Genomic DNA, 115343 nt, shown 5'->3' with positions numbered 1-115343 from the left:
CCATTTCGATGTCTTCTTCTGCTAATAAGAATATCGGATTTTCTTCATAGTCAGGAAAACGCCAGGTATCTTCAAAGACATTGTATATTTTTTCGTTGTTAAAATTGGTCAGATTTCCAATAATAGCGTGAGCTTCATGTCGGTTAATAACCTGGAATGTGACACCTGCAAACACTATGTTTTCAAAAGGTTTTTTTTCTTCTTTCATGATCATATAGGCTTATAACTTTTTTAACAAATGTAATAATTATCTCTAATTATTAAAATAATATAGCATTCAGTGTGAATAAATTAGAAAACTAACTTAATACTTTAGATACTAAAAATCTGATCATTCTTTTTAGCCGAATATTTTAATTCATATTCTGTAATAGGTAAATTTTGTCTTGAAGCAATTTTTATTTGTGTATAATCCAATCTATATTCTCTTAAACAACGTTTAATAGCATTAATAGCTATTTCCTCATTCACTACAATACAAAATATATTAAGGACAAATTTCTTAGAATCTGCAATTGTCTTTCCCATGTCAAATCCATCAACATGTCCCAAGCCTTTCCAGCCAAGTTCATCGTTCAAATACTCCATCACCTTGTCCTTTAACCAGTAATCACGAGTATTACCTTTTAAACTTTTCATTTTATATTGTACAACTAACCAATATAAATTATCGTTTGTGAATTCTTTAAATTCCTGCTTTCTAAATCGCTGTTCAAAAAAGTTATCCAGTTTTTTTTCGTCTTCAGAGAAATCAGAAAAATTTAACTCTTCTGTAGTTCCCTTAGTTCCCACTTTTCCTGTATGTATTACTACTTTTTTTAAATCTGAAATAATCCAATATTCAGCATACCATAATTCACCTTTATCAATTTTATAAAGTTTTTTCATTATTTGCTATTTTTTTTTAAAACATTTTATTTCTATTTTGAAAACAACTACAAATATAAGTTTTTTATTACATTTCAATATATTAAAAAAGAAACTCAATAAAGTTTTAAGCAACCTTAAAAAGAATCTATTTTCAAATTTCCCAATTAAAATCTATCTTCGCTAATAGAAAATAAAGCAAAGAATATAAATCGAAATCTTTTTTCTTTACTCTTTATTCTTAAATCAGCAATCTAAAATAAATTAATGTCTAATAATCTTCTTGAAACCCCGATAGAATACCTAAAAGGCGTTGGTCCCAGTCGTGGCCAGTTGCTTCGCAAGGAATTGGGAATCCATAAATATGGAGATTTAGTTAATTTTTTTCCGAATAGATATATTGACAGGACGCGTTATTATAAAATTAACGAATTACAAAACACAGGCGCAGAAGTTCAGATTATTGGAAAAATAATCAACATAAAAACAGTTGAATTTGCTAAAAACAAAAAACGTTTGGTTGCCACTTTCGTGGATGATACGGGGCAAATTGATCTGAATTGGTTTCAGGGACATAAATGGGTACGGGAAAGCTTAAAGCTAAATGAAGTTTGTGTAATTTTTGGAAAATGTTCTGTTTACGGAAGTCAGTTTAGTATGGCACATCCGGAGATTGAGTTATTAAAAGAACATGAAAAAAGTCTTCGCTCAGCCATGCAGCCTGTTTATCCTTCGACAGAAACCCTTACAAACAGAGGGATTTCAAACCGAACCATTAATAAAATGATGGAACAGTTGTTTCTTGAAACTCAGGCTTTATTTACAGAAACTTTTCCTGCTTATCTCATTGAAGAATTAAAACTGATTTCGAAAAGAGCTGCTTTATTCAACATTCATTTTCCTAAAAGTACCGATGCATTGGCGAAAGCTCAATTTAGGTTGAAATTTGAAGAATTGTTCTTTATTCAATTGCAATTGATTACCAAAAACCTGATTCGGAAACATAAGATAAAAGGACATCCTTTTGCAAAAGTTGGTGAGTTTTTTAATGAATTCTACCAAAATCACCTTCCTTTCCAGCTCACTAACGCTCAAAAAAGAGTAGTAAAAGAAATACGTTCAGATATGGGAAGTAATGCCCAAATGAACCGTTTACTGCAAGGAGATGTAGGCTCCGGAAAAACCATTGTCGCTTTTTTAAGCATGCTTTTAGCTATTGATAACGGATTTCAGGCTTGTTTGATGGCACCAACAGAAATTCTCGCGAATCAGCATTTTATTGGTTTATCAGAATTGGCTGAAACACTCAATATCAACATAAAAATATTAACAGGCTCCACTAAAACATCAGCCCGAAAGATTATCCACGAAGAACTGGAGAACGGAAGTTTACACATCCTCATTGGCACACATGCTTTATTGGAAGATAAAGTAAAATTTCAAAATTTAGGTTTGGCCGTAATAGACGAACAACATCGTTTTGGTGTAGAACAAAGGTCTAAATTGTGGAAAAAAAATGAAATTCCGCCACATGTTTTGGTTATGACCGCCACTCCTATTCCAAGAACGTTAGCCATGAGCCTTTACGGAGACCTGGATATTTCTGTAATCGATGAACTGCCTCCGGGCAGAAAACCCATTCAGACGGTCCATCGTTTTGACAGCAATCGTTTAAAAGTATGGAAATTCCTCAGAGACGAAATTGCTCTTGGCAGGCAAATCTACATTGTTTATCCATTAATTCAGGAATCCGAAAAAATGGATTTCAAAGATTTAATGGACGGTTACGAGAGTATTTCGCGTGATTTTCCGTTACCGCAATATTCGATTTCTATTTTGCACGGAAAAATGAAACCGGCTGATAAAGATGCTGAAATGAAACGTTTTTCTGAAGGCAAAACCAACATCATGGTGGCGACAACTGTAATTGAAGTTGGTGTAAACGTACCCAATGCCAGTGTGATGATTATTGAAAGTGCAGAACGTTTTGGATTGTCCCAGCTCCATCAATTGCGCGGCCGTGTGGGACGTGGTGCCGAACAAAGTTATTGTATTTTAATGACGAGCCATAAATTAAGCTCAGACAGTAAAACGAGAATGGAAACTATGGTTCAGACCAATGATGGTTTCGAAATTGCCGAAGTCGATCTTAAACTTCGGGGCCCCGGAGATTTAATGGGAACCCAGCAAAGCGGTGTTTTAAATCTGCAAATCGCTGACATTGTACGTGACAGGGATATTTTAGGTTTAGCCCGAAATTATGCCCTGAAAATCCTAAAAGAAGACGGACCGCTGCAAAAACCGGAACATGCTGTCTTGAAAGCTGTTTTTATCGAATTGACGAAAAGAAAAAATATCTGGAATTATATTAGTTAGAGTTACTAAGATTCTGAGTTGTTGAGTTTTTTAAGGTCAAAGTCACTATGATTTCATGCATTGCTATATCATCCGGAGTAAAATCGAAAGTTTATCAAATTTAATTTGGAAAAACTTAGAATCTTAACACCTTAGTGACTCAAAATCTTAAAAAAATATACTTCACTGTATTCAGCCTAAACATCCATTAACTTTCTTTCAGGTGATTTAGAGTTGTTGGGGGACAATCTTTAAGTTTGAATCTTAAGTTTATACAATGAAGCATATTGTTTTAAAATACTTTATTTTTTAGGCGGCGTTTTCTTTTCGAACAAACCGCTAAAAAGCCCTTTGCTTATTTTATTTTTATCATCCTTTCCTGTAGCGATCAGATGGTCGATGTATTCCATATACGTCTTTTTACGTTCTTCCAGAAAACCTATTAAATAATCTTCAGAAGCGCCAAGACCGCTTACTTCTTCAATATGAAGGAGTTTTTTATATAAAGGCTCAATAAATTTGACTATAATTTCTTCGGGAACTGATTTTCTGGTACCAAAAAAGCCGGCAATTTCACCATCGCCATCGGCTATTATTTTAAAATCGGTAACGACCCAGTAATACCTTCCGGTTTTAGACATATTTTTGATCACAACATGAATATTCTGACTCGATTTAATACTGTCCCACAAGAATTTAAAAATTACTTTTGGCATATCAGGATGACGCACCACATTATGGGGCTGGCCAATTAATTCATGTTCGTCATATCCTGAAACATCAATAAAAGCTTCGTTTGCGTATAAAATAGTTCCTTTTGTGTCTGTTTTACTTAATAATACTTTAGTTTTATTCCAATCAACTTCTCTATCAGATGGAGTCGGGCGATTAATTCTGTTATCCATAAATTCTGTATTTTAAATTACTATACAATTGTCTTTTGCGTATAAAGTGAAGTCCTGTAAAGTATTATTCTGATTCTAATGTCTGTTTCAATCAACTTTGACTTCTGCTATTAGTCGACTTAACATGAATATCATTTACTAAATCATCAATCTTCTTGGCGCTTTCTCTCATCATTTCCAGATATGTTAGCAGCTTGTCATTATCCGTATGGCCTTTTGAAACATCAATAAGCTTAAGAACTGAATTTACGGGCAGCTTTAAATCAAGAGTCGTTCGATGAATAAAATCATTGTAATCTTTAGTAGCGCTCATCGAACTGTATTTTGCAGAAGCCAGTTTGATGTTTTCCAATTCATATTCATCAGAAATTTTAGAAATATGGTTCTCACTGTGTTCTTTAAAATAATACGCCCAATATCCATTCATAAAGAAAACAACTGCTGCCAGGACAACGTGAATGATAAGCGTTTCAAAATCAAAGTTTACCTGTGAGAAATACAACTGCAGTCCTTTTGGATCGGTATAAATAAAGTTTTGCATATAAGCTAAAGCAGCATGATGCAAAACTACCAATATGGTAAGCGGAATCTGAAGTTTCCAGTTTTGGTAAATAATTAAAATCGTACTCGCAATGAATACCGTAAAATGCATTTCAAATAATCCGTGCATCTGATAAATATACTGTGCCATAAATATTGCCAAAACAACTGAAAGCACATACTGGTAAAAATTAGAGTTTTTAAAGAAGAACTTTGCAGAATAATACAGCAGTAAATTCAAAGTCCCTACTCCAACACCAATTTCAAAAGTGTCGTACTTAAAAGCTAAGGCAATTCCGAGAAGAAAATAAACGGCAAGAACGTAATTAATAATACTATCTGATTTTTGTGTCATTGTAGACATAAAGCTGTGCAGATAATCTTGTTCATTCAAACTGGCTTTTGTTTTCATAAATTAAATAGATTAGGTTAAGAAATAGATTTATTTAGTGCATTTTGGTAGCGAACATCCATAAGCTCTCAGAGCTAAAGCATCAAACGAAGGGGTCTTGGTTTGTTTTAATAGTGAATCAATTGCCATTTGCGCATAATTACTGTCGGCGTTAGTACAATATCTTGTTTTGTTATAATTTCCGCGATAATATAAATTTTGAGAATGATCTAAAAGAACCGCCTGAGGTGTTGAGAAAACCCCGCAACTTTTTGCAATACCCTGATCAAAATAAACCGGGATTTTGGCTTTAAACTTTTCCTGAATCTCTTCTATTGTAAAATTCTTTTCTTTGTTAAGGACTACAATTTTAAAATTGATCCGGTCACCATATTTCTTAATCAGTCCGCTGACATGAGGGATATTAAATCGCGAACAAGGACAGTCCGGATTAAAAAAATGAATAAATATAGGCCTGCTGTCCGTGATACAGCATTTTAAGTCAATTTTACTTCCCAGGGCTATCCTGTGATAATCTTGCGGAATTGGGGTGGGCAAACTGTATTTAAATTCATTTTGCCAGAACAAGGCAGAAATAGCCAGTAGTAATAACGAAAACCATAATGCAGCAAGTAATTTTTTTAGCATAAACAGGTAGTTTTAGGGTTATTATAATCAACAATTTTTAAACAATTGTTAATTATTTTATTTTATCACTATATAATTTTAACTTAAAAGCAAATAAAAAACCTACACATTACAACGCTTAACCACCAAAAACATTACTATTCTCACAAAAAAAAGACCATTCTGTTTAAGCTTATCAATGTTACGAATAAAATCGATAAAGTGCAAAAAAAATCAGACAAATTACTACAAAATAATTATTGCTACTCTTTTTCTTATTTTTCGAACGATTATTTTTACGTTAACTATAAGTAAAAACCTATTCTTAGTTTCTTTTTTTTAACACAAATCAATAAAAATGACTTCACATCTGTATCTGAAAAAACTTTTTTTTGTCACCTCGTTAAACCATTGTAAAGTAAAACCATCTAAGCTAATGCCTAATTTAAAGTTTGTACGTACAAGTGTTAAATAAAAGCTAAGCTCTTTCGATTTCGCAACAAAAAGTTAAATTTGTGAGCTTACTAAAACATATACCAAAAAAATACATTTACCTCAATTTTATGAAAGTAAAAAACCTAGTTTACGCCCTATTAATCATCGGATTAGGAGGATTTATTGCCTACAGAGTCGTGTCTAACAAAAGCAAAAACGACGAGTCTAAAAAATCGGGAGATAAAGACAAACCAACAACGGTTACGGGAATAGTAGTCAAAACGGCTACTTTTGATAATAATTTATCTTTATCCGGCTCTATCGAAGCCAATGAACAAATAGAAATTCATAGTGAAGTTTCAGGGATTGTAGAAGGTATTTATTTTACTGAAGGCACATACGTAAACAAAGGTCAGGTACTTTTTAAAGTAAACGATATTGAATTAAAGGCGCAGTTAAGACAAGCTGTTACCAAAGAAGGTCTTGCGGCGGAAAACGAAAGAAGGGCCAAATTACTACTTCAAAAAGAAGCGATCAGTCAGGAAGAGTTTGATGTTGCCAACGCCGATTATGCGTCTATGAAAGCGCAAAGCCAATTAATTAGAGCACAAATTGCAAAAACGGCTGTAAAGGCCCCTTTTTCAGGAAAAATTGGTTTGCGTTCTATTTCTCCGGGAACCTATATTACCCCTACCGTTTTAGTCGCTAAATTGGTGAATACCGGAAAATTAAAAATAACATTCTCTATTCCTGAAAAATATGCTGCGCAAGTAAAATCAGGTTCAGCTATCGATTTTTCTGTTTCAGGATCCAATAAGGTTTATACGGCTAAGATTTATGCTATTGAACCGGAAATTGAAGTAGCAACCCGTACCTTAAAAATTCGTGCCATTGCCGACAATGTCGACGGAAAACTTTTTCCGGGAACCTTTGCAGATGTAAAATTACCTCTAAACATTATTAAAGATGCTATTGTTGTTCCCACAGAAGCCATTGTTCCTGTGCAGGACGGTAAAAAAGTATATATTGCCAATAATGGCCAAGCCAAAGAAGTTATGGTAGATGCAACAACAAGAACAGATTCTTCTATTTTAATTTTATCAGGATTAAAAGCCGGAGATACCCTCATTACAAGTGGTGTGATGTCATTAAAAAATGAGGCACCTATAAAAGTTAAAATAAAATAAGAGAAATTTTGAGTTATAAGTGAGGAGTCACGAAAGCCTATATTCTAAAACTGAACTCCAAAATCCGAACTCTAAAATCTAAAAATATTACCTCATTATGAGTTTATCTACTACAAGTATCAAAAGACCTGTTTTAACCATTGTACTGAATCTTTTGATTATTTTATTCGGTTTCATTGGTTATACCTTTTTGGGTGTTCGGGAATTCCCTTCGATTGACCCGGCGCAGGTTTCTATCAGAACCAATTATACCGGAGCCAATTCTGACATTATAGAATCACAAATTACAGAACCACTTGAAAAAGCGGTAAATGCAATTGACGGAATCCGAAATATTACTTCCTCAAGCAATCAGGGAAGCAGCAACATTACTATCGAATTTAACTTAGACAAGAATCTTGAAGAAGCGGCGAATGATGTTCGTGATAAAGTTTCGCAGGCAGTTCGAAGTTTACCACAGGATATTGATGCACCACCGGTAGTTTCTAAAGCAGATGCAGATAGTGAATCTATTATTTCGATGACTGTTCAGAGTGACAGCAGAAGCTCTTTAGAATTAAGTGATTATGCCGAAAATGTAATTTCACAGCGTCTGGAAACAATTCCGGGAGTGAGTGGCGTTCAAATTTGGGGACAAAAACGTTACGCCATGCGTTTATGGATTGATCCTGTAAAATTAACAGCGTACGGCTGTACCGTAGCCGAAGTTCGTGACGCTTTAAACGCACAAAATGTCGAACTGCCTTCTGGAAAACTAACCGGAAACAACACCGAATTAACGGTAAAAACAATCGGAAATTTATCTAAACCGGAAGAATTCAATAATATTATTATTCGTACGGATGGTGATAAAATTGTTCGTTTAAGTGATGTTGGAGGTGCTGAATTAGGTCCTGAAAACATCGAAACTTCCCTGACATCTTCAGGACTTCCAATGATTGGACTGGCAATTGTACCAATGCCCGGTGCCAATTACCTGGATATTTCAAAAGAATTTTATAAAAAATATGATGCTTTAAAGAAGGATCTTCCAAAGGATATCAAACTGAATATTGCACTTGACAATACGCTGTTCGTAAAAAAATCAGTACTTGAAGTTGCCGAAACTTTAGGGATTTCGATCATTCTCGTAATCATTATTATCTATTTATTTTTTAGAGACTGGGCAATTGCATTCCGGCCTTTAATTGATATTCCCGTATCGTTAATCGCTACATTTTTTGTTATGTGGCTTTTTGGGTTCTCGATCAACGTACTGACTTTATTGGCAATTGTTCTGGCAACCGGTCTGGTTGTAGATGACGGAATTGTTGTTACCGAGAATATATTCAAAAAAGTCGAAGAAGGCATGTCCCCAATTGAAGCGGCAATAAAAGGCTCGAATGAGATTTTTTATGCCGTAATTTCGATTTCGGTAACACTGGCGGCTGTATTTTTGCCCGTAATTTTCTTAGAAGGTTTCGTAGGCCGACTCTTTCGGGAATTTGGAGTTGTAATTGGTGCCGCAGTATTAATTTCTGCTTTTGTCTCCCTGACCTTAACCCCTATGCTGAATGCTTATTTGATGAAAGGCGGAGAACAGAAAAAATCGAAATTCTACGTTAAAACAGAACCCTTTTTTGAAAAATTAAACAGCGGTTACGCAGATGCCCTGCAACGTTTTATCGCTAAAAAATGGTTAAGTTTCCCTATTCTGATTGTTTGTTTTGGATTGATCTACTTATTTTTTACCATCCTTCCAAAAGAAACCGCTCCTTATGATGACCGCAGTTCCGTAACGATGCGTATGACAACTCCCGAAGGTTCTTCTTATGAATATACCAACCGTTTTATGCAGGAAATGTCAAAATTGGTTGATGATTCTATCCCGGAGAAAAAAGTAAGTTTAGTAATTACTGCAGGAGGTTCCGGAGGTTCTGCGACAAATTCCGGTTTCATCAGGCTTTCACTGAAAGAACCAGATGAAAGAGCAAAGTCTCAAAAAGATATTGCTGATAAATTAACCAAATGGACTAAAAAATATCCAGATGCTAAAACATCTGTAATTCAGCAGCCTACAATTGCTGTAAACCGACGCGGGGGTTTGCCTATTCAATATATTATTCAGGCCCCTACTTTTGAAAAACTAAGAGAAAAAATCCCTGTTTTTATGGATGAAGTTGGGAAAAGTGATGTGTTCTCTACAACCGATGTGAATCTGAAATTTAATAAACCCGAAATCAATGTAAGTATTGACCGTGCAAAAGCAGAAAGTTTAGGGATTTCGATTATGGATATTGCACAAACGTTGCAACTTTCCTTAAGCGGACAGCGTTTTGGATACTTTATTAAAAATGGAAAACAGTATCAGGTTATTGGCCAGTTTGATCAAAAGGACCGTTCAAAACCTTTAGATTTGACTTCTATATTTGTAAAAAGCAAAACCGGCCAGCTTATCCAGATGGATAATGTTGTGAAAGTCGAGGAACAAAGTAATCCACCTCAATTGTACCATAATAACCGATATATGTCAGCAACGGTTTCTGCAGGTTTGGCACCGGGAAAAAGTATCAGCGATGGTATTGAAGAAATGAACAGAATCAAAACAAAAGTTCTGGATCAAAGTTTTACTACTGATTTAAGTGGAGAATCACGCGACTTTGTCGAAAGTAGTTCGAACACTTCTTTTGCCTTTGGATTGGCTTTATTATTAATCTTTTTGATTTTAGCAGCTCAGTTTGAAAGTTTTATAGATCCGTTAATTATCATTTTAACGGTACCAATGGCGGTTGCAGGAGCTTTATTCTCGTTGTGGTTATTCAATCAAACGTGGAATATCTTTAGCCAGATTGGAACAGTAATGCTTATTGGATTAGTAACTAAAAATGGTATTTTGATCGTAGAATTTGCAAATCAGTTACGGGAGCAGGGAAAACCAAAATTAGAAGCTATCCTGGAAGCTTCAGAAGCCCGTTTACGTCCTATTTTAATGACCAGTTTAGCGATTGCTTTAGGGGCTTTGCCTATTGCAATGTCTCTTGGAGCAGCTTCAACCAGTAGAATCGGAATGGGAGTGGTTATCGTTGGAGGAACGATTTTCTCTTTGGCACTGACTCTTTTTGTTATTCCTGCTATTTATTTGATGTGGTCTAAAGCAAGAAAACATTATCCGGAATTCGATCATATTGACGAATACGAAAGAGAAAGTAAGTAATTCATTTATTAACCCTGAATTCACCAATTTAAGAATTGTCAATTCGGGGTAAAAGCAAACCAATATGAACATTAAAATTTTATTTAGCAGTTTACTAATCTTCTTTTTATGCCTTACGAAAGGTACTGCACAGGAAGTCTTAACCATTGAAGATGCTATGAAAATAGCACTGGAAAATAATTTTGAAATTAAAATTGCAAAGAATAATTCAAAAATAAGCGAAACCAATGTAACGGTTGGAAACGCCGGCATGCTGCCCGTTGCGACAGCTTCTATCACAGATAACAACAATGTTACCAATTCCTCCCAAACCAGACAGGATGGAACATCAACATCATTAAATAATGCTAAAAACAATAGTTTAAATTATGGTGTAAGCTTAGGATGGACCGTTTTTGACGGTATGAGAATGTTTGCCAGATTAGATCAGCTGAAGGAGTTGCAAAAATTGGGAGATTCTGAGTTAAAAAGAATTGTTCTGACTAAAATCGGTCAGGTAAATTCAGCGTATTACGATCTGGTTCAGCAACAGCAGCAATTAGCTGCTTTAGACACCACAATCGTCATTTCTAAACAACGCCTAACGTTGGCTCAAAATCGTTTCAGCATTGGAAAAGCTTCCAAATTAGAGGTTTTAAACGCACAAGTTGATTTAAATTCAGATCAGGTTGCTTTATTGAGACAAAAAGAATCTTATGCCAATGCTAAAATTTTACTGAATCAATATTTAGCGCGTGATCCAAAAATAAATTTCACGGTAACCAATACCGTTTCGGTAGATAACAAATTGGTGTTAATTGATTTAATGGACCTGGCACAAAAACAAAATCCGGCTCTGGAATCTCAAATAATCAATAAACGTATTGCCGAATTACAGCTTAAACAAGTTAAAGCCAATCGCTATCCCGTTGTAAATTTAACTTCCGGATATAATTTTTCAGAAAGCCAGTCAAGTTTAGGCTTTACCAGTTCGGCTTCCTCAAAAGGTTTTAATTATGGTTTTAATGCTTCACTTAATATTTTTGACGGCCTTAACCAGCATCGAAATGAAAAAGTAGCAAAACTGGAAATTGAAAATTCTCAAATCGCAATTGAGCAGCAAAATATGATTTTGAATACGCAGTTAAGCACTGCCTTTCAAACCTATCTCACTAACTTAGAATTGATTGGTTTAGAAGAAGATAACGTAACTATTGCAAAGCAAAATTTAGACATTACATTAGATAAATTCAGAATAGGGACTATTACCACTCTTGATTTCAGAACAGCACAATTGAATTATGTGAACGCAAAAGTACGATACAGTAATGCTCAGTATGAAGCTAAATTATCTGAAATTGCTTTGAAAGAATTAGCCGGAAATATTAATTTTTAAAGTAAATTTGTTTCAAAACAAGCCTAAATGATCTCATACAATACTAAAGACTGGTTTACTTTTATTTTTCATTTTCATAAATCAGACACGGTTAGAAAATTGTTTCCAATCATGATTGCCATCGGAATTTACTCTGCAACAATTGGTTATCTTGAAGTAGAATATTTTAAAATTGGAAAAAATGACTATATCCACAATATTCCGATAATGCACGGAATGTTAGGTTTTGTAATTTCATTATTACTTGTTTTTAGGACCAATACCGCATACGATCGCTGGTGGGAAGGAAGGAAATTATGGGGAGGCCTTGTCAATAATAGCCGTAATCTGGCTATTAAACTTTCTGCCATGCTTAAAGATGAAAATGACCGAAAGTTCTTTAGAAAATTCATTCCCACTTATGCCTCAATTTTACACAAACACCTGCATGATACTGAAACCAGTAAGCAACTTTTTGACGATGTAGATCTCGAAATTGATCATCACAAACACAAACCCAATCAGGTAAAGAGAATGATGTTTCATAAAATAAATGATCTTTATGATGCCAAAAAAATTACCGGCGAACAACTCATTATTTTAAATGATGAATTACAGGCTTTTACGGATATTTGCGGAGCGTGTGAAAGAATCAAAAATACGCCTATTCCCTACTCTTACAGTGCTTTTATCAAAAAATTTATTTTCTTTTATACCATGACACTGCCTTTTGGATATTCTGTAAGTTTAGGATATCTTGTCGCACCTGTAGTCGTTTTTATTTTTTACGTCCTGGCGAGTTTAGAACTTATTGCCGAGGAAATTGAAGATCCGTTTGGTGATGATGAAAATGATCTGCCAACCAAAAAAATAGCCGAAAACATTAAAAAACATATAGAAGAGCTGATTTAATAAAACGTTAAATATGAGGTTTCTAAACTTATTTTTATTAAATTTAAACTTTACACTTTAAATTTAATCACAATGCATAATCAACGTGTTTTAATTCATCCGCCTCTTTTATCAAATGAAAAATCTTTAAAGACACTTGTTGAAAACAGAAGCGTTTATACACTAGATCATTGCGAATTAAATATTTTTGAAACCTACGAATCTTCTAAGTTAGTTCCGCTAAAATTCAACGATTTTGTGGTAACAAGTATGTTACGGGGAAAAAAGGTCATGCATCTTTTTGATGAACCCGGATTTGACTACTTGCCCGGAGAAACTGTTGTAATCCCGTCCAATATCGAAATGAAAATTGATTTTCCGGAAGCTTCGAGAGAAAACCCGACGCAATGCCTTGCTTTAGCGATCGACAAAGCTAAAATAACAGATACCTTAAATTTTCTTAATGAACGTTATCCTAAAGAAGGAAATGAGGCGTATTGGCAATTAAACTATCAAAATTATTTCTTTTACAATAATGTTGATCTTGCCGCCACAATCAATAAACTGATCAAAGAATGCATGAGTACTTCGATTACCAAAGATGCTCTTGCCGACCTGACTTTACAGGAATTGTTAATCAGAATTATTCAAACACAAACTATCAAATCTATTGATGAGGGAATTAGCATTCAGGCCAATAACCCCATTTTTGAAGTGACTGAATTTATCAAACTTAATTTAAAGGAAAATATAAACCTTAAAAGCCTAAGCGAAAAAGCCTGTATGAGTACGGCTTCTTTCTATCGTTTCTTTAAAAGAGAATTAGGCATGAGTCCGATTGAGTATGTTTTAAACGAAAAAATAAAACACGCCAAGAAACTTCTAAGAAATCCAGGCATTCAGATTAATGAAGTTTGTTATTTATCCGGTTTTGAAGATGCTAATTATTTTATTCGCCTGTTTAAAAAACACGAAGGAATTACGCCAAAGCAATATCAGTTGTTGCATATTAATTGAGGGGCAGAGTGGCAAAGGTTTTTATAATCTTTGTGTTTAATTTTAAATCAAAGACATAACACTATGCACCTATACGAGAAACCTTTGAACCTTGGCCACTCTGAACCTTTGAACCTTTTCAGTCTATAAAACGAACAGGTTCCAAATCCTTCTCTTCTTCTTGCGTAAAAATTCGATATTCGATCTGAAAAGTTTTCTTAAGTGGTGTTTCTAAGGAGAAACCTCCCACTCCAAACGCATCAATTACATTTAGGGTAAAATGAGCATGTTTCCAGTATTCGAACAGATCTTTATCGACCCAAAACTCAGTATCTTCGATAGTTCCAATGCAAACATCACCCATTCTTTGATAATACCCGCCTTTTTCAAAACATTGTGGCTGTGTTCCTTCACAACATCCTCCGGCCTGATAAAACATTAAATTCCCATGTTTTTCCTTTAGGACTTTAATTAATTCAATCGCTTTTTCTGTGGCATCAATTCTTTTAATCATGACTTTTATTAATTTAAAAAAGCAGTAAACCTACTTTATAAATTTACTGCTTTTTTTGATTGTTATTACGAATTTGCAATGTCAAGAACGACCCGTCCTTCAATTTGCCCTTTCCTCATTCTGTCAAAGACTTCATTTACATCTTCTAAGTAACATTATAAAGATTGATTAGTGAGCATAACAGTCCGTGGTGTTTATTGCGCTCTGGTTTATATTAAAAGGGGAATTATTATTTTTAGAAGAAACCTAATTTCTTTTTATCATAAGAAATCAGCATGTTTTTGGTCTGACGGTATTGTCCCAGCATCATTTTGTGGTTTTCACGACCAATTCCGGATTGTTTATAACCTCCAAATGGTGCTCCGGCAGGATAAGAATGGTATTGATTAATCCAGACACGACCGGACTGAATAGCTCTTGGAACCTGATAGATCTCGTGTGCATCACGTGTCCAGACTCCTGCACCTAAACCGTACATGGTATCATTAGCAATTTCAATAGCTTCTTCAGTAGTTTTAAAAGTGGTAACAGCTAAAACGGGCCCAAAAATTTCTTCCTGAAAAATTCTCATTTTATTGTGCCCTTTAAACAAAGTGGGTTTAATATAGTAACCGCCTTCAAGATCGCCTCCTAAATGGTTTTCATCGCCTCCGGTCAGCAATTCTGCTCCTTCTTCTTTTCCTAATTTGATATAAGACATGATTTTTTCCTTCTGAACTAAGGATGTCTGTGCACCAATCATCGTTGATTTATCCAGCGGATTACCGGCAATAATGGCTTCGGTTCTTTCGATTACTTTAGCAATGAACTTGTCGTAGATATCTTCGTGAATCAATAATCTCGACGGACAGGTACAGATTTCACCCTGGTTTAAGGCAAATAAAACCGCGCCTTCAATTGCTTTATCAAAAAAGTCATCGTCGTGATCTGCTACAGACGGGAAGAAAATATTAGGAGACTTCCCTCCCAGTTCAAGCGTTACCGGAATAATATTTTCGGTTGCATACTGCATTACCAAACGTCCTGTCGTTGTAGAACCTGTAAAAGCAGCTTTCGAAACTTTTTTATTGGTTACCAACGGACGTCCTAATTCTGCACCAAATCCGTTTACAATATTTAAAACTCCGGCAGGGAGAATATCACCTATTAATTCCATTAAAACCAATATAGAAATTGGAGTACTTTCGGCCGGTTTTAAAACAATTGTATTTCCTGCTGCCAATGCGGGAGCAATTTTCCAAACAGCCATTAAAATGGGGAAATTCCACGGAATAATTTGAGCAACCACTCCTAAAGGTTCGCTTAAAGCAATCGAAACCGTTTGAGAATCCAGCTCTGCAATCGAACTTTCTTCGGCACGAATAACTCCTGCAAAATATCTAAAGTGGTCGATAGCAAGCGGAATATCGGCAGCAAGGGTTTCACGAATTGGTTTTCCGTTGTCGATAGTTTCTACAGTTGCAATATATTCGAGGTTGTCTTCTATTTTCTGTGCAATTTTATTCAATAGAATGCTTCGCTCCGTAACCGATGTTTTCCCCCACGTTTTAAATGCCTCATAAGCTGCATCAACAGCAAGTTCTAAATCTTCTTTCCCGGAATGTGCCGCCTTTGTAAATACCTTTCCGTCAATAGGCGAAAGAACATCAAAATATTCGCCTTTTACAGGTGCCGTAAATTTTCCATTTATATAATTATCATATTTTGCCTTAAATTCAGGTCTTTGTGCGGTTGTGCTCATAATACTGTTTTTTTGATTCATTTCAAATTTAGCTTCATAATTTGAATCAGAATAGCACTTTTCATTCATCTAATAGCACAAAAATTACACATTCATTTTTATAACGAACTTTTAATATTTATTTATTAAAAAATTGGCACTAAAAATATAAAATACTCATTTTCAATAGTTTTTATCTAAATAAAAAACAGTCGCAAAAAACCAAATAAATTGTTTCTTACTACAATACGCAATCCTTATATTTGTATCCTCATACTAGAATAAAAAAGTTAACATGAAAATATCTTACAACTGGTTAAAACAATTTATTAAAACGGACTGGACATCTGAGCAAACGTCAGAATTACTAACAGATTTGGGTCTTGAAGTAGAAGTTGTCGAAAAATACCAGTCTATAAAAGGTGGTCTTGAAGGAGTTGTTGTAGGGCACGTGCTTACTTGCGAAAAACATCCTGATGCAGACAGATTAAAAGTGACAACAGTAAATATTGGTTTAGAAGCCCCTATACAAATTGTTTGTGGTGCTGCGAATGTTGCTGCGGGACAAAAAGTACCTGTAGCGACAATAGGAACTGTTTTATATGATAATGAAGGTGTCGAATTTACGATTAAAAAAGGAAAGATACGCGGACAGGAAAGCCATGGAATGATTTGTGCCGAAGATGAATTAGGTTTAGGTACAAGCCACGACGGAATTATGGTTCTGGACGAAAAATTAATACCGGGAACAAAAGCATCAGAAGTATTTCAGATTGTTAATGATGAAGTATTCGAAATTGGATTAACACCAAATCGTGCTGATGCCATGAGCCATTTGGGAACTGCCCGTGATTTAAGAGCAGGAATGTTACAACGCGGTGTAAATATTGAATTAATCACTCCGTCTGTGAGTAATTTCAGAGTAGACATGCGTACTTTAAAAATTGATGTGAATATTGAAGAGCCTCTTTTGGCCCCAAGATATTGCGGGGTAACAATTTCAGGGATTTCTGTTCAGGAATCTCCGGCATGGTTACAACATCGTTTAAAAGCCATTGGATTAACACCTAAAAATAATATTGTTGACGTTACTAATTATGTTTTACACGAATTAGGACAACCGCTTCATGCATTTGATGCGGCAAAAATCAACGGAAAGATAATTGTAAAAACACTTCCGGAAGGAACCAAGTTTGTCACTTTAGACGATGTTGAAAGAACATTACACAAAGAAGACTTAATGATTTGCGACGAGAAAGGTCCGCTTTGTATTGCAGGAGTTTTTGGAGGAAAAAAATCAGGTGTTACTGAAGGTACTACTACTATATTCCTTGAAAGTGCTTATTTTGATGCGGTAAGTGTTCGTAAAACAGCTAAAAGACATCAATTGAATACAGATGCTTCTTTTAGATTTGAAAGGGGGATTGACCCAACAATCACAGAATATGCTTTAAAACGTGCTGCCCTTTTAATTCAGGAAGTAGCAGGTGGAAAAATAACATCTGATGTTGTAGAAGTATATCCTAAAAAAGTAGAAGATTTTTCTGTTTTACTGAATTTCAGCCATGTTTCGAAAATTATCGGACAGGAGATCCCAAAAGACACCATCAAAAAAATCCTGGTTTCTTTAGACATAAAAGTAAACAGTGTTTCTGATTCCGGTCTGGGCTTAACAATTCCGGCTTATCGTGTAGATGTACAACGCGAAATTGATGTTATTGAAGAGATTTTGAGAGTTTACGGATACAATAACATTAACTTCTCTAAAAAGTTTAATGCAACCGTTTCTAACTCACCAAGAACCGAAGATTATAAAGTTCAGAATGTTATCGCATCGCAATTGAATTCACAAGGTTTTCATGAAATGATGGCAAATTCTTTGACGACAGCTGCTTATGCAAAATTATCAACTGTTTTAAAAGAAGAACATAATGTTACCATGCTAAATCCGTTAAGCGGTGATTTGGCTACGATGCGTCAGTCTTTATTATTCTCCGGTTTAGAAGCGATTTCGTATAACATCAACAGAAAAAATTCAGATTTAAAATTATTCGAATTCGGAAAATCATATCATAAATATCTTAACGGATACGAAGAGCACAAACATTTAACGTTGTTGATTTCAGGAAACAGAAATAAAGAAAGCTGGACAAACCCGCAAAAAACAACCGATTTCTTTTTGTTGAAAGGATACGTGAAAGGTATTTTAGCCCGCTTAGGAATTGACAAAATTTCGAATGCTCCCGTTCAGTCTGATATTTTCTCAGAAGGAACAGCAATTTGCTACAACAATGATACTTTAGTAGAGACAGGAGTAATAAAGAAATCGATCCTGAAACATTTCGGAATCAAACAAGATGTCTATTTTGCTGATTTTAACTGGGATCTGATTTTAAGAATCATTACCGGAAAAATTAAGTATAGTGAAATTCCTAAATATCCTGAAGTTCGTAGGGATTTAGCTTTATTAATTGATAAAAACACAACTTACGAAAGCATTTATAACCTTGCCAAACAAACAGAAAAATCGCTTTTGAAAGATGTTAATTTATTTGATGTTTATGAAGGGGAAAAACTTCCGGAAGGCAAAAAATCGTATGCTTTGAGTTTTACGATTCAGGACAATACAAAAACGCTTACAGATGCTCAGATTGATAAAATCATGTCGAAACTGCAACAAACTTTCGAAACTGAACTTGGCGCAAGCTTAAGATAAAAATTATTGCTTTTACCTGTAAAACCCGACCCTGTAAAGTCGGGTTTTTCTGTTTTAAAAATTAACCCGGGTCGATAATCTTCTTGCACCAACCGAATTGGGATGAATCTCATCGCGCCAATAATCAGATGAATTCAAAAGTCCGCGGTAATCTATTATCCTGCTTTGAAAACGGTATCCGGAGTAACTGAAATGATTTTTAATCTGCCACAAAAGCGCATAAAACCGGTCTAACAAGCGAATAATGATAAAACATCTCAGGATTTCATCAGCAATGCCCAATTGGTCGAAAACAGGTTTGATCCACGGACCTAAAGGTAAATTAATACCTGCTATTGAAGGTCTTGTACCAAGTTTGAACAAAGGATAATCGTAAGTATGCATGTAAAAGATCGTATTTGGCGTAGAATGAGCATTTATAATGCTTCCAAAACCAAGATAATTGCGCATAATAGTATTGAAAATCGCATTTAGATTTACCGAATTAAAAAGAGCCCGATCAAAGGTGTTTGTATTTAAATATCTTTTGTACTGAATGCATTTTTGATACAAAGCATCGCCTGATGAAATTCCTTTTAATTCATTCAACCTGGCAGCATCTGTAAAAAAAGAAGCATCAAATACTGTTACTCCTGAATTTAATATTCTGCCCAACTGAGGAAAAACATCATTTCCTCCTCCGCTAAAATAGATACGGTCAATACGATAACCACTGATGTACTGCACAAAATTTGCTTTATCAGCATACATTTGCGAGGTTGTTTCTCCAAATTTAGCCAAATGCAAACAATTCAAATTTAGCCTTTGGTTGCGGTCTGTAATGGTATCATATAAATCTAAAACTCTTGGTACGGGATAATCTAACCAGGAATCACCTTCGAAAATAACATTTAGTGTATTCGCGTTTCCTGCATTTCGTCTAAAAATAAATGAATTGGTGAGAAAGGGCTGATGAATCGATTCATCTTCTCCTTCCGTCAAAGTGACATTGATACTATTTAATTGTTTTAAAGCATTATAAGTCTGATCATTTGGATTGATCATTCCGGTGACCAGAATTCTGTTGTTTGACTGGAAATTTAAAATAGAAATAACAGTAGGGTCCGTTTGACTGTTTGCCAGAGCACCATTCGTTTGTACGGGATAGCCTAAGGCTTTTAGTTCATTTTGAATTTGCAATACATCTGAAGGCTTATTGACTGCATTTAAGCCCACACTATCCTGTAATATTCCTGAGGTATTCTGACGAAGAGTATTTTGATTTATGACCGGGGTATTTGAAACTAGATTTTCCATTGTATTCCTGATTTATGTTATTTTATTAGGATTGACGTAACCGTGTCCCGCTCTGAAAACTTCAAAATTGTTGTCTTTAAAAAAAGCAGTATCACAGGCTTTAAAGAGTTTTTTTCTAAGGGCTATAATATCCAGTTCAGGTTCTTTTTCGAGAATTTTCATAACCAGAGACGCTACATAAGGCGCCGCCATACTACTGCCGCTTTTAGACGTTAATTTATTTGAAGCCCTGTTTTCTCTGCTGGATGACGAACAGGATGATTTTATTTTAAAACCAGGTGCGACAAGTTCCGGCTTCATTCGGCCATCAACTGTGGGTCCTGAACTGCTAAAAGATAAAACAGGTTTTGTTTCATCGCTTTGATTATAGGCGCCCACAACAATACTGTATTTTGAATTGCAAATCGAATTGGTAGTGTGTGTCTTATTAGCAATGGCAGGCAAAAAAATAGACTGACCGCCATCGTCACGCTCGATATAACAATGATAACGGCCGTTTTTTACTGTTTTGCCAACCAGTTCAATTGTCCAGAATTTTGAATTTAACTTACCGTTAATCAAAATATTAATTTGGTTTTTACCCGTATTGGGTTCATTACATCTGTGCAGGCAAATCCCTACTTCATCATCATCTTTTGTAATTATTTCGTCTTTGAAAGGGGTTGAAGAAAGTAATCTATTTTGATTATCATCATAGATATTTACACTAAGGATATCGTCGCCATGATACCAGATTTCCATTTCGTTTGGAGTACGGTCATTTTTTTTAAACATCCACGGAATTTTTACTTTCTGGTTCAGCTTAATATCTCCATACGTATGAACATTGGCCTGATGGTAATTTCCTGTGCTCTGTACTATTGCTGTTCCTTTTCTGGAGGTTAAAATATAATCTATCACTTGTTCCAACAAGGTCTGGCCTGTATGGGCATCGCCATGGCCACCGAGACTCATATTGATTACAAGTGGTCGCTGATAAGCCGTAACGGTACAAAAATGAAGCCCTTCACAGGTTTTTACTGAATCTCCCAACGACAAATTTGATCCGTTAATATTGTTTAATCCCAGATCAACTGCGATAATTGGAACATTTGGCGCAAAACTTTTGGCTGCAACAGCGCCGTTTCCGCAGGCAATTCCCAAAACATGGGTTCCATGGGTTCCGTTTCCGAATAAATCTGATTTACCGGGATGATAGCCTAATTTTTTAAACGGAAATTCGTCTAATAACGCTTCATTAATTTGTGCTTTGCTAATGATTCTTCCGTAGCCATATTCATTCCCGTCGTACCGGTCTGACTGTACCCAGATTTTTTCGAAACGTGTTTTACCGTTAACAATAAAATCCGGATGTGTAAAATCGAAGCCAAAATCAATAATACCAAACATTACATCTGAAACCTCTTCGTTCAATATTTCATTTTTTTTATCTAAGATCTTATGATCACAATCTTCGTCTATCGCATGATTGGCAGGGACTACACTGGGCGCTTTGAGGCTTTTTACTTTTTTACTGTTGTAAATAGCCAATAAAAAACGTCTTTTGGTACGTATGCTTACAATTTTTCCAAATTCAGAAATAATTTTGCAATGGTCAGGATAATCCTTTTCTTTTTCTAAACGCATTAAAAGGGATAATTCTTCGTCCGGGTCACCATATAATATAACTTTGAGTCTTGGGTCCATATCTTTGCTTTTTAAGGATTTGAAGGACTTATAGTATCTAATTTATACTGGATGTTTCTTAATTCTGTACTCAGAAAAGTAAAATAAACAGTTTCTCCAACGAAAAAATGAAAAAAACCGTCGTTAACGTTTTTTTCCTTTTGTGCCAAAATATTCATTTCGGCTACATATTGGCTTTTGCTAAATCCTATTTTCTCTAAATCGAGAATAAAATCCAAATCAGCTTTTTCTAATTTTGATAAATTAGCATGTCCTAAAATCGTATTATAATCGTTCTGAATTTTATTAATTCCCAAAACTTTTTCAGGAAATAACTTTTTATAAATATATAATTTCTCCTTTTCGGCTTTTTTCGAAAACTTCAATTCATTTTTCAGGAAAACAGGCCTGATACTGCTTACTATTTCTAATATACGCGCTAGATAATCTTCAATCACAATGGACTTTTGGGCTTCGTGGTTAATAGCAGTTTTCATTTGGATTGTTTTTTAGTTGTTACTTTAGAAACAGGTTCAGGTAAAGCAATCAGACTGTCTTTAGGAGAACGGTTTAAAATGGCAAGTTCTTCCAGTTTTTTATCTAATATTGCAATTGAATTGTTAATTGTAACATTACTTTCCTCTATTTTGCCAATTCTGAAGTTTAAACTTTGTACCACTTCTTTATTAAAAGAGGTTGTAAAATTTTCCAAAGTAGCAGCAATGTCCTTTTCTAAATTATTATTACCTGCTGCTATTAAACCCTGAACAGTTTCTAATGTTACAACATCAGGAAGCTGATTTCCTCCTGTGGGAGTTCCTTTAGCCGGCTCAGGAGTTGTGTTCTTTGGATCGGTTTCTACCGGAAGGTTTTTAACCGTACCGCCACTGGCAGGTAATCGTTCAGGAGTTACTTTTACAGGTTTCTGATTTTCACTTTCGCTTTTGGCTTTGCTATCAATTATAACATAACTCAGTAAAGGATTATCAGAGATCATTCCTGCTAAAAGTGCCGTGCTGTTTAATTCCTGATTTTCGGGAATATTATAATGGGTGGCTCTGCTTTTAGCCATTATAACACTTATTATTAAGTTTATAGGATTCATCTTTTAAAGTTTTAATGTTAATAGAAACAAAGGGCAATTGTCATTTTCAACTGCCCTTTTTTAATATTACTTGTTCATCATCATTACCATGGCGAGTGGCAATATGTTGTTATTGTCTTTATTGTCTTTGTTTTGTTGAGACATAATTAAGACTAATGGCAACATCATATTGTTATCTGATTTTCCGGAACCTGAATCTCCCATAGTGGTCATCATAGGTAATAATAATGACATAGTCTGATCTACATAAATAGCACTCTTATCGGTTTTTTCAACGATCTTTGTAGTCAGTGCTTTTCCTTCCTTATCAAAAGTATCCCCTACAATCTCTAAATTTTCCGGTTTCAATTTTGGCTGATTCAACAGTGATCCCATCATGCTCATCATTTGCATATTCTTTAAAACCTTAGTTTGGTTATCGCCTTTTCTGGCGTCAATTTTTGCAAATTCGGTATGTTTCTGATCTAATGAAACCAAAGCTTTGTTGGTAGCAAGCGAAGTCTTTTTAAGTTCATTTACCTGGTTAGAAATGGCATCCAAAGATTTTTTCAGCTCACTTTTGGTTGCATAATCATTGGCTCTTCCGCTAAGTGCTTTTCCAAAGTTTGATCTTTGTTTTACCGCAGAACTTACATTTGGTCTAATGCCTCTTGTCGATGGTCTTCTGCGTTTAGCCGCTTCATCGTAACTTTCGTCATAGCTTTCTAATAAATCTTCGCCCAGCAAATCTTCATTGTAATAGTCTTCATTTAATAAATCTTCATCTAAATAACTTTCGAAATAATTCATAATTTTTAAATTTAATGGTTAATTTTTGTTGAAATAATGTTTGTTATACTTCTGGATGGCAGGCTGAATATATTTATTGAAAAGGATAAAATCCGGAATGCTGTTGCCTGGTTTTCCGGTTCCGAAACATTCAGGGCACTCACTATCTTCACCAAAACATTCCGTACAGGCCCCAATAGCTTTTGCTAAATCATCATTTTGATTTAATTCAAATTCCAACTGAAATTTTAATCCTTCGATAATCGTAAAAAGCTTCTGATTGACTTTTTTCAGCTTCCTGAATTTTTCTTCAAGTTCCGCATCAATTTTGGGAGCCTCTTTTTCCTCTTCAGGTTCTTTTTTGTCCATCATAGGCTGCATCATCTCAAAATATTTAGCCATTTCAGGATTGTGTTCTTTCAAATATTCTATATAAGCATCCATTGTTATAACTTTTAGGTTTTATAAACTGGCAATAGAATTTTCTAATCTATTGATTCGGTTTGGAGTGTTGGTACCTACAAACTGGCCGTATTGATCGATATAGTAATCTTCGGTCGGAATTAATCCTCCATTGTAATACTCATACAAAATATTCTCTGTTAAGTAATTGACACTTTCGATCAACTCTGCAAATGAGTGGCTCTCTATGGGTGAATTTGGACTTGCCGTACCTAAGCTTTGCTGGGCCTGCCCTGCCTGAAATTGCGGATTGTTAATAACGCCACCTAATTGATTGTACAAGCCCTGCACTCTTCCAATATCCTGTGCCGCCTGAGGACGTAATTGCACCGGATTATCCTGAACATACTGCTGAATTGCCGGAAGCGCTGCCCTTCCCGCATCTGCCAGATATCGGGTCGCGTTGCCCCATGCCTGTCCAACAGCCGAGGGCGCTTGTCTTGGCCTGTTATTGTAATTGTTAGCAGGTCTTCTTTGCTGTTGCGGAGGAGCTTGTCGTCGCTGCGCCTGGCGATTGTTGTCTAATGCAGTGCCTGCAGCCCCGGCCAAATTACTTACTAAGCCCCCAACGGCACCGCCAATTTGAGGAGCTCCAAAATAAGTACCAATAGCTGTTCCTGCAATTGGGGCAACTGCCGATACTCCTCGTAAAACTCCGGATCCGATACTACTGGCTACATTTCCTAAACTCGACCAAAATCCTTCAGCTTCGCTTTCAGACATCTGATCTACTCTTGAGAGCAACACATCCTCTAATTCACTTTCATTTAAATTTGAATATTCGGGACCTAAAACATATCGTACAGCTTCAAAATAATTGTCTTCGCTGAATGATTCTCCTTGAAAAACTTCATGATATAAACTCATAATTTTTAGTATTACAATTAATTCTTACTCTTTTAACAGGCTTTTCAGATTTCGCCTATCCATTTTGTGCACAAAAATGAACGATGTAAAATTGACTTTTTATAATTTACTACAAAACAGCACTTTAACCCTATTTTTTCAATAAATTTACCCTACAAAAAAAAGGGATATTTCCCCTTGTAAGCTTTGTAAGTTTAAAATAATTTTGTCCGTAAGATTTTATTAAAAATCTATTTATCAATCCATTAAACTATTAACCATTAACCAATTTAATTTTTAACATTATGAAAAAAGAACCAGGCAGACCGAATCAGTTGATTACAAAAAAATTCGCTAAAGATTTACATCTTAACTTTATGAAGTACAGAGCCGGCATCATTGCGAAATACATTAAAAAAGAAGATGCCAACGCTGTTTGGTTTTCTGTGGAGGAACTTGAAAACTACATCCATTATATCAAAACCAAAGGCGAAAAAACCGGATACGATGTAAAAGGAATCCGTTTTTACTTTGGCGTATATCCCGATGAAAGAAAATATGCTGAGAAAGCAGGTTTAATGACTCTTTTTTTAACTGCCACGGGTAAAATAAAACCCAAAACCTTAAATACTACCGGTATCCAAACCTTTGCATCAGTCCGTGAAGATGAAAATGCAGATACCTCTGCTTCCCGTGATGATGATAATGCAGATATCTCGACTATTGAACCTATGAACTATGGCAGCATTGGCAGGCCGCCTTCCTTATTATATTAGAAAATTATGTTTGAATTTTTAAGATTTTATATTGTCTATTTAGCACTGTTCTCCGGAATTATAGGATTGATTTCATTGCATAAGCTTCCGGGTAAGAGAGCTAAATTTTTAGTTGTCTTAATCTGGTTCTCTGCTTTAATCGAAGTCGTAGGATATCATTTTACAGAATGGACAGGTGTATTAAATTATTATATTTTCAACTTTTATATGCTCGTTAGTTTTTCTTCCTATATACTTCTTTTAAGGAGTTTGCTAATCAGAATTAAGTATAAAACGATAGGGACACTGTGTTTGGGGATTTTTATAATTTCCTTTCTTTTAAATATTTTATATTACAGAGAAGATGTAAATCATTCGTTTATATATAGCTTTGCTATTGGTGTTCTGACTGTTATGATCTTATCTTGTTTATATTTGATAGAGATTTTCAATTCAGACAAAATTTTGAATTTTAAAAAATCAGTGTTTTTTTGGTACATATTGGGCATCTTAATTTTTCATGTCCCTTTTTTGCCTTTTATGCTTGCTATCAAATGGTTTCTAATTCCGGAGGATGAATCAGTATTTAGTCTCGTGTTGTTTATATTAAATTTTCTAACACACAGTTGTTTTATTATTGGATTTTTATGGAGCGAAAAGAAATACAACTATTAGTCATTTCACTTGGTATCGTATTTTTTACTTTACTGATCATTTTGCTTGTCCTTTTCTTTTATTTTTTAAAGAAGAAAAACACGTATCTGGTCGAAAAGATGGAGTCTGAACTGTATTTTCAATCAGAATTAATCAAAACCAGGATCGAAATTAAAGATCAGACTTTAAGCGAGATTAGTAAAGAACTGCATGATAATATTGGTCAAATCGTATCTGTAGGCATTATGCAGCTCAATATGTACATCAATAGCGGCAAGCCCATTTACAGCAGCGAACTGACAGACCTTAAACAAATACTGGCTAAATCATTAGACGAAATCAGAATCTTATCACGGATTATAAATAAAGACAACTTACTACAAACCAATTTCATAGAAGCTATAAAACAAGATCTGGAACGTATAAAAAAACTTAAAAACATTCAATATAATTATAACTTTACAGGAGAAATACCCAACATTAACGAAGAACATGATTTGTTTATTTATCGTATTTTTCAGGAAGCATTACACAACAGTCTCAAACATTCTCACAGTGATTTATTTGAGGTAAATATTACAACAACAACTACTGTTTTTTATTTAGAAATGAAAGATTTTGGAATTGGTTATGATTCTTTCAAAACCAATTCAGGATTAGGATTAAATAACATGAAATTAAGGGCCAAATTAATTGGCGCATTATTAATTATGAAATCAGATCCATCAGGAACAACTGTAACTTTAGAATATCCCTTAACCCCATACGATGAAACCTAAAGAAAAAAATCGAATTATTATTGTAGATGATCACCAGCTTTTTTCTCAATCATTAGAGCTTCTTATTACCAGTTTTAAAGATTTTGAAGTAATCAGTCATTTTGAAAATGGCAAAGTCTTTATCTCTTATCTGCAGGACAATATTGATATAGATATAGATCTGATTTTATTAGATGTGAATATGCCTGTTTTAGATGGTGTCAGCACCATGAAATGGATTAAAGAAAACCGACCCTCCTTGAAAGTCATCGCATTATCTGTAAATGATGATGAAGAGATTATTATAAAAATGCTGGCAAACGGTGCAAAAGGGTATTTGCTTAAAGATACTTCTCCCGAAATTTTTAAAGAGGCTATTATATCCGTGATCGAAAAAGGTTTTTATTTTACTGAACTGGTTTCAGGAATGCTGGTTAAAAAAGCCAATGATGATTCCAAAAAAATAAGTTTGAAGGAAAAAGAAATCGTTTTTATAAAACATGCCTGTACTGAGAAAACATATAAGGAAATTGCTTCAGAGATGTGTTTAAGCCCTAAAACAATTGATGGATACCGGGAATGTTTGTTTGATAAACTGGAAATAAAAACGCGAATTGGTTTAGTACTATATGCTATTAAAAATAAAATTGTCCTGGTTTAATAACAAGCAGGACAATTTTATTTAATCTCTTCTACTAAAAAACTAATATGTGATAGCGGCAAAAACAGGATGCTTATTAATTTTCTCCCTTCCGTTCAGGAAAGTCAATTCCATTAAAAAATTACATTGCACAATTTCACCACCTAATTTTTCTACCAGTTCACAAACTGCTTTAGCGGTTCCTCCTGTTGCTAATACATCATCGTGAATTAAAACCTGATCTCCTTTTTGAATGGCATCTGTATGTATTTCCAGACTGTCTGTTCCGTATTCCAGCTCATAAAATGCTGATATTGTTTCATATGGCAGTTTCTTAGGTTTCCTTACCGGAATAAAACCTGCATTTAATTCCTGTGCCAGTAACATTCCAAAGAAAAAACCACGGCTCTCTGCCCCTACTACCTTGTCTATTTTCTGCCCTTTTAAAGATTCTACTAAAATATTAAGGCATTCTTTTCTCGCAACCGGGTCATTTAAGAGTGGAGTAATATCTTTAAACAAAATTCCTTCTTTGGGAAAACCCTGAATATCACGTATATAATTTTCAATCTTCATTTTTTTTTAATTTTATGTTATTTTATGCTTGTATATCTCACATTTATGTCTATCTTTGCACCCGCAATAAGCGCTCAACAAAGCTACGAAAAATTAGCCAAGTTGAAAACAAAAGGCCTCGTGGCGCAACTGAATAGCGCACTTGATTACGGCTCAAGAGGTTACTGGTTTGAATCCAGTCGAGGTCACTCTTAAAAAAAGTTAAAACGCGAGTTTTAACTTTTTTTTTGCACTTTTTCTAAAGAATTAACCCACTTTAACTTATAAATATTAAAAGTTTGTAATCCAGTAAGGTCAACTTGACTGGATTCAAACCAAACATAACAATCTTAAAACCATATTATTAATAAAGAACACTGCCTTCATGTTAACAAAATTTTAGCTAATGTAATGTGAAGAAGAATCTAAAGATAGAATTACACCTCAAACAGCACAAAAAATGCTTAAAGATGAAGGAATGAATGTTAGCATTGATGAAGCAGTTGAAATCTTAAAATTTCTAACCGATATGGCAACTGTAGTTATTCGCAAATTTTTAAGTGGGAAAAAAGAGAGTCAATCAAATAAATATTAAAAAACACTATAAATACCTTTAAATTTTTTATTTACTATACTGGGTGTCACTAACTTGTTCCAGCCAAATCGTTTCTCCTTTTTCTCGTCCTGTAATTGCAACCTGAATAAACTTCTTATATGCGCTCGCACCATGCCAATGCGGAATATCAGCCGGACATTTAATGACATCTCCCTTATTGACAATAATTTTTGGCTTTCCTCTTTCCTGGTAATATCCAACTCCGTCAAGAGCGAGTATAATCTGCCCTGCGGGATGACTGTGCCATTTGGTTCTTGCTCCAGGCTCAAAAGTTACACTTCCAATTGCATTCTGATTAATGCTGTCAGCCTGCGCCAGATTATTCAACCATACTTCTCCTGTAAAATTCTTATTTGTGATTTTATCGCCTTTCGGAAAAATTAAAACAGAATCTGCCTTCTGTTCTTTTCCATCTTTACAAGAAACTACAGCCATTGCAATACAGAATAGAAAAGCTATCGCCGTGCTTTTTGTTAAATTTATTAGCTTCATAATGTTTTATTTTATTTAAAATATCAAATATTGGCCTGAAAAAAACTCAGTAATTTAGTGACAGCCTGCGAAACATATTCTGGTTTATAATAGGTTTGTATGTGAGTAGCGCCCTCAATAACAAAAAGTTCCTTGGTTTTTGCATTAACTGCTTTGGGAAAAGCTTCATCTGTCATATACTTGGTATCGGCTTTACTACCAGCCATCATCAGCAATGGCTGGTTGATTAAATCCATATTCGTTGCAGCATCCCAGGTCATTAAGTCCAGCAGACTGCTCATAGTATAAAGGAAAGTTGAATTTGGATGTGCATAAGTTCTATAGTAGTACTCATATCCTTCACGATATAAATCAGTTGATGTTTTAGCGATTTCTTCGTCGGTGATACTCGCCACACCTGCGTAAATCATTTTGTCGCCTGCAGCTTCCTGGGTGCGGGCTTCCGTTGTTTTCTGTAATCTTTCCTGAATTGTAGCCAATTGAGAATTTTGAAAACCATTACGCCTTACCTCACCAGAATTGAACATACTCAATGTTGCAACTGCCTTAAAACGTTTGTCTGATTGTGCTGCTTTCAATGTATAACCGCCGCCTCCGCAAATTCCAAGAACACCCAGACGATTGGCATCTACTCCCGCATATTGTGTAATAAAATCGGCCATACCGTGAATATCTTCAACACGGCTTGCCGGTTTATCAGTATGACGTGGTTCTCCTCCGCTTGCTCCTTGATAGGCAGCATCAGCGCTAATGGTTATATACCCATTCTCAGCCAGACGCTGCGCATAAAGTCCTGCTGTCTGCTCTTTGATACCGCCATTAGGATGTGCTATTACAACAGCCGGATATTTCTTTGAAGCATCATAATTTGCAGGTGTGTAAACATTGGCAGCAATATCAATTCCGTTGAGTTTATATTTTACGGGATGAATATTTACTTTACCTTTTTCATTTTTAGTTATCGCGCCATCATACACTAAGGTAAATGGATTCTGCTCATACCTTTTTTGAATAGTTTGTGCATGTGCCATATTTATAGTAATTACGGTTAGTATTAGTGCTTTTATAATCGATACATTTTTCATGCTTTAATTTTTTATTTTTTGGCTTGTAATACCTCGTTTAACACTTTTTGTGCAGCCGAAGCTTCCTTTCCGCCAATCGTTGTTTTGATAATTTCAACAAATTCCTGGAGCTGTTTTGGCGTTAAACCCACATTCAGGCAGATATTCAAATGTGATTGGAGCATAGGTTCTGCATCTCCTATAGTGGCTATTACAGAAACCGTTGCCAATTCTCTTTCAGAATACGTTAAAACATCACGTTCAAAAATATCTGCAAAAAGATGTTCTTTCAAAAAAACGTCAATTTCCGGTGCAAAGGCAGAATAGCCTATTTTTGGTCCGTCCTGCGATGTCTTGGTGAGTTCTGCCAGTACTGCTTTACCACGCTCATATTTCGAACGTTCGTCTTTTATAGGTGATGCCTCTGCTCCAATTGTATCGGTTATTCCTTTTGCTTTACGCTCATCCAATAAAGCCATAAAAGTCTGCAGTCCGCGAATGCTTCTTGGAAATCCGCAGTAGGCGTATAAATGCACTAGTGTTTCCTTAATCTGATTAACTGTCAAACCTGCGTCAAGTCCTTTATTTAATTCCTGCTTTAGTTTTACTAAATCACCTTTGGCCGTTATCGCCGATATACGGATAATCGCACGCTGTTTAGAATTTAAATCCTGATCTGTACTTGTTTGTGCTTTCATAGGCGCTGCAAATAATACGGCTAACAATAATGTCAATCTTAAAAGTGCTTTCATTTTTATTTTTATTTTAGTTGACCATTTTTATTTTCCTGAGCCAGTTTTGAACTTCAGTCTGAACTTCTTTTTCCTTGCTGCCTTCCATCACAAATAAAATCCCGTCTCTTTCTATCCCGCCTTTTGTAGAAAAACCTTCTAAAACGGTACTTTTAGGACATAACTCATTTACAGTTTGAAAAGTGCTACCTATTCCATAACCTGCATTGGTATTGAACGGGATAACTGTTTTCCCTTCCAGATTGTACTGCTTCAAAAAACTTTTCATAGGCGGCGGCAGCTGCATTCCCCATGTTGGGAAGCCTACAAATACAATATCAAATTTTTCAATATTGTCTATCTTGGTCTTAAGCGGAGGAAGAAATCCTGTTTCGTTTTCTTTGGCAACCTGGCTGACTATTGTTTTATAATCTTCAGGGTAAGGATTCTGTAATTCCAATGCTGTCAATGTGCCTCCCACACTCTTATGAATCATCTCGGCAACTGCTTTGGTGTTTTTTGTTCGTGACAGATACACAATCAGTATCTTTTTATCGGTTTGTACCGCTGCATTATCCTGAGATGCTTCCTGCGCTTTACTGCAGCCTGAAAACATACAGGCAGCTGTTGTAAGCATAAAGCAGATTGCTGTTAGTTTTTTCATTTTCTTGTCTCTTTCCTGTTACTTATCCAGTCCTTTTCCTTTTAACCAGTCAGACATAAGATCTGCAATCTGAATGTTATTTAAATCTGAAAATGGAAAGTGCGTATTTCCCTTAATTCCAATTTCAGGAAGATGCACCACCGTAACATCACCGCCTTTTTTGTTTACGGCATCTCGCCATAGTCTTGCCATTTCCAAACGTGCACGCCATCCATCGGCACCTGAATTTTTAGATGGTTTATCGGGAATATTATCTCCGTAATAAATTATGATGGGAATTTTAGTCAGCTTCATAAAATCGTTAAGGGGAATGCCGGCGGCTTCAAGTGCTCCCGCAGAACTCGCTATGGGCGATGGAACCTCTCCTTCAGGAAATAAAAATCCGCTTCCCGGTTCATAAGATACAATGGCTTTTACATTCTGGTTTTTAATTGCTGTCATCCAGCCCATTCCGCCTGAATGGGAATGCGTCACAAGAATTGCAGGACCTGTTTTTGTGAAAAGCGCAGCAGCCGCATCTGTAGTAACATTCAAATCAATTGTCCCTAAATTTGGTGTCATCGATCGAAAGTACTGGTTAAGTGTTTCTTTATCTCTGGCAAACTGTACTCCATCAAAATAGTCCGGCCAGATTCCTACGCGGAAAACGCCAAACCACTGCTGCTCATCCGGAACTGGTTTTATAGCTGCTTCCGCAGTACTTCTGCCTGCATTTCCTCTTCTGGGCTGATCGATCAGATAAACAGGATATTTTTTGCGAAGAAAAATATTCTGAAACCCTTCACGCCCGTCCGGTGTGGATTCCCAAGTCTTGGAAAACTGGCCTATGCCGTGCCACATGACCAACGGATATTTGTGCGCATTGGCTGGAATTTGATAAAAAACATAAGCATGATCTCCACGAAAGGTCTGTCCTACCGGCGTAATATTATAAGGATCAAAAGTTCCCGGGTTTTCAATTATGGTTCCGCCAACAGCAAAGCTTCCCTGCTCTTCTATTAGTATTGGATTTTGTTTTATTTTTTTCTGCGCTGTAAGTGAGGTACTGCTTATTATCAATAACAAACAGAAAATACTCCATCTTCTTATTATTATGTTTTTCATCCTGTTCTATTTAGTTTACTGCTATTTATTGTCAACAGAATTTTCTATCGCATCAAGTCTTGTTTTTCTTTCATCACTCCTATTTTCTGCCGATCCATCTTCTTTGAATTCAAAAACTTCATTTTTATTGGTATTATAAGAAGGCCATTGAGGTAATCCCTTACCGTTTGGATTGCCCGTTTTAGCGAAATTTACCCAATAGGCATTCATCATTTTGGCAACTTCATGATCTTTTGCATCTGCTTTAAAACCATATCCGTCAACAAGATTATCAAATACAAAAGGAATTTCTGAGGCGTGGGAAGCACCAAACTTCATTCTTTCTTTCATTGATTCAGGCACATAGGAGAACAGATACAGATAAGCGGCCGTCTTTTGAGACGTAAATTCCCTTGCTGTAAAGCGGGCTGGTTCTGCCCAGACTTTATCTGTATTGACAAGTGTTAAGATTCTGGAGAAATCTCCTTTTCCGTCAGGATCATAGGCTTTTGACACTTCATTTTTAAAACTGCCAAACAAGGAAAATAATTCTTCTTTTGAAGATGCATTAACAAAACCGGCGGGCACCTCAGCATTATTCGATCCTATAATTATGGGAATGTTCTGCTGTCTTCCTGCTTTATAAAAACTCTCGGCTGTTTCTGTTACAAAACGACCGTCAAGAATAGGTCCAGAATAAGTAGAAGGTCCGTTTTGTCCCGCTGTTTCCTTACCGTCATCTACAATTTCCGAAGCGCTGAGTGCTCTTAATTTAGTAAGCGCGTCAGCATCCGTTCCTTGAATATTATATCTTTTGGCAAAATTAATACCTATGGTTTCGGCAGAAACAGGATAATGTTTGTCCGCATTCTCTTTATCAATCGGTCTTCCTGTAAGCACTCCGTCACGTCCTCCGCCTGATTCAATAATCGCCTTTTGGAATAATCCTTTTGCTGAAGGAATAGTCAGCAGAGAATGTACTGAAACCCCTCCTGCAGATTCTCCAAATATGGTTACGTTCTTTGCGTCTCCTCCAAATGAAGCAATATTTTTCTGTACCCACTGCAATGCCGCAATCTGATCCATATAAGCATAACTGCCTTTATATTCACTTGGATTTTCCTGGCTTAATGCCGGAAATGCAAAATGTCCTAAACGTCCCAGACGGTAATTGATTGTTACCAGAATGACACCCTGCCTTGCAAATGCAGTTCCAGAATAACCCGAACCGCTGCCTGCTACAAAAGCACCTCCATGAATCCAGACCATTACTGGTAATTTTGATTTCGCTGCACCATCAGAAGGTTTCCACACGTTTAAAAACAAACAGTCTTCACTTGAGGTTTTCGACATGCCCGAACCTCGCGGCCAGCCTGCCTGCGGGCAGTATGCACAATCCTTACTGGCATCTCTGACTCCTTCCCATGGCTTTACGGGCTGTGGAGGGCGCCAGCGGTTAGAACCAACGGGCGGTGCCGCATAAGGAATACCTTTGAAAACCAAAACATCTCCCTCTTCAATACCACGAACAGTTCCTGAAGCCGTGGTAACTTCTAAACTATTTTTTCTTGTCTGCTGCTGCGCCTGTAAGACTGTGACACTTATTAAAAAGAAAACTCCGATAACTATTTTTTTCATTTCTAAATGTATTTGAAAGTAAGAACAGCCGGGAAATTATTTCCCAACTCTATCCTGTAATTGCTGTGGATAACGTGCACCAACTATTTCTATGTTTTTAAGAGCAAGATTTATATTGTTTAATTCTTCTTTGCTTAAATGTATTACTGCTCCTCCAATATTTTCTTCCAATCGATGCAGTTTTGTTGTTCCTGGAATTGGGACGATCCAAGATCTTTGCGCTAGCAGCCAAGCCAAAGCAATCTGCGATGGTGCAGCATTTTTTTGTGCAGCAATTGATTTAACAAGCTCTACTAAGGTTTGATTCGCTTTTCTGTTTTCTTCTGAAAATCTAGGAACAATATTTCTAAAATCAGACGATTCAAATTTTGTATCTTCATTTATAGCTCCTGTCAAAAAGCCTTTCCCAAGCGGACTGAAAGGCACAAAACCAATTCCTAATTCTTCTAAAACCGGAATAATTTCTTTTTCAGGTTCCCGATAAAATAAGGAATATTCACTCTGGAGTGCAGCAACCGGCTGTATAATATGCGCTCTTCGAATGGTCTCTACACCCGCTTCTGAAAGTCCAAAGTGTTTTACCTTTCCTTGCTGAATTAACTCTTTTACCGTTCCCGCAACTTCTTCAATAGGCACGTTGGGATCAACTCTGTGCTGGTAAAGCAAATCAATCGAATCCGTTCTTAATCTTTTAAGTGAAGCTTCGACCACTCCTCTAATTCTTGCAGGACTGCTGTCCAGACCTTTTGTCGAATCACCTCCCTGAAATCCAAATTTGGTTGCAATAACCACTTCTTTACGAAATGGTTCTAAAGCTTCTCCAACAATTTCTTCATTTATAAAAGGACCGTAGCATTCTGCTGTATCAAAAAAAGTAACACCTTTTTCAAAAGCAGCCCTGATTAAAGCTACGGCTTCATTTTTTTCTGTTGCTTTTCCGTAACCAAAACTCAGTCCCATACAGCCAAGTCCAAGAGCAGATACTTCAAGTCCGTTGTTTCCTAATATTCTCTTTTCCATTATCTTTATCTTTAAATTAGATTATTTCTTTTTTTCGGGAGCTTCTACATCCGAGAAAGCCAATACCCCGGCAGGTAATCGTTCACCCGCAATTTTAATGGCATTTAAGGCCGTATTAAACTCCTGCCATTCGTTTGCCGTAAATTTTATTTGAGATGCTCCTGTGTTCTCCAGCATATGCGCCATCTGGGTTGTTCCCGGAATTGGTACTATCCAAGGTTTCTGTGCCAGCAGCCATGCCAGTGAAATTTGAGCCGGTGCGGCTTTTTTCGCTGCGCTCCATTTTTGAATTAATTCAACCAAAGCCATATTTGCAGGCAGGTTTTCAGGCGAAAATCTGGATTCAATACCACGGATATCACCAGGTGCGAATCGTGTGTTACTGTCAATGGCTCCTGTGAGAAAACCAACACCAAGAGGACTCCAGGGCACAAATCCAATTCCCAGTTCTTCGCATAACGGCAGAATCACTTTTTCAGGCCCTCTCCATAATAATGAATATTCATTTTGAATAGCAGTAACCGGATGAATTGCATGTGCACGTCTTACGGTTTGATGACCCGGCTCGCAAAGTCCATAATGCAGTACTTTACCTTCCTTGATCAGACCTTGTATTACGCCGACAACATCCTCAATTGGAACCTGAGGGTCAACACGGTGCTGATACAATAAATCAATTCTGTCTGTTCGCAGGCGTTTCAGCATTCCTTCCACAACTATTTTAATATGTTCAGGCTGGCTGTTTAAACCCGGTAAACGTTTTCCTGTCTCCTGATCAATGTTCCAGCCGAATTTTGTAGCAATTGTAATCTTATCACGAAAAGACTGCACTCCTTCGCCTAAAATTCTCTCCACTTCCAGAGGCCCGTAAGCTTCTGCAGCATCAAAAAAAGTTACCCCGTTATCATAAGCTGATCGGATAATGCGGTGCATTTCAGGTCTGGAAGGAACTGTAGTCTGGTAATTACGGCTCATATTCTGTACACCAATACCAATGCTGGAAACTTCCAGTTTTCCCAGTTTTCGCTTTCCGGGAGCCGTTAGTGGAATCTGATTGTTTTCTTCTGAAGCGATATCCTCTATATCAGAATTCGCAAAAGAAGCAAAAGGAAGCAGTGCACTTCCTGCCAATGCCAAACCCGCCGTTTTTAATATTGATCTTCTATCCATTTTAAATTTTATCTCTAGTTAGTTATCTGTTTAATGTTCGCTCACTCAGCCATTTTACCATGTTGGGATCTCTGTGATCAAAAAACAGGCTTGCGTTTGTATCTAAAGATTTGATCGAAGCCATATCCTCAGCTGTTAATTCAAAATCAAAAATGTTGAAGTTTTCTGCCATCCTTTCTTTACGAACTGATTTCGGAATTGACACTACTCCTCTTTGAGTGAGCCATCTCAGAATAACCTGCGCGGTCGATTTATTATATTTGGATGCAATTGCTGTGAGAAGTTTATTTGTGAAAATGTCATTCTTCCCTTCTGCAAACGGCCCCCAGGATTCGATCTGAATATTATTGTCCTGAAGAAATTGCTGCGATTCATTCTGCTGATGAAAAGGGTGCGTTTCAATCTGGTTTACTGCAGGCGTAAAGCCAGTATTCGACACTAAGTCCATAACTCTGTCCGGATGAAAATTAGAAACACCAATAGCTTTTACTTTTCCTGCTTGGTATAATTCCTGCATGGCGCGCCACGATCCGTAGATATCGCCATAAGGCTGATGGATAAGATATAGATCGAGATAATCCAATTGCAAAAGGTCTAATGACTTCTGAAAAGCTTTTAAGGTATTTTCATAACCTGCATCGCTTACCCAGAGTTTTGTTGTAATAAAAAGTTCTTCCCTTGCAATGCCGCTTCGTTTAATTCCGTTTCCAACAGCCTGTTCATTCATATACGACGCTGCCGTATCAATTAGTCTGTAACCTGTTTCGATAGCATCAACCACAGCCTGTTCACATTCTGCCTGATCCTGCATTTGAAAAACCCCAAACCCTAAAATGGGCATTTCAACTCCGTTGTTTAATTTTATAGTTTGCATTGTAACACGATTTTATAATTCTATTATTACAAATTTCCGAACTAAAAGCATGGGTTTTGGTATACGGATTACAGAATCTCCTACCAAGATTACTGATTCAGAGTATACTGCTGTTAAAACTGTACTTAAATAGCTAAATTTGTGTAACAAACAACGATGAAGACATGGGACAGGTATTTAACTTCGAGACTATTAAAGAATATAATGATTTTAATAATCATGAAACTTTGCATCCTTTAGTTAGTATAATTGATTTTAATAAAGCAAAACCAAGAACAGGTTCAAGGATGAATTTTGAACTTTACTGCATATTTCTTAAAGATGTAAAATGTGGGGATCTAAAATACGGCCGTAATTATTACGACTATCAGGAAGGAACTTTAGTTTTCGTATCGCCCGGTCAGACCATTGATGTTGAAAATAAGGTAGATTATTACCAGCCCGCAGGACATGGATTGGTTTTCCATCCGGATTTAATTCGAGGCACCGCTCTTGCAAAAATCATTAGTGAATATAATTTTTTCAGCTACAATACAAGTGAAGCATTGCACTTATCAGAGAAAGAAAAACAGCTTGTTTTTGATTGTTTTGCTAAAATAGAAACGGAATTAAAGCAGTCTATTGACAAGCACAGCAAAAAGCTTATTGCCTCAAATATTGAATTATTTTTAAATTACTGCGAAAGATTCTATGACCGTCAGTTTATTACCAGAGATAATGAAAATAAAGGTATTGTTGAAAAATTTGAAGAACTCTTAAACAGCTATTTTTCTTCGGATAAACCTAATATTATAGGACTGCCTTCTGTAGCGTATTATGCGGGCGAACTTAATCTCTCTCCTAATTATTTTGGTGATTTGATTAAAAAAGAAACAGGAAAATCTGCCCAGGAATACATTCAGAATAAAATAATAGATACAGCTAAAAATAAGATATTCGATTCGACAAAAACCATTAATGAAGTTGCTTATGAATTAGGTTTTAAATATCCGCAGCACTTCACCCGCTTTTTCAAACAGCATGTTGGAAGCACTCCTAATGAATATCGCATTATGAATTAAAAAATGGTGGTCTTTACCAAGCAATACTCTTCAGAATCGAAAAATATTAGTGAATAATGCATTTTAACATTTAACCCCTACGATACATACAAACCACTTACAAACAAAAAATCAAAATAATTACCTTACAAATCAACTTGAAAATAAGCCAATTTCTTTAAATCATTCATAAAATGGTTTGTAAATTGTAAAGTAGAGGTCACTCTTAAAAAAAAGTTAAAACGAAAGTTTTAGCTTTTTTTTTGGCCTTTTTGAAACAATTTAACCATCTTTTACACCGAAAAAAACAGCGGTTTGTAAATCTGTAGAGTTGACTTTACAGGATACAAACCACCATGATCCATCGAAAACATTGACTTAAAGAATAATAACCATCTTTGATTTAACAAAATTTTAGTTTTATGGAATTTAAAAACGAAATACATAAGGGAAAAATTACACCTCCGAAGACACAGAAAATGCTTAACAATGAAGGAATGAATCGATTTTATTTTGATTTTTTATTATTTTCTGCTTGACTGATTAATAGCAATAAAAATCATTCAATCAATAAAGCACTTTCGATTTCATTTTCTTTTCTTTCCGCTTTTTTTCAACGTAAATCTTAACTTTTTGCGGTGTTATATTTTCAATTTTATTGTTCTTTTTGCAGCTAAAAAATGTTCTACGGTCAAACTTGATTTCGTCATATTTAAACGGAATTATGATTTGGCTTTCCGAATCGATTACGCCAAATTTCCCTCCTTTGCTCACAATATAAAAATCTCCACCTGCAGTGATATCAATTTCATTGTATTCAAAAGGCAAAATGACTTTCAAGTCTTTTGTATACAAACCACATAAGTCATTTTCATCTTTTATTAGAAAATATTTTAACTCTTCGCCCATGAAATCAATATTTACAACAACTTCTTTAATGCTGCCAATAGAAGTTTTATAAATTATAGTATCATTTTTTACCAAATAATATTTGCCGTCTATCAACTTCGAATTCTTGATTTTGAAATGATCTTCCCAAGGTATATATTCGCTCGGATCCTTAATACTGCCATCAGGATTTAAAATTAGCTTCTTCCCTTTTTTATAAAACTGATAATTATTGTACGAATGGAAACTAACACTATCCACTATACGAGAATAAATTTCTTTGCCTTTAAGATCATAAACACTTACCGTCGAGTCTTTTTTGCCGAGAATATTGCCACTCGAAACATCAATTTTATCAAATACAGCAGGAAGCAACGTTTTTGAATTGGCATCAAGAAGTCCGTATTTATTGTTTTCTATGACACTATAGCCCGAAAACATAATCGTATTTCCAGAATTTGGCAATGTAACTTCTAACCATTTTATTTCCTGATACTTTTTGTCTACAACCGTTTGACCGTCTTCATCAACAATGCCAAATAAATTATGATTTTTTGTGATAAATAATTTTCCTTTTTTTGATTCCAATTCATCATAAACAAAAGGAATTCCGGCTTTTCCTTTTGAGTTCATTGTGCCGTATTTGTTGTTTCTTTTCAGAATATAATTTTCCGCAAAATTTCCAGTGAATCGCTGTCCTTGAGTGATTCGATAATCAAACATGAAGTTGCCCTTATAATCATACTTAACATATTTTATTTCAGTAGCTTTTGGTTCTGAATTTGAAACCGTGTAACCATCATCGTAATCTTCAATAAAGACATTTGCTTTGATTTTGAAATCTATTTTTTTAGTTTTCAAATCATAGAGCTGCACGGAATCTGCGCTTTTAATTACGACAATTTCTTTACGTGGGTGAAAATTCCAAGACCAATTCTGCTTTACTTCAAACGTAGCTAAATTTTCATTTTTACCGTTAAAAAACTGTATGATTTTTGAATCTTTTTTATTTGTTGTGCAGATAAAAAGATCATTTTCATGCTCTTTCAGAAATTCATTTTCACTATAATTTCTGTTGTCGCTTGTGTTTCTAAAATCATAAAAAGTAATTTCATCATAAATTTCTGGCTGAAAAAGTACTCTTCCATCAAAATTTACAATACCGTATTTTATTGAATTCTTGTTAGTATTAAATTTAAAATACGAAGCTGCCTTTATAGTATATTCTTGTGGATATGTCGACAAAAATTGATACTCCTTTTTGTCTATCACTTTTAAAACAGGATACCTAAAATTAGCGGTTTTAAAATCCTTGTTCATTACCCCTATTTTATCGTCTTCTACAAAAAAGAAATAATCATTTATGATATAATTGAACGGATGTTCTAACGTTGTTTCATTGCCAAACTTGTCAATTACGGTATCATAAGAATGTTTTTTTCTGGCAAAAATTCTTTGGTTATTATAGTCATATATATAATCCGCTATAAATTGGTCTGGCATTAATTTTTCTTTTATTATACTGTAAAAACTTGCCCAGCCCGGGCGTTCAATTTTGGCTGCTATAATAATAGAATTTACAATTTGAAATGAAGTTCCATCCATATCAAGTCTTTCCGCTTTGCCATCTTTAACTCGTATTACGCCATTTTTTAAGATTTCCTGTTCTTGATTCTGATTTACTTTTTTGCTTGAAGAAGACAATTCTTCCGTAACAACAAAATAGCCTGCTTTTGTTGTTTCATCAAAATAATCATTAGCGATTTCCTTAATCTTTGGCGGATAAATCATCGCTCCATCAGAAGTAAAAATGCTTTTTAATCCATTATCACCAGTTATAAAATAGAGATCCGGATTTGAGTCCTTAAATTCAATTTTTTTATATTGCACTGGAACAATCTCTTTTCCATTGCGATCCATCAAACCGAATAATGATCCAGAAGAAACAATAAACTTATTTTTTCTGGCGTATTCGATATTATCGTATTTGGGAGCTAAAATTTCCCTACTGTTAAAATCCTCCAAACCGTACTTTCCTCCCGTTTCAAATATGGTTCGGTTAAATTCTTTACTGATGTTTACACTGGACATAGGATTTGCAGGCTGTATGAATTTATAGCTTCTTTTTTTTTGTTTTTCAATTTCTTTTAAGTCTATTTTATCTCCATTTCTTAAAAAATAGACCATTTTTTTATTCTTGTAACCGCCAACATATCCAAAATTCCATGCACGATATTCAATATAATCGAATTCTGGCGCAACCAATTTATCGTCTTTTAAAACACCTTTAAAACCCCATTTTATTCCTTTTCTTAAAATAAAAATACTGTTCGTCAAATATTTTACTTCATCATAATCGGCTTCAACAACAATAGCGCCGCTTACATCCATAAGTCCAAATAAGTTGTTTTTCTTGAAAACAATCCCTTCTGGTTTGTCCGATGTTGGCATGCAAATTTCCTCTCCATAAATAAGATTTATCCATTTCCCATTATAAAAAGTATTACCAATTTTAGTGATTGAATTATAAATTGGTTCTTTGTAAAATTTATCTTTTGAAACATTAAAAATTCCGTACTTATCTCCTTTTTTTACAATTGTATAATCGCTGTAAAATCGAAGCGGTCTAATCGTATCAAATCTGAAAGGTGCATTGTCTTTTAGGTTTATAATTTCTTTAAGCGCGTTATCAAAATGATTATAATTAGAATACATTGAAACATACGTGTCAAATTTATGTGTATCAACAATTGCGTCAGCTGTTATTTTGTAGAGATAATTTTGGTTGTTTTTTCGAAAGGGAAGCCAAATGTTGTCATAAGAAATTCCATTTTCAACAATAGCGTTGATTGGGTTTTCAAAATAGTCACAATCGTCTAAGATGATTTTATTTGATTTTATGTCAATTATTTGATATTTGTTATTCTTGTTTTTAGTGCTGATATAATTTGGTACATACATGAAATTAAAAGTATCCATATCTTTAAGAAGCAAATTTCCATTGGTGTCATATACAGTTATGAGATCATTTAAAGAAAAAGTTCCATATTTACTTTTTGTATCTACATAAACATAAGTTCCGTCAGAAGCACAAATATAATTTCCTAATGGAACAATCACTTTTCCTGTTTCGATGTTTGCAAACCCTTCCATGTTATTTTTGTAAATATTGGCATACTTGTAATATTCCTTAGCAACATTAACCGAATCATAAACAGGCAATAAAGTATACTGTTTTGTCTTTTCATTATAAACACCTTGCGACTTTAGTATACTCGTTTTGATATAAACTTTAGACAAAGAATCGTTCAGTTTTTTTACTTTGAAAAAACGATGATTAATGATGTTTTCTAAATGAGATTTGAAAAGATTTACGCTTGTATTTTCTAAAACCTCTTTGTCCTTAATTGTGTTTAAAGTTTGGTAGGATTTTAAAAAATCTCCATTTTCATAATAGGTCTCGGCTTGCTTGCGCGCAGATTCTACATTTTGTGAAAAGATAAAAAAAGGAAATAAAACGAAAATTAAGAGTAGATTTTTTGGCATGAGTTTATTCGAGAAAATTTTAAAGCATTCCTCTATTTATTATAGAGCATTAAAAAGACGAAAAGGTTGGGAAGAAATTAAATTTTATGTAATTTGCAGCGCAGTTTAAGGTTTCTTTATAAATTTTGTTTTTTAACTTCATTCATTATTTGGTCAATTTGTTGCAGTTCCCAATCAATCGATTGAAGTCTAATTCCCGAATCATTTCTAATTATTTTGTTTGCAACCATACTGCTTTCGCCATTTAAAAAATAAACTCCTTCTTGAGAAATTCTGCTATCTTCGCCCATAAAAGTAGTTTGATTTCCTTTATAGATGCATCTTGAATTTTGAAAATAAAGAGTTCGTGTATAAATAGGATAATGTTCTAAATCCAGGGGATATTCTTCATATATGATCTTATAAATTTCATTTTCCTTTTTTAATACCGTTATTGTTTTTTTTGAATGAACAGTATTTTTTTTTGTGTTAGTTTCTTTAAAAATTTTGCTTTTTAATGTTTTATCACGATCAATTTCACTTATTTTTTTGTCAACTTGTTCAATCTCTTTATCATTATATAAAGAGACTTTTGGTTTGTCTCTCGTATCATAAATCACATAACGATATTCACCATTCATTTTTACTAAAAAAACAGCTTGTGTACTATATTCATTTCCTTTATATGCATACAAAATTTCATAATCTTTGATGTTGTTTTCAGCCATGCAAATCGCAACAACCTGATCTTCGTCGACATTGTTTTTTCCTTTTTCCTTAAAAATCGAAAGCTTTATTCCACTTATAAAATTAGAGTCGAATTGTTTCCAATTAAACATGAAAAGGTTAAGGTTGTTATTATCAAAACTTTCAATTTCTTTACGTTTTGCTATAACTAAATCTCTATAACGTACATTTCTTTTATCTTCCTCAAGATCTCCGTTGCTTTTTAAAAGATAAATTGCTTTTTCTTTCTCATAGTAATAATACAAACCTAAATCTATATTCGGTTTTGAATTTTCAGAACATTCACCGCTACGATTAATTTCTTCCAAATAAAAACAGATGTAATTTTTGTCAATAATCTTGTATTTGCCTTTACTCGAAGTGAAACAACCATTTCCACAATCTGCAGTTTCAAAGCATTCAAAAGTTTGGTCCGGATTTATCTTAATATTATATCCAAAATAGTGGACATTAACATCTCTTGGAAAGAAAAAATAGTCTGTTGTCTTGTTGGCCAATATCAATTCATTAGTACCCCAAGTTCCTTGCAATTTTGTGATTGAAGAATCATGGACCACTTTATCAAAACCATAACTAGATGTATTAGTAAATATGGTTGCGACATTATTTTGTTTTTTTGAACAACCAAAAGTGAAAGCAACAAGAAGTATTAAAAAAAATGTTCTCATAAAAAAGAAGTATGATTTTGAATTTATTATTTAATATAATACGGAAGACCTTGAATACATCGCACTGGTTTTCCGTTTTTCATTGCGGGAATCCAATCTGGGCAAAGTTTCAAAACCCTTTCCAGCTCTTTTCCGGATCCGTAGCCACGATCGTGCTGAATATCAATATTTGAGACACTTCCATCTTTTTCAATTATAAAATTGGCAAAAACACCTCCTCCCAGACTTTTATCTTTGGTAATGGCTTCTGGCACTTTGTAATTTTTGTTCAAAAAAAGATTGAATTTTTGATAACCGCCAACGAATTTTGGTGGCACATCAACTTCAGTTGAATTGTAAACTTTATTGTAATCTTCAGATGAACTTTCTGCTTTAAAAGATCTTTGAGGAAAAGCGGTTCTTTTGTTTTTATACTTTTTAGCAAGATCAATCGCTTCAAAAGCCGGATCCCATTTGCGGTCAAATACTTTCCCTAAAAATCGATAGAATATTTCATCCGATTTTTTAACGAGCCAAAAACCTTCTGCATTTTTAAATAAATAAAAATCTGAAATTGGAGTTGGGTCGTTGCCACAAAAACCGCCTCTATAACCTGGAAAAGCGGCTAAAAGTTCTAAACCAGCGCTTTTAATAATCTTTGAGTTTTTGCAGTACAAATAGTTTTTATCAACCAAAAATGTATTAAAAAACCGCGCCGATTTTACATCGACATCATTGAGTTTATTCATTTTGGAATATTTTTCATCATAAAACAAAACTCTGTTTTTGTCTTTATAATATTGTGTGCTTCCATCAATTGGCCTAAACGTTTCAGCATCAAATCCTGTTCTTTTATCGTTGCAATAAACTTGATCGTATTTTTTGTAAAAATTTAAATCAAAAACAACTTTATCTGAACCATCAAAATCATCAATATCCTTTTTTTGTGCTTTTCCTTTTGCAAGCTGTTTTGGAGTTAAATCTTTATATAATGATTTAGTTTCCTTGGCATACGCTTGATTTTTATAAAATACGATTCGGGAAAATCGGTTATAAGAAGTGTTTGCACTGCTCACTTTTTCGGTATATTTAAAAGGCAGTTTCTCAATTTTGTCTTTTTTTAAATCAATATCGTAGACTATTTCATAAACCCCATTTTTATCATAAATCAAATTCGAGTAAGGCAGAAAACCGAAAGAAGGAATATCAAATTTCCTTTCCAATTTCTTCCCGCCATCAAAAACATTTTCCCCATCAGTAATATAGCGATCTTGGTTTTCGGTAATCCAAACTTTGATTTTGCTGGATTTTTTAAGTTGCATTGGCGTTACTTGATCCTGAAAATAGATACTGTTTTTGTATCGAGAATAACAAAGCGATAAACCGGTTAATGAATCGGCGTGCATTCCGTCAACAATCTCTCCATTGAAGAAAACAAATCTTTTCGTTTTGGAAAAAAAATAATTGACATATTGATACGGCTCTCTTCCGAAATAAGCGATTTCGCCTTTAGAATAAATATGGTTTTTATCATGGCAAAAGTCATATTGGTCGGTGTTAGCCGATGCTCCGTCTGAACCTTCAATTTTTTTATCGAAGTAATAAATTGAATTTTTGTCTTTAAAATATTGATTAACATCGTCAGAGATAAATCTTTTACTTGGATTGGCTTGAAAACTTTCGACATCAATATCTTTTAATTCTGTTATGTTTTTGAAGACTTTGTTTTTGGTTTTCCATAAAAGATCCAATTCATCATTTTTTCCAAGCGCCACAAAACCTGTAGTATCGATTTTTAAAAATTCACCTTTTACGTAAATTCCGTTTTTATCAAATGCAAAACCAGATTCTTCTTTTTTTCTTGTAGAAAAAGAAGCCAAATCCGGATAAATGATGTTATGAGTGTAGCGATCCTCATAAATAACGTAATCTGCATTTACGATATACAATGGAGATTCAAGAAAACTGTATCCCGATCTGTCTACTTTTAAAGTAGCATCTTCTACTGCTGGAATACTACGATTTTGACAGCTAAAAAGTAAAACAAAACTAAGGATCGTAAAAAACTTTTTTATCATAGGAAACTATTCAATAGATTGGTTTTTGGTTTTTGCAGATTTTGTAGGAGTAAAAAAACAAAATTTATTCCATTGCTTAACAAAAATAAAAAATCTTACTCTTAGTTTATAGAGACTCAAAAATGCGAAAAGGTTGGGAAGAACTAAATCAATTTTTACCTTCAGTAGAAGAACAATAAATAACTTGAACACATATTTTTTATTTTCATCTAAATCAGCAAACATAATCAACAAATTTTGAACTGAATAAACTCAAAACTAATATCTAATATTGCAAATAATTGAAATAAATCTTTATCTAAACATTGAGTTAATATCATGCTTTTATGCTTGAAGTTGATTCAATAACAAATTATTGAAATCACATTCTTTAACATTTTTTAACTTTTACCCCCTACGATACATACAAACCGCTTCTGAAATAAAAATTTAAGCTAATTATCTTACAAATCAATCAAAAAGTAAGCCAATTTCTTTAAATCATTCATAAAATGGTTTGTAAATTGTTCAGTAAGGGTCACAAAATTAAAATCCCATTTCTAACGAAATGGGATTTTTTTTATGCCTAATTATTTCCTAATTTAGCTATCTGTAATGATATAAAATTTTCAAAACTTCCCCACAAACTTCCCAATAAATTTTAGTGGGACGTTTTACAAATAATTGTTCACGAGCTAGAAGCTCGCGCCAGCAAGGAGAAACTTACAATAAGAAAGGCATCCATAAATACTAATTTTTATTAAATATTTTTTCCTGTAATAATTATCACTTTTGTAAAGTATAGAGGCTCTTTTCCTAATCATCTAAAATTTACCTAAAATGATAATCCACTTAATCTACAAATTAAAAATAGCCTTTTTACTGGCTATAAAATGAAACCGCTTTTTTTTTAGATGTGACGTTTTTAATAATAAATTTACAATTTAAATATTCCGATTGTAGCTAATTATATTAAAATTCTAGACTTGATAATTTGCGGAAACTTTTATTTTCAAGCGTTATAGGCATTTTGTAACTTGTATTTTCTGCAACATCTACTTTTAATTTATTCTCTGGTATAGCATATATTTTCCCAATCGTGTCAATCAATCCTAATAAATTTAAATTAGGGAAATAAACATTTAATGCGTTTTCATCATCAGTAGTTAAAAGATCAATACCATTTCCTTCTAATTCACTTAATATTATAAATTCATTTTTTCCAAACCAATCATCCTCAGTAATTTTTGTAGAATCGTCAAATTTAGCTTTTATAATTACCATATCTATTTGAAAAGGAAAGTAGAGTAACCCTTTTTTATAGAATTCAAGAGAGTTGGTTATAAATTCTTTGGATGAATTTAGACGATCTAAATCTGAAACTTCAAAAACCTCATTTATAAAATGTGATTTAAGGTTTTCTTGTCGGAATGTATTTGAAGAGTCAAAATATATTTCGTAAACAATCCCTGAATAAATATGATTAATAACATAATCACTTAATTTCACAAAGTTACCTCTTAATTCTGTAATAAAACTCGCAGCTTCATTGGAACCACCACATGCCGACTGGTATATGTTTCGTCCTATGACAAATAGACTATTAGTATTATTAATATTTTCATCAAATCCTTTTTCTGCTGTTTCAATAAAACTTACAAGTGCTGGATTTTGCTTGTACCAATCATAAGTTTTGAGTTGTTTTATTGTTTTAACAAGAAATGCATCTCCATACAAAGGAAAATCGCGATCTGCCAACGAATAATCTAAATAAGTAGTTGAATTAGGAAGTTTAGGAACGGCTTGATTATCTATTTCAATAATTTCTGTTACTTCTTCTGGAATATTTTCTACTGGCTCTACTTGTTCTACTTGTTCTACTGGTTCTACTTGTTCTACTGGTTCTACTGGTTCTATTGGTTCTATTGGCTCTACTTGTTGTTCTTGTTGTTCTTGTTGTTCTAGTTCTAGTTCTTCTTCAATTGCAACATTTGAATTATCTTCAATTTCAGTTTGCTGATTATTAACAATTTGTAAAGCGTTAGCTAAATCAATAAAACTATTACTTAGTTTCCCAATAAGTATTTTTGTTAATTGCTCAAAATTGATAATATGAAACTCTTCAGAATTTGTATTTGTTTTAAATTCGTGAACTAATCTTGAATCTACAATTTTAAATTGAGGATGACTATTTCCTTTTAATCTTCCATTATCAATTATTTTAAAAGGAGCATATACCCAATCTTTTTTTTCATCATTTGTAATTAGTATAGCTTTTTGAATTTTATTAGATTTACAAAAATGAAGTATTTCATACCATAGAATTAAATCACCATGTGCATTCAAATCTTTTTTATCGTCCTCAAAACCAGGAGGTAGTTTATGACTATACCTTACTAATCCCATTTCATTTACTTTCGATAGAATATTATCAATATCAGTATCAATAATACATTTTTCAAAAGCCTGTTCAATTTCCTTATGAATTTTAATCTTATAATCTTGTCCTTTAGAGGACGTGGTAAATGCAATTTTAGCCAATTTTTCTTCAATAATTTTTAAATCATTTTGAAAATCAGCAATGTCCGTCTTTGCATATGGTGATTTTGCTAGACTTGAACTATCGATATGCATCTTTAAGAATGCGCTCGCATTTGTGAATTCTTTTTTTATTGTTTTTATTTTTGATAATGGGCTTAAATAATCTTGTATTTGATCCCTTACAAATCTATTGGTATATTCATTTATAACCCAATTTGGTATTTTAACTCTGTCTTTTACAATATATAATTTGATCCACTCTATAAATTCTTTTCTAGCTGAATCGTGTATACCATACATTAGTGCTATAATGTTCGTATCAATAAAAAAGATACATTCATCATCCTGAATTAAATTAAATATCTTATCGTTGTAGTCATCGACATTAATTTCGGCTATTGGAAATTTCATTATTTATATATTTTTTTTACTGGCTTTTATAACTTCAAGAAATTATGTGTTCATTTTAAATTTGTCTGATCTAAGTTATTATCATTTTTTTTTAATAATTAACCGTCTGCTTACAACTAAATATTTTATATCTGCTAAAAACTCCATATTAGTATAAATAGCTCAAATAGATTTTCAAAATATTTTTAATTAATGATCAACAACAAACCTACAAAACCATTTTCTATTTATTTTACGGTTTTCCATAATCCATGTAATAATAAGTTGTAAAATAATCATTTTGATCATGAAAAAACTACAGTACAAATACCCGTTTTTAGCTTCTAATTTGCAAAAAAGCTTCTGAAGTATCTTTACAATTTTCATGATTATCTTCTATTAGCTTTTCATTCGTGTACAAAATCAGAACTGGACTTGATACCTTTTCCGTCACAAAAAGATAAAAATGGTGACATGGATTATATAGCTCCTACTCTCGAGGAACTTTTGGGACGCAAACCAAAAGACGTTAGGAATTATTTAGAAAAATTATTTATGTAATAAAAAGGAAACTTATCAAAAATGCTTATTCCCAAGCACAATAAAACAAAAAAATGCAAATAAATTACAGCATTTTCAAAAATTATTTTTACCATCATTGAATTCTTTTGCTTCGAACCCCTACGATACATACAAACCGTTCCTGAGTCAAAATACAAAATAATTATCTTACAAATCAACTTGAAAATAAGCCAATTTCTTTAAATCATTCATAAAATGGTTTGTAAATTGTTCAGTAACCGTCACAACAGTCCAAAAGGCGCCAATTGAAGACAATTGGCGCCTTTTTTTTATTTATATTATTGGATAACAATAACTTTTAATCATTTTTGCTATTATTTTCTTTTTTTTAATCACAATCAAAAATATAAGAGAGACAGTATTTATAAGAAATATGAGGATTTTTCAAGTTGATCATTCGATAACTTAACAGGATTCGAACACTTTTAATGATTTAAAATTAAGATTGACATTTTCCTAAATTGTACTAAACTACTTTTCAACGGCTAACTTGAATATAATTTACAAACCGGTTTATATTCTCGTTAATCGTGCTCCTATTTGCACGTATTAATTACTGCTAAACTGCAGCCAAAAATTGATTGTTTCAAAAATTTAGAATTCCTCTACCCGTTAGTTTCCAATTCATAAAGAAGAGGATAATCATTACAATTTTGGGCCATTAGTATAAAATGTATCTCTCTGACATATTAAGTATTACTTTCTGGGGAAATCTTTCCATAAGATCAGGATTTGCTAGGCAATAATTTGAAGAATAACTCCGTAATGAATTTGTATTTTTTTTTGTCAATTTTAACATACTAAAACCTAAACTGACTACAATCGTTTCTAAATCCAGTTTCACATGCACCACTCATATTTTCAGATTCAAAAGTAAAAGGTTGTTCTACTCCAAAGTCTTTCTTTATTTGCTCTAATACATTAGATAAAACATTTCGATTATATGTAGCACATTCTTTGCCTAATAAGAGTTTATTAGGTCGATCTAACTCTTCATCGAATCCTGCCCAAATCTGTTCTGAAAAGATATTTATTTTCATCCATAATGATAAGTCAATCTTGCTTGTTGGATAATCATCAGCTGTGAGTAAGAAAGTTGCAGCATCTTTAATAAAATGCTTTTTTTTTCCTTCAAGACATACATCAAAATAATAATCAGCTAAAGTAGATTCTATGCTATCTTCAATGACCTTAAGATTATCTAACCATGAATAAAAATCTTCTGTATCTGCTACCCATGTTGCATAATCATTTGTATTTATAAGCTTCATGTCGGACATTAGTAATTTTGATGGTCTTCCCGACAGGTTCAACATTTTCTTTAACATATTAATAATTGAATGAGAGGTCAAATCTTCTTTATTATTAATAGCAATACTGCCTGTCCAGTCACCAACAATTCTACCATAAGCATTTATTTTTTCGATGTTGCGTTCTACATCATCAGATATTTTGAATGTAATCATAATTTTTGTACTTTAATTGAAATACTGCCATCTACACAATGTACTACAATTTCTTGAATTTTGTATATGCCTTGAGTAATTTGAATAGATTACATTTTGAGTCATATAAGTTTGGAACTGACTGACCTTTTAATGAAAAAGCTACAATAAGTTATGTGGCAAATTATTAATTGAATATGATAACCATAACTGAAGAATTTTAGATTAGTCTAAAAATCAAAAGCAAGGCAGGTTTTGGTTCTGTCGCATCTGTCAGAATCAAATACAACACTTTAAGTAATTTAAAAGTTAGGCCGCCAATCTACAGAATGATTTAAACATAGTTATCCCTGGTTCAATCATCTGATTCTTTCTCAGCATATGGACAACTTCAATTCCGCTCAATGTTCGTCTTGCCGATTCAAAACTTTTAAAACCTAATCCGTTTTGTATGCGCCACTTGATAAAACGATGATCTTGTTCTACAATATTGTTAAGATATTTACATTGTCGGATTTTAATCTTTGAGAACGAACGCTTGTTATAGACTTTGATAGCGGCAGTATTAGAACCGCTTTTATCAATGTTTATTACTCTTGGCCTGTAGTTATTACTAATTGCTTTAATTAGAAATGACTGCGCGCTCATTCTCTTCCTTTTTCTGGTCAAAAGAAAGTCTACCGTATTGCCTAATTTATCTACTGCTCGATATAAATAACACCAAATACCTTTTACTTTGATATAAGTCTCATCCAATCTCCATCTTGTCCCCACTCTAACCTTTCTCTTCTTCATCTCCGACTCAAGCAAAGGTGTAAACTTATAAACCCAGCGCTGAATGGTAGCATGATCAACATGAACTCCTCGCATTTTCATGATCTCTTCAACATCCCGATAGCTTAATGTAAACCTAAGCTTAAAATATACTGCCTGCAGTATAATAGATTTCGGATAGCAATGACCTTTCGTATTCATGAGTTTAACAATTTAAAAAAGGCAAAGTTAAAACGTAGCTAGATGCGACAGAACCCAATAAACTTTAAATATGAAGAACACTTAAATTCAAAAAGGTTAATTCCTTTTTTTAGAACCAAAGAACAAGAATTTTTAGTCTTCACAGAAAATTCACTTATACTTTGGGCTAAAGAAATGGAAAACAATCAAATTTCATGGATTAATGTTTATCCAAATTTCGAAAGTCTTTTGAATGAATATATTAAAAATGAGGGGGGGGATTTGTATTTAATGGAAAAATCCCGCACCTTTAATCCCTAACTGCTTGTAGCGCCAGAACGTTGCCTACTATTATAAAAACAAGACAATTATGGATCATATTGACACTACATATAGAATTGAAAATGCTAAGAAATCACTATTGGGTGTGTCAATTGGCGATGCCTTTGGTGATAGTTTTTTTGGCGATTTAGATAAAATTTCAGAAAGCATTTATTTAAGACAAATACCTGAAACCAATTGGGAATTTACAGATGACACCGTAATGTCTATTGCCATTTTTGAGGAATTGGAAAGAAATGGCGGTATAGACCAGGAAAACTTACTAAAAGAGTTTTGTATCAATCACGATTTAGATACAAATAGAGGTTATGGTGCCACTTTGAGAAGACTGCTGAGAGAAGTTCAAAACGGTGAGGATTGGCAGGAAGTATCAAAAAGAGCATTTGACGGACAAGGTTCAATGGGAAATGGAGCCGCAATGAGAGTCTGTCCAATTGGTGCTTACCATTTCGATAATTTTCAAAAAGTGAAAGAATTAGCTATAAAATCAGCTGAAATTACTCATTCAAATATTGAAGCGATCACAGGTGCTATTGCCATTGCAATTGGCACTGCATTGACAACTCAAATGAAATTTGATAAGTGTATATTAACACCCGATGATTTTATAGATAAAATTTTAAAAGAATTACCAGATAGTGATACCAAGTCAAAGATCTCAAAATCTAAAAGTGTACCCTACAATTATCATATTGAAACGGTAAGAAGCATTTTGGGCAACGGTATAAATATGACTGCACAGGATACAGTGCCTTTTGTAATTTGGTGTACTGCATATAATTTACAAAATTTTGAAGAAGGACTTTGGAAAGCAGTATCTATTTTAGGTGACAGAGACACTATTTGTGCGATGGTAGGCGGAATGTCCATAATGTCATCAGATGATTTAAATATTCCTTTTTCTTGGACAAAGTCGGTAGAAAGTATTGACAAAAGTGTATTTAGAAGAAATGCATAATTTGATTAACAGTTTATAGTAAAGTAAAACTATGACCTTTAGTATTGGAGTTTAAGAATTTAAAAAAGGTAAAGATAAAACTTAGCTATATATTCGACAGAACCGCTGGTAATCTTCTTATTACTTTTTCAAGGGAGGTTTCCAATCCTGATAAATAAATCGTAATGCTTCATAATAAGCTACTATCGGTTCACTCATATGGCTTTCTTCCGGGTAGCATTTGTATTTATATAAAAGCCCTTTGGGTGTTCTGTTTGCAATCAGACTATCGAATTTCAATACATCAGTGTGAAATGAATCCGGCTCATTAATACCTTCGTTTGCAGTGCTGTAAAAAATAGTTTTGTTGAGATCTGCTAATTTTGTCAATTTGCTTTCTGCAAGTTTTAATATATACTTATTATCCCACCAAAGCGAAGGACTTATGGCTATATAGGCATTAAACATATCTGGGTGAGTAAACATGCAGTTTATAGTTGTAATACCACCAAAAGAATGCCCGGCAAATATTTTGTATGATCCGGCTTTATAATTTGTTTCAATATAAGGTATTAGCTCAGCTTTTATAAACTGGAAAAAATGTTCATTCCCGCCGCTTGTTTTATATATAGAGTCTACTTTTCCAAAGTAATCAATTGTGCTATTGGTAGGTGTAAGGTCTTTTCTGCGGTCTTTACTAATAATACCCACTACCATCATTGGAGGGATTATTTCATAATGGCTTAAGTAGTCAATGTATGCGGAAAGTATATGAAAATGATTTTCCCCATCCAATAAATACAGTACGGGAAAAGTCTTGTTAGGGTTTGCCGAATCCTGTTTTGGAACATAAATATAAATTTGACGTTCCTCATTTAGTACTTTGGAGGGTATTGTGATTACTTCATTAGAAATGTGATTAAATAGCGCTGCATTTTGCGCTTTTGATTGCAATGATAAAAGCAAAAAAAGGATAAGGTATTTTGTATGATTAAAAGAGTTTGACATAGTTGAATATTGATAATTTAAATTTGGTAATATATCAAAAGATTTGCTTTTTTGGACGTCCGCCTAATTGCTGTTAACATTCGTTTTGGCAATGGAATGGATTTATGACTAAATTAAGGGTTCTGTCGCATCTGTCAGAATCAAATATACGAATTTAAGTAATTTAAAAGTCAGCACGCCAATTTACAGAATGATTTAAACATAGAAAATCCTGGTCCAAACATTTGATACTTTCTCAGCATATGTACAACTTCAATTCCGCTTAACGTTCGTTTGGCCGATTCAAAATTTTTAAAACCTAATCCGTTTTGTATGCGCCACCTGACGAAACGATGGTCCTGTTCGACAATATTGTTGAGATATTTACACTGTCGGATTTTAATCTTTGGGAACGAACACTTGTTATAGACTTGGATCGCTGCGGTATTAGAACCGCTTTTATTAATGTTTATTACTCTTGGCCGGTAATTATTAGCAATTGCTTTAATTAGAAATAACTACACGCTCATTCTTTGTCTTTTTCTGGTCAAAAGAAAGTCTACTGTATTGCCTAGTTTATCTACTGCTCTATATAAATAACACCAAATACCTTTTATTTTGATATAAGTTTCATCCAATCTCCAACTTTTACCTACTTTACTTTTTCTCTGCTTCATCTCTGCCTCAATGAAAGGCGTAAACTTATAAACCCACCATTGAATAATAGCATGATCAACAGAAACTCCTCGCATTTTCATGATCTCTTCAATATCCCTATAGCTTAATGTAAATCTAAGCTTAAAATATACTGCCTGCAGTATAATAGACTTCGGATAGCAATGACCTTTCGTATTCATGAGTTGAAGAATTTAAAAAAGCTAAAGATAAAACTTAGCTTTAGATGCGACAGAACCAATCTGTTGTAATCTTATAAAACTCTTAAAACTTCCCAATGAATTTTAGTGGGAAGTTAATAACAATGTTTTAATGGAAGAAATTACTTCTTTTGAAACATAAACTAATTATCATTAGTTTCAATTTTTAAAAGTACAGAACTATACCATATCGATTTTACAAATAAAATTGAAGCGTAGATAAAATTTGAGATTTTTGAACAAGTATTTAAAATGCAAAGAGATTAGAAATACTAAAAATCATCGCTAAAGAAATAGATTTCTGTCAGCATCCCAGTTCTTCTCCAAAGCTTCAAAATATTCTATTTTCACACCATCAATTTTTTGATAAATCTCCCTGCTTACTTTGTTCGGAAAAGTATTTAATTCTGAAAAATTAGCCGTTAAAATCATTCTTCCGCATCCAAACAAAACAGAAGTAATACCAAGCAGTATATCTGTATCTCCCCAATCACTTACCAGCATCAATAAGGCTGATGCCGATAATAAAATTACAATCCAGTTTAGATTAGTAAAACGGCTCCAGTCTATCATTCCGTATTGTACCAGTGAACCTGCCAGGATTAGATTAAAGAAACCGGCTATAAAAAAGTAAGATAAAAAAACTTCATTTACATTTAGAATATTTACAAGATCAAATAAAATTAAAATTCCAGTAATTATTGTAAAAATTCCAGACTGTATGAACAATCCCCATGCCTCTAATTTTGTTTTATTGGCAAGAGAGAAAAAAATCTCGCAGCCACCATTTATAATCAGTAAAAAAGCAGAAAACCCAATGATGTAAAACTCTATAGAATGCGTAATTAATAAAGAGATGCACCATGTAATATTAAACAGTAAACCGCTGATGAAAAATATTGAATTAAAGCGAAGCTTTTCAATCATAAATTTAGGAATGCTTTGAGCCTTACTTTTTTTTGTCATCTTAAGTTTCATTGAATGATTTATTTAAAATTTAACCTATTATTTTACTTGCAAATTTAGCCTTTTGAATGAGAATGCTAAAAATAATATGTCACATAAACAGGTCTTAAAGTCGCTTTTAAAATCAAACATAAAAAAATCTGCTTCTTTCGAAGCAGATTTTGTATAATTTAAAGAAATTAATCTTAGTTATTGGTCACCGAGAGCTTAACTTCAATATTGGATCTTGTCGCATTTGAATAAGGACAAATCTGATGGGCTTTTTCTGTTAATTCCTGAGCCTGTTCAATAGTAATTCCCGGAATATTCACATCGAGTTCTGCTGCAAGACCAAAACCACCGTCTTCATTCTGCCCTATGCTTACTTTTGCAGCTACCGAAGTTTCACCGGTTTGAATTTTAGATTTACTGATAATCAAATTCAGTGCACTGTCAAAGCACGCTGCATATCCTGCTGCGAAAAGCATTTCCGGATTGGTAAAATCATCATTGGCTCCGCCTAAAGCTTTAGGCATTCTTACCTCAAGATTCAAAATTCCGTTTTCGCTTTTTACCTGTCCGTTTCTTCCGCCTTTTGCAGTAACACTTGTTGTATATAATGTTTTCATTTTATTTTTGAATTTTATTTAAAATTTTCTGAACAGTTTCTTTGAGTTCGAATAAATCTTCTGTTGTTAAATTTAGTTTTTCCTGCATTTTTGCCGGAATTTCACACGCTTTTTGCTGCAAATTTCTTCCCTTATCAGCTAAAAAAATTTCAACGACTCTTTCGTCTTCTTTTTTTCTTTTTCTGATGATAAAACCCTTAACTTCAAGTCTTTTCAATAACGGTGTTAACGTACCGCTGTCGAGAAACAGTTTTTCGCCAACCTGATTTACAGTCAATCCATCTTTCTCCCAAAGTACCATCATCGCAAGATATTGCGGGTAGGTAATATCAAGTTCATCAAGAAATGGCCTGTACAAACCGATAACTTCTTTTGAAATAACGTAAAGCGGGAAACAAAGCTGGTTTCCCAATATGAGCGGGTGATGATCTTCCATAATCTAATGAGAAAAAGTAATGTAAAAACTATTTTCTGATGATAAATTCCTCCATAGGAATTCTTACTTTCTTCATTTGAGAAAGCCAGTCATTTTCGGTGTCTCTATAACCGAGATATAAAAGGGTAACGCTTTTTAAACCTAATTCTTTGAGATTCAAAATCTCATCTACTACTTCATTGCTGAAACCTTCAGCCGGAGTGGAATCAATCTTCAGTTCAGCCGCCTGAGCCATTGCCAGACCTAATGCAATATAGCTTTGTCTTGCTGTGTGCGCAAAATGCTGTTCAGGAGTTTGTGCTCCGTAGATTTGTTTAATCTGATCAGTATAACTGCTGAAACGGCCTCTTGGTAATTCTCTTACATCAGTGTGATGATCATAAACTTTATCGATTTTCTCATTAGAGTAACTGTCCCACGCTGCAAAAACAAGTACATGAGAACAATCTCTCATAACTTCCGGATTTAATGCTCCTTTTACCATCTTCTCTTTTAATTGCTGATTTTCTACCACAATCACACGGAAGGGCTGTAAACCAGATGAAGTTGGAGCTAATCTTGCAGCTTCTAAAATTTTATTTAAATCTTCTTCTGATACTTTTTTTGCGGGATCATACGCTTTTACAGCATGTCTCCAGTTTAAATCTTCTATTAACGACATTTCTTCTTATTTTATAAATTAAAAATCTGATTGTTAAATCTTTTAAATAATACAACAGCACAAATATACATAACAATTAAATTGTACGCAATTTAATTGTTAGAAATATGTTTTAAATTAGGAATATAGTATTTATTAAATCTATAACAGAAAAATTATGACAGAACAGGTCATTCAAATTAGACAATTGCATATGTGATTCGATAGATAGCTTCAAATATTTACTGTTTATTATAAAATCAAACTTCCTTAAAGAAAAGTTATAATTTACATATTTCTGTTTAAATGAATATTATTTCATTTAACTTTACTATATGAGACCATTAGATCCTGATAAAAGAGAAAAAATTTTAAAGTCGGTACTTGTACTTACTGGTAAACAGGGATTAGCAAGCGTTACTATTTCGGGTATAAGTAAAACAGCCGGAATTGCCGTCGGAACCTTGTACATCTATTTCAAAAACAAGGAAGAGGTAGTACAGTTGGCTTATGCAGCTGTAGAGGATAAAATGACTCGCGCAATGTACCGCGACTTTGATATTAATGTACCAATAAAGCAATCGCTTAAGCAGATTTATATCAATATGCTCAACTACAGGCTAAATAACTATGGCGAAACCGTGTTTATTGACCAGTATCAGCAGTCCGGCTACATACAGCTCAATTTTTCAAAACAACTGGCCGAGTATGAAAGACAGAATAAACCGCTATATAATCTTTTAGAAAAAGGACAGAAGGAAGAAATCATAAAAGCACTGGATGCTATTATACTTATCAGCTTTTTTGATGGTGCAGTACGCTCCTGCTCTACAGGAATTATTCAAAAGTTATTTCCATTAAGCCAGCAACTCATAGATGACAACTTTGATATGATATGGAAGGGCATGAGCTAAAAATTTGAATTTTAAATGAATATTTTTTCACTAATGCTTTTTAATACTATATATTATGAGCATATTTAAAGACAAAACAATTATCATTACCGGAGCCGCTATGGGTTTAGGACTCGCGGCAAGTAAAGCCGTAGCACTAAAAGGAGCCAACCTTTCTATTGTAGATTACAATGCCGAAGCACTCGAAAAAGCAAAAACAGAAATTCAGTCTGTTGTACCAACTGCAAAAATTATAACGATCGTCGCTGACGTTTCAGATGAACAGGCAGTCAAAAATTATGTAGACCAAACAGTTGAAAAGTTTGGCGGTATCGATGGATTCTACAATAATGCAGGTATCGAAGGAAAACAGGCTCCATTAGTGGATTATGACATCAATGTATTTAAAAAAGTAATTGACATCAATCTTATGGGTGTGTATTACGGCCTTAAATACGTGATTCCGGTAATGCAGAAACAAGGTGGAGGAAAAATTGTAAACGTAGCTTCTGTAGGTGGAATCAGAGGTGTTGTTAATCAGATGCCGTATGTAGCAAGTAAACATGCTGTTTCGGGTATGACCAAAAATGCAGCTATTGAATATGGAAAAGACGGAATATATACCAATGCAATCGCGCCTGGGGCTATTCTTACCCCAATGGTGGCAGAAGCTTTTAAACAGGTAAATCCGGCCGACCCAAAAGCAGCAGAAACAACATATGCACAAAGAAACCCAACCAGAAAGTTAGGTAAACCTGAAGATGTGGGTAATCTTGTAGCCTTCCTGCTTAGCGATGAATGCCAATATGTAAATGGGCAGACCATTGCAATTGACGGAGGGGAATCAAACCTGTATGGTAATTCATAAGTCAAAATATTTTATTTAAAAAACGGATCATGGCATACGCTGTGATCCGTTTTTTTATATCGTAGAATAGCAGGCAAATAAATAGTAGCTCAAATTAATCATACAATCACTTTAATTGCGATACTGATCTAAAAACACATTTAGAGCCTTTGAAGGCACTTCATCATTTCTATAAATTAACACTGTGGTCATCGTGGCAAGTTCTTTAGTCACAGGAAAGGTTTTTATATTTCTGTTGCTGTAATATTGGCTTACCACTTCTGCAGGAAGTATACTAATACCAAGTCCTTCCTCCACAAAATTAATAATGCCTTCTATCGAATTGAGTACGGTACTTTTATAGCGAAGTATTCCTTTTGAACCGAGCCAGGTTTCGAGTCTTGCCCTGAAAAAGCAACCTTGTCCAAAAACTACAATTTTTAAAGGATCTTGTTTTAACAATACTGAAAGCTTGTCGACATCACCACCGGCTATTATAACAAGTTGCTCGTCACGCACAACAAGCTGCTGCAAACCCGGAATATTTATAGGCGCAGCAACAAAAGCAGCATCCAGTTTATAACTAAGCACATCTTGTATCAGTGCCGGCAACATCGAAGAATAAAATTCAAGTTCTACATCTGGATAAAGTTCTGCAAAATCCTTAATGATTTCAGGTACTTTTAGAGCCATTGTTGTCTCAATACAGCCTATGCGTATTGTGCCACCAATTTTGTCTGCGCTCTGGATATCGCTTTTGGCATCATCGAGCAAACGTCCTATTTTTTTAGCGTATTGCAAAAGTGTTTCTCCAGCCTCAGTAAGAACCACTTTTCTGGAAACCCGCCGGAATAATTCGGCACCAAATTCATCTTCAAGGTTTTTGATGCGCGCTGTTACATTAGATTGTACTGTAAAGGTTGCTTCTGCGGCTTTTGTAAAACTTCCGAGTGTTGCGGCAGCTTCAAATATTTTGAGGTCATTGCTATTCATAGTATCACAATTAGTGATTAATTAGATCATTATAAATCGTTTTCAGGTATCAAATATAGAATGTAATTTTGTCTTAAACAATTGAAAAAATGAAAAATATAATTAAATCAGTAACTCTAATTCTAGCTATGACTATGCTACCACAAACAGCTGTAAACGCGCAAGAAAAAAACATTGCAACACAGGCAACTCATTACAACACTATAAAAGTCAACGGACTAAACATATTCTACCGTGAAGCCGGAAACAAAGATGCTCCTACTCTATTATTATTGCATGGCTATCCTACGTCATCTCATATGTTTAGAAATCTTATTCCTATTCTAAGCAAAAACTATCATGTAATTGCGCCTGATCTTCCTGGTTTTGGCTTTTCAGATGCACCGGATCATCTTAAGTTTGAATATACTTTTGATAATCTTGCCAACATCATGCAAGGATTTATTGATGTACTTGGTTTAAAACGTTTTGCTGTATATGTATTCGATTATGGAGCACCAACGGGATATAGGCTTGCTCTTGCAAATCCAGAAAAAATTACCGGAATTATATCGCAAAATGGTAATGCCTACGAAGAAGGATTAAGTACGGGCTGGAATCCCATCCAGAAATACTGGAAAGATCCATCTCAGACTAACAGAGATGCTCTTAAAGATTTTGTATCTAAAGAATCGACTTGGTTTCAATACCATGAAGGCGCATCAGATGCTTCGCTTATTGCACCTGAAACGTATACACTAGATCAGTACTTTCTGGATCGTCCCGGAAACATTGAAATACAGCTTGATTTACTAAAAGATTACCGAACTAATGTAGCATTGTATCCTAAATTTCAAGCTTATTTTAGAGATCAAAAACCTATGACATTAGCTGTTTGGGGCAGTCAGGATCCTTATTTTCTTCCAGCAGGAGCAAAAGCATACAAACTTGATAATCCAAATGCTTCTGTAAAATTTTATAAAACAGGTCATTTTGCACTTGAAACTCATTACAAAGAAATTGGCGCTGATATATTATTATTTCTTTCCAAACTTCCCAAATAATTAGTATATACTATTTTTGAAATAGCGGTTCTAATAGACCGCTATTTTTTATAAATAAATGTGTATTCAAATCTCATCACTTTATAATATATTTGGATCTGCATGTAATTTTGAGGTAAAATTCAAAACTATTATGTAGATTTTTCAAGCCTTTACAGCCTAATATTTTACGGTTCCATTTTTTCACGAAAACCTTAGTCTGTTTAGAATAAACAGTCTAAAAGTGGCTTTATCTGAGATTTAATCGAAACTGAACCATGATTCGAAATCCGTTAAGGATATTAGATTTTTATCTCTATCGGTTTATCGCAATTTTTTGATACTAATTATAGTAATTTCCAAAAGAATTTTAGCTTCTTTCCCTTCTACCTCTATACATTACTTAATTTGGAAAAGCAGGAACTTGACAAAATTTGCCAATTTCAAATAAATAAACCATCGCGGAACTACCCGTAGAGATTTTTTATCTCTGACATAACAAAGGTACTTTGGGTACTGCCTATGCTTTCAACTGATCCCAATTTATTAAACACAAAATCCTGATAATGCTTCATGTCTTTGGCAGATACTTTCATTAAAAAATCGTAATCACCTGAGATATTGTAACATTCCACAACTTCTTCTATTTTCATAATATCACTAACAAACTGATTCCCAATATTACGATCGTGCTGTTTAAGTTTGATATTACAAAAAACAATAAATCCCCTGTTTAGTTTTTCTGCATCCAACAAGGCTATATATTTCTTAATGTAACCGCTGTTCTCTAATCTTTTAATCCGCTCAAAAACAGGCGATGCCGATAGATTTACCATTTTAGCAAGCTCTTTTACAGTGTATTTAGAATTATCGTGTAGTATATTTAATAACTGAAGATCAATATCGTCTATTTGTTCCATAGAATATTACTTTAAACAGGTTTAATTTATTTTTAAATCAGAATAAAATTCTTCAAATATAACCAAAAACAATACAAAAATCTCATTTTACACAAGTTAAAAACATAAAATACTGCATCTTTCATCATCACAGTATAAAAATCTAAAAGGTATTATTTTATAGCAGGGAGCGTTATCCTTGGTGCCCTTTATCGAAAAAAGATAAAGGGCCATGCCATAAATAAAAATTATACTTCTTTTCGTCGAGCCATACCCTGAGCAATGATGCTGGCCGCAATCAATTGCAAGGCATGGTAAAGCATGAGCGGCAGCAATACGATGCCGGTAATGGTACTGTGCTGAAAAAGTACTTTTGACATAACGGTGCCGTGTACCAATGACTTTTTAGACCCGCAGAATAAGACAGTAATACGGTCTTCATCTGAAAAACCAAGCAGACGGCTGAGTAGTCCGACACAAAAGAATACGGAAAAAAACAACGCCATCATCCCTGCAGCGAGTCCGGCAAGTTCAAGGGCGGTGAAGCCTTCAAAAATATGTTCAGAAAATGACTTGCAAAACGACGTGTAAATAATCGTTAGAATAACTGCCTGATCGAAATATTTGAGCTGTTTCTTGTATTTTTCGGCAATGGCACCGAAACGGGAATTGAGGCTTATACCAATGATGACAGGTAGCAAGACTTGAAGAATCAACTTTATGACGATTTGAGTGACATCAAAATCGCCTGTCGCAGAAGCTATAAACAGCCCAACCCAGAGAGGCGTAACTACTACTCCGATCAAACTGGAAATGCTTGCATTGAAAATGGCTGCGGGAATGTTTCCCTTAGCGATGGAAACCATGACTACCGAAGAGGAAACTGTGGACGGCAATGCTGCCAGAAAAAATACACCCAGCCAAATCAGCTCGAAGCCGTTATTGACAAACAACGGGCGAAATGCCAAAACAATGAGCGGAAAAAATAAAAAGGTTGTCAACTGGACGACAATGTGCATTTTCCAGTTGGAAAGTCCGGCTTTTAGTTTCTCAGCACTTAGTCGCATGCCATAAAACAAGAAAATCAAGGAAACGCCGGCATTGGCAATCTCCTCCAGCGAAACAGGTTCTTTGACCATGCCTGGCTTTGGCAAAAAATAAGCCATCAGAATCATGGTAGCTATCATTAACAGGAAACCGTCGAAACCTGCTTTTTTTAATACTTCTAATAATTTCTTCAATGTGTTTTAAATATTATTACTCCGTAGAGTCAAGATTACAAAAATATCTTACGCAGATAAACGTGGATTCTCCAGATTCATTAGTCTGTCCGCAGAGTCGCTCTGTTAAATTCTACGGACAACAGGCTTCAAACAAGCAAATCCTATTCAATAATACATTGAGAACTAAATCCCAAGTTCTTTGCGTATAATTTCTGCTCCTGCGCTTAAAGCACTTAACTTGCCTCTGGCTACGCTTCGAGATAGCGGTGCCATACCGCAATTTGTAGAAGGGTAAAGATTTTCGGCATCTACAAACTCAAGAGCTTTACGCAGGGTATCAGCTACTTCTTCTGGTGTTTCGATAGTGTTGGTTGCCACATCAATGGCACCGACCATTACTTTTTTACCGCGAACAAGTTCCATTAAATTTAAAGGCACATTGGAATTGTGACATTCTAAAGACACCACATCAATTTTAGATTTTTGAATTTTCGGAAAAATTTCTTCGTATTGTCGCCACTCTGAACCTAATGTCTTTTTCCAATCAGTATTTGCCTGTATTCCATAACCATAGCAAATATGAACCGCAGTTTGACAGTGTAAACCTTCAATGGCTCTTTCTAATGCTGCCATTCCCCAATCGTTTACTTCATCAAAGAACACATTAAATGCAGGTTCATCAAACTGGATAATATCTACCCCTGCGTCTTGAAGTTCTCTTGCTTCTTCATTGAGTGCTTTGGCAAATTCCCACGCCAATTTTTCCCGGCTTTTATAATGGTCGTCGTACAAGGTATCTACCATTGTCAGCGGGCCTGGCAATGCCCATTTTATAGGCTTGTTAGTCTGTTTACGTAAAAATTTAGCATCTTCAACAAAAACTGCTTTTTGACGTGCAACCTCACCTACAACCACTGGAACACTCGCGTCATAACGGTTACGGATTTTTACTGTTTTACGATTTTCAAAATCTACACCGCTTAAATGTTCGATAAAAGTCGTTACAAAATGCTGGCGTGTCTGCTCGCCGTCACAAATGATATCTAGATCTGCCAATTGCTGTTCCTGCAGAGAAATGCGTAAAGCATCTTGTTTCCCTTCAAGTAGCTGATCGCCTTCTAATTTCCATGGTGACCAAAGTTTTTCGGGTGGTGCAAGCCAGGCAGGTTTGGGTAAACTTCCAACAATAGAGGTGGGCAATAATAATTTCTTCATAATAGTATAATTTTAATGCGTTGTAATCAATTAAAGGGTAAAATTAGCAGACCATTGTTCCAGGAGACTTTTGTAAGGCTTAATGAAATGCTCTTCTGCATATTTACCCTGTTCAACAGCCAATTGGCTGCGCTCTTCGCGGTCATAAACCACGCGAGTCAGTGAATAATCTTCGTGTTTAAGAGTAGGTTGATAGATTTTCCCAGCCACTGAATTTGCATTGTAAATTTCAGGACGATAAATCTTCTGAAAAGTCTCCATGGTGCTGATTGAGCTGATTAGTCCAAGATCAGTATAATCAGCAAGCAGATCTCCGGAATGATAAAAAGCCATCGGTGCCACACTATTCGGAGGCATGAAAAAACGAACTTTTAAGCCCATTTTAGAGAAATATTCATCAGTGATAGAATACTGATCCTGCAGATACTCAAAACCCAGAACCGGATGCTGATACTCAGTACGAGTATAAGTTTTGTTGCTCGATACACTTAGACAAATGATCGGTGACATCTTGAAGTGCTCTTTATAAGTGGCTGAACTCACAAAGCACTTATAAAGTTTTCCGTGCAAATCACCAAAATTTTCAGGAATACAAAAACTAGATTTATTTTTATTGTGCTCGATCAATAAAATACTGAAATCATAATCACGAACATAAGAAGAAAAATTATTACCGGCAATACCTTCGATACGCCGGTTAGTCTTGTGGTCAAAAATATTCGTTTTTAAAACTTCAATCAACGGCAGATTGTTAATACCATTCTTATCATCAATACTCATCGTTACTGTGATGATTTCAAGTTCTACAAGGTAACGATCCCCTTTTGGGTTATCCAGATGAGCCAATGCATTGAATCGATTGTTAATCATATTTAAGGCATTACGTAAGTTTTGTTGGCGATTACCTCCTCTAGCCAAGTTTGCAAAATTGGTTGTCAAACGTGTTTGACTTGAGGGTTGATAGTTTTCATCTAAACAAGTGCTCTTTAGTGTGAATGCAAAATCATTCTGGATTGTATTCTGGTTTTTTTCAATATTCTGCTTTTCGTTTATTCCCCTATCTTCTTGTATGTTCGCTTTCATATGATGATACTGTTTAGTTTTTTTTACCCTGCAAATTTGAAAATAAAAGATTAAATATTTTTATTTATACACAAAATCAGGTAATTATTCTTTTAACATGTATTTTTAAAGATTATTAATCTTTAAACAAATATAATAATGAAGGAAAACAGATAAATATTCTTTAATGGCCTAAGATGATTGATTTGGAGTTTCCCAGAGCGCTTCAAAAACTCGAAAAAGAAAACAATATCATTTATATTTGCCAAAATTTAAGATAGACATAGTAATGAATTTGATAGAAAATTTAAAATGGCGCTACGCCACAAAAGCTTACAATAACATTAAAGTAACAGAAGAGAAGATCGATCAGATCTTAGAGGCTATAAATCTTTCAGCATCTTCTTGTGGTCTGCAATCTTACCGTGTTTTTGTTGTAAGCAACCCAGAAATTCAAAAAAAATTAGGTGCTGATTCGTATAATGGACAGATTAGCTCTTGCTCTCATTTGTTGGTTTTTGCCGCATTCACTGACATGTCTTCGACTTACATTGACGATTACATAGCAATGACAGAAAAGCAAAGAGGTCTTGATACTGGTGCCTTATCAGGATTTAGAAATGGACTGCATTCCTATTTCAGCGCTATTAACGCAGAACAAAAAGCCCTTTGGGCGGCCAAACAGGCTTATATTGCACTAGGAACAGCGCTTATTGCGGCGGCAGAATTGAAAGTGGATGCCACTCCTATCGAAGGATTTAATGCCGCCACTATTGATGAGGTTTTGGGTTTGAAAGAAAAAGGGTTGCATTCTACAGTTATCCTCGCTTTAGGATATCGGGATTCGGAAAAAGACTATATGGCAGCTACGAAAAAAGTTCGTTTACCTATAGATGAAATGATAACTAAAGTTTATTAATGTTATTAGAATTGTTTTCAATTACAAATAATGAAATCTCATTTAAAAATGGTTTATCATCTCATCATTACCTGAATTTTTCGCACTTATACCTTCAATTATTAATTGTTCCTTAACTGAGGCAAAAAAAGATTTATTCTTATAAAAAAGTAAAGCTCTTTTATTGAGATTAAAAGAGCTATTTATACTTTAAACACGAATTCCATCTAAATTGAAATAGGCTTAGTTAAGATTGATGTTTTTAATTTCTAAATTTAGTTTCGTTGCTATTTATTGTTTTTTCAACCTTTTAAAATCCTCAATATATAAACCTTTGGCAGTATTTCTAGGGTTGAATACAGCAAGATTGCCAATTTTTAATGAAAAAGAAGGATTGGCGGTTTTTGCTGTAGTTCGCATAGTCTGACCTGTAATTAATTCGAGAGCTTTATTCAAATAAGGATCTTTTACGTTTCCAAATTCAACCAGATTTAAGAAAGTACTATAAGGATTGATTTCGTAATCAGGTATAATTCTCGCTGGATTTGCTTCTTTGTCTTTATTGTAATATGAAAAAGTAATGGGTTGCAATTGCCATTTGTGTTTAGTGCTTCGATTGCCATAGGACGTATAATCATTAGCAGGAGAATCGTATAATGTGTTTGAGCCAACAAATTTGCCAACGGTTTCTTCGCCTATTGTGATTACGTTAATGTATTTTTTTAGACACTGTATCGTGAGCTCGCTGGCAGAAGCGGTTTGAAAACTTACCAGCACATATATTTTTGGCAAAGCAAGGCTGTTTATACTTTCTTGCCTCTGAAAAGTTGGTTCGTTATCAACCAAGTTAAAAATGTTTACTTTTTCGGAAAGATTTTCATAGCCGTCTTCACTATTGTGTTTATTATTGAAGTCTAAATAAATATATGGTTTATTGGTAAAACTGCCATTAATCATTTGAGCCAGGGCAACTGCCGTTTCTAACGAACCGCCTCCATTGTATCGTAAATCTAAAACCAATTCGTTAATTCCATCCGATTGCATTTTAGCGAAAGCCAAATTGAGTTCGTCATTATAATCGGATTTAAAACCATTAAAAACCAGATAACCAATATTCTTGGATCCATATACTTTCTTTTCATAATAAGCAACTGGGTTTTCATCAATTTCGGATTTTGATACAGTCACAGTTCCTGTTTTATCTGTGGTTACTAAACTACTGCTTGAAAATTGCACGCTCGCTGCCAAAGTAATTGTGAATTGTGTGTTTTCTAGTTGGTCATAATTACTTGAAGTAAGCTGGCTTCCATTTATTTTGGTAATAACATCGCCTCTTTTCAATCCTGCTAAAGCTGCTGGTGAGCCAGGCACAATGTAGTTAATTAAGGCTACCATGTTGGTATTGGATGCATCTTTAGGGTAGATTGCGTAATTAAGACCACCTGTTTTTTCGACTTCTGCAATTTTTGAAACACGCACAATCTCATTACTGTTTTCAATCCAGGAAAATCTATCGATAGTTCCTCTTTGATATAGGAGTGAATAAAAAAGCGCATCGGGCGTTTTTCCGTTGATTAAATTGTTATATACCGCAGTAGAAGTGATTTTGCTGTCGGACAAATTGGCAACGTCGGGTTGCCAGTAATACCAGGAATTCATAGCTTTCCAAACAAAGTTGTTAATCTCGTCTGGCTTGGTAGTTGTGGCTTCTTTAGTGTCAGAATCAGAATCCTTGCTGCAAGCTGTAAAAACCAATCCTACAAGTAATGTCTTAGTAATATATTTTAATTTCATTATTTTTTCAATCGTTTAATTTAAGTTAATTTTGTGGATGAAAAACGCTAAAAGTATGAAAAATAGTATTCCTAAAGCCGCTTTTTTATTATTTTATTTCGGACTTTTTTTTCTTTTTTCCTGTTCCAGACAACTTTTAGATATTAAAAATCAAACGTATAAAAGTTATAACAGTAATAGTGAAAGAGGATATATAGTTAGTTTTAAATTAAATGACACTGCTGTTGTTCCTAAATCGGTTGTGATTAATGGTATTGTTCAGGATATATCCAAAGCAAATAAAATTGGTGATACTTACCAGGTAAATATGATTGCACAAACTACCATAATTCATAATTACAAAGTAAAATTTGATACAAAAGAAAATGGAATTTATTTTGAGAAAAATTCAAATATATTTTTTCAACCTGTAAAATTCAAATTAATCACAGACTAATTGAAAAAATTTAATTGAACCCGTTGGATGTAATTATTACAAATGTCAATTCGAGTATTTTTTGTAGAGAGTAACGGAACAAAACTAGTTTACTGCCCTAAACCAATTTAGTTTTATAATTTTTACATCAATCCCCAATAGCAGTAGAAATCCTTTTGTGCCGGGGCTGGGCACAAAAGATTGGAACGTATAGCGGGAAAAGCTCCTAAAAAATAATATTAAATACAATTGATAATGCTGATCACTTCAAATTAGGTAACAATTCTAAATATCCGATTGATCTAAGCCTTGCATAATTCTGCCTATATTGTACATTATTACTCCCAATGCAATACAATACTATTTTATAACAACCTGAAATAATATAATGAAACACAGCACTTTTTAAGGTAACATTTTTACAACAAATTTAAAGCCTCTGCTGTTCTTACTGCTTCAATAGAATTACTTACATTTAGTTTTTCCAGAATATTTTGTCGGTGCCTATTTACAGTATTAATGCTGATATTTAGGTTATCTGCAATTTCCTTACTGATAATACCTTTACCAATTAATACTAAAATTTCTTTTTCACGAGAAGTCAAAAGATCAACACAATTTTCATAAGTATCTATATGAAAAATCTTTCCTGTTTTCGTATTGATGATTTTTCCTTCTATACCATTCACCCCAGTTCCTTTTTCGAATAAATAATTATACAGGCAAACAGCAAGCCACAATCCTCCTTCTGAACTGTTCTTCATATAAAAGCTGCGATGCAAAATATACTGATATTCCTTATTTTTATTCAGGCTTCTAATTCTGCATTTTGTAGCATAATTTAATCTTTCTTCCGCAGCTATTGTCTTTAAAAAATTAAAAAACTCCAGTTCCAAAAGGTGCCTTTGAAAAAGATCATCGGGATGAATGCGCTGATAAATATCATCTTCCCAAATAGAATCAATTGTTGTAAATCCAGAAGTGTGAATATCAAAAAAACTACCAAAATCACCGGCAAAAACATAGCTTTTATTACTCGCTAAATCTGATAGTACAGCTACTGCATTATCAAGTTTTACATAGGCCTCCATCATTACAATTGCCTCATTTAATGCCTGATTGCGTTTTTCGGAACTGTCAATGGATTCAAAAGAAAATCTGTCTTCTAAGTTCGAGATCGGATTCATAACTATGATTAATGATATACACTGCTAAGTTAATAGAAAGAAGATTAAAGTGGGTTTAAAAATGGTTATATATAACCATTGCTGTAAAAAACTCAAATTACATTCTTTGTAAATTATTAATAAAATTCAAATTTAAGAAATCATGAAGAGAATTCACTTAGTTTTAATATGTATATGCATTATGGCTATAAAAGGAAATGCTCAAAAATTAACTGCTATGAACTGGCTCAATGAACCAGCAGAATGGGAAATAAAAGACAATAAACTTACTATGCAGGTTACGGCTCAATCTGATTACTGGAACAAAAGCCACTACGGATTTACAGTTTACGACGGACCTTTTCTATATACGGAGAGAAGCGGCGAGTTTGAAGTTGTTGTAAAAATGAGCGGTGTTTATAAAACCAGATTCGATCAGGTTTGCCTTATGCTCCGAATAGATGAAAACAATTACGTGAAAACGGGTGTAGAATATGTAGACGGAATCTATAATATTAGTACTGTTCATACTATCGATAAAAGCTCGTGGAGTGTTCTTGGCTTAAAAGAAAAACCTAAAAATGTATGGATGAAGGCCGTACGCCGACTAGATGCACTGGAGATTTTTTATTCTATTGATGGGGTTAATTATACGATGACCAATACCGTTTATTTTCCGGAATTCAAAACGGTACAAGTGGGCATGATGGCTGCAAGTCCTGATGGAAAGGGCTTTACGGCTACTTTCGAAGATTTTAAAATTACGCACCTTCCAGATCAAAGACGTTTAGAGTGGTTAAAAAATAATCAATAGTTTTTGCAGAATCAATTACAACATGCAACTGCTGAACCCGATAAGTTCAGCAGTTTTTTTTATACAAAATCAAATTATAGGATAAGCTTCAATACAACCTACGTAAGTAGTAGAAAAAGGGGATAAATTAAAAATAAGTGAATTAAAAAGTTTAAAAATAATACTGCATTAGAAAGACATGCAGCCATTTATAAAATTACAATCTTATTAAAAGAAAATACCACTTAAAATTTTTTTAATGGTGTTTTGGGTTTAAATTCCGAATTAATAAATAAGCTATTCAAAAGTTGACTTTTAGCTCACAAAGGGATAATCTGTATAGCCCCTTTCCGTCCCCCCTCCAAATAAGGTGTGAGTATCTGAAATATCATTTAAAATCGAATTTTTCTTTACTCTGGCAGGATAATCAGGATTGGCTAAAAAATGTCGCCCAAAGCCAATTAAATCGACTAAATTTTCCTTAATTAATTTCTCAGCTTCTTCAGGGGTTTTGTTTCCTGTGGCAATAATAGTATTTTTAAATGTCTCTCTAAGTTTAATTCTAAAATCGGATGGAATTTGTGGTGCATCGTCCCAATCAGCTTCGCAAAGATGAATATAAGCAACTTCAAGTTTATTTAACTGTTCTGCTGCCAGCATTATAGTTTCCAAAATCTCAGGATCATTCATATCTTTAAAACTAATAAAGGGAGATAATCTTATTCCTGTTTTTTCTTTTCCAATTGTATTGGCTACAGCTCTGGAAATTTCAATTAATAAACGAATTCTATTTTCCTTAGTTCCGCCATATTCATCAGTTCTTCTATTACTATTGCTTCTCAAAAACTGATCAATCAGATAACCGTTTGCTCCATGAATTTCAACACCGTCAAAACCGGCTTTGATAGCATTTTCAGCACCTGTTACAAATTCTTTAATTACAATGTCGATATCGGTTTTATTCATTTCTCTTGGTTCCTCTACCGGAACAAAAGTGGCATCACCATTTGGGGCACCGTCAAAAATGTAAACACTTGTATTTTGCGCTATTAATGACGAAGGTGCTATTGGCTGTAATCCGTTTACTCTTGAACTGCTTACTCTGCCTACATGCCATAACTGCAGAAATATTTTACTTCCGTTTTGATGCACCGCGTCTGTTATTAATTTCCAGCCTTCTATTTGCTGCTGACTGTAAATTCCCGGTGTTTTAGCATATCCTTTTCCTTGCAGAGAAACCTGAACTGCTTCTGTAATTATTATACCGGCCGTACTACGCTGTGCATAATATTCAGCCATTAAAACATTTGGAATATCACCCGGTTGTGAAGCTCTTGAACGTGTCATAGGAGCCATTAAAAAGCGGTTTTCTAAATGATTGCCGCTTAAATTGTATTGCTGAAATAGTTTCTGGTACTTCATCTTAATTCTTGTTTTAGTAGTAATCGGTTTTATTCTCTTATAATACTCTTGTCCTGATAAGCCATTTGAGCAATCTCATCTTTTCGCCTAAAACTAACTCCTTTATGTTTTTGTATATAACGAATGATTTCCGTAGTGGCAGCAACCATTTGTGGCGTACCTCCTATACGATCATGAAAACTTATAGACATTTGCCTGCGCTTTTTTTCTGATTCAATGTAAAGCTGGTCAAATTCCATAATCACCTGACGCGCAAACTGATCTGCACTAAAATTTTTTCCTTCTATTAATACAATATCGTTACAGCGAATAGTGTATGGAACTACTGCAAAATCATTTCCTTTTACCTTTACTAAAAAAGGCTCGTCACGGCTTAAGTCGTCAATGTGATATTTAAAACCAAGTTCCTGTAGAATTTCCAATGTATTTGGGCCGCGTCTTAACCAATTTGCATTATAGCCCACAGGTTCAAAACCAGTTACTTTTTTTATCGCTTCTGCCCCATCTTTGATGAACTTTTTTTCTGTTTCATATGGCATAGAATATTCTGTAGCCCAGTCCATACCGTGGGCCGCCGCTTCATGTCCTCGTTGTACAATTTCCTTGGCTAGTTCGGGATTTTTCAACACTGCCGATCCCACCATATGTGAGGTAACTTTGATTCCGAATTTATCCCAATTGTCCAGCATTCTTGGAATTCCTTCTTTATACCCATATTGATACCAGGTTTCACCCGGAAGATCTACAAATCCTTTCTGCATGTTTTGCGGAAACGGGCTCTCTGAATTTACAGGCTGTCCGCCCGCTTCAAACTGCATAGAAACGGACACAACCAAACGAGATCCGTCAGCCCATTTTGTAGCAGAATTTTCATCATTGGTAAATTGGTTTGTTTTAAGATCACTTGCTGATAATGTATTTATTGGTATCAAACCGGCAAGGCCAACAAGACCCGCTTGTTTAATAAATGTTCTTCTGTCTTTCATCTGTATTGATTTTATTTAAGTACTTTTTCAATAATCAAAGTTTCTTCATAAAGTGAAAATTTACTGATCAGATTATTTTCTACTGTTATATGAATCGCAAGAGGCATTTTAAAATGTTTGCCGTTCTTTTTCACCGTTCTTTCAACAAAACCAAAAACGGCCACTTCATTTCCTCGTAATAAAAAAGATTGCGCTTCGAGTTTTTCACTTCCATCAACAAAATAACTAAAGAGCGTTTTAAATAATGCTGAAATTTCTTCCCGCTTCGAGCGATGTCCTGTCCAGGGCATATATTTCGATTCGAAAATATACCAGTCGACTTTTTCTGAAACCATAGAAGCAATCTTTTCAGGATTTTTTTCTCCTACATATTTAAAAAATTTCTCTGCAGTTTCTTTTGTTTTGATTTCTTCATCAGAATATATTTGTGCTTGTGTCGAAAAACCAATCAATAGCATTACTATTATGAATTGTATCATTTTTGTTTTTGTTTTAAAGACAGCTTTTTCCATAAGATTGTTTTTTAAAATTATTTTGATGTAACTTCATTCTAAGCTTAAAAATGAAGCTGCATCGTAATTCCGGTAAAGAATATGTTTTTACCCGTTCCAGATGCCTGTATATAATCTTTGGCCTGAAACCAGGTCGCTTCGAGCCTGAAATACAAATATTGATTGGGTTCCCAGACGATTTCACTTTCAAGCTGATTTCCGATTTTCTTTTCTGTTGTTGTATCTCCGGGATAAATTAGGGTTGTATTTGGCGCATAGATACCATCATTGCCGCTGTATCTCCAAAACATATCATAGTCAATAACCCAATCTACATTTTTGGCAATTTCAAAATTCAGCGACGGATGGAAATCTATCAGATTAGAAGGTCCTATTACGGAAGCAAGTCCAAAGTAAGCGCCTCTGGGGAAAAGCGGATTGAAAGTCTGCAGACTGGAATCGCCCGTATTTTTGTCTCCGCTAATTACTTCGGTTTTAAAACCAATTTCCGGACGAAACCTCACTTCGTTGAATCGATATCCCGCATTAATGGAAGCAGTCCACGCCCTGATACTTTTTTCGGCTACATCACCAAACTGGTACACAGCTTCACCATCGTAACGCCAGTTTCCCGTTTTTCCCCAAATACGGCTTCCTACCGAATGACGTTTCTCTTTTCCGGCGGCATCATTAAAAGCGGCATGCGCTCTTTGGTAACCCAAATAATACACATCAATATTTTTGATCACAGGTATTTTATTAAACACCAGATAACTTCCCCAAAATTGTCTTTCTTTATTCGAAGCATCATCAAAAATACCATCGTGCGCTACTACGTAATGCGTATAAAACAAGTCTGTCGTGAAATTTTGTATGGACACAATTGCTTTTATTCCGTCAAAAGACTGTCTGTTATTTGGCCCTTCCCTTACAGCAACTAAACGCTGTGAACCATAAGTGAGTTCCTGCCTTCCTACTCTTAAAATCAGCCTTTTATCACCTTCATTTATTATATTCCAGTCAGCAAAGGCCTGATGTGCTTCAAGTGGATTTTGTTCCACAGGATTTGGATCAATTCTTCCGTCGGCCATACTGCTTTGCGTTTGAACAAAGATTCTAAAGTATTTTCCGGCATGAAAATCGGCATGAAACAAATACCTTCCCAAAACATAACCATCATTATCCTGCGGACCATCGCCCCAATTTTCATTTTTAGCATAGAAGTACTGAAACCGTATATCGCCCCCAAAACTGATATATGTTTTTTTAGAAGAAGAAAGAGGCAGGAATTTCACTGTTTTATACCAGTCATTGCTTACCGTGTCATTTTCCAAAACACTGTAATTCTCATCAAACCGAAGCGATTTAAAATCCGGATAACGCTGTGCAAAACCAGAAAATGAAAGCAATAAAACCAATATTAGGATTTTGTATTTCATAATTCAATTTTTAAATTTTCAACACTTAGAAACATGGTGTAAACGATTTCCAAATATTTTTAATTATTTGACTCCGTTTTGCTTAATATCTTTATAAGCATTAGGGACATTGAAATTAAAATGAAGCCAGTTAAAAAGCTCGTATCCTTTGTCAAATTCTTTCATCGTTACGGTGGCTTTCGTTTCTTCTAAAGTCAAGCCTTTTTTTACTGCATTTTCAACATTAGATTGCAAAGCTGTCACATAATCGATCGTATATTTAATTCCGGCTTTGTTGGTAATGCGTCCGTGTCCCGGAACTACAATATCTTTATCCGAAATCATATTGTAAATTTTGTTCAGATTTTGAACCGGCTCTAAAAAATAACCGTCAAATAACCACGGAATAGTTGGGCTTTCGGCAATAAAAGGATTTCCTGCCCACAATACATTTCCGGAAGGCGATTTTAAATAAACAAAAAGATCTGCCGGAGATTGTGCCGTTCCTACATTGATAACCTCAACAATATTGCCTTTTCCCATGTCAATTTTCATCGTTTGGTTAATCGCTATTGTAATATCTGCAGGACGGTAAACACTTTCTTCAATTCCTCTACCTTTGCCAAAAAGCATAATCATAAATTGTTTGATATTATCGTAATTTTTAGAAAGATTCTCTTTGCAGAATTCGTTTTGAATGACAATGGTTTCTTTTGGAAGCAGATAATTTCCAAAACAATGATCTCCGTGATCGCTTGTATTTATAGCGTAAACAATAGGTTTTGGCGTAACAGATCGTATCAATTTATAAAGCTGGTCATAAAGTCCTTTACTCAGCATCGTCTCAATAAGCAAAACACCTTTATCACCCACAATAAATCCTGCCGAAGTAGCCTGTGCAATACCTTTTGTGGTTTCGGTTTCTGTTGTACCCGGAGAAACAGCATATACATTCTCTGAAATTTTATGCAATTTTAAAGTCACTTTGTTCGCGTCCCAAATGGGTACGTGATCGGGCATTGGAAATTGTGCATAGACTGCTGTATTGGCTAACATACAACAGATGATGATGGCCAATCCCGAAATTATTTTTTGAATTTTCATGATTTATTTTTTTTGAATTTTCTTCAATTCGTTTTTACATTTTTTTAGTATAACCACCAAAGTATTTCACTGGCGACCAATCCGGAATTACAGGAGCAATTTCAGGATCAAATGATTTAAAATCTCTGGCACCGTACACAATTTTTCCATTTACAATGGTCAGATCTGATTCAATGTTTCGAACTTTATCGGCTGAAATTGTAAAATAATCTTCTGATAGAATTGAAAAATCAGCATACATTCCTTTTACCAATTTTCCTTTTTCTTTTTCTTCACCCGAAAACCAGGCGCTTCCCGAAGTATATAATTGAAGGGCAGTGAACTTATCCAAAACCTGATCTTTAGGCCAAAACTGCATGCCGCCTAAAGTTTTTCCTGTAATAAGCCAATGCACCGCCATCCACGGATTGTAGGTAGAAATTCGGGTAGCATCAGTTCCCATTCCTACCGGAATACCCATTGCCAGCATTTTTTTAATGGGAGGCAATTGTGTTTTTGGTGCACCATACATTTTTTCATACAATTCTCCCTGAAAATACATCCTGAACTGAACTGCGATTCCGCCATTTAACGCTTTCACTCTTTCCAGTTCCTGAGGTGTAATGGTTTCGGCATGATCAAAAAACCAGCGTAATCCGTTAAACGGAATTTCTTTGTTTACTTTCTCAAAAACATTCAGCATTCTATCGATTGATTCTCCGTAAGTAGCGTGCAGTCGAAACGGCCATTTGTTTTTAACCAGCAATCGGATGATGGGTTCCAGGTCTTTTTCCATTTCATCAGAAAGGACAATTCTTGGTTCCAGAAAGTTTTCAAAATCTGCAGCAGAAACCACAATATTTTCTCCTGCCCCTTCTTCGGTATAACCGTTTGCCGTCAAAAGATTATCGTTTTTATTAATGACGGTTTCAGCCACCCATTTTTCGTAATCCTGAAGTTCTTTTCCTTTTTGCTGTGCAAAGAGATAATACGAAATTCTCAGGTTCAGTTTTCCTTGTTTCGCCAGTTCCATCGAAGTTGCATAATCTGCTGGATAATTTTGTGATCCTCCCGCGGCATCAATCACAGATGTTAATCCAAAACGGTTGAGTTCACGGTTAAACTGAAGCGAACTGTTGATTCTTTCTTCGGGAGTTAGTTTTGTGGTTAATCCTAAAGTAGTGTAAATGGCTTTTGGTGTTTCTTTTGCAAACATCAATCCGGTTAAGTTTCCGTTTTTGTCTTGTTCCAAAACGCTTCCTTCGTAGTGAGTATCTTTGGTATACCCTAAAACTTCAATGCCCTTTTTGTTCAAAAATGCTTTACCATATAAATAGGTTATAAAAACAGGTTTATCAGGAACTGCGGCGTTTATTTCTTCAATCGTTGGCTGTCTTTTTTCTTCAAAACCAAATTCATTCCAGCCTCCAATCACTTTAATCCAAACTCCCGGCGGTGTTCTCGCTGCTTGCTCTTTAAGCATTTCCATCGCTCTCTTTAAAGTTTTTACTCCATCCCAACGCAATTCCGAATTATAGTTTAGTCCTTCGCGAATCACGTGAATATGACTGTCGTTTAAACCGGGAACAACAGTTTTGCCTTTTGCATCAATGCTTTTAGTTGCTGTGGTTTTATAACTTTCTAAAATACTTTTTGAAGTTCCGGCTGCCAGAATAATTCCGTCTTTTATTGCAAGTGCCTGAACAAATTCGCCTGATTTTTGCATGGTTGCGATTTTTCCGTTGTAGACAATCAGATCTGCTTTTTCCTGAGACTGCATCAACAGACCAAAGAAAAATAATAGTGTTACAAATATTTTTTTCATCATGTTTGATTTAATTGTATGATAATTTGCAATCTTTTTTTTGTCACAAATTTTAACCTGTTGGTGTAATGCATAAAAATTTAATTAAACACATAGAAACATAGATTTTATGATTTTTTTAAAGTAAAATAAAAAGAAACTAGTTCTTTAACACATAGCTATATAACTATGTTTGTTGATGCAAGTGAAACGTCTTATTTAGTTCAATGATCCTATGTTTCTATGTGTTAAAATAATTATAACCAAACAGGTTAATTTTATCAATTAGTATTGATCACAAATAGTCATATTCAATTATTTATTTGTTTTATTTTGCAAGGAAAAAAGCCAGCAAATCTTTTTGCACCTGAGCTGTATTTTCCTGAACCAGCCAGTGACCTGAACCTGCAATTTTTGATTCGCTTACATTTTCGGCAACTAGTTTGGAGTGTTCTTTTAAAAATGCAGCAGCAAAATATTCTCCGCCCATTGCCAATAAAGGCATTTTAAGTTTTGTTTTTGCAAAAACCAGATTGTCTTTTCCGTCCTGAGGAAAGTTTGCGAACCATTTGAAACTGGATTTTGCGCCATCTTTCACTGCGTAAGCTCTAACAAATTCAGCGGTTTCTTCTGCCGTAAAAGGATCTTTTACATGTCCTACCACAGGCCAGAAATTCGTTAAAAATTCTTTTTCTTTTCCCGCAACAATATCTCCTGAAGCCGGCCAAGCAAAAAATCCAAACCACCATGCTGAAGCTGAAACCTGAGACCAAACCGGTTCAATACCCGGAAGCAAAGCATCCATTAAAGCTACTTTTTTAACTTCGCTGCCATATTGCGCGGCATACGCATAAGCTACCATAAGTCCGATATCGTGACCGGCAAGATTAATGGAATTGTAACCTAATTTTTTTACGAGCTCGTGAATATCTGTAGCCATTGTTTTTTTGTCATAACCTCCTTCAGGTTTGTCAGACTCGCCAACACCTCTTAAATCCGGAGCGATTACTGTAAAATGTTTTGACAATTCCGGTAATAATCTGTTCCACATATACCAGTTCTGACCAAATCCGTGAACTAAAACCAGAGGATCTCCTTTACCGCCAATAACGTAATGAATGTTTACCCCATTGACCAATGCAGTGGCATGTTTAAAATTCGAAGGCGGATTTGCAGGTTCGGCCTGAGCCGTTTCTGTTGCTGCAGCGGGTGTTGTTTCTGTTACAGGATTTTCTTCTGTTTTTTTATTACAGGAAATTAAAATCAATAGTAAAAGTCCAAAGGTTAAAAGTTGGGTTGCTCTGCTTTTAAAGTTTAAAAAAGCGGTGTTTAATAAATTCGTTTTCATAATTAAAATTTTAAATTGGTTATTAAATAAATTGGTTATTATAAATTTTACGAGGGTAGTTTTGCGATCCATTCTTGTATATAAATTGCAATTTCCTGCCAGCCGGGCTGATTTAAAACAAAATGATTTCTTTCGGGAAATACTTTGAAATCTGTAATCGAACTTTTATCCGTATATTTTTTGTGGTTGGAATAATTGAGTGATTCCGGAATAGTATGATCTGCTGATCCTGCAATTAACAGCAATGGTCTATGTGCAGCGTGAAAATCTACTCTTGCAGCCGAAGTGATAGTATCGCGAACAATTAACTTAGATTCAGGAATAACAAAATCACAGTATGCTTTTTCCTGCCATTCTTCTGGCATTCCATTAGTAAATGCATATTGCCACTGGCTAAAACTCATTAAGAAAGTTTTTTTTGCAGAAGTAAAAAAGCCAAGCGGCCCCCAACCGGCTTTTAAAAATGAAAATTTAAAAGTCATAATTCCCTGCGGAGGAACCGAATGTATGGCAATTGCGGCTGATGCCAAGTTACGCTGTAAAAGTATCTGAGCTGTAAGTCCGCCAATAGAATGACCGATAATAATAGGTTTGTGAGGAAGGTGTTTGGCAATATCCTCAAAGTATTCGATTAATTGAGTTAATCGCAGACCAGCAATTTGAGGGTCTGGATGCCGATCGCGTAAAACATTAGCAGGAGCATCTTTATACGGCCAGGCCGGAGCAAGAGTTTTAAAGCCTTTGTTTTCAAAGAAGACTTTCCATTCATCCCAGCAATTATTGCTTACAAATGCACCTGTAATAAAAAGTATTGTAGTAGGGTTTTCAGTCAGCATAATACATATTTTAATGTTATGCCAAAGTGTAAACTAAAACCGAACCTTTTTGATAACTAATTAATTATCAGTATATTATATTTTAAATAAAAATCTTAAAACGACTATATTTCGTCGTAAAACGAAAATAAAGCAACTTAATATCGTTCGTTTAATTAGTAAGTATTAATTATAAAATCAAATAGATATTTCGCATCCTTTTTCATAAAGCAATTAAAAATGACTTCTCTTTATGCCTAATTTCTGCATTCTTGAAGCCAATGTTGTTGGAGGAAGTCCCAGTATCTCTGATGCTCCTCCGGTTCCTCTAATTCTTCCGTTGCATTTCTCTAAAACATTTATAATATGCTCCCGTTCATTTTCCTGAATGGTTTTAAAGTACCATTCATTTGACTTGATATTTATTTTCGCTTCATCAATAATAGGAAGCGGGATGTGCTCGATGGTGTCTGTTTTTGCTAAAAGAATACTTCTTTCAATAAGATTCTCAAGTTCACGAATATTCCCCGGCCATTGATACGATAAAAGGCTTTTTAAAGCACTTTCTGCTATTTCCGTCACATTTTTTCCCGTTTTGCGACTATAGACAGCAATAAAATGACGGGCAAGAAGACCAATGTCCTCTTTACGCTCTCGCAATGGCGGCAACTGAATAGGAAATACATTGAGCCTATAATATAAATCAAGTCTGAAACGGCCATCGGCAACTTCTTTTTCAAGATTGCAATTGGTAGCGGCAATAATGCGGACATTTATTTTTATGGAAACATTTCCTCCAACACGTTCAATTTCTTTTTCCTGAATTGCCCGCAACAGTTTGGCCTGCATTTCTAATGGCATATCACCAATCTCGTCAAGAAATAAGGTACCATTGTCTGCTTGTTCAAATTTACCAATTCGTCTTTCTGAAGCACCGGTAAAAGATCCTTTTTCATGTCCGAATAACTCAGATTCTATGAGGCTTGGAGGCAAGGCAGAACAGTTAATTTTAACAAAAGGCTGATTTTTTCTATTTGAAAGTTCTTTAATACTATGCGCAATGCTCTCTTTTCCCGTACCGCTTTCTCCTGTAATCAAAACTGTTGTATCAGCGGGAGCTACCTGTAAAATATGATCGAATATCTTTAGCAGCGCCGGACTTTTGCCAACAATCGATTCAAAGCCTGAATTTTTTATATTCTTACCTGCACCAGGATTTTCAGCAGAAGTATTTTTTTTATCTAATTTTTTATCATGACTGATTAAATTTTCAATTGCAAAAATTAAGGGCTCCTGAAGTCTTTCGCATAACGTTAAATGATTTTTGTTATAATTATCTTCCTGCCTGCTGAAAAAAGACAGATATAGTCCGCCATTTTCACTAATTGATAAAGGAACAGGCAGCATGAGATTGGATTTCATATTCATTGAAGTCGCTATCATCTTTTTTATAGGCGTTTTATCGCATATTTTTATAAAATCGGGACCATTATAGAATGTGGCCTCGGTCTCCACTTTACTTTTGTTTCGTAATTCAGTAATTTCAGACTGTTTTAAGGCAGTAATATTTTGTAGTTCTTCAATTCCTATCCGTTGGTATTCGTGTAATCCTGTCCTTGCATAACCCAAAACTCTGCTGGATAATTTATTTTCCATATAAAAAACAGCCATCACAAGATCAAAGGAAATGAGAGATTGCAAAGCAGCAATAATGTTAAGAACCCTATCATCCCAGGTACCGCTTTTTGTTACTATCGTTTTTAATTTTTTCTGAAATAAAAGCTCTTTTCTTATGGAAGATTCTATTCCGTGCTGCTGATGATATTCGGCAATTTCAATTGCTACTAATAAATCTTTTTCTCTAAATGGTTTTACCAAAAAACCGTGAGGATGAGTCAGTTTAGCTTTACTTAGCACTTCTTCATTAGAATTGGCAGAGAGATAAATAAATGGAATATTATCTTCTCGAAGTATTTCAGCAAGATCAATACCGGTCTGTTTTCCTGAAAGAAAAATATCTAATAATACTAATTCCGGTTTTTCCTGTTCAATATAATATTTGGCATCCTGAACTGATCGTGCCATTCCGATAACAGAATGTCCTGCTTTTTTGAGCATAAGGCGCAAATGATTTGCTTCAACAAACTGATCTTCAACAATAAGTATTTTTAGTGGTTTCGCCATTTTATAGAATTAAATTAATGAAGATTACTTTCGTTAATAGTGAATTCCAAAGTTATTTTTGTACCATTTTCACTAAGGATTTGAAACTTCCCTTTAATGTCGTCAGAAAGCCCGGACATTAGTTTTATGCCTAATGAAGGACTGTTGTAAGGGTCAAAATCATTTAGAAGTCCAATACCGTTGTCCTGAATGATTAAAACATAATTTTTAGTATCATTTGTTTTAAGAGAAATATGAATTACTCCGTTTTTATGATCTGGAAAAGCATATTTAATAGCATTTGTAACGGCTTCATTAAAAATTAGCCCTATTGGTATTGAATGAGACAAAGGCAGATTAAAACTGTCAATATCCATTACAAATCGGATTGATTTTCTAATTTCGAATGAATCTTTCAAATATTCAGTTAATTCAAATAGGTAAGATGGCATATCAATTATCGATAAATTCTCTGATTGATATAATTTCTGATGAATTAAAGACATGGCATGAATTCTGTTCTGACTGCTGTTAATAGCCTGAAGCGCTTCTTCATTTTTTAAAAATTCAGCCTGACTTGCCAGCAGGCCCACCACCGTGTGCAGGTTATTTTTTACTCTGTGATGAATTTCCCGCAAAAGCCATTCTTTTTCAACGACCAGCTTTTGCAGTGTATTATTTTTTTTATTGATTTCATTCTGTTGTTTTTCCAATACCATGTTTGTTTTCTTCTTAAACATAAAACTTTTATAAAGTAATCCAAGAATTATAAGTAAAAGCAAAACAAAAGTTATCATAGAATTACGTAAAAATACCTCGTTTTGAAGTTTGCTTTGCTGCAACAAGGTTTTATTTTTAAGTTTGATAATATCCATACTTTTCTTTTCTGTTTCATAAATAATATTCAGTCTGGAGGAAATAGGATAAATATCACTTTCTTTAAGTTTGGCTGCTTTATAGAAAAATATAGCTTTTTTTAGAGAATTTAGCGAGTTGTGAAAATCTGAGATTGAAAAATACAATTCGCTGATTTCTCTGTAGCAGTCACCGCTTCTTTTATTGTTTTTTGACTTTTCAAATAAAGATGCTGCTCTAAAAATTGGGTCTAACCTCTCTGCTATTGGCGCATTGGTACGCATTTTAGATGACCAGACCATTACCCATGCTTCTCCCAAATCATCTGTTTGATTTGTTTTGTTTAATACTTCTATTGCTTTTCTGGCATTGACTTCTATCATGAAATTGTTATTTCTCAACTCTTGCACCATAGAAAGTTGTAAATAACATTTACCAGCATAAATATTAGAATGAAGGATCTGGCTTATACGAAGGGCTTCCTCCGCATATTGAAATGACTTTTGCAGGGTTACAGGGTTATTATAAGAAGCTTCATACCAGTCACTTACTTTTAATAAAATTTTGATTTTGTCTATGTTTTCAGGTAATGTACTAAGCAATTCCTCTGCTTTTTTTACCTGCTGTTCATTATAAGCTGCTTCTTGATTCAAATCATCTTTCAGGACGGATAGATTTTTTTCCATCATTCCTGCCTTCATTATGCTCTTAAAAGGAGCCAATGCATTTACTTCTCCAAATGTAAACCATACAAGGAGAAACAGAATTATTCTGTAGTGCTTTGAGAGCATTTTCTTAGGAATTAATCAGCTATACGAAGGTATTGATAATTATTTATTTAAATTTAAAATATTCAAAAATTGACGGCCAACGATATATCGTTGGCAGTCAATTTTGAACATAGAGTTGCCTCCAATTTTGACACAAAAAAACTGAGGAGGTTTTAATAAAAAGAGTGCAAAGGATAGCGGGAAGATCTCCTAAAAAATAATATTAAAACTAAATTGGATGATTTCCAACTATAGTAAAAATAGCAGCAGGATAAGTAAAATAAATTATTCAGAGCTATTGCTACACAACTAAGAGATTTAGGTTATTATTGTTATATTCGCTAAAAAGCTTACTAACTGAACAAATCCAGCTAAAAAAAGCCCCATTGGAGACAAGATTAAAAACATATGATGAAACCAGGAGAAACATATAATGAATGGCACAGAAGAGAATACCCAAATCAATATGTATGGGAAAATTATTCTTATCCTGAATTTGGAATTAGTGATGAACAACTGGTATGTAAATTACCAATTCGGATTTTCAATTGCGATAATTGTCAATTAATAATTGACAATGTAGAAATTTCAGAAATCCATAAATCGACAATTGATTATATTATTATGAATCAAGAAATATTTGTCGAAGACATCAAAAAATCTGTTTTCGAATATTATACATTTTTATGGAATGATTATTTAAAAGACTTTGAAGATGAAATTAAATATCCTAATCCCGCAATAAATGCTGCTGCAATAGTAGATTCAATGATTACACCAAATTCAATTCATCTTACAGGCAAAATAAGTGAAGGATATTTTGGAATTTGTTTTATATGTACATTTGAAGATGAACACGGACTCGGAATAGAATTAAGAAACTATAAAGTAAATAAAGTCGGAGGATCAGATGTCGGATTTAGTTTACATTCGGATAACTAAAAGCCAGTCATCAACACACGTTTCTATACATCTGCAAATTTAGAGGAATAAATGGACCAGGGCACATACAATATTTTACCTAACTTACTGATTACCTGATATCTATTTTGTAAATGCAAATCATTATTCTGTAAAAAAAAGTGCTACTATCCTTTTTATATTTGATAAAGGACAAAGTAGAAACCCGGACAAGCACGGCAATCTTGCTCAGGACACTTCTTTTAAAAAAACGATAATAAAAATTTAATTTTAAAAAATAATACGATGAATTCAGATACACCGGAAAATTATGCCCAGGATGACAAGAATTTTCAAAACGCAAACACAGGCCCAAAAAGCAGCGATCCAAACAGCAATCCTTATGATTCAGAGAATCTCGACAATGAATCAGAGAGTGAACTCAAAGATATAACCGAACAGGACATTGAAGATGGGCTTAGAAACAATGATTCCTCTGAAGGGTTTGAAACTGAAATTGATAATCCGAAGAGCGATGAATTTGAAAGTGACCAATTTAAAACCAGTGAACTGGATCAGGATAATCCAGTTAACAAGGAATTCAAAATTGGTCAGCTCAGCAATGAGGAGATTAAAAACGATGAACTCAACAGTGATAAAATAGATAATGATGAGCCAAACAACGATCAATTTGGTCGGGGAAATGTTTAATATATTTAGATTTGATGCCGAATAAAAAAACGGTTTATAAGAACTTTTTTTTTTGAATAATCCAGAGATCAATATATAATTATTGTTGCTTTGGCAAATAAATCCAAAAGATGGTCCCCTGACCTGGTATGCTTGTAAATTCAATAATTCCGTTATGGTTTTCAATAATGCGTCGACATAGTGCAAGACCAATTCCGTTACCTCCATACTGGTCCTTTTCGTGCAGGCGCTGGAACATATTAAAGATTCTGCTTGAATACTGGCTTTCAATTCCAATACCATTATCAGCAATAGAGATAATATCGTAATTGCCCGATAAGGCTATTTGATTATTGTGCTCTGGGATAAGAGCTGCAGAGATAGTCACCGAGGGTAGAGAAGCATTAAACTTAAGGGCATTATTTATAAGATTGTAAAACATTTGACGAAGCTGAGTACTCAGACCTAAAACCCGTGGTAATGGTTCTGTATTTATCACTGCACTTTTCTCTTCAATGATCATGCTTAAATCGCCTAGAATCTCGGTAATTATTTCATTAAGATCAACTTGTTCATAAGATTGCTTATTATTATCTATTCTTGAATAATTTAGAACATCATTAATCAAAGTTGATAATCGAGTTGCCGATAATATAATACGGTCAAAATAATAATCCTTTTTTTGATCTTCAGATAAATGCTGACCAGCGCGGGAAATCATGATCATAATTTTGCGAAGTGGTTCCTGAAGATCATGACTTGCAATATAGGCAAACTGCTCCAACTCTTTGTTTTTAAAAACTAATTTGGAATTGGCACTTTCTAATTCACGCTGGATCATTTTCAATTCAGAATTATCTTTCAGCGTTTCAACGATCATTTTTTGCGCATTAATGTCTGTAAAGTAAACCAGCCAGCTGTTAAAAGAACCGTCTTCCGATTTATTGGGGATCATCGTAACAAGATGCCAAACGTATAGAGCACCATCTTTAAGTCGAATTTCTCTTGAAAAAGATAATCGGGTCAATTTTACCTTCTCCCAACCTTCCAAAATTAGATCAATATCGTCAGTATGAATAAAATTTATAAAAAAATTTCTGTCAAAAATTGAAGGAGGAACTTTTAAATAATGTAACAATGATTCATTATAAAGAAGCACTTTATTACGTTCATTGACCTCACAAATTAAAATAGGAATTGTATTGGCTAATTTTCTATATCTGTTTTCACTCTCGGTTAATTTTTCTGAAATTGCAATCAATTCAATATTTTTCTTCCTGATCTCATCATAGGGTGATAATGGCGGCTCAAACTTAAAGTAATCAATAAGTGATTTTATTTTCGTTTCGGATAGAAGCCCCGGTGAGGCCACAGGCTGAATTATCCTGGTAGTGGATCGATTGGCTTTAAAACTGTATTCAATATCCCCGGAAATTTTAGCAGCATAATTAAAGGCCTCAGGGCAAGAGCTTTTCAAATCAACACTATCTGTAATGATCGCCTCAATTTGTTTTTGTGTGGACTTAATAGTATTGATACAAAGCACCAGCAGTGAATTTTTACCCTTTGCAATGGAGCATCTTGCAATTTCAGATACGGCTGTCGAAAATCTGGTCTGGAACGAAGAAGGCATACCGCACATTTCGGCAATTTTCATGCATCGTTTGTGAGCAAGTATCAAGTCCATCTCGTTATCAAGATTTATTTTTATGATCTCTTTCATGGCTCTTACATTATTTTACCTACAAGAATTGATGCGTCATCCGTTCCTCTTATGTTTTCTTTAAGAATAGCAGATGCTATTATACCTGAATGTTGTTTTACTATTGAAGTCATGTCGTTTAGATTCCATCTTGTCCGCAATCCATCACTGTGCATGACAATAATTTGATGTTTTTTATAAGGAACTATCGTTTTGTTTAAAGTACGGGGAATGTTATGACCAATAATTCCGTTATATGGTGTATATGTTTTATTTTCTAATCCGTCATAAATACGGGTACTGATATTACCTATTCCACATATATTCCATACTTCTGATTTATAATCCACCGCTGCTATTGTTCCCACAAGTCCCCTGCTCTTTTTAACCTTAGAATGAATATCCCTGAGGATTTCTGAAGGCTCCGTTTCTATCGACTGTTTAAAAGCTTTGATAGCCAGTTGCACAGCTTCATTTGCATTTTCACCATGACCTAAACCATCGCCTAAAAAAATTTGAAAACCTCTTTTTGTTGATTTGATATGATAACCGTCTCCGCAAATTTTTTCGCCTGGGTAATTTACCGCAATAGCAGCATAGTTCAAACCGCTCTGTAAAGAAGGTAAAGATACATCAGCCTTTTCACCAATTTTGATATATTGCACGCATCCCCAGTTTTTCATGGAGTAGATCTGAAAATCGTTACTCAATCTTTTAATTGCACCTAATCCATGACCTAGCGTGTTAGATGAAGAATAGCCATCGTTCATTACTTTGGATAAATTTTCAAAACCCATACCTTTATCCAGGCAATATATTTCGATGATTTTAAGCCCATCTTCTAAATTAGCACGATACAACAGCTCTCCTCCCTTTGCGTATTTGATAAGGTTAGAAGTTAATTCTGCCACGATAATATCGGTCTCAGCGGCTCTGTGCGGTGTAAATCCTATGTGAAGTGCAAGGTTGTGTATTTCTCTTTTTATAAAAGCAATCAAACTGCGATCGTCAATTTTATAGCTGGAAAACGTATTATCCATTTTTCCATTTTGTTATAGTAACGGTAGTCCCGCTCCCTAGTTCTGTTTTAATGTCAAATTCATTGACAAGTCTTTTTGTACCGGGAAGCCCTAATCCTAAGCTTTTCCCGGTACTATATCCATCTTTCATCGCCAATGTTACATCTGCTATTCCAGGACCGTTATCAATAAAAGTTACTCTTACTCCATTATCACGGCCGTTACTAACCGATTCAATGATGACTTTACCTCCTCCTCCATATTTAAGAAGATTACGGACAAGTTCGCTTGTTGCAGTAATTAATTTGGTTTGATTCAAAATGCTCATGCCAATTTTTACCCCATATTCTTTTACGCGGTTGCGTAAAGGCACCACATCTTGTTCTCTAATAATTAAAGCTTCTTCTTTACTATTCGTTATCGTCGTCATAATCCTGCTCTTCATTATCGCTGGTGTGCATTTTTGAGCGCAGTAAATCCATGCCTCTTTCAACATTAAGGGCACTTATAACTCCGTTTAAGGACAATCCAAGTTCAACAAGTGTGATAGCAACAGCAGGCTGCATTCCAACAACTACTGTTTGTGCATCCATTATTTTAGACATTACTGCTATATTTCCTAAGATACGGCCCATAAAGGAGTCGATTATAGAAACAGCGGATATATCAATTAATACTCCTTTTGAACTGTGCTTGCTTATAGTGTTAATTAAATCTGATTCGAGATTTTCTGCAAGTTGGTCGTACAAATCTACTTGTATGGTAACAAGAAGAAAATCACCCATTTTTAGTATAGGAATTCTATCCATATCATTATAAATTCTTAAACTAGTTTTCTTTTAACAACTGTAAGCTGCAACATATCAAATGCTGTTTTAAGAGCGCTTGCAAGTGTGGCTTTAGTGATAATACCGGTAAGATCTATTCCTAAATGCACCACAGTCTGTGCAATTTCTGGACGAATACCGCTAATAATACATTCTGCCCCCATTAAACGCGTAGCGCTGACAGTTTTAATAAGATGCTGAGCCACAAGAGAATCTACTGCCGGAACACCGGAAATATCAAGAATAGCAATTGAACTTCCAGTGTCTACAATTTGTTGTAGTAGATTTTCCATTACAATCTGTGTTCTTGAACTGTCTAAAGTTCCAATAATTGGTAAGGCAACGATACCATCCCATACCGTAATAACGGGAGTGGAAATTTCACTGATTTCATCCACCTGTCTGGATATCACATCTTCTCTTCCTCTCATATAGGCTTCGAAAGTCATAATTGTCATGTTATCAAGAATCTCATTCAACTGCAGATTAGCTTGATACAATTGTTCTGAATCTTTTATCAGTTCTGAAAGAATTTGTGAAGATGCTTGTTTGAAAGTAGTTAAATATTGAGCGTTTTCTCTTGGGGAAAACCCTCGTTTCCCTCTTGAAGATGATATACCTACAATTAAATCCTCTACTTTTTCAAACTCAGGAGAATCCTGAAATTTACCATTTAGTGTAGCTAGTGAACTTAAAAAGAGTGAAGCGAATTCTTTAGATTCTTCTTCTTCTACTGCTCCATCATCTGATCCACTCTCGATTAGAAGCTTTGACCATATTGTTAGTAATTTATTTTCGTGCTCTTTTAAGCCCCCTAGGAAGTTGTTTTGCATATGGTATAAATTTGTAATTTTCTAAAACAAATATATGATTTTAAAAATTGGGAAATGGGAAATGTTGTATGAAAAAAAACTAGACATTATAAAACTGCATGCTCCCGATATTCAAAGCAGAATTATCAAATCGGACCGATATAAGCTAATCATCATTAACTAAAATCAATTTGTAATTGCTAAAAACTCTTATAAACTCATCAATCACAAATCAGTGAGCAGAAGCATATCCGTAAAAGGAAAATGCCAGGATAATGTTGCTTAGAGTTCCTTCAAGACATTAAAGGTCGAACTGGTTTAACAGAATCTTTCAAAAAAAAGCATGAAGCTGAATCTACCATGGTTCTCTCACATCTGTCAGAATCAAATATAAGAATTTAAGTAATTTAAAAGTTAGCCCGCCAATGTACAAAATGATTTAAACATAAATATCCCTGGTCTAACCATCTGATTCTTCCTTAGCATGCAAAACTTCAATTCCGCTCAATATTCATCTGGCCGATTCAAAACTTTTAAAACCTAACCCGTTTTGTATGCGCCACTTTATAAAACGATGGTCCTGCTCAATAATATTGTTTAGATATTTACATTGTCGAATTTTTATATTGGAAAAAGAACGTTTGTTGTAAACTCTTATTGCGCTGGTGTTCGAGCCGTTTTTGTCTATATTTATTACCGTTAGCCGATAGTTATTATTTACTGCCTTAATTAAAAAAGATTGAGCACTCATTCTCTGTCTTCTTCTGGTCAAAGAAAGTCAACCGTATTGCCTAATTTATCAACTGCCCTATATAAATAACACCAAATACCTTTTACTTTGATATACGTGTCATCCAATCTCCAGCTTGGCCCTACTTTGACCTTTTCTCTTCTTCATCTCTGACTCAATCAAAGGTGTAAACTTATAAACCCAGCGTTGGATTGTGACATGATCTACAATCACACCCTAATCTTCATTATTTCTTCAACGTCACGGTAACTAAGTGTAAATCTTAATTTAAAATAAACTGCCTGAAGAATAATAGATTTTGGATAACAATGACCTTTAGTATTCATTTTTTGATGGGTTTAAAATTATAAAGATAAAGTTATTCCCAAATCCGACAGAACCCAAATGAAAGCCTTGACAACCTAAATAAACTTGAGGATACTATATCATCCGGGCTCTATATTTTCCTGGTGCTGTTACTGTTAATTGCTGTTTGTTCTAATATTTTTGACACCAATTCCCTGTAGCTGGAGCCAATTGGAATTTCTGTTGTGGATACTTCTATATCATTAGCTGTAAAAGAAGTGATTTTATCCATGTTTATAATAAATGAACGGTGAATCCTAAGGAAATTTTTACCGCTCAGTTCTTTTTCCATGTCTCCAAACTTGTATTTTGCTGTGACTTTTTTATCTAAGAGGTGAATGATGATATAATCTTTTACACTTTCTATATATACAATTTCAACAACATCAAGCCTATAAATTTTTCCTTTAGACCGTATATGTAAAAATTGATTTTTATTATCACCTAATGTTTTCGTTTCTATTTTGCTTGCGGGAAATTTTAGTCTTAAAAAACGATCAATAGCTTTGAAGAATCTTTCGAAAGTAATGGGCTTCAATAGATAATCTACCAAATCAAGCTCATATCCTTCTACTGCATATTCACGATAGGCAGTAGTAATAATAACTGCAGGAGGATTTTTAAGAATCTTAAGAAAAGTAAATCCCGTTATCTTTGGCATCTTTATATCAAGAAAAAGCAGATCTACTGCTGTGCAACTAAGAAACTCCCTAGCCTCTACTGCATCGAAACAAGTACCTACCACCTCAAACCCTTCCATCTGAGAAAGATGTTTTTCAATTAATTGTACTGCAAATGGTTCGTCATCAACAATAAGACATTTAATTTTCATAGCTCTTATTTTTATGTTCGTAATTTAAAAGATTGATACTTAATACTACTGTGAAGATATTATGATCTGCATTTACTTTTAATTCGTGCTTATCTCCATAAATTAGTTCCAGCTGTTTTCGGATATTTATAAGTCCAATTCTTTCGGTTTCTCCATCATCTGGTTCTGCTAAAAAACCGTTGGATATTATGAAACGGAAATTGTCATCTCTTAATTGCAAATCAATATCGATAGTAAGAAATCCCGTATTTTCTCCTGCTCCATGTTTAAATGCATTCTCTACCAGAGACAACAAAACCAAGGGTACAATCTCGGCATCCTGATCAATGTGATGATTAAAATTAACCTTTAAACGATCATTATACCTTAGCTTTTCAAGTTCAATATAGTTATTGATAAGCTTAATTTCTTCGCTAAGAGGTACGTATTTATTATTGCATCTGTAGAGTACATGATCAAGAATCTCTGATAATCCTGCTATCGACTTTGACGTTATGGGTGAATTTAGCAGGGACAATAGATAAATATTGTTTAGGGTATTAAACAGAAAATGTGGATTTAGCTGTGCTTTTAATACCTTTAATTCAGACTGGATCTTTTCCTTTTCCAAAGACAAGCTTCGTTGTTGGATAACATACTGATCTTTTATCAATTTCATTAGTGCAAATATCCATGCCGTAGAAAAAGCCTGTGCAAAATAATGTACAATCAATTTAGGAAAATCTGTCATAATCTCCCAGATAGATTCCTGACCAAAGGGAGGTTTTCGAATCAGCGGTTCCAGCAGATATACAACAGTAATTCTGGAACAAACGCAGATTATATAACTACCTGCCAGAAAAGAAACCAGAATCGAATAATAACTTTTTTTAGAAATAATCTTCGGTATAATAAGATAGGCTACAAAATAAGAAGACAGGATCATAAATGACATGTAATAAACGTGTCTGTAGAAAATTTTTTCCTGCTCGCCATATTCCGCCAAATCATACCTGTTAAGAAATATAATTGAGACAATAAGCCAAAAAAATAAATGGCTCAGGAACCTGTGTTCCAAATTAAATTTTACAATTCTCTCTATTAATGTCATAATAAGCAAAAGTAAATATATAATACGAAATAAATATAACCGAATCAGCCAGAGTCGATCAACAAGGTGTTTTTGATGTCGGGTAAATTGAAATAGACTATAAAGAATAAGAGCATCAAAAAAACGCTTTATTTCATCTGATAGCACCTCTACATCTCCCAGATCTTTTTTGTGTCTTTCTAATATTTAATTTTGAACATGATAACCCAATGGTCAAATACAATTAATCTGCAAACAAGTCGAAATCAATCAAAAAATCAATATGAAATCAACAAAAGAATTACGAATATTAATACTGTCCTGCATTTCTTTAATGTACGTAAATCTTGCAAACGGGCAAGAAAACAACTATGTTCAAAAATTGAGGGCAAATGATCTGGACAGTATCATCCAAGAAAACATGAATCAGGCTGGTATGGTCGGTATTGCAGGAGCAGTAATTGTAAATAAGAAAGTTGTTTGGATGAAAGGATATGGTTATGCCGATAAAGAAAAAAAGATACCCTTTACCCCTAACACGGTCATGAACATCGCATCTATCACCAAGACATTTACAGGCGTATGTGTGATGAAAGCATTGGAAGAAGGGAAATTATCACTTGACCAGGATATTAATACCTATTTACCTTTTAAGGTAATCAATCCGAATTTTCCAAAAGAAAAGATAACATTGAGAAACCTGGGCACACATACCTCTGGCATAACTGACAGAGAACCTATTTATAGTAATGCATACCACTATGGAGGTGATAGCCCAGTTTCTTTAGAGGACTTTCTGACCAGTTATTTTGATCAGAAAGGAAAGTATTATTCCCAAGAGAATTTTCTAAAGCAAAAACCTGGCACATATTGGGAATATTCCAACATAGCTACCGCGCTTGCCGGGTATATCGTAGAGCGGGTAACAAGAACTCCCTTGAATGAATATAGTAAGAAAAATATTTTTAAGCCATTGCACATGAATCATTCTGGTTGGTTTCTTTCAGAAATTGATTCTGCTGCCCACTCTAAGCAATACGATAAACAATCAGATACATTAAAACAAATACCTCTCTATGGACTTCCGACCTATCCTGATGGAGGTGTACGTACCTCAGTTTCAGAACTCTCAAAGTTTTTTATTGCGATGTTAAATAATGGAAAATATAAAAATGATCGAATCCTTAAAAAATCATCTGTAGAAATGATGGAAATTTTTCAGTTCACCGAAAACAGTAAACCTGAAAACATTAATCTGCTTACAAAAAATGCTGGCCTTTTTTGGGCTACTAAAGATGGAGGAAAAAAGATAGGTTATGGCGGAACTGATCCAGGTGTAAAAACAGAAATGCTTTCAGATCTTTCGAAAGAAGTTAGTGTTATACTTTTTACCAATACCTCACTCAATATGAAAGATTTACTTAAATATTATTTTAAAGGAATCTTTGACGAACTTTTTAAATATGGATGCTCAGTAAAAGCCCCCCAAAAAAAACTTAATTAATTTATTGACATGAAAAAATCAAAATCGATTTGGCAATCCTTCAATTTTACATTTATTATTATTTTCTTATTTGCAATATAATCTTGTTCTAAAGACAATGACGAAAAAGTAATCGAAGATAATAAAAATTTTCTAACCTGTAAGATAGATGGAAAGCCCTTTACATTTAATTATGGAGTAAACGCAAACGATAGGCCTTCGGGCTCTAAAATAAATTTTGTTGTCATAAGTGGATGGGAAACAAAGGATATGATTACGGGATTTAGCATTGACCTTACGGTACCATCCGGAGCAGAAGAAACAACTTATACTGCATTGGGGACAACAACCTTGTCACTGCATGGAAAATATTTTATTCAAGAAATAAAAGATGGCAAAATCACGGGTACGATAGGATATAATGGTGGGAAAAGTGCAGGAACTTATTTTACATTAACAATCAACAGTTTTTCGCAATGGGGAGTAAAGGGGGCTTTTTCCGGTAGACTTAGCCTGGTGGGCGGAAATGACTTCATTAATGTAACCGATGGAATATTTTCGGCGCCTTATAATTAAAACTTACATTAATTTTAATTTTTATATCATTAACTAAATTATAAAAAAATACTCTTTACTTAGTCATGTCACTTTGTTATTTGCTTTTCTATGGATTAATAAGGCCTGTGCGCAAAATGTTCAGTATGAGGAAAACTTCTCAAAATATAATTCATCTTAAGGAAATGCATTGCGTTCCAATGGTTGAAACTTAAATATAAAATATTATCTAACTATCTCATTTCAAAAACATTATTTCCGTAATTATCTTATTTGAGGAAGCATCAATTCCGGTAACTTAGGCATACTTTACATTAGGTAACAAAAAAGAAACTCCTTCAATGCGTACAAATATTTTTTCTACTTGTATTCTTGCTTTCTACTATTTATTCGACTTCTAACTTTTGCTGATTCACCAAATCATATACGTTTTTTTATAAAGACCTCCTAAACAGATACAAAACTATCAGAAAAAACGGCTTTTATTAAAAAAAAGCACAAATACCTAGGGTTACTATCTTACAAATAATTATCTTTAAGAAATAAAAACAGGAAAAATGCTATAATTATTTTTAATATCTGCCCAGTAATTAATTATTGTAATTTTTCCAATTCTAATTAGACCAAGGTTTGACTAACCGAAAAACAAGCCTTCCAAAATATGGTAAAGATTATTATCCAGATGGATTATTAATCAAAAAAAGTAGGTACCTAAATCAAAATTAACATGATTAGAAAATTACTTCTTTTATTTTTATTACTTGGAGCTCCAAAATTTTATTCGCAGACTTCTTGTGGTACACCCCAAAGTGCAGTACAGAATTTCCAAGGCCAAGATACCCCGTTTTCCGGAGGCTTCTTTACCTGCGTTAATGTACAATTCCATGTGGTTCGTATGAGCGACGGCACAGGTGGCGTCAACGAATCTTATGTGAATCAGATTACGGATCTTTTAAATAGACATTTTAATCCGCACGGTATATATATTAATAAATCCGGCGTTGATTATATTAGCAATTCCGGCTATTATAACATGAATGACAGCTCATTTAATTCTTTGATAGCCACAAACAATAATCCAAATGCAGTGAATTTTTATCTCGTAAATTCCTCCTCGTGGGCAGGAAAAGCACAGGAGATTCCTTCCAAGAATCTAGTTCTGGTTAATTCCTTTGCTTTAAGTGGCGTTGCAGCACATGAACTGGGTCACTGCCTGAATTTATGGCATACATTTCAAGGAACCAAAGCTGGTACATCAGGATGCGCGGAATTTATCAGCGGATCAAACTGCACTTCATGTGGCGATTATGTCTGTGACACCCCAGCTGATGCTGACATAGCAAACACCGGAGGCTACAATCCGGATATGACCAATAATATGTCTTATTACGCATATTCTACCTTGGATCATTTCACCACTCAACAAGGATTAAGAATGAGGAATGCACTTAATTCTTCCCCGCTTCTGCAGGCTGTTTTAAGTACTTCTTGTTCAAACTTAGCTGGGGCAGGAAATATCTGTGCAGAAAGCCCTGGGCTGTATACACTTATTAATCCTCAGAACATTCCTGTGTCTTGGAGTACTTCATCAAATCTTCAGATTATCAGTTCTTCTAATAATGCCGTCACCGTACAAGCCGTTAATGCAAACGTAAACGGTAAAGAAACTGTTACAGCAGTGATAAACGGCATCGTACTACAAAAAACCGTATGGGTCGGAAAACCAAACATTACAATTTACCAACCTCCGGTAAGTACTTGTAATCCAATTTTACAATTAAGAAGTGGTGTTAGCAATGCTACCTTACAAGAACAAGGAATAACTGATGTGAGATGGATAAGAAACGACGAGGAAATGTCAGGAAATAATTATAATTTTAATGTAAATTATGATCCTATTATGATAAAGGTGACAAATTCTTGTGGAACAACAATCTACTATCCCTTTATTCCACTTGTACTTCCTGAAAGATGTGGAGTGGGACCAATACAAAGATTGAGTTCTAATAGTGAATCCAAAACTTATTATAAAATATATCCTAATCCATCAAGTGAAATCATAAATATTAGTCTTAACGCTACTAAGAAAATTTCAAATATAAATTCTTTTGCAAGTTTATATGATTTAAATGGTATTAAAAGAAAGTATTTTGAAATTATAGACAGTAATACCACTGTTAATATCAATGATCTATCTCCTGGAATTTATGTCCTAAGAATAAATATTGATGGAATAGAAGAAAGCCATCAAATTATAATCAATTAGAATTATGGTTATCAAAATATTGTAATTTGATCCAACGTGAAAGTGCATCGATTTCAAGTATAACTATAGTTTATGGCTTTATCTATAAATTTTTCGAACTTCATGAATTAAAGTATAAAATCAGACCAATTTTAATTCGCTATATATTAAATTAAGAAAGTGTTTAATAGAAATTAATCTATTATTCAATTTGTTTTTTTATTTTCACTTAAAATTTATAAACATCACTGGGCTTTTTAATTTAATTCTGTTTCATAAGAATCCATTCTACTAAGATTATAAATAAGCCCATTAAGCATATTGCTCAACGGGCTTATCAATTTTAGTTTTAAATTTTATGTACTCTTTATTTAAAAATCAGTACAGTGTTGGACTTGATACTATTTCTCACACAAAAAGTTAAGGCGAATTTTAAAAAACAATTAAGGGTGTTCTTTTCTGCTGTACGTATGTGTATCTGCACTGTCCTGCTCTATTTGAAATGCCTTAAAACCCTGCAGTTTTAACTCATTATTAAACCCGGAAATTACTATTGTTAGCTTTTCTTGGTTCCGTCACATCTGTCAAAATCAAGTGTAAGAATGGAGTGGCCTCCAATTTTGCCATAAAAAAGCTAAGGCAGTTTTAATAAAAAGAGGTTAACGATTTGTTTTTTACGCTACATTTTCGTTAAATCCCCAACAGGACATCCAAACCAAATTTGTAAAGCCAATGAAAGGCAGACACTACATGAAAAAAGATGTTGAAATTTGTCTTGTCCCTGTCACCACAAGCCAAACGGCGCCAATTAAAGACAATTGGCGCCATTTTTTATTAAAAAAAACTATTAATCAATAAATTAACTGTGAGTCTTTTTTTGCTTTTATTTTTTTAGAATCAATATCTCTATCTTGTTGACGAGGGACACTCTCGCTCCGGTGTGACAGAAGCGAAAAAAGATATTTAGAAAAAACAATTAATGGCATTCTTGTACCCTTATCTTTTTTCTCCAATTTTCTTTAGTACATCCAAACAATTGAAAAAGAAAGAAGTGATACACTACATATATCTAACAAATTCCTCTCTTTTATCATAAGGAATATCATAGTGAAGAGATTTTAATAATAGGGTATTCCAAGGTTTCCATTCATTAGCAAGTTCGGTATTGGTTATTTTATGATGTTCTAAAATTCCAGCTATAAAATAATCCTTTAAAGGCAGATCTAAAACTCTTTCTTTTCCGTCCTTCGTGAGAACTACTGTATGTTCTAAATCGTCCTTTTCATTAATACGGAAAGTAAATACACCGCTGTCCCATGAACTAAGGTATTCTAAGTCACCATCAGCATCATATTGAGTGGGTACAAGATTATTATCTTTTTCATATTCAAATATCATGGACATCATGCGTTCATTTAACCATCTATAGAAAACTTTTGCATAATCCAGTAAGTCTTGCTTTTCCCTCACAGTATCCCACAAATATTCTTCTTGATAAGTCGCATCCTTATTGATTTGTATTCGTACGTAATTGAATTTTTTATTGGATTCTATATTCTGGTGGAATTTTTCACCCATTTTCCTTACTGTATTTCTAATTGGTTTGTTAGATAGTTCTGAATCTATTGATTCAGCATTTCTCTGATATTTTACAAAAAAATTGTAACTGCCCTGCAGGGTAAAAACATATTCAACCAATAATTGGTCATACTCAAATTCTGTATACATGTTTTTTATTTCAGAAACTAAATCTTCAATATTCATATTTGATACTCTATAATTTAAATATATTGAACAAATTCCTCTCTTTTATCATAGGGAATATCATAATGCAGCGATTTTAATATTATAGTATTCCAAGGTTTCCATTCATCAGAAAGTTGTGTATTTGTTATTTTATAATGTTCTGTAATTCCTTCTACAAAATAATCTTTTAATGGCAAATTCAAACTTCTTTCTTTTCCGTTTTTGGTGAGAATTACGGTGTGTTCTAAATTATCTTTTTCATTTATATGGAAAGTAAAGACACCGCTGTCCCATGAACTTAGGTATTCTAAGTCACCATCAGCATCATATTGAGTGGGTACAAGATTATTATTTTTCTCATATTCAAATATCATAGACATCATACGTTCATTAAGCCATTGATAAAAAACTTCTGCACTGTTTAATAAATCTTGTTTTACTTTTTTGATATCCCAAAATTGTCGGTGGCAATACGTTTTGTCATTATTAATTTCTATAATAAATCGATTAAATTTTTCTTCACTGTTGATTTTTATTTCAAAATATTCTGAAATCTTTTCTATTTCATCATCAATAGGGTCCGAACTTTTATTTGTAGGAATTAACGTTTCTGATTCCGACATATATCTTACAAAAAATTTATAGCTTCCTGACTGGGTGAATTCATATTGTATTATTAATTTCGCATAAGGATATTCATTGTAGTAGTGGTATATAGCGTTTACTACCGTAATTAAATTTATACTCATTGCAAGGATCTCAATTTATCTTGGTTAATTTCTTTTTTAAGGACGCAGTTAAATATATGTGACAAATTCTTCTCTTTTATCATAAGGAATATCATAATGAAGAGATTTGAGAATCATTCTATTCCAAGGTTTCCACTCATCAGAAAGCTCCGTATTGGTTATTTTATGATGTTCCAAAATTCCTGCTGTAAAATAAGCCTTTAAAGGCAGCTCTAAAAGCCTCTCCTTTCCATCTTTTGCAAGCAATACTCTATGTTCTAAACTGCTCTTTTCATTTATCGAAAAAGTAAATACGCCGCTGTCCCAGGAACTCAAATACTCCAAATCTCCGTCCGCATCATTTTGGATTTGCAGAAGACCATTATCTTTTTCATATTCAAATATCATAGACATCATACGTTCATTTACGCACTGGTAAAAAACTGCAGCGTAATCTAATAAATTTTCCCTTGCTTTACTATTCTCCCACTTATACTCACTAGCATACAATCCGCTGTTTTGAATTTGAAATATTACAAGATTAAACTGATCATTTGTATTGATTCTGTTTTTAAAAATTTGACAAATAAAATATTCATAAACAAACAATTCTCTTGCCTCTAAAGCAGTTTCTTTACGAGTACCATCATCACAGTAGTGAACTTCTATATCATAACTTCCTCCAAGGGTGAAAGTAAACTTTATCTCTAATACTTTATACGGAAATTCTGTATAGTAATCATAGAACGCTTTTATTGCATCTTGCTCTGTCATTTATTTAAAATCATAAGTTAAAGGCAGGTTTAACTAATAGAAGCCTACTAAGAAACTTACTCTTTAGTAAAATATGCGTGTGCCCAAAACTACTAAAAAGAAAAACATCAATAATGTTCTTTTAAAAAAAATCAGAATTAGATACAAAATTCCATCAATCCCCAACAGGACATCCAAACCAAAATAGTGATTCCATTCAAATACAGACCCTGGCTATAGTCAACCAATCTCTTCAAATCTTCCATAAAATGTATAGAAATTCGTTCAGTAAATATCCCTAAAGCCAAAAGGCGTCAATTGTCTTCAATTGGCGCCTTTTTTATACCTAATCACATAACTAAAAACTTACGTTTATGCGGCGGGGCTCACCCTTTCTAATTCCTGACAGAAAATTTTAACCTCGCCTGTAGAGATATTAATGTAGTGATGAGCAGCGGAGTATAACAATATGTAATTCCCATAACTGAGCAAGGGTCTTCTATTTAACAATCAATGCAATAGTGGTTTTAGCATACTGGTTAATTGCAATTTTCACCTCATCAAAATTAGGTGCTGAGAGTTTTGGTTTATAATTTTTAGAAAATCCAAATCCTTCTCTCGGATAACCAATCATATTTCTATCACATTTTCCGTTATTATTCACGTCTTGATAAACAGCAATAGCATAATCGCCATCCGGTAGGTTTTTGAACGTGTAGACCACTTTATTTTCTGTAGCTTTTACTTTTGCGGTGGCAATCTGTGACTCATTATCAAGAAAGCCTTTCTCTTTATCGTACAATCCCAAAAAAACAGATCCTTTGCCGGGTTCCACGCCCGTTACTTCAACGCTGAAATTATGCTGTGCAAACAGTGCTGAATTAACTGTTACAAGTACTATCAAGCTTATCATTTTAATTTTCATAAGTAATATTATTTAGGATTTACAATAGAACCTTTTCTGGCTTCTCTTTCTCTAAGTGGTTAAAAAAGTGATTCATTTTTTTTACATTCCCTTTTTTAAACGCCTGGTAGGGTTCTGATTGTGAGAGCAGCCATTTTTTTATAATACTTTTAAAAATGAAGGTGATCTTTTTTTGGAGAGGATGAATTTTCTGGCGGACCATCTCGAAATAATCGTTTAAATTTTGTTGTCGAAAACCCAGAATATTATTTAAATCTTCACCATCTTTTAAAATCCCGCAGTGAAAATTTTTCTCTGCAAACGCCTTTTGTGGAAAATCAGCTTTGCCTAAGCCAAATTCAGCAAACATTTTGTCCAGAAAAGATCCATAAGTAATAACACACTCCTCTCCCCCTCCCAGGTTGAATATTTGCTTCTCAAGTTTTTTTTGGTTTTCAATTGCTTTAGCAAAAGCGCTGCCCGTATCTTTTGGCGTGCAGATTTCCATTGGTGTATCCAGCGGCATATGAAACATCAATTTGGATATCTTATGGTTACCCATAATTGCAGCCAGACGAAAAATACTCCATGATAATTTGGATTTCCCAATCAACGACTCACACAACACCTTTGTTTCTCCATACTGATCACCGGGACTGGGCTTCAAAATATCAGCGATACTTATCTCGGGATTCTTCATCCGATCACCATAAACTGAAATACTGGAACTAAAAATCAAATAACAATCCGGTGAATTCTTCTCTAAAGCGTAAATAAGATTTTCGGTCCCTCTCACATTGACCCTGTAAGCCATCTCCGGATCTATATCTGCAAGAGGTGGAATAACCGCTGCCAAATGGATAGCTACATCCTTATTTTGGGCAACTTTTAGCACTTCTTCTCTATTGCTGATGTCGCCATACATAATTTCTACACGAGATCGAAAGGGAGCCAGTTTTTTTACCGAATTTTGGGTTTTTAAATCAAAAACCGTTATTTCATAATCCGTATGCTGAACCAGATGCTGCAAGGTTTCAAATCCTACACTTCCGGATGCACCGGTCAGCAGTATTTTTTTTCGTGATATCTTATTTTCCATTTTTTTTAATTTAACATTTGTCCTTTTCAATCCGCTTAAATTTTGATGAAAAAGCTATATTTGTTATACAATATGTTCCATATTTAACGTTGTGTTCTTTTTGATTACTACGTAAAACTATTAAAGATGAATGTATTTGCTGTTTCAAAAAAGGGTGCTACTGTACATTAGCGAACAAAGACTAATGCTTTTGTAGCGTATGTAAAATAATTTGTGATGGATTTAAGAAAAGACAGAAGGGTTCAGTATACTAAAAAAATATTGCGTGAGGCATTATTTACTTTGCTGCACGACAGGGAATTGAGCGAAATTACTATAACCGAACTGTGTAAAACAGCCGATGTCAACCGCAATACATTTTATCGGCATTATAATATTCCGCTGGATATACTGCTTGAAATAGAAGAAGATGTTTTTGAAAAACTCTCAGCGGTTTTGCGTAAAAGCACCAATATGGATGATGTGATACTGCTCAGCTGCCAGTTACTGGAAAGCGATAAGCAGATGAGTAAAATTGTGTTTACCAAAGCGGATGGAAGCGGAATTCTGTCGCGAATCCTCAGAAGTGTCCGGAATAATTTTCCAGTTGAAAATCAAATAGAACTTACTGCCGAAGTAAAGCCTTTTGCTGAAATGGCATACCAATTTGGCGAAAAAGGAAGTATTGCTGTCATCAAAAATTGGATCGAAAATGATTTCTCTATTCCTGCTGAAAATATTGCACAAATGATAAGTTATCTGGTAAATAAACTCAATAAATTATAGCAATTTTTAGAAGCCACCAATTCCTAATCGAATCTCTCAAAGCAAAGTAAACAAGTATCATGAATTTTAAAAACGAATTGGTTGATCTTCCTTTAACGAATAACCTAAAAATACGATTGCATTTTTGAAAGTAAAAAAGATCTAAATATGATACTTTTATTTTATCTTTTTAAGTTCTTTTTCTAATCTGATCAATACATTCATGCCTAATTGAGAGCTCTTAATTTCCTTTTTGTTAATTTTTTCGCCAAGTATTGCATTTACCAACTTCCGCATTTTTACCACAAAATTTAAAGCTTGTCTTTTTTCACTAAAATAAATTATCACTCTCTTTAAAATCATTTGAGAAATCAAATAGATTTTTGGTTCAATCCCTTCGATAACTCAACAGGATTCGAACACAAAGAATATATCCGAAATTAAGTTTTTAATTTTCTTAAATTGTTTTCAACTGCTGTTCAAAAGCTGATAATCCTATCCTATTTACCATTGTTGTATTATCTTATCATCCGTTCGCATTTGGTTTATTCCTGTAAATGCGGGATTTTTTTTTAATGATTCTGCAAATAAAACCCACACCCTACCGTGTAGAACAAAGAGAACAGGATCAGGTAAAAAACTATCAGATCGCCGGATAAAAGTATTGGATTAATTTATAGTTTTTGAAAACCGTTTGAAAATCTGACTACAACAATTACCAATTGGACTACTTTTCATAGAACGACAATCAAGAATTTTGTACTTGGAATTAAGTCGGTTTTAGAAACAATTCAAAAAAGAATTATGCAAAAAAGAAAATTAGGGAATGACGGATTAGAAGTTTCCGCATTAGGTTTTGGCTGTATGGGTTTAAATTTTTTAGACGGTAAAGGTCTTGATAAAAAAGATGCCATAACACTACTTCGCAACGCAGTTGAAAGAGGTATCACATTTTTTGATACCGCAGAAGCCTACGGACCTTACACTAACGAAGAAATTGTCGGTGAAGCATTACAGCCTTATAGAAAAGACGTTGTTATAGCAACAAAATTTGGTTGTAAAAATGCCAGACCAACAACAGGTTTGGACAGCAGGCCCGAAACTATCAGAGCAGTAGTCGAAGCATCTTTAAAAAGGTTAAAAACAGATTACATTGATTTGCTATATCAGCACAGAGTTGACCCCAATGTTCCGATAGAAGATGTTGCAGGTACAGTAAAAAACTTGATACAAGAGGGTAAAGTAAAACATTTCGGTTTATCAGAAGCAAGTGCAAAAACTATTCGTAAGGCACATTTAGTTCAGCCTGTATCGGCATTACAAAGCGAATATTCTTTGTTTTGGCGTGAACCCGAAAAGGAGATCATACCCACTTTAGAAGAGCTGGGAATTGGTTTTGTTCCGTTCAGTCCTTTAGGCAAAGGCTTCCTTACAGGTACAATAAATTCAAAATTAGAAGATGTCGACCGCAGAAATGTCATTCCTCGCTTTAGCGAAGAAAACATCAAAGCCAATCTGGTTTTAGTGGAAGCGCTTTCTGAGATCGCTAAACAAAAAAATGTTTCAACCGGACAATTAGCATTAGCTTGGCTCTTAGCTCAAAAGCCATGGATAGTACCAATACCAGGCACTACAAAATTGCATCGTTTAGACGAAAACATTAGCAGTACGAATATTGTATTAACAGCTGATGAACTTGCAAAAATCGACACAACAGTAAAGGGAATTGCACTTGTGGGCGATCGTTATCCTGAAGTTCTGGAAAAACAAATAGACAAATAAAAACAAACAACAATGCAAAATATTAAAGGAAAAGTAGTAGCCGTTACTGGTGCAAGCAGCGGAATGGGTAAAGCCATTGCAATGGAATTAGCAAAAAACGGTGCAAAGGTTGTTTTGGGTGCCAGACGAACAGAACAACTCCAACAACTTGTTGAAGAAATAAAAAGTAAAGGTGGCGAAGCCACTTTTACTAAAATTGATGTGAAGGATAAAGCCGATTTAATTCAGTTTGTCCATACAGCCGTTGAGCAATATGGTAAATTAGATGTCATTGTAAACAATGCAGGTGTCAGTCAATTAAGCCGCATTGACGAATTGGATATTGACGGTTGGGAAGAAATGATTGACATTAACCTAAAAGGCGTTTTGTATGGGATGGCGGCAGCAATTCCCGTTTTCAAGCAACAACAATCGGGACATATCGTCAATATCATTTCAACTTCAGGAATAAAGATTGTCCCAATGCAAGGCGTTTATGCAGGAACCAAAAATGCTATTCGCACTATTGCAGAAGCGTTTCGTCAAGAGTCAAACGGAAATATACGCATTACAGGAATTTCACCCGGAATTGTGAAAACAGACTTTGCGAACAACATAAAAAATGAAGAAATGAAAACAGCTGTTCAAAAAGGAATGGAACAAATTGCCATAGATCCCATAGCCATTGCCAATGCTGTAATTTATGCAATAAGCCAACCTGACGACGTTGAAATTGGCGATATTGTTATTCGTCCGTCAAAACAAAATTGATTAAGTTTGTAACAAAATGCAACAACAATCTAACATAAACAACATTACAAGTATATCGCAGCTTCTGCGTGTCCTGGAATATCCTGCACCATTGCACCCATTGATTGCATTGGTAGATTACAATAATGTGTCTAATGATATGTTTCCAAAAGGACAAAAAATAAGTCTTGATTTTTACAAAATTTCCTTTAAGCCTACATTTACAGGACAAATAAAATACGGACAAGGGTATTACGATTTTGAAGAAGGCGGATTAGCATTTTTGAAACCAAAACAAATCGTTTTTTCGCCTGAAGACACCGAAAGCTATGAAGGTATTGCTTTGTATTTCCATTCAGACTTTATCCGAAATTATCCATTAGGAAAAACAATAAATCAATATGGCTTTTTCTCATACGATGTTTCAGAAGCCTTATTTCTATCGGCAAAGGAAAAAGAAATAATAGCCAATTTATTTGCTACGATAGCCAATGAATTAGGCAACAATATTGACAATTTCAGTCAGGATGTTTTGGTGACGCAAATAGAATTGTTATTGAATTACAGTAATCGTTATTACAATAGGCAGTTTATTACGAGGAAAGCAATAAATCACGACATGATTACTTCTTTGGATAAACTTTTAGACAGCTATTTTGAAGAAGAAAACAGTCTGAAAAACGGTCTTCCATCCGTGAAATATATCAGCACGGTATTAAAGCTGTCGCCACGCTATCTGAGTGATATGTTGAGTTCATTGACAGGACTAAACACACAGCAATACATTCAGAACGCAATCATAGAAAAAGCCAAAGAAAAATTATCAACGACAAATCTATCAGTTTCGGAAATTGCTTATGAATTGGGCTTTGAACATTCGCAATCGTTCAGCAAACTTTTCAAGACAAAGACAAATGTTTCGCCTTTGGAGTTCAGACAGTCTTTTAATTAAAAAGCTAAACAACACTGCCACTACTGACCAGGTTTCGTTGGGCTTGAAAAGCCTAGAATGAAAACTATATTTTGGATAACAATGAGCTTTAGTATCATTTTTTAATGGGTTCAAAATTTTAAAGATAAAATTATTCCCAAATGCGACAGAACCTATTGTAGGAGATTCTATAAATAAGTGTAAAACCTGGTATATTATAAAAAACTTAAAGCTTTCATATGAGAGTATAGAAAGCTTTAAAACTTTGTACAAGAAACAGAATTTTAGTAAAAACTACTATTTTCAGCTATGCACTGACGCGATATTGCAGCGGGGTAAGCCCTGTCTTTTGTTTAAATAATCTTGTGAAATGCTGCTGATATTTAAAACCTAATTCATAAGCAATATCGCTTACCGATTTTTCATGATCAAATAATATTCTTTTTGCTTCTTCAATTAATTTTGACTGGATATAATCTAAAGCGGTACTTCCGGTTTCCTTTTTTATAAGATCTCCAAAATAATTAGCTGAAAGAAATAATTGTTCAGCACAATATGTTACAGAAGGGAGCCCTAAAATCTTAGACTTACCCGAAGTAAAATAATCCTTGAGCAGATTTTCAAAACGAATCAGAATATCTTTATTTACATGATTTCTGGTTATAAACTGCCTGTCATAATATCGCATGCAATAATTTAATAAGAGCTCAATATTAGAAACAATAAGTGTTTTGCTATGCTTGTCAATATTTTGATCTATCTCAGTTAGAATTTTTTCAAAACAATCATTGATGGCTTTTCTTTCTTTTTTAGATAAATGCAATGCTTCATTAACTTCGTAAGAAAAAAAAGAATAGTCCTTGATTTGCCTGGCAAGACTTGTTCCGGCAAGCAGATCAGGATGAAAAACAAGTGCTTTTCCCCACGGCTTAATAATTTCGTTCCTGCCATCAATTCCATAAATCTGACCCGGTGAAATAAAAACCAACGTACCATCTTCATAATCATAAGACTGGCATCCATAACGCATATCACCACATTTTATATATTTTAAAAAAACACAATAAACGCCCATATATCTTTTAAAATACTGGTAAGTTGGTATTTCATCAAAATTGACAACGCTAACAAGAGGATGTAAAGTATCTGCTCCTACTGAATCATTGTATTGCTTAACGGTTTCAATTCTATCAATTCGTTCCATAATCAAATGTTTCATACAAATTTAGGAAACAGGCTAATGAAATTGACAATTCGTATTCAAAATCAGTAAAAATGGTAAATACATCTGTATTTTGTATAAAATCAGATCCTTTACAATCCCGAAATTTGTAATAGTTAAAAGTAAAGGATTGCTAATAATTCTTTCATTGACTTTAGTAAAGCTCTTAACCTTTTTTAATTTTTAAATTAACGTACCTATGATACTAAATAAATTTCAACTCTCTCGATATATATTCACTTTCTGCTTAATTTTCAATACAATGACTGCACAAAACAACGATAAAAAAGATCAAACCTTAAATGCACATCAGCAAAGTATGGCTGCCATCGCCGCACTTACAGCCACAGGAAATTTAGAACAATTAAAACCTGCCATACATACTGGTCTTGATGCCGGACTTACCATAAATGAAATAAAAGAAGCTTTAGTACAACTTTATGCCTATTGCGGATTTCCCCGAAGCTTAAATGCGATCAACACGTTAATCGCGGTCCTCGAAGAAAGAAAATCACAAGGCGTAAAAGATACTCAAGGTAAAGATGCTTCTGCAGTATCTGTAGCTAACAAATACAAATCGGGAAAAGAGAATCTACAAAAATTAACGAATAAAGAAGAAACTGGTCCAAAAACGGGTGCTGCTGCTTTTGCTCCCGTAATAGATACTTTTTTAAAAGAACATTTGTTTGCAGATATTTTTAATCGTGATGTGCTGAATTTCCGCCAAAGAGAATTTGTAACCATCTCTGCGCTCGCTGCAATGACCGGAGTTGAGCCACAGCTGCAAGCGCATCTCTTTATGGGTAAAAATACCGGGATAACAGATGCCCAGCTTTTGGAACTTACTACTATTATCGAAAAAACAGCAGGAAAAACACAAGCTAATGTTTTAAGAAATGCCATTGGTCATCCTGTTACACCAGTTATCGAACCTGATATGATGGTGAGAATTTCTGAAATCGAAATTATTCCGGAGTATTTAGAAGAATACAAAGCCATACTTGAAAAAGAATCTTCAGAATCAGTAAAACTTGAAGCAGGAGTCATTGCAATTTACCCTATGTCTCAAAAAGAAAACCCTGCGCAGATTAGGATAATAGAGCTATATGCTAATCAAAAAGCCTATAAATCTCATTTGCAGACACCCCATTTTCAGCATTATAAAACTACAACCTTAAAAATGGTAAAATCATTAAAATTAGTAGATATGACCGCCTTAGACCCGGATACTATGACACTTATTTTTGAAAAGATTGGAAAGTAATTCTAATACAATATAAGCCAATGGAATCAAATGATTTTAAAGCCTTTAAGATTGAAAATCTGGACACTTACACGCCCTCTTTTGGTAGAAAAGATCTTTATCGGATATGTTTAGTGGATGGAAAAAGTACGGTACATTTTAGAGATAAAAGTATTACCATAAGCGGGATGTATCTGTTTTTTGGCAATATAAATACTCCATATTCATGGGAGGCAGAATCAGAGCAAAATGGCTACAGCTGTCTTTTTACTGAAAATTTCCTAAAGGTCGCCGGATATTTTGATAGCACAGAACTGCTTTCTGTTTTTAACATAGAAAAAGTTCCTGTATATGAGGTAACCGGAGATAAAGAAAAAGCTAACATTCAGTTTATTTTCGAAAGAATCCTGGAAGAAAGCACCGGGCAGTATATAAAAAGAAAAGATATGGTTCGTAATTTCATCAGCATATTGATTCATGAAGCATTAAAACTGAATATTGACGAGAATAATATTGCAGGCTTCAACAGTAAAAAAGCCTCAGAAAGAATCTCTTCCAAATTCTTAAATCTGCTAAATGAACAATTTCCCATAGAGGATAAAAATCGTATTTTGTCCTTCAAAACCACTACCGATTTTGCAAGCCAGTTAAGTATACATCCTAATTACTTAAATCGTCTGGTAAAGAGGGAAACCGGAAAAACAATTTTAAAAATAATTAACGAAAGAATTGTAACAGAAGCTAAAATTTTATTGCTGCATACAGATTGGAGCATTACAGAAATAGCCTGCACTTTGGGTTTTGAATATACCTCTTATTTTGATAATGTTTTTAAAAGAACAACTGGTTTGAGTCCAAAATCATTTCGCAAGACAAACTGATATTTTATACTGAATTAAAAACAATTTAAATCGAATCAAATGTCTCACTCAACTTTTAAAATTATAACTACAGAAGAGCATTTTGCTCTTAAAGAAATTTCACAAAAAGTATTCGGGTTTAATACCTCAAAAAGTACTTTTAACTCATCATCGAACCAGGTACAAAAAGAACTGATGTCCATTGCCCTGCCTAATACCGATGTAATAGAAGATCTGGCAGCACTCCGAATTAAATTTATGGATGATAGCAGAATAGACATGCAGATACTTTCATATGGACCAGGGAGTCCGCAGAATATTACAGATAAAATTTTAGCATTAGATTTGTGTAATCAGGCCAACAATGAATTAGCGCGGCTGATCAAAATATACCCAACCAGGTTTTCCGGATTAGCAGTCTTACCCATGGCAGATCCTATAGCAGCAAGCGAAGAACTGGAAAGGTCCGTAAACTTAGGTCTAAAAGGTGCTATGCTCTCAGGAACTTATAATGGACGTTTTTTTGATCACCCTGAATTTCTACCTGTTTTTTATAAAGCACAGGATCTAAATATACCTCTTTACATGCATCCTGCCCCAATATCAGAAAATATTGCAAGTTCCTATTATCAAAGTGATCAGTGGCCAGCTATTGCAGGTGCAATGTTTGCCGGTGCAGGTTATGGATGGCATTTAGATTCGGGTATTGGAATTATAAGACTAATTATTTCAGGCATCTTCGACAAGCTCCCTGCACTTAAGCTTATATCTGGCCACTGGGGCGAGATGGTTCCGTTTTACTTAAATCGCTTAGATGATCAGCTTGGTAAAACTTTAAAATTAGACCGGAAAATTTCTGAATACTATAAAAGTAATATCTACATCACACCAAGCGGGCTTTTTTCTGAAGCACAGTTACAATTTGCTATTTCACAAGTTGGATCAGACCAGATCCTTTATTCTGGCGATTATCCATTTTTGATAGATAAAAATACACGAAGCTTTCTTGAAAATGCCTCTATATCAAATGAAGATAAAGAAAAAATTGGGTACAAAAACGCAGAAAGCCTTTTTCATCTCTAATAATACTACATTAACTATTTTAGTTTGAAATACTTTTATTTCAGAGCTAAAATGGTTTGAAATTCATAAATATCGGTATAAATATTCTTAACAAATTACTCCTGCCACATTATAATTTTGTTGTATAACTAAATAATAAAAAGATGAATACAATATTAGTAAACACTGTTTTAGGTAAAGTAGAAAACATTGAAGAGATTTTACCTCAAGAATTTGCTGTTGTGGCGACTTGGAAAGAAGAAGGAGTTTTAGCACACATTTTTATAAAAGAAGCTATGGGAGGTGCTGTTCTGGTTTTTAATGAAACCAATCAGGACAAAGTGGAAAAATTACTAGCCCAATTACCCCTTTATAAATATTTTATAAAAATAGAATACACGCTATTAAACCAACAATTTTAATCATGAAAAAAGTATTATTTGTAGTTACAAGTTGTAACGAGAAAGGAGAAACAAAGCTTCCAACGGGATTTAATTTAGCTGAAGTTACACATCCGTTAGAGGTTTTAGAAAATGACGGTATTCATGTAGATATTGCTTCTATAAAAGGAGGAGCTGCACCGCTTGACGGATTAGAAGACTTCAATGATCCTGTTATTGCTAAATATTGGGCCGATACCAATTTTAGAAACAAAATTGAAAACACCCTGAAATTAGAAGAGGTAAATATAAAACAATACGATGCGATATTTTTTGCAGGCGGGCACGGAACAATGTGGGATTTTCCAGATACACCAGCCGTTATAAACGCTATTCGCGAAATATATGAAGAAGGCAAGATTGTATCAGCAGTATGCCACGGACCTGCAGCGCTTATCAATGTCACATTAAGCGATGGTTCGTATTTAATTAACGGAAAAAAAGTAGCTGCATTTACAAATGACGAAGAGGAAGAAGTACAATCTACGCATGTAGTTCCTTTTTTATTAGCCGATGCCTTAAAAACCAATGGAGCGTTTCATCAGCCGGCACAAAACTGGAGTGACAATACAATTGTAGACGGTCGTTTAATTACAGGTCAAAACCCACAATCTGCTGCCAGTGTTGGTAAAGCATTGTCTAAATTATTGTTAAACAAATAAACGGTTTACAATGAATAATATCGAAAATAAAGTAATCGTAATTACCGGTGCAAGCAGCGGATTAGGCGAAGCTTCTGCAAAAGCACTATCTGCAAAAGGAGCAATTCTTGTCTTAGCAGCAAGACGTTTAGAACGTATTGATGCACTTGTAGAAGAATTTTCTAAAAACGGAAAAAAAGCACTTGCGGTACAAACCGATGTGACCGATTTTACACAGATGCAAACCCTGATGGAAGAAGCTGTAAATAAATTCGGGAAAATAGATGTACTGCTTAATAATGCCGGAATTATGCCCTCTACACCAATGATGGATTGTGATGTTAAAGCATGGAATCAGGTTATTAATGTAAACATAAACGGGGTTTTGAATGGTATTGCAGCGGTATTGCCCTACTTTAAGGAGCAAAAGTCAGGACATATTATTAATGTGTCTTCGGTTGCAGCGCACAAAATTGGCAAAGGATCAGGAATTTATTCTGCTACTAAAACTGCCGTAAGAGCCATTTCAGAAGGTTTAAGAATGGAAGCCAAAGATTACAATATCAGAACCACTATTATTTCTCCGGGAGTTATAGATACCGAATTGCCAAACGCAAGTGGCATTCCGGATGAATCAACCAAACAATTCTATCAGGCTGTAGCCATTCCGGCAGATTCTTTTGCGCGTGTAGTGGAATTTGCTATCAGTCAACCAGAAGAAGTTGACATTAATGAAATTCTGTTCAGACCTACACGTCAGGAATATTAAATCCTAAAAAATGAAAAAAATAACCTTTATTTATTTTTCAGGTTCAGGCAGCACGGGAAAATTTGCTGAATCCATTGGTAAAGGGGTTTCGTCAGTTGAAAGCGCAACTTTAAAGATTATTTCAATAGATGAAAATGATATCATAAAGGGACGCTATAAAAATGATGCTGTGATAAACCAATTAGAGACAAGTGATGCTGTCATATTTGGAACACCAACTTATATGGCAGGATGTGCAGCACAGTTTAAAGCATTTGCTGATGCAACAATTGGAACCTGGTCAGAGCAAAAATGGAAAAATAAAATTGCAGCAGGATTTACGGTATCCGGAACACCCAGCGGAGACAAAGTAATTACTTTACAGTATTTACAAGCTTTCGCAATGCAGCATGGAATGATTTGGCTGGGAACGGGCGAAATGCCTGTACAGTCAAATGGGGTAAATCGTTTGGGAACGTGGATAGGCGCTATGGCTTTTGCCGAACAAAATCCTGTATTACCTATTACAAAAGACGATTTATTGTCTGGAGAAGTATTTGGCAGAAGAATTGCTGATTTTACAATTAATCATTTACGATAATAGCTCTAAACAACTAACAAATGAAAAAAATAACCTCTTTTAAAAATAAAGGGCTTAAAATGGCCGCTGAATTACATCTTCCGGATAACTTTAGTGAAACAACCAAATATCCGGCTATAGTCTGCATCCACCCTGCCGGTGGAGTCAAAGAACAAACAATTGGGCATTATGCATCAAAATTAGCCGAAAATGGATTCATTGCCCTAACTTTCGATGCCTCTTATCAAGGCGAAAGCGAAGGCCTTCCTCGTTATTTAGAAGATCCTGCAGCCAGAGTTGAAGATACCCGTGCCGGTGCAGATTATTTAGCTGCTCTTCCTTATATTGATACAGATCGTCTGGGTGTATTTGGCATTTGTGCAGGTGGTGGTTATGCAATAAGCGCGGCACAGACAGAGCATCGCTTCAAAGCAATTGCCGCAATAAGCGCTTCTCCAATGGGTGAAGGTTTTAGAAATTTCCTGGGATATGAAACGCCTGCTCCTGTTTTGTTAGACTTACTAAAAAATGTGGGAATACAGCGAAATCTTGAAGCAAACGGGGCTGAACCTATGTATATGCATTGGGTACCGGAAACAAAAGAAGAAATTAATGAAAATACACCCGATTTATTGAGAGAAGGTCATGATTATTACAAAACTTCAAGAGCACAACATCCCAATTCTGTAAATAAATATCTCTTTACCAGTACTGATCGAATTTTGGCTTTTTCTGCTTTTGATCAGATTCCTGCCTTTTTAACACAGCCTGTTTTATTAATTGCCGGAAGTAAAGCAGACACTAAAATTTTCAGCGATCAGGCTTTTGATCTTGCTCAGGGAGACAAAGAATTGTTTATTGTAGATGGAGCCACCCATATCGCCATGTATGATATACCTGAATATGTGCATCAGGCAGTAGTCAAACTAACTGAATTTTACAGTACTAAACTGTAATTTTACAGTTAATAAATGTAGCTTAAAAATGGAGGAGTTTGAATTAGATCAAAACTGCCTTAACTGCTCCTCCATCTTTTATTTGCAAATTCAATTTGGAGCTTCTGTCTTTTTTCCACAAAAAAACTTTAAGACAATCTCTTTTTACTTTGAGTAAATAAAGTAAAAATTATCACATTGCATTTTTAATGAATAGCATAAACGAAATAAATATAATAGGACCTGCAATTAACAAAGGAATAAAAGTCGACTATTGGGCTGAGATTCAAATGATCTTTTCAATTTTTAATTAACTGATTGAAAAAGTCCTTGCAACTAATCAAGATATTAACTGTCTCTTTACTAAATTATAAAATTCTTATTCTTTGACTTTTATTAACGGTAATCCCTAACGATACAGGGACAGATAAGAAAAA

Annotated in this window: 105 protein-coding genes, 1 tRNA gene and 1 pseudogene (1 of these 107 cut by a window edge); 39 read left to right on the top strand and 68 right to left on the bottom strand. The window is 34.4% G+C overall.

The features are described from left to right. Both ACHRWY_RS02165 and ACHRWY_RS02160 read right to left on the bottom strand, forming a co-directional pair. A protein-coding gene (locus ACHRWY_RS02165) for a hypothetical protein (protein ID WP_395352073.1) crosses the window boundary here: on the bottom strand, positions 1-208 show its beginning. The gene continues 1556 nt to the left of window position 1, outside the view; the window shows 208 of its 1764 coding nt (coding positions 1-208); it begins with the start codon at positions 206-208; its stop codon lies beyond the left edge, outside the window. 104 nt (positions 209-312) lie between these two features. Then, positions 313-888: a hypothetical protein gene (locus tag ACHRWY_RS02160; RefSeq protein ID WP_395352071.1), complete on the bottom strand. Its 576-nt coding sequence runs from the start codon at positions 886-888 to the stop codon at positions 313-315. A gap of 246 nt (positions 889-1134) precedes the next feature. Here ACHRWY_RS02160 and recG point away from each other — a divergent pair, with 246 nt between their 5' ends. Continuing rightward, entirely contained in the window at positions 1135-3243 is a 2109-nt protein-coding gene (recG, locus tag ACHRWY_RS02155) for an ATP-dependent DNA helicase RecG (RefSeq protein WP_395352069.1), read from the top strand. 281 nt (positions 3244-3524) lie between these two features. Here the strand turns inward: recG and ACHRWY_RS02150 are convergent, their stop codons facing one another. The 3 genes from ACHRWY_RS02150 to ACHRWY_RS02140 all read right to left on the bottom strand — a co-directional run bounded on the left by ACHRWY_RS02150 (position 3525) and on the right by ACHRWY_RS02140 (position 5706). After that, on the bottom strand, positions 3525-4127 hold the full coding sequence (locus ACHRWY_RS02150) for a PAS domain-containing protein (RefSeq protein ID WP_395352068.1): 603 nt from the start codon (positions 4125-4127) through the stop codon (positions 3525-3527). A gap of 91 nt (positions 4128-4218) precedes the next feature. Further along, complete coding sequence (locus ACHRWY_RS02145) at positions 4219-5079, bottom strand: hypothetical protein (protein WP_395352067.1); 861 nt, start codon at positions 5077-5079, stop codon at positions 4219-4221. Positions 5080-5109: 30 nt separating this feature from the next. Continuing rightward, on the bottom strand, positions 5110-5706 hold the full coding sequence (locus ACHRWY_RS02140) for an AhpC/TSA family protein (protein WP_395352065.1): 597 nt from the start codon (positions 5704-5706) through the stop codon (positions 5110-5112). Positions 5707-6248: 542 nt separating this feature from the next. Here ACHRWY_RS02140 and ACHRWY_RS02135 point away from each other — a divergent pair. The 5 genes from ACHRWY_RS02135 (at position 6249) to ACHRWY_RS02115 (ending at position 13762) form a co-directional block, all read left to right on the top strand. Further along, positions 6249-7307, top strand: coding sequence for an efflux RND transporter periplasmic adaptor subunit (locus tag ACHRWY_RS02135; RefSeq protein ID WP_395352063.1), 1059 nt, complete (start codon positions 6249-6251; stop codon positions 7305-7307). Positions 7308-7404: 97 nt separating this feature from the next. Next, complete coding sequence (locus ACHRWY_RS02130; protein ID WP_395352061.1) at positions 7405-10500, top strand: efflux RND transporter permease subunit; 3096 nt, start codon at positions 7405-7407, stop codon at positions 10498-10500. Positions 10501-10564: 64 nt separating this feature from the next. After that, positions 10565-11875, top strand: a complete 1311-nt coding sequence (locus tag ACHRWY_RS02125) for a TolC family protein (RefSeq protein ID WP_395352059.1) — start codon at positions 10565-10567, stop codon at positions 11873-11875. A 27-nt stretch (positions 11876-11902) separates the two neighbouring features. After that, the gene (locus ACHRWY_RS02120) at positions 11903-12766 is read left to right on the top strand and encodes a bestrophin family protein (protein ID WP_395352057.1); all 864 of its coding nucleotides are present in this window, start codon (positions 11903-11905) and stop codon (positions 12764-12766) included. A gap of 72 nt (positions 12767-12838) precedes the next feature. Then, positions 12839-13762 (top strand): AraC family transcriptional regulator N-terminal domain-containing protein, encoded by a 924-nt coding sequence (locus ACHRWY_RS02115; RefSeq protein WP_395352055.1) that lies wholly within the window; start codon positions 12839-12841, stop codon positions 13760-13762. 118 nt (positions 13763-13880) lie between these two features. On the opposite strand, the gene ACHRWY_RS02110 is transcribed toward ACHRWY_RS02115, so the two are convergent. Beyond that, a complete protein-coding gene (locus tag ACHRWY_RS02110; protein WP_395352053.1) occupies positions 13881-14255 on the bottom strand; it encodes a DUF779 domain-containing protein in 375 nt (124 codons plus the stop codon). A gap of 235 nt (positions 14256-14490) precedes the next feature. Beyond that, complete coding sequence (locus tag ACHRWY_RS02105; RefSeq protein ID WP_395352051.1) at positions 14491-15996, bottom strand: aldehyde dehydrogenase family protein; 1506 nt, start codon at positions 15994-15996, stop codon at positions 14491-14493. A 274-nt stretch (positions 15997-16270) separates the two neighbouring features. Here ACHRWY_RS02105 and pheT point away from each other — a divergent pair, with 274 nt between their 5' ends. Next, on the top strand, positions 16271-18691 hold the full coding sequence (gene pheT, locus ACHRWY_RS02100; RefSeq protein WP_395352048.1) for a phenylalanine--tRNA ligase subunit beta: 2421 nt from the start codon (positions 16271-16273) through the stop codon (positions 18689-18691). A 54-nt stretch (positions 18692-18745) separates the two neighbouring features. Here pheT and ACHRWY_RS02095 read toward each other — a convergent pair whose 3' ends face one another. The 7 genes from ACHRWY_RS02095 to ACHRWY_RS02065 all read right to left on the bottom strand — a co-directional run bounded on the left by ACHRWY_RS02095 (position 18746) and on the right by ACHRWY_RS02065 (position 24854). Beyond that, positions 18746-19987, bottom strand: a complete 1242-nt coding sequence (locus ACHRWY_RS02095; protein ID WP_395352046.1) for a peptidoglycan-binding domain-containing protein — start codon at positions 19985-19987, stop codon at positions 18746-18748. 12 nt (positions 19988-19999) lie between these two features. Beyond that, a complete protein-coding gene (locus tag ACHRWY_RS02090) occupies positions 20000-21673 on the bottom strand; it encodes a S8 family serine peptidase (RefSeq protein WP_395352044.1) in 1674 nt (557 codons plus the stop codon). 11 nt (positions 21674-21684) lie between these two features. Next, complete coding sequence (locus tag ACHRWY_RS02085) at positions 21685-22149, bottom strand: hypothetical protein (protein ID WP_395352042.1); 465 nt, start codon at positions 22147-22149, stop codon at positions 21685-21687. Then, positions 22146-22757 carry a hypothetical protein gene (locus ACHRWY_RS02080; protein WP_395352041.1) on the bottom strand — a complete coding sequence of 204 codons (612 nt, stop codon included), beginning with the start codon at positions 22755-22757 and terminating at the stop codon, positions 22146-22148. Before ACHRWY_RS02080 ends, ACHRWY_RS02085 begins: the two co-directional genes overlap by 4 nt. A gap of 66 nt (positions 22758-22823) precedes the next feature. Beyond that, the gene (locus tag ACHRWY_RS02075; protein WP_395352039.1) at positions 22824-23546 is read right to left on the bottom strand and encodes a hypothetical protein; all 723 of its coding nucleotides are present in this window, start codon (positions 23544-23546) and stop codon (positions 22824-22826) included. Positions 23547-23564: 18 nt separating this feature from the next. Then, positions 23565-23969: a hypothetical protein gene (locus ACHRWY_RS02070; protein WP_395352037.1), complete on the bottom strand. Its 405-nt coding sequence runs from the start codon at positions 23967-23969 to the stop codon at positions 23565-23567. 18 nt (positions 23970-23987) lie between these two features. Next, the gene (locus tag ACHRWY_RS02065) at positions 23988-24854 is read right to left on the bottom strand and encodes a hypothetical protein (RefSeq protein WP_395352035.1); all 867 of its coding nucleotides are present in this window, start codon (positions 24852-24854) and stop codon (positions 23988-23990) included. Between the two features lie 284 nt (positions 24855-25138). On the opposite strand from ACHRWY_RS02065, the gene ACHRWY_RS02060 reads away from it, so the two are divergent. The 3 genes from ACHRWY_RS02060 to ACHRWY_RS02050 all read left to right on the top strand — a co-directional run bounded on the left by ACHRWY_RS02060 (position 25139) and on the right by ACHRWY_RS02050 (position 27661). Beyond that, positions 25139-25609, top strand: a complete 471-nt coding sequence (locus ACHRWY_RS02060) for a hypothetical protein (protein ID WP_395352033.1) — start codon at positions 25139-25141, stop codon at positions 25607-25609. A gap of 626 nt (positions 25610-26235) precedes the next feature. Continuing rightward, complete coding sequence (locus ACHRWY_RS02055; RefSeq protein WP_395352031.1) at positions 26236-27021, top strand: sensor histidine kinase; 786 nt, start codon at positions 26236-26238, stop codon at positions 27019-27021. Then, positions 27011-27661 (top strand): response regulator, encoded by a 651-nt coding sequence (locus ACHRWY_RS02050; protein ID WP_395352029.1) that lies wholly within the window; start codon positions 27011-27013, stop codon positions 27659-27661. The genes ACHRWY_RS02055 and ACHRWY_RS02050 overlap by 11 nt, the downstream gene beginning before the upstream one ends. Positions 27662-27703: 42 nt before the next feature. Here the strand turns inward: ACHRWY_RS02050 and ACHRWY_RS02045 are convergent, their stop codons facing one another. Beyond that, the gene (locus ACHRWY_RS02045; RefSeq protein WP_395352027.1) at positions 27704-28216 is read right to left on the bottom strand and encodes an adenine phosphoribosyltransferase; all 513 of its coding nucleotides are present in this window, start codon (positions 28214-28216) and stop codon (positions 27704-27706) included. A 114-nt stretch (positions 28217-28330) separates the two neighbouring features. On the opposite strand from ACHRWY_RS02045, the gene ACHRWY_RS02040 reads away from it, so the two are divergent. Together ACHRWY_RS02040 and ACHRWY_RS02035 are read left to right on the top strand one after the other, a co-directional pair. Next, positions 28331-28404, top strand: a tRNA-Arg gene (locus ACHRWY_RS02040). A 251-nt stretch (positions 28405-28655) separates the two neighbouring features. After that, positions 28656-28790, top strand: a complete 135-nt coding sequence (locus tag ACHRWY_RS02035) for a hypothetical protein (protein ID WP_395352026.1) — start codon at positions 28656-28658, stop codon at positions 28788-28790. 27 nt (positions 28791-28817) lie between these two features. On the opposite strand, the gene ACHRWY_RS02030 is transcribed toward ACHRWY_RS02035, so the two are convergent. Genes ACHRWY_RS02030 through ACHRWY_RS01990 form a run of 9 tightly spaced genes read right to left on the bottom strand, consistent with a single transcriptional unit; the run spans position 28818 to position 37547 of the window. Next, positions 28818-29303: a cupin domain-containing protein gene (locus ACHRWY_RS02030; protein WP_395352025.1), complete on the bottom strand. Its 486-nt coding sequence runs from the start codon at positions 29301-29303 to the stop codon at positions 28818-28820. A 23-nt stretch (positions 29304-29326) separates the two neighbouring features. Then, positions 29327-30388 (bottom strand): alpha/beta hydrolase, encoded by a 1062-nt coding sequence (locus tag ACHRWY_RS02025; protein ID WP_395352023.1) that lies wholly within the window; start codon positions 30386-30388, stop codon positions 29327-29329. Between the two features lie 11 nt (positions 30389-30399). Further along, the gene (locus ACHRWY_RS02020; RefSeq protein WP_395352021.1) at positions 30400-31119 is read right to left on the bottom strand and encodes a carboxymuconolactone decarboxylase family protein; all 720 of its coding nucleotides are present in this window, start codon (positions 31117-31119) and stop codon (positions 30400-30402) included. 13 nt (positions 31120-31132) lie between these two features. Further along, complete coding sequence (locus ACHRWY_RS02015) at positions 31133-31762, bottom strand: flavodoxin family protein (RefSeq protein WP_395352020.1); 630 nt, start codon at positions 31760-31762, stop codon at positions 31133-31135. 18 nt (positions 31763-31780) lie between these two features. Continuing rightward, the gene (locus ACHRWY_RS02010) at positions 31781-32866 is read right to left on the bottom strand and encodes an alpha/beta fold hydrolase (RefSeq protein WP_395352018.1); all 1086 of its coding nucleotides are present in this window, start codon (positions 32864-32866) and stop codon (positions 31781-31783) included. Positions 32867-32887: 21 nt separating this feature from the next. Continuing rightward, on the bottom strand, positions 32888-34483 hold the full coding sequence (locus ACHRWY_RS02005; protein ID WP_395352017.1) for a carboxylesterase/lipase family protein: 1596 nt from the start codon (positions 34481-34483) through the stop codon (positions 32888-32890). A 36-nt stretch (positions 34484-34519) separates the two neighbouring features. Next, entirely contained in the window at positions 34520-35503 is a 984-nt protein-coding gene (locus ACHRWY_RS02000; RefSeq protein WP_395352015.1) for an aldo/keto reductase, read from the bottom strand. 21 nt (positions 35504-35524) lie between these two features. Beyond that, positions 35525-36673 carry an aldo/keto reductase gene (locus ACHRWY_RS01995; RefSeq protein ID WP_395352013.1) on the bottom strand — a complete coding sequence of 383 codons (1149 nt, stop codon included), beginning with the start codon at positions 36671-36673 and terminating at the stop codon, positions 35525-35527. Positions 36674-36695: 22 nt separating this feature from the next. Beyond that, on the bottom strand, positions 36696-37547 hold the full coding sequence (locus ACHRWY_RS01990) for an aldo/keto reductase (protein ID WP_395352011.1): 852 nt from the start codon (positions 37545-37547) through the stop codon (positions 36696-36698). 164 nt (positions 37548-37711) lie between these two features. Here ACHRWY_RS01990 and ACHRWY_RS01985 point away from each other — a divergent pair, with 164 nt between their 5' ends. After that, positions 37712-38608, top strand: coding sequence for a helix-turn-helix domain-containing protein (locus tag ACHRWY_RS01985; RefSeq protein ID WP_395352010.1), 897 nt, complete (start codon positions 37712-37714; stop codon positions 38606-38608). Between the two features lie 546 nt (positions 38609-39154). Here the strand turns inward: ACHRWY_RS01985 and ACHRWY_RS01980 are convergent. The 6 genes from ACHRWY_RS01980 to ACHRWY_RS01955 form a co-directional block, all read right to left on the bottom strand. Then, positions 39155-43021, bottom strand: a complete 3867-nt coding sequence (locus ACHRWY_RS01980) for a WG repeat-containing protein (RefSeq protein ID WP_395352008.1) — start codon at positions 43019-43021, stop codon at positions 39155-39157. A 116-nt stretch (positions 43022-43137) separates the two neighbouring features. Then, positions 43138-44415 carry a hypothetical protein gene (locus ACHRWY_RS01975; RefSeq protein ID WP_395352006.1) on the bottom strand — a complete coding sequence of 426 codons (1278 nt, stop codon included), beginning with the start codon at positions 44413-44415 and terminating at the stop codon, positions 43138-43140. 26 nt (positions 44416-44441) lie between these two features. Next, the gene (locus tag ACHRWY_RS01970; protein ID WP_395352004.1) at positions 44442-46472 is read right to left on the bottom strand and encodes a DKNYY domain-containing protein; all 2031 of its coding nucleotides are present in this window, start codon (positions 46470-46472) and stop codon (positions 44442-44444) included. 951 nt (positions 46473-47423) lie between these two features. Next, positions 47424-49403, bottom strand: coding sequence for a PIN-like domain-containing protein (locus tag ACHRWY_RS01965; RefSeq protein ID WP_395352002.1), 1980 nt, complete (start codon positions 49401-49403; stop codon positions 47424-47426). Positions 49404-50764: 1361 nt separating this feature from the next. Continuing rightward, positions 50765-51430: a hypothetical protein gene (locus ACHRWY_RS01960; protein WP_395352000.1), complete on the bottom strand. Its 666-nt coding sequence runs from the start codon at positions 51428-51430 to the stop codon at positions 50765-50767. Positions 51431-51718: 288 nt separating this feature from the next. Further along, positions 51719-52384, bottom strand: a complete 666-nt coding sequence (locus ACHRWY_RS01955) for an IS6 family transposase (RefSeq protein ID WP_395351998.1) — start codon at positions 52382-52384, stop codon at positions 51719-51721. Between the two features lie 42 nt (positions 52385-52426). Between ACHRWY_RS01955 and ACHRWY_RS01950 the strand changes: the two genes are divergently transcribed. Together ACHRWY_RS01950 and ACHRWY_RS01945 are read left to right on the top strand one after the other, a co-directional pair. After that, entirely contained in the window at positions 52427-52684 is a 258-nt protein-coding gene (locus ACHRWY_RS01950; RefSeq protein ID WP_395351996.1) for a hypothetical protein, read from the top strand. 49 nt (positions 52685-52733) lie between these two features. Then, complete coding sequence (locus tag ACHRWY_RS01945) at positions 52734-53663, top strand: ADP-ribosylglycohydrolase family protein (RefSeq protein WP_395351995.1); 930 nt, start codon at positions 52734-52736, stop codon at positions 53661-53663. Positions 53664-53783: 120 nt separating this feature from the next. On the opposite strand, the gene ACHRWY_RS01940 is transcribed toward ACHRWY_RS01945, so the two are convergent. The 6 genes and pseudogenes from ACHRWY_RS01940 to ACHRWY_RS01915 all read right to left on the bottom strand — a co-directional run bounded on the left by ACHRWY_RS01940 (position 53784) and on the right by ACHRWY_RS01915 (position 58175). After that, complete coding sequence (locus tag ACHRWY_RS01940; protein ID WP_395351994.1) at positions 53784-54650, bottom strand: alpha/beta hydrolase; 867 nt, start codon at positions 54648-54650, stop codon at positions 53784-53786. Between the two features lie 170 nt (positions 54651-54820). After that, positions 54821-55486: pseudogene (locus tag ACHRWY_RS01935) on the bottom strand (IS6 family transposase). A 303-nt stretch (positions 55487-55789) separates the two neighbouring features. Continuing rightward, complete coding sequence (locus ACHRWY_RS01930) at positions 55790-56470, bottom strand: hypothetical protein (protein ID WP_395351992.1); 681 nt, start codon at positions 56468-56470, stop codon at positions 55790-55792. A gap of 185 nt (positions 56471-56655) precedes the next feature. Next, complete coding sequence (locus ACHRWY_RS01925) at positions 56656-57078, bottom strand: organic hydroperoxide resistance protein (protein WP_395351990.1); 423 nt, start codon at positions 57076-57078, stop codon at positions 56656-56658. Position 57079: 1 nt separating this feature from the next. Next, positions 57080-57514: a MarR family winged helix-turn-helix transcriptional regulator gene (locus ACHRWY_RS01920; RefSeq protein WP_395351988.1), complete on the bottom strand. Its 435-nt coding sequence runs from the start codon at positions 57512-57514 to the stop codon at positions 57080-57082. Positions 57515-57542: 28 nt separating this feature from the next. Then, positions 57543-58175 carry an NAD(P)H-dependent oxidoreductase gene (locus tag ACHRWY_RS01915; protein WP_395351986.1) on the bottom strand — a complete coding sequence of 211 codons (633 nt, stop codon included), beginning with the start codon at positions 58173-58175 and terminating at the stop codon, positions 57543-57545. Positions 58176-58489: 314 nt separating this feature from the next. Here ACHRWY_RS01915 and ACHRWY_RS01910 point away from each other — a divergent pair, with 314 nt between their 5' ends. Together ACHRWY_RS01910 and ACHRWY_RS01905 are read left to right on the top strand one after the other, a co-directional pair. Beyond that, a complete protein-coding gene (locus ACHRWY_RS01910) occupies positions 58490-59068 on the top strand; it encodes a TetR/AcrR family transcriptional regulator (protein WP_395351984.1) in 579 nt (192 codons plus the stop codon). 55 nt (positions 59069-59123) lie between these two features. After that, a complete protein-coding gene (locus tag ACHRWY_RS01905) occupies positions 59124-59915 on the top strand; it encodes a glucose 1-dehydrogenase (protein ID WP_395351982.1) in 792 nt (263 codons plus the stop codon). Positions 59916-60026: 111 nt separating this feature from the next. Here ACHRWY_RS01905 and ACHRWY_RS01900 read toward each other — a convergent pair whose 3' ends face one another. Further along, positions 60027-60887 carry a LysR family transcriptional regulator gene (locus ACHRWY_RS01900; RefSeq protein WP_395351981.1) on the bottom strand — a complete coding sequence of 287 codons (861 nt, stop codon included), beginning with the start codon at positions 60885-60887 and terminating at the stop codon, positions 60027-60029. A gap of 89 nt (positions 60888-60976) precedes the next feature. Here ACHRWY_RS01900 and ACHRWY_RS01895 point away from each other — a divergent pair, with 89 nt between their 5' ends. Continuing rightward, positions 60977-61930, top strand: coding sequence for an alpha/beta fold hydrolase (locus ACHRWY_RS01895; protein ID WP_395351979.1), 954 nt, complete (start codon positions 60977-60979; stop codon positions 61928-61930). Between the two features lie 446 nt (positions 61931-62376). On the opposite strand, the gene ACHRWY_RS01890 is transcribed toward ACHRWY_RS01895, so the two are convergent. The 4 genes from ACHRWY_RS01890 to ACHRWY_RS01875 all read right to left on the bottom strand — a co-directional run bounded on the left by ACHRWY_RS01890 (position 62377) and on the right by ACHRWY_RS01875 (position 66329). Then, positions 62377-62829, bottom strand: a complete 453-nt coding sequence (locus ACHRWY_RS01890; protein ID WP_095929232.1) for an Lrp/AsnC family transcriptional regulator — start codon at positions 62827-62829, stop codon at positions 62377-62379. Between the two features lie 227 nt (positions 62830-63056). Then, positions 63057-64049 (bottom strand): bile acid:sodium symporter family protein, encoded by a 993-nt coding sequence (locus ACHRWY_RS01885; RefSeq protein ID WP_395351977.1) that lies wholly within the window; start codon positions 64047-64049, stop codon positions 63057-63059. Positions 64050-64214: 165 nt separating this feature from the next. Further along, positions 64215-65246: a methionine synthase gene (locus ACHRWY_RS01880; RefSeq protein ID WP_395351975.1), complete on the bottom strand. Its 1032-nt coding sequence runs from the start codon at positions 65244-65246 to the stop codon at positions 64215-64217. A gap of 30 nt (positions 65247-65276) precedes the next feature. After that, positions 65277-66329 (bottom strand): DUF1852 domain-containing protein, encoded by a 1053-nt coding sequence (locus ACHRWY_RS01875; RefSeq protein WP_395351973.1) that lies wholly within the window; start codon positions 66327-66329, stop codon positions 65277-65279. A gap of 268 nt (positions 66330-66597) precedes the next feature. Between ACHRWY_RS01875 and ACHRWY_RS01870 the strand changes: the two genes are divergently transcribed. Then, positions 66598-67227 carry a nitroreductase family protein gene (locus tag ACHRWY_RS01870; RefSeq protein WP_395351971.1) on the top strand — a complete coding sequence of 210 codons (630 nt, stop codon included), beginning with the start codon at positions 66598-66600 and terminating at the stop codon, positions 67225-67227. A 270-nt stretch (positions 67228-67497) separates the two neighbouring features. Here the strand turns inward: ACHRWY_RS01870 and ACHRWY_RS01865 are convergent, their stop codons facing one another. Continuing rightward, on the bottom strand, positions 67498-69000 hold the full coding sequence (locus ACHRWY_RS01865) for a S41 family peptidase (protein ID WP_395351969.1): 1503 nt from the start codon (positions 68998-69000) through the stop codon (positions 67498-67500). 55 nt (positions 69001-69055) lie between these two features. On the opposite strand from ACHRWY_RS01865, the gene ACHRWY_RS01860 reads away from it, so the two are divergent. Beyond that, positions 69056-69436, top strand: coding sequence for a hypothetical protein (locus ACHRWY_RS01860; protein WP_395351968.1), 381 nt, complete (start codon positions 69056-69058; stop codon positions 69434-69436). Positions 69437-69834: 398 nt separating this feature from the next. Here ACHRWY_RS01860 and ACHRWY_RS01855 read toward each other — a convergent pair whose 3' ends face one another. Beyond that, positions 69835-70602, bottom strand: a complete 768-nt coding sequence (locus ACHRWY_RS01855; RefSeq protein WP_395351966.1) for a response regulator transcription factor — start codon at positions 70600-70602, stop codon at positions 69835-69837. 142 nt (positions 70603-70744) lie between these two features. On the opposite strand from ACHRWY_RS01855, the gene ACHRWY_RS01850 reads away from it, so the two are divergent. Further along, positions 70745-71395, top strand: coding sequence for a DUF1349 domain-containing protein (locus ACHRWY_RS01850; RefSeq protein WP_395351964.1), 651 nt, complete (start codon positions 70745-70747; stop codon positions 71393-71395). Between the two features lie 294 nt (positions 71396-71689). Here ACHRWY_RS01850 and ACHRWY_RS01845 read toward each other — a convergent pair whose 3' ends face one another. From ACHRWY_RS01845 to ACHRWY_RS01800, 10 genes are all read right to left on the bottom strand, one after another. After that, positions 71690-72796 carry an alkene reductase gene (locus ACHRWY_RS01845; RefSeq protein ID WP_395351962.1) on the bottom strand — a complete coding sequence of 369 codons (1107 nt, stop codon included), beginning with the start codon at positions 72794-72796 and terminating at the stop codon, positions 71690-71692. Between the two features lie 29 nt (positions 72797-72825). Continuing rightward, positions 72826-73782 carry a polysaccharide deacetylase family protein gene (locus tag ACHRWY_RS01840; protein WP_395351960.1) on the bottom strand — a complete coding sequence of 319 codons (957 nt, stop codon included), beginning with the start codon at positions 73780-73782 and terminating at the stop codon, positions 72826-72828. A gap of 11 nt (positions 73783-73793) precedes the next feature. After that, the gene (locus tag ACHRWY_RS01835; RefSeq protein ID WP_395351959.1) at positions 73794-74261 is read right to left on the bottom strand and encodes a nuclear transport factor 2 family protein; all 468 of its coding nucleotides are present in this window, start codon (positions 74259-74261) and stop codon (positions 73794-73796) included. 77 nt (positions 74262-74338) lie between these two features. Next, positions 74339-75712 carry an alginate export family protein gene (locus ACHRWY_RS01830; protein ID WP_395351957.1) on the bottom strand — a complete coding sequence of 458 codons (1374 nt, stop codon included), beginning with the start codon at positions 75710-75712 and terminating at the stop codon, positions 74339-74341. 63 nt (positions 75713-75775) lie between these two features. Then, positions 75776-76795, bottom strand: a complete 1020-nt coding sequence (locus ACHRWY_RS01825; RefSeq protein ID WP_395351955.1) for an MBL fold metallo-hydrolase — start codon at positions 76793-76795, stop codon at positions 75776-75778. Between the two features lie 34 nt (positions 76796-76829). Further along, positions 76830-78599, bottom strand: coding sequence for an amidohydrolase (locus tag ACHRWY_RS01820; protein ID WP_395351953.1), 1770 nt, complete (start codon positions 78597-78599; stop codon positions 76830-76832). A 307-nt stretch (positions 78600-78906) separates the two neighbouring features. Beyond that, positions 78907-79926, bottom strand: coding sequence for an alpha/beta fold hydrolase (locus ACHRWY_RS01815; RefSeq protein ID WP_395351951.1), 1020 nt, complete (start codon positions 79924-79926; stop codon positions 78907-78909). A gap of 47 nt (positions 79927-79973) precedes the next feature. Next, positions 79974-80762 (bottom strand): alpha/beta hydrolase, encoded by a 789-nt coding sequence (locus tag ACHRWY_RS01810; protein ID WP_395351949.1) that lies wholly within the window; start codon positions 80760-80762, stop codon positions 79974-79976. 213 nt (positions 80763-80975) lie between these two features. Then, positions 80976-82925 carry a sigma 54-interacting transcriptional regulator gene (locus ACHRWY_RS01805; protein WP_395351948.1) on the bottom strand — a complete coding sequence of 650 codons (1950 nt, stop codon included), beginning with the start codon at positions 82923-82925 and terminating at the stop codon, positions 80976-80978. Between the two features lie 14 nt (positions 82926-82939). Continuing rightward, positions 82940-84550 (bottom strand): sensor histidine kinase, encoded by a 1611-nt coding sequence (locus ACHRWY_RS01800; protein ID WP_395351946.1) that lies wholly within the window; start codon positions 84548-84550, stop codon positions 82940-82942. A 387-nt stretch (positions 84551-84937) separates the two neighbouring features. On the opposite strand from ACHRWY_RS01800, the gene ACHRWY_RS01795 reads away from it, so the two are divergent. Further along, on the top strand, positions 84938-85471 hold the full coding sequence (locus ACHRWY_RS01795; protein WP_395351944.1) for a DUF6985 domain-containing protein: 534 nt from the start codon (positions 84938-84940) through the stop codon (positions 85469-85471). A 264-nt stretch (positions 85472-85735) separates the two neighbouring features. Further along, positions 85736-86140 (top strand): hypothetical protein, encoded by a 405-nt coding sequence (locus ACHRWY_RS01790; protein ID WP_395351942.1) that lies wholly within the window; start codon positions 85736-85738, stop codon positions 86138-86140. Between the two features lie 79 nt (positions 86141-86219). Here the strand turns inward: ACHRWY_RS01790 and ACHRWY_RS01785 are convergent, their stop codons facing one another. Genes ACHRWY_RS01785 through ACHRWY_RS01765 form a run of 5 tightly spaced genes read right to left on the bottom strand, consistent with a single transcriptional unit; the run spans position 86220 to position 90500 of the window. Continuing rightward, positions 86220-87842, bottom strand: coding sequence for an ATP-binding protein (locus ACHRWY_RS01785; RefSeq protein ID WP_395351940.1), 1623 nt, complete (start codon positions 87840-87842; stop codon positions 86220-86222). 5 nt (positions 87843-87847) lie between these two features. After that, complete coding sequence (locus ACHRWY_RS01780; RefSeq protein WP_395351938.1) at positions 87848-88861, bottom strand: ATP-binding protein; 1014 nt, start codon at positions 88859-88861, stop codon at positions 87848-87850. Beyond that, positions 88854-89270 carry an anti-sigma regulatory factor gene (locus ACHRWY_RS01775; protein WP_395351936.1) on the bottom strand — a complete coding sequence of 139 codons (417 nt, stop codon included), beginning with the start codon at positions 89268-89270 and terminating at the stop codon, positions 88854-88856. The genes ACHRWY_RS01780 and ACHRWY_RS01775 overlap by 8 nt, the downstream gene beginning before the upstream one ends. Then, positions 89251-89649: an STAS domain-containing protein gene (locus tag ACHRWY_RS01770; protein ID WP_395351934.1), complete on the bottom strand. Its 399-nt coding sequence runs from the start codon at positions 89647-89649 to the stop codon at positions 89251-89253. The genes ACHRWY_RS01775 and ACHRWY_RS01770 overlap by 20 nt, the downstream gene beginning before the upstream one ends. A 14-nt stretch (positions 89650-89663) precedes the next feature. Next, complete coding sequence (locus ACHRWY_RS01765) at positions 89664-90500, bottom strand: STAS domain-containing protein (RefSeq protein WP_395351932.1); 837 nt, start codon at positions 90498-90500, stop codon at positions 89664-89666. Between the two features lie 34 nt (positions 90501-90534). Between ACHRWY_RS01765 and ACHRWY_RS01760 the strand changes: the two genes are divergently transcribed. Continuing rightward, on the top strand, positions 90535-90663 hold the full coding sequence (locus tag ACHRWY_RS01760; protein WP_395351930.1) for a hypothetical protein: 129 nt from the start codon (positions 90535-90537) through the stop codon (positions 90661-90663). A 327-nt stretch (positions 90664-90990) separates the two neighbouring features. Here the strand turns inward: ACHRWY_RS01760 and ACHRWY_RS01755 are convergent, their stop codons facing one another. The 4 genes from ACHRWY_RS01755 to ACHRWY_RS01740 form a co-directional block, all read right to left on the bottom strand. Next, positions 90991-91251 (bottom strand): DDE-type integrase/transposase/recombinase, encoded by a 261-nt coding sequence (locus ACHRWY_RS01755; RefSeq protein ID WP_395351928.1) that lies wholly within the window; start codon positions 91249-91251, stop codon positions 90991-90993. Further along, positions 91248-91337, bottom strand: a complete 90-nt coding sequence (locus ACHRWY_RS01750; RefSeq protein WP_395351926.1) for a DDE-type integrase/transposase/recombinase — start codon at positions 91335-91337, stop codon at positions 91248-91250. The genes ACHRWY_RS01755 and ACHRWY_RS01750 overlap by 4 nt, the downstream gene beginning before the upstream one ends. A gap of 329 nt (positions 91338-91666) precedes the next feature. Then, entirely contained in the window at positions 91667-92407 is a 741-nt protein-coding gene (locus ACHRWY_RS01745; protein ID WP_395351924.1) for a LytR/AlgR family response regulator transcription factor, read from the bottom strand. Beyond that, positions 92397-93392 carry a sensor histidine kinase gene (locus ACHRWY_RS01740; RefSeq protein WP_395351923.1) on the bottom strand — a complete coding sequence of 332 codons (996 nt, stop codon included), beginning with the start codon at positions 93390-93392 and terminating at the stop codon, positions 92397-92399. The genes ACHRWY_RS01745 and ACHRWY_RS01740 overlap by 11 nt, the downstream gene beginning before the upstream one ends. Positions 93393-93759: 367 nt before the next feature. Between ACHRWY_RS01740 and ACHRWY_RS01735 the strand changes: the two genes are divergently transcribed. From ACHRWY_RS01735 to ACHRWY_RS01725, 3 genes are all read left to right on the top strand, one after another. Continuing rightward, positions 93760-94980, top strand: coding sequence for a serine hydrolase domain-containing protein (locus ACHRWY_RS01735; protein WP_395351922.1), 1221 nt, complete (start codon positions 93760-93762; stop codon positions 94978-94980). Between the two features lie 249 nt (positions 94981-95229). After that, the gene (locus ACHRWY_RS01730; protein WP_395351920.1) at positions 95230-95535 is read left to right on the top strand and encodes a hypothetical protein; all 306 of its coding nucleotides are present in this window, start codon (positions 95230-95232) and stop codon (positions 95533-95535) included. Between the two features lie 874 nt (positions 95536-96409). Beyond that, complete coding sequence (locus ACHRWY_RS01725; RefSeq protein WP_395351919.1) at positions 96410-97780, top strand: zinc-dependent metalloprotease; 1371 nt, start codon at positions 96410-96412, stop codon at positions 97778-97780. Between the two features lie 1038 nt (positions 97781-98818). On the opposite strand, the gene ACHRWY_RS01720 is transcribed toward ACHRWY_RS01725, so the two are convergent. The 5 genes from ACHRWY_RS01720 to ACHRWY_RS01700 form a co-directional block, all read right to left on the bottom strand. Continuing rightward, a complete protein-coding gene (locus ACHRWY_RS01720) occupies positions 98819-99523 on the bottom strand; it encodes a hypothetical protein (RefSeq protein WP_395351917.1) in 705 nt (234 codons plus the stop codon). A gap of 17 nt (positions 99524-99540) precedes the next feature. Next, positions 99541-100254 (bottom strand): hypothetical protein, encoded by a 714-nt coding sequence (locus tag ACHRWY_RS01715; protein ID WP_395351915.1) that lies wholly within the window; start codon positions 100252-100254, stop codon positions 99541-99543. A 48-nt stretch (positions 100255-100302) separates the two neighbouring features. Next, positions 100303-101007: a hypothetical protein gene (locus tag ACHRWY_RS01710; RefSeq protein ID WP_395351913.1), complete on the bottom strand. Its 705-nt coding sequence runs from the start codon at positions 101005-101007 to the stop codon at positions 100303-100305. A 478-nt stretch (positions 101008-101485) separates the two neighbouring features. Further along, entirely contained in the window at positions 101486-101911 is a 426-nt protein-coding gene (locus ACHRWY_RS01705) for a DUF2141 domain-containing protein (protein ID WP_395351911.1), read from the bottom strand. Positions 101912-101930: 19 nt separating this feature from the next. Then, a complete protein-coding gene (locus ACHRWY_RS01700; RefSeq protein WP_395351909.1) occupies positions 101931-102989 on the bottom strand; it encodes an NAD-dependent epimerase/dehydratase family protein in 1059 nt (352 codons plus the stop codon). 216 nt (positions 102990-103205) lie between these two features. Between ACHRWY_RS01700 and ACHRWY_RS01695 the strand changes: the two genes are divergently transcribed. The 4 genes from ACHRWY_RS01695 (at position 103206) to ACHRWY_RS01680 (ending at position 107196) form a co-directional block, all read left to right on the top strand. Then, on the top strand, positions 103206-103754 hold the full coding sequence (locus ACHRWY_RS01695) for a TetR/AcrR family transcriptional regulator (protein ID WP_395351907.1): 549 nt from the start codon (positions 103206-103208) through the stop codon (positions 103752-103754). Between the two features lie 783 nt (positions 103755-104537). After that, positions 104538-105515, top strand: a complete 978-nt coding sequence (locus ACHRWY_RS01690) for an aldo/keto reductase (protein WP_395351905.1) — start codon at positions 104538-104540, stop codon at positions 105513-105515. A 12-nt stretch (positions 105516-105527) separates the two neighbouring features. Then, positions 105528-106265: an SDR family oxidoreductase gene (locus ACHRWY_RS01685; RefSeq protein WP_395351903.1), complete on the top strand. Its 738-nt coding sequence runs from the start codon at positions 105528-105530 to the stop codon at positions 106263-106265. A gap of 16 nt (positions 106266-106281) precedes the next feature. Beyond that, complete coding sequence (locus tag ACHRWY_RS01680) at positions 106282-107196, top strand: helix-turn-helix domain-containing protein (protein ID WP_395351901.1); 915 nt, start codon at positions 106282-106284, stop codon at positions 107194-107196. Between the two features lie 286 nt (positions 107197-107482). On the opposite strand, the gene ACHRWY_RS01675 is transcribed toward ACHRWY_RS01680, so the two are convergent. After that, positions 107483-108394 (bottom strand): helix-turn-helix domain-containing protein, encoded by a 912-nt coding sequence (locus tag ACHRWY_RS01675; protein WP_395351899.1) that lies wholly within the window; start codon positions 108392-108394, stop codon positions 107483-107485. A 265-nt stretch (positions 108395-108659) separates the two neighbouring features. Here ACHRWY_RS01675 and ACHRWY_RS01670 point away from each other — a divergent pair, with 265 nt between their 5' ends. The 8 genes from ACHRWY_RS01670 to ACHRWY_RS01635 all read left to right on the top strand — a co-directional run bounded on the left by ACHRWY_RS01670 (position 108660) and on the right by ACHRWY_RS01635 (position 114927). Continuing rightward, the gene (locus tag ACHRWY_RS01670) at positions 108660-109661 is read left to right on the top strand and encodes a carboxymuconolactone decarboxylase family protein (protein ID WP_395351897.1); all 1002 of its coding nucleotides are present in this window, start codon (positions 108660-108662) and stop codon (positions 109659-109661) included. Positions 109662-109681: 20 nt separating this feature from the next. Then, positions 109682-110521 (top strand): helix-turn-helix domain-containing protein, encoded by an 840-nt coding sequence (locus ACHRWY_RS01665; RefSeq protein ID WP_395351895.1) that lies wholly within the window; start codon positions 109682-109684, stop codon positions 110519-110521. Between the two features lie 39 nt (positions 110522-110560). Then, positions 110561-111583, top strand: coding sequence for an amidohydrolase family protein (locus ACHRWY_RS01660; RefSeq protein WP_395351893.1), 1023 nt, complete (start codon positions 110561-110563; stop codon positions 111581-111583). Between the two features lie 143 nt (positions 111584-111726). Further along, positions 111727-111984, top strand: coding sequence for a hypothetical protein (locus ACHRWY_RS01655; RefSeq protein ID WP_395351891.1), 258 nt, complete (start codon positions 111727-111729; stop codon positions 111982-111984). Positions 111985-111986: 2 nt separating this feature from the next. After that, positions 111987-112664 (top strand): type 1 glutamine amidotransferase domain-containing protein, encoded by a 678-nt coding sequence (locus ACHRWY_RS01650; RefSeq protein ID WP_395351889.1) that lies wholly within the window; start codon positions 111987-111989, stop codon positions 112662-112664. 10 nt (positions 112665-112674) lie between these two features. Next, a complete protein-coding gene (locus tag ACHRWY_RS01645) occupies positions 112675-113412 on the top strand; it encodes an SDR family oxidoreductase (protein WP_395351887.1) in 738 nt (245 codons plus the stop codon). A gap of 10 nt (positions 113413-113422) precedes the next feature. Then, on the top strand, positions 113423-113992 hold the full coding sequence (locus ACHRWY_RS01640) for a flavodoxin family protein (protein ID WP_395351885.1): 570 nt from the start codon (positions 113423-113425) through the stop codon (positions 113990-113992). 20 nt (positions 113993-114012) lie between these two features. Then, positions 114013-114927 carry an alpha/beta hydrolase gene (locus ACHRWY_RS01635; protein WP_395351883.1) on the top strand — a complete coding sequence of 305 codons (915 nt, stop codon included), beginning with the start codon at positions 114013-114015 and terminating at the stop codon, positions 114925-114927. Positions 114928-115343 lie beyond the last annotated feature (416 nt).

The organism is Flavobacterium sp. FlaQc-48, from assembly GCF_044007335.1.
Lineage (GTDB): Bacteria > Bacteroidota > Bacteroidia > Flavobacteriales > Flavobacteriaceae > Flavobacterium.
Note: the sequence above shows the minus strand (reverse complement) of the source record. Positions and strands in the feature narration are given on the sequence as shown.

Excerpts from the sequence above, each read along its gene's own strand:
- ACHRWY_RS01730 (WP_395351920.1), top strand. The coding sequence starts at position 95,230 with ATGATTACGGGATTTAGCATTGACCTTACGGTACCATCCGGAGCAGAA.
- ACHRWY_RS01930 (WP_395351992.1), bottom strand. The coding sequence starts at position 56,470 with ATGACAAAAAAAAGTAAGGCTCAAAGCATTCCTAAATTTATGATTGAA.
- ACHRWY_RS01800 (WP_395351946.1), bottom strand. The coding sequence starts at position 84,550 with ATGCTCTCAAAGCACTACAGAATAATTCTGTTTCTCCTTGTATGGTTT.
- ACHRWY_RS01810 (WP_395351949.1), bottom strand. The coding sequence starts at position 80,762 with ATGCTGACTGAAAACCCTACTACAATACTTTTTATTACAGGTGCATTT.
- ACHRWY_RS01840 (WP_395351960.1), bottom strand. The coding sequence starts at position 73,782 with ATGAAAGACAGAAGAACATTTATTAAACAAGCGGGTCTTGTTGGCCTT.
- ACHRWY_RS02015 (WP_395352020.1), bottom strand. The coding sequence starts at position 31,762 with ATGAAAAAACTAACAGCAATCTGCTTTATGCTTACAACAGCTGCCTGT.
- ACHRWY_RS01765 (WP_395351932.1), bottom strand. The coding sequence starts at position 90,500 with ATGCAAAACAACTTCCTAGGGGGCTTAAAAGAGCACGAAAATAAATTA.
- ACHRWY_RS01870 (WP_395351971.1), top strand. The coding sequence starts at position 66,598 with ATGAATTTGATAGAAAATTTAAAATGGCGCTACGCCACAAAAGCTTAC.
- ACHRWY_RS02070 (WP_395352037.1), bottom strand. The coding sequence starts at position 23,969 with ATGGATGCTTATATAGAATATTTGAAAGAACACAATCCTGAAATGGCT.
- ACHRWY_RS01950 (WP_395351996.1), top strand. The coding sequence starts at position 52,427 with ATGCGACAGAACCCAATAAACTTTAAATATGAAGAACACTTAAATTCA.
- ACHRWY_RS01975 (WP_395352006.1), bottom strand. The coding sequence starts at position 44,415 with ATGAGAACATTTTTTTTAATACTTCTTGTTGCTTTCACTTTTGGTTGT.
- ACHRWY_RS01700 (WP_395351909.1), bottom strand. The coding sequence starts at position 102,989 with ATGGAAAATAAGATATCACGAAAAAAAATACTGCTGACCGGTGCATCC.
- ACHRWY_RS02060 (WP_395352033.1), top strand. The coding sequence starts at position 25,139 with ATGAAAAAAGAACCAGGCAGACCGAATCAGTTGATTACAAAAAAATTC.
- ACHRWY_RS01865 (WP_395351969.1), bottom strand. The coding sequence starts at position 69,000 with ATGAAATTAAAATATATTACTAAGACATTACTTGTAGGATTGGTTTTT.
- ACHRWY_RS01675 (WP_395351899.1), bottom strand. The coding sequence starts at position 108,394 with ATGAAACATTTGATTATGGAACGAATTGATAGAATTGAAACCGTTAAG.
- ACHRWY_RS02025 (WP_395352023.1), bottom strand. The coding sequence starts at position 30,388 with ATGAAAAATGTATCGATTATAAAAGCACTAATACTAACCGTAATTACT.
- ACHRWY_RS01655 (WP_395351891.1), top strand. The coding sequence starts at position 111,727 with ATGAATACAATATTAGTAAACACTGTTTTAGGTAAAGTAGAAAACATT.
- ACHRWY_RS02080 (WP_395352041.1), bottom strand. The coding sequence starts at position 22,757 with ATGAATCCTATAAACTTAATAATAAGTGTTATAATGGCTAAAAGCAGA.
- ACHRWY_RS01705 (WP_395351911.1), bottom strand. The coding sequence starts at position 101,911 with ATGAAAATTAAAATGATAAGCTTGATAGTACTTGTAACAGTTAATTCA.
- ACHRWY_RS01780 (WP_395351938.1), bottom strand. The coding sequence starts at position 88,861 with ATGGATAATACGTTTTCCAGCTATAAAATTGACGATCGCAGTTTGATT.
- ACHRWY_RS01735 (WP_395351922.1), top strand. The coding sequence starts at position 93,760 with ATGAAATCAACAAAAGAATTACGAATATTAATACTGTCCTGCATTTCT.
- ACHRWY_RS02115 (WP_395352055.1), top strand. The coding sequence starts at position 12,839 with ATGCATAATCAACGTGTTTTAATTCATCCGCCTCTTTTATCAAATGAA.
- ACHRWY_RS01965 (WP_395352002.1), bottom strand. The coding sequence starts at position 49,403 with ATGAAATTTCCAATAGCCGAAATTAATGTCGATGACTACAACGATAAG.
- ACHRWY_RS02055 (WP_395352031.1), top strand. The coding sequence starts at position 26,236 with ATGGAGCGAAAAGAAATACAACTATTAGTCATTTCACTTGGTATCGTA.
- ACHRWY_RS01790 (WP_395351942.1), top strand. The coding sequence starts at position 85,736 with ATGAATTCAGATACACCGGAAAATTATGCCCAGGATGACAAGAATTTT.
- ACHRWY_RS02110 (WP_395352053.1), bottom strand. The coding sequence starts at position 14,255 with ATGATTAAAAGAATTGATGCCACAGAAAAAGCGATTGAATTAATTAAA.
- ACHRWY_RS02005 (WP_395352017.1), bottom strand. The coding sequence starts at position 34,483 with ATGAAAAAAATAGTTATCGGAGTTTTCTTTTTAATAAGTGTCACAGTC.
- pheT (WP_395352048.1), top strand. The coding sequence starts at position 16,271 with ATGAAAATATCTTACAACTGGTTAAAACAATTTATTAAAACGGACTGG.
- ACHRWY_RS01995 (WP_395352013.1), bottom strand. The coding sequence starts at position 36,673 with ATGGATAGAAGATCAATATTAAAAACGGCGGGTTTGGCATTGGCAGGA.
- ACHRWY_RS02085 (WP_395352042.1), bottom strand. The coding sequence starts at position 22,149 with ATGAAAACTGCTATTAACCACGAAGCCCAAAAGTCCATTGTGATTGAA.
- ACHRWY_RS01650 (WP_395351889.1), top strand. The coding sequence starts at position 111,987 with ATGAAAAAAGTATTATTTGTAGTTACAAGTTGTAACGAGAAAGGAGAA.
- ACHRWY_RS01645 (WP_395351887.1), top strand. The coding sequence starts at position 112,675 with ATGAATAATATCGAAAATAAAGTAATCGTAATTACCGGTGCAAGCAGC.
- ACHRWY_RS01830 (WP_395351957.1), bottom strand. The coding sequence starts at position 75,712 with ATGAAATACAAAATCCTAATATTGGTTTTATTGCTTTCATTTTCTGGT.
- ACHRWY_RS02105 (WP_395352051.1), bottom strand. The coding sequence starts at position 15,996 with ATGAGCACAACCGCACAAAGACCTGAATTTAAGGCAAAATATGATAAT.
- ACHRWY_RS02130 (WP_395352061.1), top strand. The coding sequence starts at position 7,405 with ATGAGTTTATCTACTACAAGTATCAAAAGACCTGTTTTAACCATTGTA.
- ACHRWY_RS01880 (WP_395351975.1), bottom strand. The coding sequence starts at position 65,246 with ATGAAGAAATTATTATTGCCCACCTCTATTGTTGGAAGTTTACCCAAA.
- ACHRWY_RS01940 (WP_395351994.1), bottom strand. The coding sequence starts at position 54,650 with ATGTCAAACTCTTTTAATCATACAAAATACCTTATCCTTTTTTTGCTT.
- ACHRWY_RS02010 (WP_395352018.1), bottom strand. The coding sequence starts at position 32,866 with ATGAAAAACATAATAATAAGAAGATGGAGTATTTTCTGTTTGTTATTG.
- ACHRWY_RS02075 (WP_395352039.1), bottom strand. The coding sequence starts at position 23,546 with ATGAATTATTTCGAAAGTTATTTAGATGAAGATTTATTAAATGAAGAC.
- ACHRWY_RS02125 (WP_395352059.1), top strand. The coding sequence starts at position 10,565 with ATGAACATTAAAATTTTATTTAGCAGTTTACTAATCTTCTTTTTATGC.
- ACHRWY_RS01970 (WP_395352004.1), bottom strand. The coding sequence starts at position 46,472 with ATGATAAAAAAGTTTTTTACGATCCTTAGTTTTGTTTTACTTTTTAGC.
- ACHRWY_RS01745 (WP_395351924.1), bottom strand. The coding sequence starts at position 92,407 with ATGAAAATTAAATGTCTTATTGTTGATGACGAACCATTTGCAGTACAA.
- ACHRWY_RS01945 (WP_395351995.1), top strand. The coding sequence starts at position 52,734 with ATGGATCATATTGACACTACATATAGAATTGAAAATGCTAAGAAATCA.
- ACHRWY_RS01710 (WP_395351913.1), bottom strand. The coding sequence starts at position 101,007 with ATGACAGAGCAAGATGCAATAAAAGCGTTCTATGATTACTATACAGAA.
- recG (WP_395352069.1), top strand. The coding sequence starts at position 1,135 with ATGTCTAATAATCTTCTTGAAACCCCGATAGAATACCTAAAAGGCGTT.
- ACHRWY_RS01690 (WP_395351905.1), top strand. The coding sequence starts at position 104,538 with ATGCAAAAAAGAAAATTAGGGAATGACGGATTAGAAGTTTCCGCATTA.
- ACHRWY_RS01785 (WP_395351940.1), bottom strand. The coding sequence starts at position 87,842 with ATGAAAGAGATCATAAAAATAAATCTTGATAACGAGATGGACTTGATA.
- ACHRWY_RS01915 (WP_395351986.1), bottom strand. The coding sequence starts at position 58,175 with ATGTCGTTAATAGAAGATTTAAACTGGAGACATGCTGTAAAAGCGTAT.
- ACHRWY_RS02050 (WP_395352029.1), top strand. The coding sequence starts at position 27,011 with ATGAAACCTAAAGAAAAAAATCGAATTATTATTGTAGATGATCACCAG.
- ACHRWY_RS01985 (WP_395352010.1), top strand. The coding sequence starts at position 37,712 with ATGGGACAGGTATTTAACTTCGAGACTATTAAAGAATATAATGATTTT.
- ACHRWY_RS01875 (WP_395351973.1), bottom strand. The coding sequence starts at position 66,329 with ATGAAAGCGAACATACAAGAAGATAGGGGAATAAACGAAAAGCAGAAT.
- ACHRWY_RS01855 (WP_395351966.1), bottom strand. The coding sequence starts at position 70,602 with ATGAATCCGATCTCGAACTTAGAAGACAGATTTTCTTTTGAATCCATT.
- ACHRWY_RS01775 (WP_395351936.1), bottom strand. The coding sequence starts at position 89,270 with ATGACGACGATAACGAATAGTAAAGAAGAAGCTTTAATTATTAGAGAA.
- ACHRWY_RS02120 (WP_395352057.1), top strand. The coding sequence starts at position 11,903 with ATGATCTCATACAATACTAAAGACTGGTTTACTTTTATTTTTCATTTT.
- ACHRWY_RS01680 (WP_395351901.1), top strand. The coding sequence starts at position 106,282 with ATGCAACAACAATCTAACATAAACAACATTACAAGTATATCGCAGCTT.
- ACHRWY_RS02065 (WP_395352035.1), bottom strand. The coding sequence starts at position 24,854 with ATGAGTTTATATCATGAAGTTTTTCAAGGAGAATCATTCAGCGAAGAC.
- ACHRWY_RS01715 (WP_395351915.1), bottom strand. The coding sequence starts at position 100,254 with ATGAGTATAAATTTAATTACGGTAGTAAACGCTATATACCACTACTAC.
- ACHRWY_RS02160 (WP_395352071.1), bottom strand. The coding sequence starts at position 888 with ATGAAAAAACTTTATAAAATTGATAAAGGTGAATTATGGTATGCTGAA.
- ACHRWY_RS01850 (WP_395351964.1), top strand. The coding sequence starts at position 70,745 with ATGAAGAGAATTCACTTAGTTTTAATATGTATATGCATTATGGCTATA.
- ACHRWY_RS01760 (WP_395351930.1), top strand. The coding sequence starts at position 90,535 with ATGATTTTAAAAATTGGGAAATGGGAAATGTTGTATGAAAAAAAACTA.
- ACHRWY_RS01925 (WP_395351990.1), bottom strand. The coding sequence starts at position 57,078 with ATGAAAACATTATATACAACAAGTGTTACTGCAAAAGGCGGAAGAAAC.
- ACHRWY_RS01670 (WP_395351897.1), top strand. The coding sequence starts at position 108,660 with ATGACTGCACAAAACAACGATAAAAAAGATCAAACCTTAAATGCACAT.
- ACHRWY_RS01820 (WP_395351953.1), bottom strand. The coding sequence starts at position 78,599 with ATGAAAAAAATATTTGTAACACTATTATTTTTCTTTGGTCTGTTGATG.
- ACHRWY_RS02000 (WP_395352015.1), bottom strand. The coding sequence starts at position 35,503 with ATGGAAAAGAGAATATTAGGAAACAACGGACTTGAAGTATCTGCTCTT.
- ACHRWY_RS01835 (WP_395351959.1), bottom strand. The coding sequence starts at position 74,261 with ATGATACAATTCATAATAGTAATGCTATTGATTGGTTTTTCGACACAA.
- ACHRWY_RS01660 (WP_395351893.1), top strand. The coding sequence starts at position 110,561 with ATGTCTCACTCAACTTTTAAAATTATAACTACAGAAGAGCATTTTGCT.
- ACHRWY_RS02135 (WP_395352063.1), top strand. The coding sequence starts at position 6,249 with ATGAAAGTAAAAAACCTAGTTTACGCCCTATTAATCATCGGATTAGGA.
- ACHRWY_RS01825 (WP_395351955.1), bottom strand. The coding sequence starts at position 76,795 with ATGAAAATTCAAAAAATAATTTCGGGATTGGCCATCATCATCTGTTGT.
- ACHRWY_RS01695 (WP_395351907.1), top strand. The coding sequence starts at position 103,206 with ATGGATTTAAGAAAAGACAGAAGGGTTCAGTATACTAAAAAAATATTG.
- ACHRWY_RS01640 (WP_395351885.1), top strand. The coding sequence starts at position 113,423 with ATGAAAAAAATAACCTTTATTTATTTTTCAGGTTCAGGCAGCACGGGA.
- ACHRWY_RS02045 (WP_395352027.1), bottom strand. The coding sequence starts at position 28,216 with ATGAAGATTGAAAATTATATACGTGATATTCAGGGTTTTCCCAAAGAA.
- ACHRWY_RS01895 (WP_395351979.1), top strand. The coding sequence starts at position 60,977 with ATGAAAAATATAATTAAATCAGTAACTCTAATTCTAGCTATGACTATG.
- ACHRWY_RS01890 (WP_095929232.1), bottom strand. The coding sequence starts at position 62,829 with ATGGAACAAATAGACGATATTGATCTTCAGTTATTAAATATACTACAC.
- ACHRWY_RS01635 (WP_395351883.1), top strand. The coding sequence starts at position 114,013 with ATGAAAAAAATAACCTCTTTTAAAAATAAAGGGCTTAAAATGGCCGCT.
- ACHRWY_RS02140 (WP_395352065.1), bottom strand. The coding sequence starts at position 5,706 with ATGCTAAAAAAATTACTTGCTGCATTATGGTTTTCGTTATTACTACTG.
- ACHRWY_RS01990 (WP_395352011.1), bottom strand. The coding sequence starts at position 37,547 with ATGCAAACTATAAAATTAAACAACGGAGTTGAAATGCCCATTTTAGGG.
- ACHRWY_RS01900 (WP_395351981.1), bottom strand. The coding sequence starts at position 60,887 with ATGAATAGCAATGACCTCAAAATATTTGAAGCTGCCGCAACACTCGGA.
- ACHRWY_RS01910 (WP_395351984.1), top strand. The coding sequence starts at position 58,490 with ATGAGACCATTAGATCCTGATAAAAGAGAAAAAATTTTAAAGTCGGTA.
- ACHRWY_RS01815 (WP_395351951.1), bottom strand. The coding sequence starts at position 79,926 with ATGAAAACGAATTTATTAAACACCGCTTTTTTAAACTTTAAAAGCAGA.
- ACHRWY_RS01905 (WP_395351982.1), top strand. The coding sequence starts at position 59,124 with ATGAGCATATTTAAAGACAAAACAATTATCATTACCGGAGCCGCTATG.
- ACHRWY_RS01770 (WP_395351934.1), bottom strand. The coding sequence starts at position 89,649 with ATGGATAGAATTCCTATACTAAAAATGGGTGATTTTCTTCTTGTTACC.
- ACHRWY_RS01685 (WP_395351903.1), top strand. The coding sequence starts at position 105,528 with ATGCAAAATATTAAAGGAAAAGTAGTAGCCGTTACTGGTGCAAGCAGC.
- ACHRWY_RS02145 (WP_395352067.1), bottom strand. The coding sequence starts at position 5,079 with ATGAAAACAAAAGCCAGTTTGAATGAACAAGATTATCTGCACAGCTTT.
- ACHRWY_RS02030 (WP_395352025.1), bottom strand. The coding sequence starts at position 29,303 with ATGAAGCTAATAAATTTAACAAAAAGCACGGCGATAGCTTTTCTATTC.
- ACHRWY_RS01980 (WP_395352008.1), bottom strand. The coding sequence starts at position 43,021 with ATGCCAAAAAATCTACTCTTAATTTTCGTTTTATTTCCTTTTTTTATC.
- ACHRWY_RS02090 (WP_395352044.1), bottom strand. The coding sequence starts at position 21,673 with ATGGACCCAAGACTCAAAGTTATATTATATGGTGACCCGGACGAAGAA.
- ACHRWY_RS01845 (WP_395351962.1), bottom strand. The coding sequence starts at position 72,796 with ATGAAGTACCAGAAACTATTTCAGCAATACAATTTAAGCGGCAATCAT.
- ACHRWY_RS02035 (WP_395352026.1), top strand. The coding sequence starts at position 28,656 with ATGCTTAAAGATGAAGGAATGAATGTTAGCATTGATGAAGCAGTTGAA.
- ACHRWY_RS01960 (WP_395352000.1), bottom strand. The coding sequence starts at position 51,430 with ATGATTACATTCAAAATATCTGATGATGTAGAACGCAACATCGAAAAA.
- ACHRWY_RS01725 (WP_395351919.1), top strand. The coding sequence starts at position 96,410 with ATGAGCGACGGCACAGGTGGCGTCAACGAATCTTATGTGAATCAGATT.
- ACHRWY_RS02150 (WP_395352068.1), bottom strand. The coding sequence starts at position 4,127 with ATGGATAACAGAATTAATCGCCCGACTCCATCTGATAGAGAAGTTGAT.
- ACHRWY_RS01665 (WP_395351895.1), top strand. The coding sequence starts at position 109,682 with ATGGAATCAAATGATTTTAAAGCCTTTAAGATTGAAAATCTGGACACT.
- ACHRWY_RS01795 (WP_395351944.1), top strand. The coding sequence starts at position 84,938 with ATGATGAAACCAGGAGAAACATATAATGAATGGCACAGAAGAGAATAC.
- ACHRWY_RS01955 (WP_395351998.1), bottom strand. The coding sequence starts at position 52,384 with ATGAATACGAAAGGTCATTGCTATCCGAAATCTATTATACTGCAGGCA.
- ACHRWY_RS01720 (WP_395351917.1), bottom strand. The coding sequence starts at position 99,523 with ATGAATATTGAAGATTTAGTTTCTGAAATAAAAAACATGTATACAGAA.
- ACHRWY_RS01805 (WP_395351948.1), bottom strand. The coding sequence starts at position 82,925 with ATGGCGAAACCACTAAAAATACTTATTGTTGAAGATCAGTTTGTTGAA.
- ACHRWY_RS02020 (WP_395352021.1), bottom strand. The coding sequence starts at position 31,119 with ATGAAAGCACTTTTAAGATTGACATTATTGTTAGCCGTATTATTTGCA.
- ACHRWY_RS01860 (WP_395351968.1), top strand. The coding sequence starts at position 69,056 with ATGAAAAATAGTATTCCTAAAGCCGCTTTTTTATTATTTTATTTCGGA.
- ACHRWY_RS01920 (WP_395351988.1), bottom strand. The coding sequence starts at position 57,514 with ATGGAAGATCATCACCCGCTCATATTGGGAAACCAGCTTTGTTTCCCG.
- ACHRWY_RS02095 (WP_395352046.1), bottom strand. The coding sequence starts at position 19,987 with ATGGAAAATCTAGTTTCAAATACCCCGGTCATAAATCAAAATACTCTT.